At 63.8% G+C, this 115,343-nt stretch carries 100 protein-coding genes and 1 tRNA gene (1 of these 101 running past the window's edge); 32 read left to right on the top strand and 69 right to left on the bottom strand.

Annotation, left to right across the window (positions count from 1 at the left end):
* From GDH07_RS22435 to GDH07_RS22415, 5 genes are all read right to left on the bottom strand, one after another.
* Positions 1–346 carry the 5' portion of an ExbD/TolR family protein gene (locus GDH07_RS22435; RefSeq protein WP_053132759.1) on the bottom strand. It extends 56 nt beyond the left edge of the window, so only the first 346 of its 402 coding nucleotides appear in the window; it begins with the start codon at positions 344–346; the stop codon falls past the left edge of the window.
* Between the two features lies 1 nt (position 347).
* Entirely contained in the window at positions 348–1,073 is a 726-nt protein-coding gene (locus GDH07_RS22430; protein WP_053132762.1) for a MotA/TolQ/ExbB proton channel family protein, read from the bottom strand.
* Between the two features lie 41 nt (positions 1,074–1,114).
* Positions 1,115–1,930 (bottom strand): energy transducer TonB, encoded by an 816-nt coding sequence (locus tag GDH07_RS22425; RefSeq protein ID WP_053132766.1) that lies wholly within the window; start codon positions 1,928–1,930, stop codon positions 1,115–1,117.
* Between the two features lie 398 nt (positions 1,931–2,328).
* Positions 2,329–2,652, bottom strand: coding sequence for a hypothetical protein (locus GDH07_RS22420; RefSeq protein ID WP_053132768.1), 324 nt, complete (start codon positions 2,650–2,652; stop codon positions 2,329–2,331).
* Between the two features lie 178 nt (positions 2,653–2,830).
* Complete coding sequence (locus GDH07_RS22415; protein ID WP_053132962.1) at positions 2,831–3,679, bottom strand: LysR substrate-binding domain-containing protein; 849 nt, start codon at positions 3,677–3,679, stop codon at positions 2,831–2,833.
* A gap of 106 nt (positions 3,680–3,785) precedes the next feature.
* On the opposite strand from GDH07_RS22415, the gene GDH07_RS22410 reads away from it, so the two are divergent.
* The 8 genes from GDH07_RS22410 to GDH07_RS22375 all read left to right on the top strand — a co-directional run bounded on the left by GDH07_RS22410 (position 3,786) and on the right by GDH07_RS22375 (position 8,837).
* Positions 3,786–4,448, top strand: coding sequence for an ankyrin repeat domain-containing protein (locus GDH07_RS22410; protein WP_152898973.1), 663 nt, complete (start codon positions 3,786–3,788; stop codon positions 4,446–4,448).
* A gap of 28 nt (positions 4,449–4,476) precedes the next feature.
* A complete protein-coding gene (locus tag GDH07_RS22405) occupies positions 4,477–4,938 on the top strand; it encodes a nucleoside deaminase (protein WP_022643918.1) in 462 nt (153 codons plus the stop codon).
* Positions 4,925–6,130, top strand: coding sequence for a CynX/NimT family MFS transporter (locus tag GDH07_RS22400; protein ID WP_152898972.1), 1,206 nt, complete (start codon positions 4,925–4,927; stop codon positions 6,128–6,130). The genes GDH07_RS22405 and GDH07_RS22400 overlap by 14 nt, the downstream gene beginning before the upstream one ends.
* Positions 6,131–6,425: 295 nt before the next feature.
* Complete coding sequence (locus GDH07_RS22395; protein WP_022643916.1) at positions 6,426–7,004, top strand: hypothetical protein; 579 nt, start codon at positions 6,426–6,428, stop codon at positions 7,002–7,004.
* A 9-nt stretch (positions 7,005–7,013) separates the two neighbouring features.
* Positions 7,014–7,220, top strand: coding sequence for a helix-turn-helix domain-containing protein (locus tag GDH07_RS22390; protein ID WP_022643915.1), 207 nt, complete (start codon positions 7,014–7,016; stop codon positions 7,218–7,220).
* An 87-nt stretch (positions 7,221–7,307) separates the two neighbouring features.
* Positions 7,308–7,973, top strand: a complete 666-nt coding sequence (locus tag GDH07_RS22385; protein ID WP_022643914.1) for a hypothetical protein — start codon at positions 7,308–7,310, stop codon at positions 7,971–7,973.
* A gap of 97 nt (positions 7,974–8,070) precedes the next feature.
* Positions 8,071–8,499 (top strand): SMI1/KNR4 family protein, encoded by a 429-nt coding sequence (locus GDH07_RS22380; protein ID WP_246196016.1) that lies wholly within the window; start codon positions 8,071–8,073, stop codon positions 8,497–8,499.
* Positions 8,496–8,837, top strand: coding sequence for a hypothetical protein (locus GDH07_RS22375; RefSeq protein ID WP_152898971.1), 342 nt, complete (start codon positions 8,496–8,498; stop codon positions 8,835–8,837). Before GDH07_RS22380 ends, GDH07_RS22375 begins: the two co-directional genes overlap by 4 nt.
* 37 nt (positions 8,838–8,874) lie before the next feature.
* Here the strand turns inward: GDH07_RS22375 and GDH07_RS22370 are convergent, their stop codons facing one another.
* A complete protein-coding gene (locus tag GDH07_RS22370; protein WP_152898970.1) occupies positions 8,875–10,215 on the bottom strand; it encodes an aryl-sulfate sulfotransferase in 1,341 nt (446 codons plus the stop codon).
* Between the two features lie 64 nt (positions 10,216–10,279).
* Complete coding sequence (locus GDH07_RS22365) at positions 10,280–12,646, bottom strand: TonB-dependent receptor (protein WP_152898969.1); 2,367 nt, start codon at positions 12,644–12,646, stop codon at positions 10,280–10,282.
* Positions 12,647–12,799: 153 nt separating this feature from the next.
* Here GDH07_RS22365 and GDH07_RS22360 point away from each other — a divergent pair, with 153 nt between their 5' ends.
* Positions 12,800–13,744, top strand: coding sequence for a LysR family transcriptional regulator (locus GDH07_RS22360; RefSeq protein WP_085598095.1), 945 nt, complete (start codon positions 12,800–12,802; stop codon positions 13,742–13,744).
* A gap of 129 nt (positions 13,745–13,873) precedes the next feature.
* Positions 13,874–15,490 (top strand): alkaline phosphatase family protein, encoded by a 1,617-nt coding sequence (locus GDH07_RS22355; protein WP_152898968.1) that lies wholly within the window; start codon positions 13,874–13,876, stop codon positions 15,488–15,490.
* A 235-nt stretch (positions 15,491–15,725) separates the two neighbouring features.
* Here the strand turns inward: GDH07_RS22355 and GDH07_RS22350 are convergent, their stop codons facing one another.
* Positions 15,726–16,631, bottom strand: coding sequence for a TauD/TfdA dioxygenase family protein (locus GDH07_RS22350; protein WP_152898967.1), 906 nt, complete (start codon positions 16,629–16,631; stop codon positions 15,726–15,728).
* A 184-nt stretch (positions 16,632–16,815) separates the two neighbouring features.
* Between GDH07_RS22350 and GDH07_RS22345 the strand changes: the two genes are divergently transcribed.
* Positions 16,816–17,736 (top strand): LysR family transcriptional regulator, encoded by a 921-nt coding sequence (locus tag GDH07_RS22345; protein ID WP_022643516.1) that lies wholly within the window; start codon positions 16,816–16,818, stop codon positions 17,734–17,736.
* A gap of 169 nt (positions 17,737–17,905) precedes the next feature.
* Here GDH07_RS22345 and GDH07_RS22340 read toward each other — a convergent pair whose 3' ends face one another.
* Positions 17,906–18,928 (bottom strand): ABC transporter substrate-binding protein, encoded by a 1,023-nt coding sequence (locus GDH07_RS22340; protein WP_152898966.1) that lies wholly within the window; start codon positions 18,926–18,928, stop codon positions 17,906–17,908.
* Positions 18,929–19,264: 336 nt separating this feature from the next.
* Between GDH07_RS22340 and GDH07_RS22335 the strand changes: the two genes are divergently transcribed.
* Genes GDH07_RS22335 through GDH07_RS22325 form a run of 3 tightly spaced genes read left to right on the top strand, consistent with a single transcriptional unit; the run spans position 19,265 to position 23,294 of the window.
* Positions 19,265–20,857: an ABC transporter permease gene (locus GDH07_RS22335; RefSeq protein WP_152898965.1), complete on the top strand. Its 1,593-nt coding sequence runs from the start codon at positions 19,265–19,267 to the stop codon at positions 20,855–20,857.
* Complete coding sequence (locus GDH07_RS22330) at positions 20,854–21,669, top strand: ABC transporter ATP-binding protein (protein WP_152898964.1); 816 nt, start codon at positions 20,854–20,856, stop codon at positions 21,667–21,669. The genes GDH07_RS22335 and GDH07_RS22330 overlap by 4 nt, the downstream gene beginning before the upstream one ends.
* A 14-nt stretch (positions 21,670–21,683) precedes the next feature.
* Entirely contained in the window at positions 21,684–23,294 is a 1,611-nt protein-coding gene (locus GDH07_RS22325; protein ID WP_053132796.1) for an arylsulfatase, read from the top strand.
* Positions 23,295–23,375: 81 nt separating this feature from the next.
* Here the strand turns inward: GDH07_RS22325 and GDH07_RS22320 are convergent, their stop codons facing one another.
* Positions 23,376–24,449: a fatty acid desaturase gene (locus tag GDH07_RS22320; RefSeq protein WP_152898963.1), complete on the bottom strand. Its 1,074-nt coding sequence runs from the start codon at positions 24,447–24,449 to the stop codon at positions 23,376–23,378.
* A 100-nt stretch (positions 24,450–24,549) separates the two neighbouring features.
* Here GDH07_RS22320 and GDH07_RS22315 point away from each other — a divergent pair, with 100 nt between their 5' ends.
* Positions 24,550–25,554: an AraC family transcriptional regulator gene (locus tag GDH07_RS22315; protein ID WP_152899186.1), complete on the top strand. Its 1,005-nt coding sequence runs from the start codon at positions 24,550–24,552 to the stop codon at positions 25,552–25,554.
* 74 nt (positions 25,555–25,628) lie between these two features.
* On the opposite strand, the gene GDH07_RS22310 is transcribed toward GDH07_RS22315, so the two are convergent.
* Complete coding sequence (locus GDH07_RS22310; RefSeq protein WP_152898962.1) at positions 25,629–26,318, bottom strand: Crp/Fnr family transcriptional regulator; 690 nt, start codon at positions 26,316–26,318, stop codon at positions 25,629–25,631.
* Between the two features lie 100 nt (positions 26,319–26,418).
* Between GDH07_RS22310 and GDH07_RS22305 the strand changes: the two genes are divergently transcribed.
* Positions 26,419–26,943, top strand: coding sequence for an Mpo1 family 2-hydroxy fatty acid dioxygenase (locus GDH07_RS22305; RefSeq protein WP_152898961.1), 525 nt, complete (start codon positions 26,419–26,421; stop codon positions 26,941–26,943).
* 207 nt (positions 26,944–27,150) lie between these two features.
* On the opposite strand, the gene GDH07_RS22300 is transcribed toward GDH07_RS22305, so the two are convergent.
* The 6 genes from GDH07_RS22300 to dibA all read right to left on the bottom strand — a co-directional run bounded on the left by GDH07_RS22300 (position 27,151) and on the right by dibA (position 33,470).
* Positions 27,151–28,140, bottom strand: coding sequence for a sulfate/molybdate ABC transporter ATP-binding protein (locus GDH07_RS22300; protein ID WP_022643507.1), 990 nt, complete (start codon positions 28,138–28,140; stop codon positions 27,151–27,153).
* 3 nt (positions 28,141–28,143) lie between these two features.
* Positions 28,144–29,013, bottom strand: a complete 870-nt coding sequence (gene cysW, locus GDH07_RS22295; protein WP_022643506.1) for a sulfate ABC transporter permease subunit CysW — start codon at positions 29,011–29,013, stop codon at positions 28,144–28,146.
* A gap of 13 nt (positions 29,014–29,026) precedes the next feature.
* Positions 29,027–29,845: a sulfate ABC transporter permease subunit CysT gene (gene cysT / locus GDH07_RS22290; protein WP_022643505.1), complete on the bottom strand. Its 819-nt coding sequence runs from the start codon at positions 29,843–29,845 to the stop codon at positions 29,027–29,029.
* A gap of 90 nt (positions 29,846–29,935) precedes the next feature.
* The gene (locus GDH07_RS22285) at positions 29,936–30,946 is read right to left on the bottom strand and encodes a sulfate ABC transporter substrate-binding protein (protein ID WP_053132808.1); all 1,011 of its coding nucleotides are present in this window, start codon (positions 30,944–30,946) and stop codon (positions 29,936–29,938) included.
* A 157-nt stretch (positions 30,947–31,103) separates the two neighbouring features.
* On the bottom strand, positions 31,104–31,286 hold the full coding sequence (gene oscA / locus GDH07_RS22280; protein ID WP_022643503.1) for a sulfur starvation response protein OscA: 183 nt from the start codon (positions 31,284–31,286) through the stop codon (positions 31,104–31,106).
* Between the two features lie 264 nt (positions 31,287–31,550).
* On the bottom strand, positions 31,551–33,470 hold the full coding sequence (gene dibA, locus GDH07_RS22275) for a phosphodiesterase DibA (RefSeq protein ID WP_022643502.1): 1,920 nt from the start codon (positions 33,468–33,470) through the stop codon (positions 31,551–31,553).
* Between the two features lie 145 nt (positions 33,471–33,615).
* Here dibA and desA point away from each other — a divergent pair, with 145 nt between their 5' ends.
* Positions 33,616–34,800, top strand: a complete 1,185-nt coding sequence (desA, locus tag GDH07_RS22270) for a delta-9 fatty acid desaturase DesA (protein WP_152898960.1) — start codon at positions 33,616–33,618, stop codon at positions 34,798–34,800.
* Positions 34,801–35,008: 208 nt separating this feature from the next.
* Positions 35,009–36,001 (top strand): GGDEF domain-containing protein, encoded by a 993-nt coding sequence (locus GDH07_RS22265; RefSeq protein ID WP_053132811.1) that lies wholly within the window; start codon positions 35,009–35,011, stop codon positions 35,999–36,001.
* A gap of 20 nt (positions 36,002–36,021) precedes the next feature.
* Here the strand turns inward: GDH07_RS22265 and GDH07_RS22260 are convergent, their stop codons facing one another.
* Genes GDH07_RS22260 through GDH07_RS32370 form a run of 3 tightly spaced genes read right to left on the bottom strand, consistent with a single transcriptional unit; the run spans position 36,022 to position 37,732 of the window.
* Positions 36,022–37,236 (bottom strand): response regulator, encoded by a 1,215-nt coding sequence (locus GDH07_RS22260; RefSeq protein ID WP_152898959.1) that lies wholly within the window; start codon positions 37,234–37,236, stop codon positions 36,022–36,024.
* Between the two features lie 17 nt (positions 37,237–37,253).
* Entirely contained in the window at positions 37,254–37,451 is a 198-nt protein-coding gene (locus GDH07_RS32375) for a hypothetical protein (protein WP_178124107.1), read from the bottom strand.
* Positions 37,448–37,732: a hypothetical protein gene (locus GDH07_RS32370; RefSeq protein WP_178124106.1), complete on the bottom strand. Its 285-nt coding sequence runs from the start codon at positions 37,730–37,732 to the stop codon at positions 37,448–37,450. The genes GDH07_RS32375 and GDH07_RS32370 overlap by 4 nt, the downstream gene beginning before the upstream one ends.
* On the opposite strand from GDH07_RS32370, the gene GDH07_RS22255 reads away from it, so the two are divergent.
* The 6 genes from GDH07_RS22255 (at position 37,719) to GDH07_RS22230 (ending at position 45,860) form a co-directional block, all read left to right on the top strand.
* A complete protein-coding gene (locus GDH07_RS22255; protein WP_178124105.1) occupies positions 37,719–39,770 on the top strand; it encodes a TonB-dependent receptor in 2,052 nt (683 codons plus the stop codon). The genes GDH07_RS32370 and GDH07_RS22255 overlap by 14 nt on opposite strands.
* Before the next feature lie 64 nt (positions 39,771–39,834).
* A complete protein-coding gene (locus tag GDH07_RS22250; protein WP_152898957.1) occupies positions 39,835–41,211 on the top strand; it encodes an alanine racemase in 1,377 nt (458 codons plus the stop codon).
* Between the two features lie 27 nt (positions 41,212–41,238).
* Entirely contained in the window at positions 41,239–42,237 is a 999-nt protein-coding gene (locus GDH07_RS22245) for an ornithine cyclodeaminase (RefSeq protein WP_152898956.1), read from the top strand.
* Entirely contained in the window at positions 42,234–43,658 is a 1,425-nt protein-coding gene (locus GDH07_RS22240; protein ID WP_218584747.1) for an MATE family efflux transporter, read from the top strand. Before GDH07_RS22245 ends, GDH07_RS22240 begins: the two co-directional genes overlap by 4 nt.
* Positions 43,655–44,791, top strand: coding sequence for an aminotransferase class I/II-fold pyridoxal phosphate-dependent enzyme (locus tag GDH07_RS22235; RefSeq protein ID WP_152898954.1), 1,137 nt, complete (start codon positions 43,655–43,657; stop codon positions 44,789–44,791). The genes GDH07_RS22240 and GDH07_RS22235 overlap by 4 nt, the downstream gene beginning before the upstream one ends.
* Before the next feature lie 55 nt (positions 44,792–44,846).
* On the top strand, positions 44,847–45,860 hold the full coding sequence (locus tag GDH07_RS22230; RefSeq protein WP_152898953.1) for a PLP-dependent cysteine synthase family protein: 1,014 nt from the start codon (positions 44,847–44,849) through the stop codon (positions 45,858–45,860).
* 75 nt (positions 45,861–45,935) lie between these two features.
* On the opposite strand, the gene gabT is transcribed toward GDH07_RS22230, so the two are convergent.
* From gabT to GDH07_RS22190, 8 genes are all read right to left on the bottom strand, one after another.
* Positions 45,936–47,219: a 4-aminobutyrate--2-oxoglutarate transaminase gene (gene gabT / locus GDH07_RS22225; protein WP_022643488.1), complete on the bottom strand. Its 1,284-nt coding sequence runs from the start codon at positions 47,217–47,219 to the stop codon at positions 45,936–45,938.
* Between the two features lie 176 nt (positions 47,220–47,395).
* Positions 47,396–48,838, bottom strand: coding sequence for an NADP-dependent succinate-semialdehyde dehydrogenase (gene gabD, locus GDH07_RS22220; RefSeq protein ID WP_152898952.1), 1,443 nt, complete (start codon positions 48,836–48,838; stop codon positions 47,396–47,398).
* Between the two features lie 372 nt (positions 48,839–49,210).
* Positions 49,211–49,525: a RebB family R body protein gene (locus GDH07_RS22215; protein WP_022643486.1), complete on the bottom strand. Its 315-nt coding sequence runs from the start codon at positions 49,523–49,525 to the stop codon at positions 49,211–49,213.
* Positions 49,526–49,580: 55 nt separating this feature from the next.
* Positions 49,581–49,895 carry a RebB family R body protein gene (locus GDH07_RS22210; protein WP_022643485.1) on the bottom strand — a complete coding sequence of 105 codons (315 nt, stop codon included), beginning with the start codon at positions 49,893–49,895 and terminating at the stop codon, positions 49,581–49,583.
* A 100-nt stretch (positions 49,896–49,995) separates the two neighbouring features.
* Positions 49,996–50,502, bottom strand: a complete 507-nt coding sequence (locus tag GDH07_RS22205) for a hypothetical protein (RefSeq protein WP_152898951.1) — start codon at positions 50,500–50,502, stop codon at positions 49,996–49,998.
* A gap of 138 nt (positions 50,503–50,640) precedes the next feature.
* Complete coding sequence (locus tag GDH07_RS22200; protein WP_053132840.1) at positions 50,641–51,273, bottom strand: hypothetical protein; 633 nt, start codon at positions 51,271–51,273, stop codon at positions 50,641–50,643.
* A 24-nt stretch (positions 51,274–51,297) separates the two neighbouring features.
* Positions 51,298–51,525, bottom strand: coding sequence for a RebB family R body protein (locus tag GDH07_RS22195; protein WP_031321382.1), 228 nt, complete (start codon positions 51,523–51,525; stop codon positions 51,298–51,300).
* 118 nt (positions 51,526–51,643) lie between these two features.
* Complete coding sequence (locus GDH07_RS22190) at positions 51,644–52,186, bottom strand: RNA polymerase sigma factor (protein WP_022643481.1); 543 nt, start codon at positions 52,184–52,186, stop codon at positions 51,644–51,646.
* A 187-nt stretch (positions 52,187–52,373) separates the two neighbouring features.
* On the opposite strand from GDH07_RS22190, the gene GDH07_RS22185 reads away from it, so the two are divergent.
* The 3 genes from GDH07_RS22185 to GDH07_RS22175 all read left to right on the top strand — a co-directional run bounded on the left by GDH07_RS22185 (position 52,374) and on the right by GDH07_RS22175 (position 53,891).
* Positions 52,374–52,450 (top strand) — tRNA-Arg (locus tag GDH07_RS22185).
* A 144-nt stretch (positions 52,451–52,594) separates the two neighbouring features.
* The gene (locus GDH07_RS22180) at positions 52,595–53,446 is read left to right on the top strand and encodes a hypothetical protein (protein WP_152898950.1); all 852 of its coding nucleotides are present in this window, start codon (positions 52,595–52,597) and stop codon (positions 53,444–53,446) included.
* A complete protein-coding gene (locus GDH07_RS22175) occupies positions 53,430–53,891 on the top strand; it encodes a hypothetical protein (protein ID WP_022643479.1) in 462 nt (153 codons plus the stop codon). The genes GDH07_RS22180 and GDH07_RS22175 overlap by 17 nt, the downstream gene beginning before the upstream one ends.
* A gap of 18 nt (positions 53,892–53,909) precedes the next feature.
* Here GDH07_RS22175 and GDH07_RS22170 read toward each other — a convergent pair whose 3' ends face one another.
* The 6 genes from GDH07_RS22170 to GDH07_RS32775 all read right to left on the bottom strand — a co-directional run bounded on the left by GDH07_RS22170 (position 53,910) and on the right by GDH07_RS32775 (position 58,311).
* Positions 53,910–54,095 (bottom strand): hypothetical protein, encoded by a 186-nt coding sequence (locus GDH07_RS22170; RefSeq protein ID WP_152898949.1) that lies wholly within the window; start codon positions 54,093–54,095, stop codon positions 53,910–53,912.
* Between the two features lie 72 nt (positions 54,096–54,167).
* Positions 54,168–54,869 carry a hypothetical protein gene (locus GDH07_RS22165; RefSeq protein ID WP_152898948.1) on the bottom strand — a complete coding sequence of 234 codons (702 nt, stop codon included), beginning with the start codon at positions 54,867–54,869 and terminating at the stop codon, positions 54,168–54,170.
* Positions 54,866–55,447 carry an RNA polymerase sigma factor gene (locus tag GDH07_RS22160; protein ID WP_152898947.1) on the bottom strand — a complete coding sequence of 194 codons (582 nt, stop codon included), beginning with the start codon at positions 55,445–55,447 and terminating at the stop codon, positions 54,866–54,868. Before GDH07_RS22160 ends, GDH07_RS22165 begins: the two co-directional genes overlap by 4 nt.
* A 37-nt stretch (positions 55,448–55,484) precedes the next feature.
* On the bottom strand, positions 55,485–57,233 hold the full coding sequence (locus GDH07_RS22155; protein WP_053132882.1) for a vWA domain-containing protein: 1,749 nt from the start codon (positions 57,231–57,233) through the stop codon (positions 55,485–55,487).
* 89 nt (positions 57,234–57,322) lie between these two features.
* Positions 57,323–57,883 (bottom strand): YbhB/YbcL family Raf kinase inhibitor-like protein, encoded by a 561-nt coding sequence (locus GDH07_RS22150; protein WP_152898946.1) that lies wholly within the window; start codon positions 57,881–57,883, stop codon positions 57,323–57,325.
* A 233-nt stretch (positions 57,884–58,116) separates the two neighbouring features.
* Positions 58,117–58,311, bottom strand: a complete 195-nt coding sequence (locus tag GDH07_RS32775) for a hypothetical protein (protein WP_343038332.1) — start codon at positions 58,309–58,311, stop codon at positions 58,117–58,119.
* A gap of 112 nt (positions 58,312–58,423) precedes the next feature.
* Here GDH07_RS32775 and GDH07_RS22140 point away from each other — a divergent pair, with 112 nt between their 5' ends.
* The gene (locus tag GDH07_RS22140) at positions 58,424–58,990 is read left to right on the top strand and encodes a DUF4291 domain-containing protein (protein ID WP_152898944.1); all 567 of its coding nucleotides are present in this window, start codon (positions 58,424–58,426) and stop codon (positions 58,988–58,990) included.
* A gap of 127 nt (positions 58,991–59,117) precedes the next feature.
* Here GDH07_RS22140 and GDH07_RS22135 read toward each other — a convergent pair whose 3' ends face one another.
* The 3 genes from GDH07_RS22135 to GDH07_RS32575 all read right to left on the bottom strand — a co-directional run bounded on the left by GDH07_RS22135 (position 59,118) and on the right by GDH07_RS32575 (position 60,296).
* Positions 59,118–59,462, bottom strand: a complete 345-nt coding sequence (locus tag GDH07_RS22135; protein WP_152898943.1) for a hypothetical protein — start codon at positions 59,460–59,462, stop codon at positions 59,118–59,120.
* Between the two features lie 578 nt (positions 59,463–60,040).
* The gene (gene cdiI / locus GDH07_RS32930; RefSeq protein ID WP_152899185.1) at positions 60,041–60,220 is read right to left on the bottom strand and encodes a ribonuclease toxin immunity protein CdiI; all 180 of its coding nucleotides are present in this window, start codon (positions 60,218–60,220) and stop codon (positions 60,041–60,043) included.
* Complete coding sequence (locus tag GDH07_RS32575) at positions 60,207–60,296, bottom strand: VENN motif pre-toxin domain-containing protein (protein WP_246196022.1); 90 nt, start codon at positions 60,294–60,296, stop codon at positions 60,207–60,209. The genes cdiI and GDH07_RS32575 overlap by 14 nt, the downstream gene beginning before the upstream one ends.
* A gap of 98 nt (positions 60,297–60,394) precedes the next feature.
* Between GDH07_RS32575 and GDH07_RS32925 the strand changes: the two genes are divergently transcribed.
* Entirely contained in the window at positions 60,395–60,505 is a 111-nt protein-coding gene (locus GDH07_RS32925) for a SymE family type I addiction module toxin (protein ID WP_164487260.1), read from the top strand.
* A 65-nt stretch (positions 60,506–60,570) separates the two neighbouring features.
* Here the strand turns inward: GDH07_RS32925 and GDH07_RS22115 are convergent, their stop codons facing one another.
* The 22 genes from GDH07_RS22115 to GDH07_RS22010 form a co-directional block, all read right to left on the bottom strand.
* The gene (locus GDH07_RS22115; protein ID WP_152898942.1) at positions 60,571–60,936 is read right to left on the bottom strand and encodes a hypothetical protein; all 366 of its coding nucleotides are present in this window, start codon (positions 60,934–60,936) and stop codon (positions 60,571–60,573) included.
* Between the two features lie 4 nt (positions 60,937–60,940).
* Positions 60,941–61,225, bottom strand: coding sequence for a hypothetical protein (locus GDH07_RS22110; protein ID WP_152898941.1), 285 nt, complete (start codon positions 61,223–61,225; stop codon positions 60,941–60,943).
* Between the two features lie 235 nt (positions 61,226–61,460).
* The gene (locus tag GDH07_RS22105; RefSeq protein WP_152898940.1) at positions 61,461–61,823 is read right to left on the bottom strand and encodes a hypothetical protein; all 363 of its coding nucleotides are present in this window, start codon (positions 61,821–61,823) and stop codon (positions 61,461–61,463) included.
* Between the two features lie 4 nt (positions 61,824–61,827).
* Positions 61,828–62,244, bottom strand: coding sequence for a hypothetical protein (locus tag GDH07_RS22100; protein ID WP_152898939.1), 417 nt, complete (start codon positions 62,242–62,244; stop codon positions 61,828–61,830).
* A gap of 131 nt (positions 62,245–62,375) precedes the next feature.
* Complete coding sequence (locus GDH07_RS22095; RefSeq protein ID WP_152898938.1) at positions 62,376–70,865, bottom strand: hemagglutinin repeat-containing protein; 8,490 nt, start codon at positions 70,863–70,865, stop codon at positions 62,376–62,378.
* Between the two features lie 27 nt (positions 70,866–70,892).
* On the bottom strand, positions 70,893–72,626 hold the full coding sequence (locus GDH07_RS22090; protein WP_152898937.1) for a ShlB/FhaC/HecB family hemolysin secretion/activation protein: 1,734 nt from the start codon (positions 72,624–72,626) through the stop codon (positions 70,893–70,895).
* A 576-nt stretch (positions 72,627–73,202) separates the two neighbouring features.
* Positions 73,203–73,715 (bottom strand): poly-beta-1,6-N-acetyl-D-glucosamine biosynthesis protein PgaD, encoded by a 513-nt coding sequence (gene pgaD / locus GDH07_RS22085; RefSeq protein WP_152898936.1) that lies wholly within the window; start codon positions 73,713–73,715, stop codon positions 73,203–73,205.
* Positions 73,715–75,064, bottom strand: coding sequence for a poly-beta-1,6-N-acetyl-D-glucosamine synthase (pgaC, locus tag GDH07_RS22080; RefSeq protein WP_152898935.1), 1,350 nt, complete (start codon positions 75,062–75,064; stop codon positions 73,715–73,717). The genes pgaD and pgaC overlap by 1 nt, the downstream gene beginning before the upstream one ends.
* Before the next feature lie 3 nt (positions 75,065–75,067).
* Positions 75,068–77,065, bottom strand: a complete 1,998-nt coding sequence (gene pgaB / locus GDH07_RS22075) for a poly-beta-1,6-N-acetyl-D-glucosamine N-deacetylase PgaB (protein ID WP_152898934.1) — start codon at positions 77,063–77,065, stop codon at positions 75,068–75,070.
* Between the two features lie 12 nt (positions 77,066–77,077).
* Positions 77,078–79,555 carry a poly-beta-1,6 N-acetyl-D-glucosamine export porin PgaA gene (pgaA, locus tag GDH07_RS22070; RefSeq protein ID WP_152898933.1) on the bottom strand — a complete coding sequence of 826 codons (2,478 nt, stop codon included), beginning with the start codon at positions 79,553–79,555 and terminating at the stop codon, positions 77,078–77,080.
* Positions 79,556–79,837: 282 nt separating this feature from the next.
* Entirely contained in the window at positions 79,838–81,340 is a 1,503-nt protein-coding gene (locus GDH07_RS22065) for a YdgA family protein (RefSeq protein WP_152898932.1), read from the bottom strand.
* 242 nt (positions 81,341–81,582) lie between these two features.
* Positions 81,583–82,218 (bottom strand): NADH:ubiquinone oxidoreductase subunit N, encoded by a 636-nt coding sequence (locus GDH07_RS22060; protein ID WP_152898931.1) that lies wholly within the window; start codon positions 82,216–82,218, stop codon positions 81,583–81,585.
* Between the two features lie 90 nt (positions 82,219–82,308).
* Positions 82,309–83,754 (bottom strand): efflux transporter outer membrane subunit, encoded by a 1,446-nt coding sequence (locus GDH07_RS22055; RefSeq protein WP_152898930.1) that lies wholly within the window; start codon positions 83,752–83,754, stop codon positions 82,309–82,311.
* Positions 83,751–84,641, bottom strand: a complete 891-nt coding sequence (locus GDH07_RS22050; protein ID WP_068576241.1) for an efflux RND transporter periplasmic adaptor subunit — start codon at positions 84,639–84,641, stop codon at positions 83,751–83,753. The genes GDH07_RS22055 and GDH07_RS22050 overlap by 4 nt, the downstream gene beginning before the upstream one ends.
* Positions 84,638–84,847, bottom strand: a complete 210-nt coding sequence (locus GDH07_RS22045) for a DUF1656 domain-containing protein (RefSeq protein WP_022643266.1) — start codon at positions 84,845–84,847, stop codon at positions 84,638–84,640. The genes GDH07_RS22050 and GDH07_RS22045 overlap by 4 nt, the downstream gene beginning before the upstream one ends.
* Positions 84,844–86,931 carry an FUSC family protein gene (locus GDH07_RS22040; protein WP_152898929.1) on the bottom strand — a complete coding sequence of 696 codons (2,088 nt, stop codon included), beginning with the start codon at positions 86,929–86,931 and terminating at the stop codon, positions 84,844–84,846. Before GDH07_RS22040 ends, GDH07_RS22045 begins: the two co-directional genes overlap by 4 nt.
* Positions 86,928–87,356 carry a MarR family winged helix-turn-helix transcriptional regulator gene (locus tag GDH07_RS22035; RefSeq protein WP_022643265.1) on the bottom strand — a complete coding sequence of 143 codons (429 nt, stop codon included), beginning with the start codon at positions 87,354–87,356 and terminating at the stop codon, positions 86,928–86,930. The genes GDH07_RS22040 and GDH07_RS22035 overlap by 4 nt, the downstream gene beginning before the upstream one ends.
* A 131-nt stretch (positions 87,357–87,487) precedes the next feature.
* Positions 87,488–87,769: a type II toxin-antitoxin system RelE family toxin gene (locus GDH07_RS22030; protein ID WP_124345436.1), complete on the bottom strand. Its 282-nt coding sequence runs from the start codon at positions 87,767–87,769 to the stop codon at positions 87,488–87,490.
* Entirely contained in the window at positions 87,759–88,004 is a 246-nt protein-coding gene (locus GDH07_RS22025; RefSeq protein ID WP_085598199.1) for a type II toxin-antitoxin system prevent-host-death family antitoxin, read from the bottom strand. The genes GDH07_RS22030 and GDH07_RS22025 overlap by 11 nt, the downstream gene beginning before the upstream one ends.
* A gap of 61 nt (positions 88,005–88,065) precedes the next feature.
* Positions 88,066–88,314: a DUF2789 domain-containing protein gene (locus GDH07_RS22020; protein WP_152898928.1), complete on the bottom strand. Its 249-nt coding sequence runs from the start codon at positions 88,312–88,314 to the stop codon at positions 88,066–88,068.
* A gap of 14 nt (positions 88,315–88,328) precedes the next feature.
* Positions 88,329–88,790, bottom strand: coding sequence for an aminoacyl-tRNA deacylase (locus tag GDH07_RS22015; RefSeq protein ID WP_031321297.1), 462 nt, complete (start codon positions 88,788–88,790; stop codon positions 88,329–88,331).
* 153 nt (positions 88,791–88,943) lie between these two features.
* Positions 88,944–90,530: a glycosyltransferase family 39 protein gene (locus GDH07_RS22010; RefSeq protein ID WP_152898927.1), complete on the bottom strand. Its 1,587-nt coding sequence runs from the start codon at positions 90,528–90,530 to the stop codon at positions 88,944–88,946.
* Positions 90,531–90,939: 409 nt separating this feature from the next.
* Here GDH07_RS22010 and GDH07_RS22005 point away from each other — a divergent pair, with 409 nt between their 5' ends.
* Together GDH07_RS22005 and GDH07_RS22000 are read left to right on the top strand one after the other, a co-directional pair.
* Positions 90,940–93,156, top strand: a complete 2,217-nt coding sequence (locus GDH07_RS22005; protein WP_152898926.1) for a PA5441 family protein — start codon at positions 90,940–90,942, stop codon at positions 93,154–93,156.
* Positions 93,126–93,872, top strand: coding sequence for a DUF3142 domain-containing protein (locus GDH07_RS22000; RefSeq protein WP_343038312.1), 747 nt, complete (start codon positions 93,126–93,128; stop codon positions 93,870–93,872). The genes GDH07_RS22005 and GDH07_RS22000 overlap by 31 nt, the downstream gene beginning before the upstream one ends.
* A 51-nt stretch (positions 93,873–93,923) precedes the next feature.
* Here GDH07_RS22000 and GDH07_RS21995 read toward each other — a convergent pair whose 3' ends face one another.
* The 10 genes from GDH07_RS21995 to GDH07_RS21950 form a co-directional block, all read right to left on the bottom strand.
* Positions 93,924–96,389 (bottom strand): TonB-dependent siderophore receptor, encoded by a 2,466-nt coding sequence (locus tag GDH07_RS21995; protein WP_152898925.1) that lies wholly within the window; start codon positions 96,387–96,389, stop codon positions 93,924–93,926.
* Positions 96,390–96,483: 94 nt separating this feature from the next.
* On the bottom strand, positions 96,484–97,431 hold the full coding sequence (locus tag GDH07_RS21990) for a FecR domain-containing protein (protein ID WP_152898924.1): 948 nt from the start codon (positions 97,429–97,431) through the stop codon (positions 96,484–96,486).
* On the bottom strand, positions 97,428–97,937 hold the full coding sequence (locus tag GDH07_RS21985; RefSeq protein WP_152898923.1) for a sigma-70 family RNA polymerase sigma factor: 510 nt from the start codon (positions 97,935–97,937) through the stop codon (positions 97,428–97,430). The genes GDH07_RS21990 and GDH07_RS21985 overlap by 4 nt, the downstream gene beginning before the upstream one ends.
* Positions 97,938–98,008: 71 nt before the next feature.
* A complete protein-coding gene (locus tag GDH07_RS21980; protein ID WP_152898922.1) occupies positions 98,009–99,478 on the bottom strand; it encodes an efflux transporter outer membrane subunit in 1,470 nt (489 codons plus the stop codon).
* Positions 99,475–100,545, bottom strand: a complete 1,071-nt coding sequence (locus GDH07_RS21975; RefSeq protein ID WP_152898921.1) for an HlyD family secretion protein — start codon at positions 100,543–100,545, stop codon at positions 99,475–99,477. The genes GDH07_RS21980 and GDH07_RS21975 overlap by 4 nt, the downstream gene beginning before the upstream one ends.
* A 26-nt stretch (positions 100,546–100,571) precedes the next feature.
* Positions 100,572–102,116 (bottom strand): MFS transporter, encoded by a 1,545-nt coding sequence (locus GDH07_RS21970; protein ID WP_152898920.1) that lies wholly within the window; start codon positions 102,114–102,116, stop codon positions 100,572–100,574.
* 117 nt (positions 102,117–102,233) lie between these two features.
* Complete coding sequence (locus GDH07_RS21965; RefSeq protein WP_031321296.1) at positions 102,234–103,157, bottom strand: LysR family transcriptional regulator; 924 nt, start codon at positions 103,155–103,157, stop codon at positions 102,234–102,236.
* Positions 103,158–103,310: 153 nt separating this feature from the next.
* Entirely contained in the window at positions 103,311–104,678 is a 1,368-nt protein-coding gene (locus GDH07_RS21960) for an HlyD family type I secretion periplasmic adaptor subunit (protein WP_022643252.1), read from the bottom strand.
* Entirely contained in the window at positions 104,668–106,824 is a 2,157-nt protein-coding gene (locus GDH07_RS21955) for a type I secretion system permease/ATPase (RefSeq protein ID WP_053132927.1), read from the bottom strand. The genes GDH07_RS21960 and GDH07_RS21955 overlap by 11 nt, the downstream gene beginning before the upstream one ends.
* A gap of 38 nt (positions 106,825–106,862) precedes the next feature.
* Positions 106,863–108,215: a TolC family outer membrane protein gene (locus tag GDH07_RS21950; RefSeq protein WP_152898918.1), complete on the bottom strand. Its 1,353-nt coding sequence runs from the start codon at positions 108,213–108,215 to the stop codon at positions 106,863–106,865.
* A 361-nt stretch (positions 108,216–108,576) separates the two neighbouring features.
* Between GDH07_RS21950 and GDH07_RS21945 the strand changes: the two genes are divergently transcribed.
* The coding region (locus GDH07_RS21945) for a retention module-containing protein (protein ID WP_152898917.1) at positions 108,577–115,343 on the top strand (6,767 nt) is incomplete at its 3' end.

Genomic DNA, 115,343 nt, shown 5'->3' with positions numbered 1-115,343 from the left:
TGGCCCGGGCCACCTCGCCGTAGTTGACGCCATCGTCGGCCTGCAGCTGGACGCGGACTTCCGGGTCCTTCTGCTTGGCCGCTTGCAGGTTGGTTTCCAGGAGATCCGGCTGGATCTCGTCCTTGTTGATAAACAGCTTGCCGGTGCCATCGATGCTCACCACCAGCGGGTCCTTCTGCTCCACCGGGGCCACGGCCTCGGTCTTGGGCAGGTTGATGGGAATGGCGTTGGTCAGCAGCGGCGCCGTGACGATGAACACCACCAGCAGCACCAGCATCACGTCCACCAGCGGGGTGACGTTGATCTCGCTCAGCACTTCATCGCTGTCTTGGGTGGAGAAGGCCATGTCAGGAGGCCTCCTTCACTTTGTGGCCGGAGCCCTGGGCCGCGACCTTGTGCGCGGCCGGGTGGATCAGCACACGGAACGAACTCTTCTGCGCCAGGCTGTAGAAGTCATGGGCGAAGTCATCGAGATCGGCGGCGGTCAGCTTCAGGCGCCGCAGGAAGTAGTTGTAGACCAGCACCGCCGGCACGGCGACGGCGATCCCCACGCCAGTGGCCACCAGCGCCGCGCCAATAGGCCCAGCCACGGTTTCCAGGCTGGCCGAACCAGCGGCGCTGATGCCCTTGAGCGCTTCCATGATCCCCCACACGGTGCCGAATAGACCGATGAAGGGCGAGGTGCTACCGATACTCGCCACCACCGCCAGGCCCGTCTCAAGGGAGCGGCGCTCACGCACGATTTGCTGGCGCAGGGCGCGCTCGAGCCGGTCCTGGTGGTTGATCGCCTGGCTCAGGTCGGCGGCGTGGGAGGCATCGCCCACCTGGATCGCCGCGTAGCCGGCCTGGGCCACTCGCGCCGCCGCACCTGGCTGGGTTTCGCTCAGGGGCGCGGCGGAGTCCAGGCTCGATGCCGCCCAGAACTGATTGTGGAACTTGCGATCCTGGGCCTTGAGGCGGGCGAACTGCACGCCCTTGACCAGGGCCAGGCCCCAGGTAGCGACGGAGAAGACCACCAGCAGCCAGATCACCGCGCTTTCGATGGATTCCAGTGGAGATGCCAGTAACGTCATGATGTGTTCCCTCTATAAGCGTGTGGATCGGGCCTTGCGGCTCAATGGATCTTGAAATCGATAGGTACGCTGACCCAGCCGTCCTGGGCCACGTCGCCCTGCTTGGCCGGGACGAAGCTCCAGCGCTTGACCGCGGCCAGGGCCGCATCGTCGAGTTGCTGGCGCCCACTGCTCTTCTGGACCTGGATCTCTCCCGGCTTGCCGCTGGCCAGCACGTGCACCCGAAGCAGCACCGTGCCTTCCCAACCCCGGCGCTGGGCCAGGGACGGATACTCCGGCGCCGGGTTCTTCAGGTACGCGGCGCTGGCCGAAGCCGGCGTCACCGGAGCGGGAGCCGGTGGCGCGGGTGGGGCCGGGGCGGCCACCGGCGCAACCGGTTGCGGCGCTGCCGGAGCCTGCTGCACTGGTTTGGGCGCGGGCTTGGGTTCGGGCTTGGGCACCGGTTTTGGCTTGGGTTTGGGCACCGGCTTGGGTGGTGGCGGCTTCACCGCCAGTTCGTCCTCCACCGGCGGCGGTGGCTCCACTACCGGCTGGACCGGCTGCGGAGGCGGTGGCTCGACCACCGGTGGCGCCGGATGCGAGAACTCGATGGTCATGGGCGGGATCTCCGGCGGCACGATGGGCAGCACCGGAGTGGGCTTCTGGCTCAGCCAGTAGATCACCGCGCCGTGCAACACCAGGGCCGCCACTCCCAAGAGAATCGCCTCGCGCCGGCGCAGCACCCGCTTGGGTGTGCGTTGCAGCCGAGCCTGGCCCAGCGGCAAGCGATGCGGCCGGCCAAGATCGACCAACTCGCCGCTCGGTGCCTGGCGCCACGGCACCTCCTGCGCGCTGGCGACGGTCTGGACATTGCCCATTGATTCACTCCCTACGATCTTCTGCGGATAACCGGCACCAGCGCTCTGACTCCCCCACGCAACGGTGCCGTGGGGTCCATGATCCGCGCCCCTCGCTTATCTCTTAAAGTAATCTTTCAAGTTATATATAGACCTACATGGAATATACAAAACCCGTGAAACCCTGCAGGCCGCGTGAATCAAGGGCTGCAGCCACAACAGCGAAAGCCCATGCCTTGCCGGCATTAAAAATATTCCCGCAAGGCATCGAAAACACCTGGATACCCGCCTCGATACAACTAATCAGAAACACCGATCCACAACTAAACTCAAACTACAGGCACGACAAAGCCGCTGGAAAATCACGCAAGTTTCATATCAACTAACGGATATCCAGCGGCTGTCAGCTATCGAACTCGTTACTGCTTGAGGAATTCACCACTCAAGCCGACCACATCACCGCTGAAGTTGCTGCGGGCTCCGGAAGCGCGCAACCGAGCGTAGTTGTGATCGGCGGAAAACAGCGCCCAGGCCTGGTAGCCATAGCCATCGTTGTAGCCGGAAACGTTGATGATGGTGGGCTGGCCGGTGCTGTTCTGGAAGTGGTAATGCCCGGCGACGCTGTACTTGACCCCGGCCTGGGTCAACTCTCCGCTGAACGAACCGTTGGAATCGTTGCCGTCGGTCACGACCAGGCGGGCGTCGGCGTTGGAGTTTACATAGGTGCCATTGATGCTCGACATGATGCGGGTTTCCTTATGCAGTTAAAGGTTTCTTCCAATGAGGCAAGTTCAAAAAGAACTCACGAAACCAGCATGGCCGGCACCCGGAAAGTTGTCCAAGACAAACTTGATTTACAACTAATCAAATAGCTATAGAGTCCAGCACGGTCCATATAAGCTATATCCACGCCAAGGCAACTTATAACTTTCCGGCCGCCAGCACTCGCAACTGCTCCTGCAATGCCTTGCCTGCCCGACTCAAGCCGCTGCCGGCATACAGGGCCAGGCGCACCCCCTGGATATCCGGCAGGCCGCTGTCGGCATCGAGGATGCGGTGCTGCTTGCCCAGCACCCGCACCGGCAACAGGCTGATCCCCAGGCCCGCGCCCACCGCCGAACAGACACTGGCCAGGCTGGCGCTGGAATAGGCAATGCGCCAGGGCCAACCGCCCACTTCCAGGTGATGGAGCATTTCCTGGCGGTACAAGCCCCCCACCGCAAAGGCCACCAAGGGCAGCGGTTCGCGACCGAAGGCCGGTTGCCGGAGGCTGTCGGCCCAACACAGCGGCTCGGGCCAGGAGCCCAGGCAGTCGTCGCCATGGCCCATCTGCTTGACCAGCAACAGGTCGAACTCGCCACGCCGGTATTGGCGCAGCAACTCCGGCCCCAGGCCGCAAGTGACCTCCAGGCGCACCGCCGGGTAGTCGCGGCCAAACCGTGACAACAACGGCATCAGGCGCTCGGCGGCATAGTCCTCCGGCACCCCCAGGCGCAGCACCTCTTCGCTGCGCTGGTTGATCAGCACGTCGCTGGCCTCTTCGTGCAGCGCCAGGATGCGCCGGGCATAGGCCAAAAGCCGCTCGCCCTCGACCGTGGCCACCACCCGGCGCTGGTCGCGGTCCAGCAACTGGCAGCCCAGGCTCTCCTCCAGGCGCCGCACCTGCTGGCTCACGGTGGACTGGGTCAGGTGCAGGCGCTCGGCGGCGCGGGTGAAGTTCTGGCAGTCGGCGACCGCCACGAAACTGCGCAACAACACGGGATCGAACATCGCCAAACCATTCTGATAGCCACTGATTAGCATGATTATATTTAATTTCAGAATACCCAGGAGCTTGCCCATACTCGGCGCTCATCAGTCGGAACGGGAGGTTTGCATGGGGTTCAACCGGTCCTTCAAACGCGGCCTGTTGGCCGCCGGTCTGCTCACGGCGGGAGTGGTAATGGCCAGCGACAATGCATTGCTCGAAGCGGTACGCAACGGACAGTTGCAGCAAGTACGCGAGCTCATCGCCCAGGGCGCGCCGCTCGACGACCGGGGCCTGGATGGCAGCAGCCCGCTGCTGCTGGCCACTCGCGGCAACCAGGTGGAGATCGCCCGGGTGCTGATCGAGGCCGGCGCCGACGTCAACCGCAAGAACCTGATGCAAGACAGCCCCTACCTGCTGGCCGGTGCCAGCGGCCACGACGAGATCCTCAAGCTGACCCTGGCCCATGGCGCCGATCTCAAGAGCACCAATCGCTACGGCGGCACGGCGCTGATCCCGGCCTGCGAGCGCGGCCACGAGACCACCGTGGAGTTGCTGATCGCCGCCGGGGTCGACCTGGACCACGTCAACCGCCTGGGCTGGACCTGCCTGCTGGAGGCGATCCTGCTCTCCGATGGCGGCCCGGCGCACCAGCGCATCGTCAGCCGGCTGATCGCCGCCGGTGCCGACCTGAACCTGCCGGACCGCGCCGGGATCAGCCCCCTGCGCCATGCCGAACAACGCGGCCAGGAGGCCACTGCCCAACTGCTGCGCGAGGCCGGGGCCTCCTGAACTCGCGCGGCGCACGCCGGAGATTTGCATGCATAACGATCAACACTTCCTCGAACGAGCCGTGGCCCTGGCCCGGCGTAACGTCGAGCAGGGCGGCCGGCCCTTCGGCGCCTTGCTGGTACGCGACGGCCAGGTACTGGCCGAGGCGGTCAACGAAATCCACCTCAGCCAGGACCCCACCGCCCACGCCGAACTGCTGGCGATCCGCAGCGCCAGCCAGCAACTGGGCCCGCGCCTGGACGGCTGCGTGATCTACGCCAGCGGCCAGCCCTGCCCGATGTGCCTGGCCGCCATGTACTTGTGCGGCGTATCCCGGGCAGTGTTCGCCGCCAGCAACCAGCAGGCGGCGCCGTTCGGGCTGTCCACCGCGGCCATCTACGAACAACTGGGCCAGCCCCTGGCGACCCAAAAGCTGCCTGTGCAGCACCTGCCGCAGGCGGCGATGAACGCTATCTACCAGGATTGGCAGGACCGTCATGCCGCGCACTGAATCAGCGTTCAAGACCTTCGCCGGCTGGGCCTTGCTGGTGTGCCTGGGGCTCAACCTGCGGCCGATCCTCAGCTCGGTCAGCCCGCTGCTGGGGCAGATCCGCGAAGCCACCGGCATGAGTTTCCAGAGCAGCGCCTGGCTCACCAGCCTGCCGGTGATCTGCATGGGCCTGGTGGCACTGCTGGGCGTACGCATCGAAGCGCGCCTGGGAGAGCGCCACGGGGTTTCCCTGGGCCTGCTGCTGGTGCTTTTGGCCTGCCTGGCGCGCCTGTACTTCGGCCAGGCGCCAGCCCTGCTGGCTTCCGCCCTGCTAGGCGGTGCCGGCGTCGCGCTGATCCAGGCCCTGGTGCCGGCGCTGATCAAGCGCCAGTTCCAGCATCGAGTGGCCCTGGCGATGGGGGTGTATTCGGCCTCGCTGATGGGTGGCGGCGGGCTCGCCGCGCTGCTCAGCCCACAGGTGGCGCTGCACTTCGCCAACTGGCAGGTGGGCCTGGGGGGCTGGCTGCTGCCGGCCATGGCGGCCCTGATGCTGTGGACCTGCCTGCCCCTGGGCGCCGCCCGCCGCCAAGGCTCCCGAAGCGAGAGCGACAGCCTGTGGAACAACCGCCGGGCCTGGCTGCTGGCGTTGTACTTCGGCCTGGTGAACTGCGGCTACATGAGCATGGTGGCCTGGCTGCCGGCCTACTACCTGCAGATGGGCTGGAGCGCCACGCTGAGCGGTTCGCTGCTGGCGTTCATGACCGTGTTCCAGGTCATCGCCGCGCTGTTGATGCCGGCCCTGGCCCAACGCAGCGTCGACCGCCGGCCCCTGCTGGGCATCAGCCTCGCCGCCCAGGCCCTGGGCTTTCTCGGCCTGGTGCTGTGGCCACTGCAAGCACCGCACCTGTGGGTGGCGCTGATCGGCTTCGGCCTGGGCGCCTGCTTCGGCCTGAGCCTGATCCTCACCCTCGACCACCGCCGCGACCCCCGGGAAGCCGGGCAACTGGCGGCCTTCGTCCAGGGCGTGGGGTTCTTGCTCAACGCTGTCTCGCCCTGGCTCACCGGCTGGCTGCGCCAGGTCACCGGCGAGTTCACCAGCGCCTGGTGGGTGCTGGTCGCCGGTGCCGTGGCGATGCTGCTCCTGACCCGCATCTTCAGCCCGTCCAGCTACCAGCCCAGGGCCAGTTTCGACACCGCCGCACAAGCAGCATGAGCCTGGGGCCGGGTCCAGCAGGCGACTCGTGCCGAGCCGGGCGCCAGCGGTTACACAGAACCCTGTAGCCGCTGTCGAGCGGCGCGAGGCTGCGACCGAGCCCACAGCGCCCGCAACACCCAGCGCCGCGGTACGACAGGTAACCCCTGGATAGCGGCCACAAGCCGGGACTCGATGGAGGGGACCAAAGCAATAGACGTTGGGGGTCGGGGAATTATTAGTGAAATAAATTATTGTAATTCGATAATTATTTATAAATAATCCGCCACCCCCACAGCTTTGCAAGGAATACCCGATGCCCCTCCAAAACAATGGTTCTGCCCAATACCGGTTACGCCGGGTCGGCATGCTGGCCGCGATCCTGGCCTGGGTCATGGGCATCGTGGAAATCGGCGGCAACGCCGGGCTCTGGATCTACAGCAAGGACCAGGTCCTGGGCGCCCTGCTCGGGGTCTTCGCCGAACACTGGCCACGCCTGCTGGAAGCCGACTTCAAGCCCTCCACCCTGAGCTTCACCCTGCTGGTGATCCTGGACTTCCTGCCACTGCTGCTGTCGAGCTTCGCCCTGTGGCTGACCGGGGTGTTCTTCATGCGCCTGTCCCGGGGGGAAACCTGGAGCGATCGCAACATCCGCATCCTCTGGCGCGTAGGCATGCTGTGGATCATCGCCCCGGCCACTTTCCCGATGATGGAGACCCTGCAAGGCCTGGCCCTGTCCATCGACCTGCCGCCCGGCGAACGCATCCTGCAGATCTCCGCTGGCTTCTCGTCCTACGCCGCTTACGAGGTGGTCAAAGGAATCTTGCTGTGCTCGTTTTCCATTATCATGCGCGACGCGAAAATCCTCAGTGATGAGCACAGTCACTACATATAGAACAATGAGATGACCATTATCGTTCGGCTTGACGTTGTCATGGCTAAAAACAAGATTCGCTCGAAAGAGCTGGCCGCCATCCTGGGCATTACCGAGGCCAATCTGTCGTTGCTGAAAAATGGCAAGGTCAAGGGGATGAAAATCGAGACCCTCGACAAACTCTGCGCCGCACTCGACTGCCAACCCGGCGACTTGCTGGAGTACCAGGCAGACTGAGACTGCGTCTCCCCCTTCGCGTGTGTTTGATCGAGTCCAGACCGTTAAAGCCTGTTCCAAGCCCTCCTGTTATCCAATGGCTGACTCATGACTCGTACTCTGCTCTACCCGCTGTTGCTGCTCGTCTCCCTGTTGACCGGCTGCGCCAACAAACTCGACGTGGCGATCGACGCCACCCCCGCCCAAGACTACTACTTCGATCGCCAGGCTCCGGTACTGGTGACCGTCAACGGCGCCAAGGATGCCCAGGCCCTCAAGGCCAGCTACTACCTGCGCGACATGGTCGCCGCCCTGCATGGCATGGGTTTCACCAAGGTGTATACCGAGTCGGCATTGCCGAAGGATCATCCACCGTTTCGCATGAACATCGCCCTGGATGTGGGCAGCAAAAGGACCAGCTACCGCTACACCGCCACCGACTACGCCTCGGTGCCCAGCAGTACCAAGACCACGTGCATGCCCGGCAAGCACCAGCAGACCGTGTGCACCAGCACGCCGACCATGTCCTACCGCGCCGTCGGCTCCTCGGAGCGCACCGCCTACACCACCCTCTCGACCTTCAACATCAAGGCCAAGGACGAGCAGAGCCGGCGCACGGTGTTCGTACTGCGGGCCTCGTCCTATAACGAGGATTGCCAGGACGCCAAGATCGAGGATTTCCTGGTGCAGGAAAGCCTGGACAACCTGGACTTCCGCAACCGGGTCCAGCGCAACTACAGCGTGACCCTGCCCGAAGGCCAGAGCTGCAAATAAGCGCCTACCGCGCACCAGTCGACGCGCCTACAATCGCCCCTCGATGCCGTCCCCCATCGGGCGGGCACGGCCCTTGAGCACAAGGTGCATGTCGAGCATGACCCTGGATTGGAACGCCTGGGAAATAGAACCCGGATCGACGGTGGACGAACAACTGATCGCCCAGGTGCAGCAGCGCCTGGGCCTGGAGTTGCCGCCGCTGTACCTGGAGCTGGTGCGCTACGCCGAGGCCGCCACGCCAGGGATCGGCACCTTCGCCTATGGCAACGGCTACGCCTGCATCAGCGAGTTCTTCGCTTTCAGCATGAACGACGAACCCTGGACCCTGCCCTGGTACGCCACCCCTGGCCGCGTGCCGGGGCTCGCCGCCGGCTGCCTGGCGATTGCCCGGGATGCCGGCGGCTTGCTGGTCTGCCTGGACTTCAACAGTCCGCGCGTGGCGGTGGAAATCTTCGACCCCGACAGCGCCAATCGCTACCCGGTGGCCGCCGACTTCCGGGCCTTCGTCGAGCTGTGGCAGCCATGAACACACCGCGCAGATGGATAGTCGTGCCCACCAGCCAGGGCGCCATGCAACGCCTGGACCTGGACCAGTGCCTGCCGGGCGACCTGGAAGAACTGGCCCTGTCCGCAGAACAGTGGACGAGCCTGTGGCGCAGCGACCTGCTGCCGAGCTTGAACCGCGCCCTGGGCACGCTGATCGACGACTACGAAGACGCCTCGATCCAGGGCCAGGCCGACCTCGCCACGGCACTGGCGATCTTCACCCAGGCCGCGACCGCCGGGGATGAACTTATCCACAGGCTGATCGCCCTGAATCGGCTGGCCCTGGAGCGGGACACCGGCCTGTACTTCTACTTCTGAGCGGGCAGGCGCCTTCGCCAGGGGCGAGCTTGCGGGGTCAGATCCCGGCGCTGGCCTGTTTCAACTGCGGCTCTGGCGCCTGCACGGCGGTTTGCGAACGCGGCGTACCCTCCGGCACCCAGTCGTAGTTCACCGGCAGCGCGCGATACACCCAGTTGCTCACCGCCTCGCTGCCCGGGGCCTTGCCCAGGTAGGGGCTGACGTATTCCCAGACGATCTCGCCAGCGCCGGTGACCTGGAAGAAACGCCCGTTCATGCCCTCGTCGATCAGGGTGTTGCCGTTGGGCAGGCGCCGCGCGCTGCTGATGAACGAGCTGTAGAAGGCCCAGCCCGGTTGCCTGGAACTGGCGGCGCTGTATTGCCAGACGATTTCACGCTTGATCGGATCGATCTCCAGCACCCGGGAGCCGGCGATCAGCCCCAGGGGTACCGAGGGGTAGCCGGCCGTGCCCTGGTTGTCGAACACCAGCAGGTTGCCGGCCCCCGGCAGGCCGGCAGGAATGATATGGGCATCGTGCTGGCCGACGAACTGGTCCACCGGGCGCGGCAGTTTGCCGGCGCTTTTGGGTTCGATCGGCGCCAGGTTCGGCCCCAGGCGCCAGACCACCTTGGCGCTGTGCTTGTCGATGATGGCGATGAAGTTGGCGTTGCGTGAGTCGATCAGCAGGTTGTCCGGGGCGAAGCGTTTGTCACCGGCGTCGAACCAGCGGTTGGGGCCTACCACGCTGAGGTTGTTGATGTGCAGGTAGTCCGGGTTGCTGGTGCCGCGCACCAATTGCAACTGGGCGGGGGTGAGGCCGAACTCCTTGAGGTGCTCGGAGGCCAGCCACTGCCATTTGACCTGGCCGTCGGGGCTGACTTCGTAGATCACGTCGTCGATCACCTGGGGCACCTTGAAACCCGCCACCTTGTGCACCTTGTTGGCCAGCACCAGGGTGTTGCCATTGCTCAACCGGCGCTGGTCATGGTGCTGCTGGGCCGCGCCACCGGGGGCCTGTTCGCCCCATTGCCAGACCAGCTTGCCGTTCCAGTCCAGCTCGCCGACGCTCTGGTTGCCCAGGCCGTTGCCCGCCGAACCGAGCGGGCCGGGGTCCTTGTCCTTGAGCTGCAACAGCACCCGGCCACGCTCGCCGCCCACCAGTTGCGGGTCGATGATGGCCGAGGGAAAACCGGCCTGGGGCCAGTTCCTGACCTCGTTGCCGTTCATGTCGATCAAATGGGTCTGCTTGTCGGCACCGCTGAAGATCACGTACTGGTTATAGGCCTTGGCCGGGTCGTAGCGGGTCACGCCGGTGGGGTAGACGCTGGGCGCCGCGTGCAGCGCTCCGGCCAGCAAGGTGCTGGTCAACAAGACCAAGGGGATTGTGGCGCGTGGCATGGCAGGCACTCCTGTTCGGATTGAAAGGCGCCGACAGTCCCGGCGCCAGGTGCGAAAGCGGACTTCAGAAGTCGTAGCGACCGGTCACGCCCAGGGTTCGCGGCGTGCCCAAAAGACCCTCGTAACCACCGTTGCCGCCGGTCCAGAGGGTGGTGTAGTAGGTCTTGTCGAAAGCGTTCTTCAGCCACAGCGAGACATCCCACTGGCCCTGCTCGTAGTTGCCCCGCAGGCCGGTGGACAGGTTGACCACGGCGTAGCTGGGGATCTGCCCGTACTGGGAATCCTCCACCGTGCCCACGGCCTTGGAACGGAAGGCATAGCTGGCGGTGACGTACTCCTCCAGGCCGTTGTCCAGGTTCCACTTGTATTCGCCGTTGGCGTTGGCGATCCATTTCGAAGCACCCACCACCTGGTGCCCGGTGAGATCGCAGGACGCCGGCGCCCCGGGACGCAAGCTGACCTCCGGCGGGCATGGGGCATCCTTGTAGGACTGGTAGCGCACGTCGTTGTAGGAACCGTTTAGGTTCAGGGTCAGGCCGCGCAGCGGCACCAGGGTGCTTTCCACCTCGACCCCGCGCGAGCGCACCGAACCGGCGTTGGTCAGGTACTGCACGCGGTTGCCATAGTCGTAGGCGTTGGTCTGATAGCCGTTGACCTGGGTCCAGAACAGGTTGGCGTTGAGTTGCAGGCGCCGGTCCCACAGGGTGCTCTTGAAGCCCAGCTCGGCGTTGTTGGCGCGCTCGGTGCCGATCAGCAAGGAGTCGGCACCGGCTGTGGGCGCCGAACCTACCGCCAGGTTGACCCCGCCGGATTTCTCGCCGTGGGACAAGGTGGCATAGCCCAGCAGGTCATCGCTGAAGCGGTAGCTCAGGTTGAGCAACCCCGAGGGGCTGGTGCTGTACTGGTTCAGGTCGCCGGAATCGTAGGCCCCGGCCCGGCCACGCCGGGCATTGGCCGCAGCCCCGGTGACCGCTACACCGCCCAGGGGTGCGTCGCGGCCGACCGAGGCGGTTTTTTCCTCGTAGGAGCCCCGCAGGCCAGCGGTGAAATCCAGGCGCTCGGTGAGGTGCCAGGTGCCCTGGGCGAACAGGGCGAAACTGTCGGTGCGGATCTTGCCCTTGCCGATGCTGGTGACGTCGTTCAGCGCACCGGTGGGCGTACCGTTCCAGATATCGGCCTTGGGCCCGTAGTAGGCGAAGGACTTGTTATCCAGGTCCGAACCGAAGTAGTAGGCCCCCAGCACGTAGTCGAAGAACCCGCCGCTGGGCGAGGCCAGGCGAAACTCCTGGGACCACTGTTTATCTTCCACCGAGACCCCGGCGTTGTAGGTGGCCGGCACATTGAGGCCATCGTCGTTACGCGGAGTGAAGTTCCACCAGCGGTAGGAACTGACCGAGGTCAGGGTGAAGTCGCTGGGCAGGATCCAGTTGGCCTCCAGCGAAGTACCGCCCTGGAACACCGTGACGTGCTGGTCGTTGTCCAGGTTGACCTTGCGATGGCTGCCGTTGACCAGGGTCGCCCCGGCGGCCGCCGCGCGCGACTCATAGACATTGCTGCCGTTGATGGTCGGCCCGGTGCTGTACAGCACCCGGGTGCCAGCGCTGGAATCCTCTTCGTTGTAGTCGCCGATCCAGCGCAGGTTGAAGCGGTCGCTGGGCTTGTACAGCAACTGGCCGCGAAAGCCCTGGCGCGAACCGCCGTTGAGGTCGTGGCCGTCGTGCTCGTTCTTGATATCGCCGTCGCTGCGGGTGCGATAGGCCGAGAAACGCCCCGCCAGCTCATCGGTCAGCGGCCCGGAAATGGTGCCTTTGGTCTGGAAGTAGCCATCCTCGCCCAGGGAGGTCTCGATGCTGCGCTCGGGGGTGAAGCTCGGCGCGCGGGTGCTGATGTTGATCACCCCGGCGGTGGTGTTCTTGCCGAACAGGGTGCCCTGGGGACCACGCAGCACTTCCAGCTGCTCGATGTCCATCAGGTCGAACACCGCCATTCCCGGCCGCCCCAGGTAGACGTTGTCGATGTACAGCCCGACGCTGCCTTCCAGGCCGTCGCTGGCCGGGTTGTTGCCCAGGCCGCGGATCGACACGCTGGACTGGCGCGCATGCATGTAGGCGACGTTGACGCTGGGCACCAGTTGTTGCAGGTCCTGGATGCGATAGACCCGCTGGCTCTCCAGGGCCTGGCCGCCGATCACGCTCATGGGCGTGGGCACGTTCTGCGAGCTTTCCTCGCGGCGCCGGGCGGTCACGGTCACGGTCTGCAACTGGCCGTCGTCGACCTTGTTGGCGCTGCTCTTGGCCGGGCTCGCCTGGGGCACCGGCGCCTCCTCGGCCCAGCTCGCGCTCCAGCCGGCACTGCCGGCCAACAGCAGGGCCAGGGGCAGGCGCTTGAGCCGCCGAGGCGTGAGGGGTGAAGCGATGGACAACGGGCTCATGGGCGGCTCCTGGTCAGAAAACATACAGCTCGTATATTCCCTAAAGTTATTTATTTATGTTTTTACAAAGATTTACTGCATAAGAGATTGCCTTTATAAGGAGTCGACCTAATGCATAGCCAATGCATTTCCCCGATATTTTTTATGTGAAAAATGCATATCGACCTGCGCCAGCTCCGCCACTTCATCGCCCTCGCCGAGCAGCGCAGCTTCGTCGCGGCCGCGGCCACGGTGAACCTCTCGCAATCGGCCTTCAGCCGCAGCATCCAGGCGCTGGAGCACAGCGTCGGCTGCCAGCTGGTGGACCGTGGGCGCAAGGACCTGGCGCCGACCAAGCAGGGCCAGCTGCTGCTGGAGCACGCGCGGCGGCTGGTCAGCGGCGCCCAGCAGATGGCCAACGAAATCAGCCAGTTCAATGGCCTGGAAGCCGGGGAGTTGCGCTTCGGCTGCGGCCCGGCACCGGCGGCCGGGCTGATCCCCCGGGCCATCGGCAGCTTCATCGGGCGCTATCCCAAGGCCCGGGTGCAGTTCCAGGTGGAGGATTGGCAGAGCCTGGGCAAGCGCCTGCTGTGCGAGGAGTTCGAGTTTTTCGTCGCCGATACCCGGCACTTCGAGGCCGACCCGGACTACCTGACCCAGCGCCTGCGCCCGCGCAAATGGCACTTCTGCTGCCGCGCCGGCCACCCCCTGGCCGGGCGCGACAGCGTCAGCGCCAGCGAGCTGATGAGCTACCCGCTGGCGGTGACCATCCGCCCGCCGAACCTGCGCAAGGTCATTGTCGATCTCAGCGGCAAGCCGGACTTCACGCCCAATGTGGAATGCGAGAACAGCTACAGCCTGCTGGGGGTGGTGCTGCGCTCGGACGCCATCGGCATCGTCGGCTCCTACAGCGATGCCCTGCACCAGGCCAAGGGCGAGCTGGTGTGCCTGAAAATCGAGGGGCTGGCCGACGACCTGGAGGAGCTCTACACCCGCTACGGCATCGTCAGCCGCGCCGGGTATCGGCTGTCGCCGCTGGCCCAGGCGATGATCGAGGAGATCAAGCACCTCGACGCACAGGATGAGGAGCTGTGCTCGCTGCACAAGCTCGCCATCTGATCCGACTTGCCGGCGATGGCGTCCTCAAGAGCGATGCACATCACGCATGAAAAGCATGCGGCAAATGCGCTTGCCGGCATCCCCTGGCGAAGGCGAAAACCCTCACCTGTCTTTCGATCGGTGAAGCCCATGTCCCCTACCCCCCAACCCGTGCGCAACGTGCTCTACATCATGTGCGACCAACTGCGCCGGGATTACCTGTCGTGCTACGGCCACCCGCACCTGCATACCCCAAACATCGACCGCCTGGCCGCCGCCGGAGTGCGCTTCAGCCGCGCCTACACCCAAGGCACCATCTGCGGCCCGTCGCGGATGTCGGCCTACACCGGGCGCTACGTCAGCAGCCACCAGGTGGCGTGGAACGCCGTGCCCCTGCCGCTTGAGGAACTGACCCTGGGCGACTACCTGCGGCCCCACGGCATCCGCACCGCGCTGGTGGGCAAGACCCACGCCACGCCCAACCTGGATGCCCAGCAGCGGCTGGATATCGCCGCCGACAGCCCCCAGGCCGAACAGTTGAACGAAGTAGGCTTCGAGCCCTGGTTCCGCCACGACGGCATCTACCCCGACGACCCGCTGTTCGACGACAAGCGCGAGTCCGCGCCCTACACCCACTACCTGCGTGAGCGCGGCTACGCCGGGCGCAACCCCTGGCATGACTGGGCCAACGCCGCGGCCGGCGAGCAGGGGCAGATCCTCAGCGGCTGGAAGATGCGCCACGCGCACCTGCCGGCGCGGGTCGCCGCAGAGCATTCGGAAACCGTCTACACCACTGACCGCGCCATCGATTTCATCCACGAACAAGGCGAGCGCCCCTGGTGCCTGCACCTGTCCTACATCAAGCCGCACTGGCCCTATATCGCCCCGGCGCCCTACCACGCGCTCTACGGTGCAGAGCAGGTACTGGCGCCGGTGCGGGCCACGCCGCAGGAAGCCAGCGACCACCCGGTGTACCAGGCCTTCCGCCAGCACGAAGAAAGCCTGAACTTCTCCCGCGATGAGGTGCGCGCCAACGTGGTGCCCACCTACATGGGCCTGATCAAGCAGGTGGACGACCAGCTAGGCCGGCTGTTCGATGTGCTGCACAGCAGCGGACGCTGGGACGACACCCTGATCGTCTTCACCAGCGACCATGGCGACTTCCTCGGCGATCACTACCTGGGGGAAAAGGAATTCCTGCTGGAGCCGGCGGTAGGCGTGCCGCTGATCGTCCGCGATCCACGGCCAGCGGCGCACGGCACCCGGGGCACGGTGGATGCCCGCCTGGTGGAAACCATCGATGCCCTGCCGACCTTCCTCGAGGCCCTGGGCTTGCCGGGTGCCGAGCACCGCCTGGAAGGCCGCTCGCTGATCCCGCTGCTGCATGGCGCCACGCCACCCTGGCGCCGCTACGCCATCAGCGAATACGACTACGCCTTCCAGGCCCCGGCCCGGGAGCGCCTGGACCAGCCCATCGACCGTTGCCGCATGACCATGGTGCGCAGCGAGCGCTGGAAGTACCTGGCCTACGACGGCTTTCGCCCGCAGCTGTTCGACCTGCAAAACGACCCGCAGGAGCTGCACGACCTGGGGGCCGATCCGGCCTATGCGTCGGTACGCGAAGAACACCTGGGCTACCTGCTGGAATGGCTGCGCGGCCTCAAGCGCCGGACCACCATCAGCCATGGGGAGATCGACCTGCGGGGCCAGCGTTTCCGCTACGGCGAACCGGAGGCGGAGAAGCTGGTGCAGATCGGTGTGTGGTGAGGCGCTGACCTCAAGGACCTCATCGCGGGCAAGCCTCGCTCCTACAAAGGCATATGCCTTCTTGCGTAGGAGCGAGCGGGCGGCGATCCGACTTGCCCGCGAAAAAACGCCAATCCGCCACCGTCCCGAAGCCGCTGCGGCGATTGTGTGGCCTTCAGGACCCTTCGGGCCCTGCGCAGCCTCGCAAGCTCGGCAGCGGCAGGGTTGGTGGTGACCTGCAACCGTCGGGGGGCGTTCAAGCCCCCTTGGTGGTCTGGCTGCGCAGGCCCTGGACACCCACCGGGACGTCGCCCTTGAGGGTCACCCGACGCACGACGCGGTCCTGGCTGCCGTAGTCGTCGACGGCATAGTGCTGGGTCGAGCGGTTGTCCCAGATCGCCACGTCACCGGCGCTCCAGCGCCAGCGCACGGTGTTTTCAAGGCGCGTGACATGGCTTTGCAGCAGGTTGAACAGGTGCGCCGAATCGGCCTGGGAATAGCCCTTGATGCGCTTGACGAAATGCCCCAGTACCAGGCTCTTCTCGCCGCTCTGGGGATGCACGCGGACCACCGGGTGCTCGGTCTCGAACACCGTGGAGGTGAAGATCTTGCGGTAGCGCTCCAGCCGTTCCGCCGAAACGTCGGGCTTGACCGAGGCATAGTCGTACTCGTTGCTGTGCACCGCCCACAGCCGGTCCGCCAAGGCTCGCAGCTCCTCCGGCAGCTCGTTATAAGCGGTGGCGGTGTTGGCCCACACGGTGTCGCCGCCGAAGGCCGGGGCTACCACCGAGCGCAGGATCGAGGCCTTGGGATAGGCGTCGACGAAGGTCACGTCGGTGTGCCAGGAGTTGGCTCGCTGGCCCTGGGCGCCATCGAGCTCCATCAGATAGCGGGTACCGTCACGCACCGGCACGGTGGGGTGGGCCACCGGCTCGCCCAGCAGGTGGGAGAAGGCTTCCTGGCTCTGGTCGTCGAGGTGGGCCTGGCCACGGAAGAAGATCACCTTGTACTGCACCAGCGCCTGCTCGATAGCCTGCACGGTAGCGGCATCGAGCTCGCCGGAAAGTTGCACGCCACGGATCTCGGCGCCGATACGGCCGGCCACCGGGTGGATTTCAAGGGCCTGGACAACGGGTTTGACAGCTAATGCGGCATTACTCATCGAAGACACCCTCAGCGGACTGATCACGGTAGGCACCGCCGCGAAACAACGCTCTATCTATATTCACTTTAGATCTAATAGATAAATACATGCTTCGTTGACGGAATAAGAGCTTGCATTTAAAACCTCATTCCTCACTCGTCGCAAATGCCTTCGAGCTATTTTTCGGATGCCGGGAAAGCATATGGATCTTCGCCAATTGCGTTACTTCATCGCCCTCAACGAGCACCGCAGTTTTGTCCGCGCCGCCGATGCCATGGGCATCACCCAGCCGGCCTTCAGCCGCAGTATCCAGGGCCTGGAGCAGGAGTTCGGTTGCGTGCTGGTGGACCGGGGCAACAAGGACCTGCGCCCCACGCCCGAGGGCCAGGTGGTGCTGCAGCATGCCTTGAGCCTGGTGCAGGGTGCGGCCCTGCTCAGCAGTGAAGTGACCCAGATGACCAAGCTCGATGCTGGCGAGGTACGCTTCGGCTGCGGCCCGGCGCCCGCGGTGAAGCTGGTGCCCGACGCCGTGGCGCAGTTCACCAGCGCCCACCCGCGGGTGCGTACCTGCTTTGCCGTGGATAACTGGGAAAAACTCAGCCGCAGCCTCAACCGCGAGGAGATCGAGTTCTTCATCGCCGACATCCGCCACTTCGAGGCCGACCCCAACTACCAGACCCAGGCCCTGACGCCCAAGCGCGGGGTGTTCTTCTGCCGTCCCGGGCATCCGTTGCTGGCCAAGGAAAGCCTGTCCACCAACGATATGTTCGACTACCCCCTGGCCACCACCCTGATCCCGCCGGGCATTCGCAAGCTGCTGGCCAACCTGAGCGGGCGCATCGATTTTTCGCCGACCATCGAGACCGAGCATTTCCCGGCGCTGGTGAAGATCGTCCGCCAGTCCAATGCCATCGGCGTGGGCACCGCCGAGGCGTTCGCCGAGGATATCGCCCAGGGTTCGCTGGCCCTGCTGCACTGGCGCAACCTGCCGCAGAACATCGACAGCCTGAACGCCCGCTGCGGCATCGTCAGCCGCAGTGGGTTTCGCCTGTCGCCGGCGGCCCGCAAGATGATCGAAGTGCTGGTGAGCGTGGACCAGCAGCAAGTGGCCATGGCCCTGTAGCCGCTGACGAGCAGCGCAAGGCTGCGACCGGGTGCGCAGCGCCCGCAAACCAGGCGACACCGTGCATCAGGCAAACCGCGCAACGGCCCAGGTATCAAGGATCGCTGAAGGTCCTGCGGACCTTGTCGCAGCCTCGCAAGCTCGGCAGCGGCTACATTTCGACCGGGTGCTACAGGCCGGCGGCGGCCAGTTGCGGGGCGACCCATTCGCTGACCTTGAACGGCTTGCGGATCAGCCGCTCCTTGGCCGCCAGGTCCACGGCGTCCTGCAACCGGCCGAGGAACACCGGGTCCAGTGTCGAGGGGAAGATCTCGCTCAGGCGCTGGTCCTTGAGGTCATCCTGGAGAATCACCGGTGGATAACTGGCCAGCCCCGACACCAGTTGGATATAGGCCTCCTTGTTGCTGTCCTGGGTCAGCCATTGCACCGCCTGCTGCTGGGCCTTGAGCAGTTTTTCCACAGCCTCGGGATGCTCGTCGACGAACTTGCCCGCCCCTACCAGCACCGCCTGCACGCTGCCGGCATCGCCCAGGTCCTTGGTACTCAGGGGCAGTTCGGCCAGGCCCTTGCTGCGCAGGGCGGACAGCCCGGTGCTGCCCCAGGAGGCGTCGATTTGCCTGGCCGCCAGGGCCGCCACGGCGGCATTGAAGTCGAGGTTGACCACCTTCAGGTCCTTTTCGCTCAGGCCCCGGCTGGCCAGGGCCGCATCGAACGACAACTGGGTGGCGGTGCCACGGAACACCGCCACGCGCTTGCCCTTGAGGTCTTCCAGGGTCTTGATCCCCGACCCCGGCGCAACCCCCAGGTAATGCTTGACCCCACGGGCCGTGGCACTGAGCAGGCGGGTATCCAGGCCATTGGACTTGCCGATGATGGCCGCCAGGTCGCCGAGGTAGGCCAGGTCCACCTGGCCATTGGCGAAGGCTTCGTTGATCACCGGCCCCGCGCCCTTGAAGAAATTCCACTGGATCTTGATGCCCTGGTCGGCGAAGGCCTTCTCCAGGATCTGCTGGTGGCGCAGCACATCCACCACCCCGCCCGAACTGTGCTGGGTACCGGCGCTGAGGTCGGGCACGGCGATGCGGATTTCCTTGAGTTCGCCAGCCTGGGCCAGCAGCGGCAGGTAGCCCAGCAGCCCGGCCAGGGCCGGCGCGGCCAACAGGCTGATCACACGTTTGAAGGGAAGGTTCATGGGGACGGCTCCTGGAGGGCAAAGGCGTTGAGGAGCCCAAGGTAGGCCCAGCAGGGCAAGGCATTTAAATACTAAAAATTCACATTTTAATAACCGAAAGAAATAAATCAGTCAGTACGGGGCTCCCCCGGGAACATGCGGAAAATGCATGGAAAATATTCTCCAAATGCATTGGATGCGTGGCGAAGGGAAGCCTTAAATGGCTTCTCTTATCGCTCAATAGCATTGATGTGATTTTTAATAGAACACAAATGCATATTGTAGGAGCGATCGGTTCCGCCACGCCTGGACGTGGCCCGCCCCATGCCATGCCGCACCCGACGACGGAGGTCCTCCATGGCCCGTGTTTCCCTGCTCAGCCTGCCCCTGTGGGCACCCTCCGGCCCGCGCCAACACTGGCCGGCGGCCAAGCACCTGCTGCCCTGGTTGCTGCCACTGGGGTTGTTCGGCCTGTGGTGGCTGGCCAGCCGCAACCAATGGATGAGCGAGCAGATCCTGCCGGCCCCGGAACTGGTCTGGAACAGTGCCCGGGAGCTGGCCGCCGGCGAGCTCTGGAGCCACCTGGCGATCAGCCTGCAGCGACTGGGCTGGGGCCTGCTGGTCGGGATCGGCGCCGGCGCCCTGCTGGGTGGCGCCATGGGCTTCAGCCGCCGCCTGGAGCGCCTGGTGTTTCCCACCTTCGGCGCCCTGGCACAGATCCCGACCCTGGCCTGGGTACCGCTGTTCATGGTGTTTTTCGGTATCGGCGAACTGCTCAAGCTGGTGGTACTGCTCAAGGCGGTGGTGGTCCCGGTGACCCTACATACCCTGGTGGGCGTGCGCGACGCGCAACCGCGGCTGCGCGAAGCCGCCGCGGTGCTGCGCCTGCCACCGATCCTGCTGCTGCGGCGCCTGGTGCTGCCCGCCGCGCTGCCAGCCTTCATGGCGGGCGTGCGCCTGGCCCTGGCCACCGGCTGGACCTCGTTGCTGGCGGTGGAACTGCTGGCCTCCAGCGAAGGCATCGGCTACCTGATGGTCTGGGCCAGGCAGCTGTTCATGCTGGATATCGTCTTCGTCTGCATCCTGGTGATCGGCGTGCTGGGCATGGCCATGGATCGCGGCATCGGCTGGCTGGACCGCAAGCTGGTGTACTGGCCGCACCCGGCCACCGCCGAGTTTCGCCGTGGCCCGCGCTACCAGGGCTGGCAGCGCCTGCAACCCTGGCTGCTGCCCCTGGCGCTGCTGGCCCTGTGGCAACTGGCGAGCGAACGCCAGTGGCTGGACGCCAACATCCTGCCCAGCCCCCTGGTGGTGCTGGCCACCACCTTCGACGGCCTGGTCGATGGCAGCCTGCTGGGCGGCCTGGGCCTGAGCCTGGGACGTACCCTCACCGGCCTGTTGCTGGGCGGCAGCCTGGGCCTGGGACTGGGACTGCTGCTGGGCCTGTCGCGCCTGAGCGAGCGCCTGCTGGGGCCGACCCTGGCCGCCCTGCGCCAGATCGCCATCTTCGCCTGGGTGCCGCTGCTTACCGCCTGGTTCGGCCTGGGCGAGCTGGCCAAGTGGGTCTTCGTCGCCCTGGCCGCCTTCTTCCCGCTGTTCATCGCCACCCAGCGCAGCGTCGCCCAGCTCTCGCCACAACTGGCGGAGGCTGCCCAGGTGTTGCGCCTGGGCCTCTGGCAGCGCCTGCGGCGCCTGGTGTTGCCCGGGGCGGCGCCGGGGATCTTCGCCGGCCTGCGGGTGAGCCTGATCTACGCCTGGCTGGGCACCATCGGCGCCGAGTACTTCATGCCGTCCGACGGTGGGATCGGCAGCCAGATGATCAGCGCCCAGCAGCTGCTGCGCATGGACCTGATCATGGCCGGGATGCTGCTGGTGGGCCTGACCGGCGCCCTTATCAACTTCCTTGGGCAATGGCTGGAACGCCACGCCACCCGTTGGAGACACGCATGAATGCACCTCTGGTCAGCTTCAATCACGTGGGCAAGAGCTTTCCCGTCGCCGGTGGCGAACTGGAGGCGATCCGCGAATTCAACCTGGACATCGCCGAAGGCGAATTCGTCGCCATCGTCGGCTCCAGCGGCTGTGGCAAGTCCACCCTGTTACGCCTGCTGATCGGCCTGGACACCGAGTTCCGTGGCCAGATACGCGTCGACGGCAAGGCCGTCGAGGGCATCGGCAGCGAACGCGGCATCGTGTTCCAGGAGCACCGGTTGTTCCCCTGGCTGAGCGTGGCCGAGAACATCGGCCTGGGCCTGGTCAACGAACCCCTGGGCGCCGCCGAACGCCAACAGCGCATCGCCGAGTTCATCGAGCTGGTGGGCCTCAAGGATTTCGCCAAGGCCTACCCGCACCAGCTGTCCGGCGGCATGGCGCAGCGGGTGGCCATCGCCCGGGGGCTGGTGGCCAGCCCGCGCATCCTGCTGCTGGACGAACCCTTCGGCGCCCTCGATGCGCTGACCCGCCAGCAGATGCAGGACGAGCTGCTGGCGATCCGCGAGCGGGCACGGATCACCACGATACTGGTGACCCACGATGTCGAGGAAGCGATCTTCCTCGCCGACCGGGTGGTGGTGATGGAGCCACGCCCGGGGCGGATCAAGCGCGTGGTCGAGGTGGCCCTGCCCCATCCGCGCCAGCGCAGCAGCTTCGACTTCCACCAGTTGCGCGAGGAACTGCTGCACGAACTGACCAGCGACGACCACTACCAGGCCCCGCCACCGGTACGGATCAGCGACCTGCCCTTGACCTTCATTGCTTGCTGAACAGGAGTGACTCGATGCCGCAACGTCCCAACTTCCTGGTGATCCTGGCCGACGACCTGGGCTTTTCCGACCTCGGCGCCTTCGGGGGCGAGATCGCCACGCCGAACCTCGATGCCCTGGCCTTCAACGGCCTGCGCCTGACCGACTTCCATACCGCCCCGACCTGCTCGCCGACCCGTTCCATGCTGCTCACCGGCACCGACCACCATATCGCCGGGATCGGCACCATGGCCGAGGCCCTGACCCCGGAGCTGATCGGCAAGCCAGGGTACGAGGGCCACCTCAACGACCGGGTAGCGGCCCTGCCCGAACTGCTGCGCGAAGCCGGCTACCAGACCCTGATGAGCGGCAAGTGGCACCTGGGGCTGACCGTGGACCGCGCCCCCCACGCCCGGGGCTTCGAGCGCTCTTTCGCGTTGTTGCCCGGGGCGGCCAACCACTATGGTTTCGAACCCACCTACGACGAGCACACCCCGGGCCTGCTCAAGTCCACCCCGGCGCTGTATATCGAGGACGATCGCTTCCTCGACGGGCTGCCGCAGGGGTTCTATTCCTCCGATGCCTTCGGCGACAAGCTTTTGCAGTACCTCAAGGAGCGCGACCAGAGCCGGCCGTTCTTCGCCTACCTGCCGTTCTCGGCGCCCCATTGGCCGTTGCAGGCCCCTGAAGAGATCGTCGCCAAGTACCGCGGGCGCTACGACGCCGGCCCCGAGGCCCTGCGCCTGGAACGGCTGGAGAAGCTCAAGGCCCTGGGGCTGGTGGACGCCCAGGTCGAGCCGCACCCGCTGATCGGCCTGGACGCCGAGTGGGCCGCCCTCAGCGACGATCAGCGCCAGCGCTCGGCCCGGGCCATGGAGGTGTATGCGGCGATGGTGGAGCGCATGGACTGGAACATCGGCCGGGTGGTGGATTACCTGCGCCAGCAGGGCCAGCTGGACAACACGCTGATCCTGTTCATGTCCGACAACGGAGCCGAAGGGGCGCTGCTGGAAGCCTTCCCCAAGTTCGGCCCGCAGCTGTTGAGCTACCTGGACCAGCATTACGACAACCGCCTTCAGAATATCGGCCGGGCCAATTCCTATGTCTGGTACGGACCGGCCTGGGCCCAGGCCGCCACCGCGCCGTCGCGGCTGTTCAAGGCCTTCACCACGCAGGGCGGGATTCGCGTGCCGGCGTTGCTGCATTACCCGCAGTTGCCGCTCAAGGGGCAGGTCAGCCATGGCTTCGGCACGGTGATGGACATCACCCCGACCCTGCTGGACCTGGCCGGCGTGCGCCATCCGGGCAAGCGCTGGCGCGGGCGCGATATCGCACCGCTACGGGGCAAGTCGTGGCTGGGGTTCCTGTCCGGCGAGACCGCGCAGGTACATGACGAGCACACGGTCACCGGCTGGGAGCTGTTCGGCCGCCGGGCGATCCGCCAGGGGCAATGGAAGGCGGTGTACATTCCAGGCCCCGTGGGCCCGGCCACCTGGCAGTTGTACGACCTGGGGCGCGATCCCGGGGAGATCCACGACCTGGCCGGCAGCCACCCGCAAAAGCTGCAAATCCTGTTGCAGGAGTGGCAGCGCTACGTGGACGAAACCGGGGTGATCCTCAGCGAGTCGCCGTTCCAGCCGGACTGATAGCGACCGGGCAATCACCATCGCGGGCAAGCCTCGCTCCTACCGGCCTGGCTTGCCCGCGATTGGCTCAACCATCACACCTCAAGCCTTCACCCCCTGTACCGCCTCCATCGCCGCCTGCTCCTTGGCGGCGAAGCGATTGGCCCGGGTGAAGGTGCCCATGTCGTTGAAACGCACGCCCATCTGCGCCATCACCCGGTGGGCCACCGGCGCGGTCATCTGGCGGATGTAGAAGGGCTCCTTGACCACGAAGTGATGGATGCCGTGGGTGCTGCCGAAGTTGAAGCAGAATGCTTGCAGCGGCCACATCCACCAGGGGTTGAGCACCTGGGTCTGCTGGAGCACGTTGCCCGGCTCGACATCACCGTAGTAGTGCATGTTGGAGCTGACGAAGTGCAGGCAGAAGGTACGCAGCACGTTCGGGCCGACGATCACCACCACGGCGATGTCGATCACCTGCATCAGCGCCAGGGTGCTGGCCGACCACTCGATGGAAGTGCCCAGCAACGCGGCGACGCCATTGGCTCCATGGAAGCCGAGAAACACGTACCAGGCCCCCCAGTGCAACTGCGCCAGGGGAGCATAGGCTGCCATCAGCCGGGCGAAACGCTTGAGCTTGGCCTTCCAGCCCGGCACATGGAGCGTATGGACGAAGGCCGAGATCATGTTGTCGCCCACCATCAGCAGTCGCGCGATGCCCCACGACTCGCCGTTGGTGATGCCACGTTCTTCGACGTCGCCCGCAGTACCCGAGACCTTGTGGTGGTTCAAATGCAATTGGCGGCGTATCCAGGGGTTGATGGTGCTGGGGCGAGCCAGCCAGACCAAACCCATCATCAGGTTATGGGGCACCCGCCGCTTGCGGAAATACATGCTGTGGATCAGGTCGTGCTCCAGTTCGTGGGTCAGCGAAGCGAAGAACGCATTGAGCAGCAGGCAGGCCCACCAGGCCAGGTGACCATTGAGATAGAGCGCCGCGGAACCGACCATGCCGGCCAGGGCGAAGGCCAGGATCGCCGCGCCCAGGGCGTCCTGGTGGCGCAGGAGCGGATAGCGCCGGCGCAGTTCGTCGCCCCGGGCCACGACCACTTCGCGAATATGCGCCGCGCGTTGTTGCGCGTCCATCCGTTCGGGGCTTGCGCAAGTACCGTGCATGATTCCATCCTCTGGGTCAGTGATGTGTGCATCCTGCCCCGAGCCCCGGCCCGGGGCGCTAGCTGTGAACGCCAACCTGTTGACCGGACGCGCCAATCGCATGACCGAAGCCACCTCTCTCGCCAGCTGGACCCGCGCCCTGCGCAAGCAGCTGGATGCCCTGGACCTGGATAGCGCGGCCCTGTGCCGCGAGGCCGGACTTGACCCCCAATTGATGGACAATCCCAACGCCCGCTATCCGCTGTCGGCCACCACTCGTCTGTGGCAACTGGCGGTACAGGCCAGCGGTGATCCGGCCATCGGCCTGCGGGTGTCGCGCTTCGTCAGCCCCACCACTTTCCATGCCCTGGGGTATGCGCTGGTGGCCAGCGGCAGCTTGCGCGAGGTGTTCGAGCGCATCCTGCGCTATCACCAGGTGGTCAGCGATGCCCTGGTTCCGCAGTTGATCCGCGACTCGGACCGCTACCGCTTCGTCCTGAAGATGCCCGAAGGCGCCCAGCAGCCGGCGTTCGAGGCCATCGACGCGTTCGCCGCGATCCACGTGCGCACCTGTCGCAGCCGCCTGGGCCGTGAGTACGCGCCGCTGGCCGTACACCTGCGGCGGCCGCAGCCAGAGGACCCCAGCCAATGGCACCGGGTGTTCCGCTGCCCGGTGCACTTCGCGGCCAGCGAGGATTGCCTGGAGTTTCGCGTGCAGGATTTCGAAAGCCACCTGGACGACGCCAACCCGGAGCTGGCCGAACATAACGAGCAAGTGCTCAAGCGCGCCCTTGCGCAACTGCGGCCGCTGACCTGGGAGCGCAAGGTGCGCGAGGTGATCGAGGCCCAGTTGCCCGACGGCGAGCCGGCCGCCGAGCGGGTGGCCCAGGCCCTGCACCTGAGCCTACGCAGCCTGCAACGGCACCTGGCGGACGAAGGCACGCGCTTCGACACGCTGCTCAACGAATGCCGGGAAAACCTCGCCCTGCTGCACCTGCGCGACCCGGCCTGCTCCCTGAGCGAGATCAGCTACCTGCTGGGGTTCGCCGACGCCAGCAGCTTCAGCCGGGCCTTCAAGCGCTGGACCGGCATGACCCCCGGGCAATTTCGCGACGGCCTGCGCTGATCCCCGAACCGTCCCTGACCTGCATAGAACCAGGCACCGCCAGATGGCGGCGCGTGCCGAGCCTGCGGCAGCGGCTACACGGAACTGGCGAGGGCACGCAGGCGTTCGGCATCGAGGATCTCGATCTCGCCGTAGCTCAGGCGCAGGATGCCCTGGTGCTGCAGGTCCTTGAGGATCTGGTTGGTGGTCTGGCGCGACAGCGAGAGCATCAGCGCCAGCTGTTCCTGGGGCAGTTGCAGCAGGCGCCGGCTCTGGGCCACCTCGCCATAACCGGCGGCCATCGCCAGCAGGCGGTTGGCCACCCGCGCCGGAGCCGGCATCAGGCTCAGTTGCTCCAGGTTGATGAAGGCCAGGCGCAGCTTGTGGCTCATCAACAGGGCGAACTGGCGCCAGTAGACGGGTTGCTCGTCCAATAGCCGCACAAGGCTTGCCTGGGGTACCTGGAGCAAGGTGCAGGCGCCCTCGGCGCAGGCATCGTGGGTGCGCGGCTGGCCATCGAACAGGCAGATCTCGCCGAACCAGTGAGGCGCCTCCACCAGGCTGAGCAAGGCCTCCTTGCCCTGTTCGCTGACCGCGCCGACCCGCACCATGCCTTCGACCACTGCATACAGGCCGCAGGGTGGATCGCCACGGCGAAACAGGTACTGCCCCGGCGCCAGCCGCCGCAGGCGGGCATTGTCGAGCAGACTATCCTGTAGAGAGGCCGGCAAGTGGCTGAACCACTGGCCGGCCATCAGGCATTCGCGCCATTGCTGCATATTCATGGACCGTGTTTTCCCAGGGCATCGCCTTGATTGTCGCCTAGCCGACAGAGCCGTGATCGGGCGTCCGGCATGATCCCGTTACCCCAACGGAGGAACAACAATGAAAAGCCTCGTCGATCACCTCAGTCAATACGCGGCCTATCACCGCGACCCACGCAATATCGCCAGCCACTTCATCGGCATCCCGATGATCGTGGTCGCCGTGGCCGTACTGCTGTCCCGTCCGGCCTGGCCGGTGGCCGGGTTGATGCTCTCGCCGGCGCTGCTGCTGGCCCTGTTCGCAGCGTTGTACTACCTGCGCCTGGAACTGCGCCTGGGGTTATTGATGAGCGTACTGATGGGCTTGTCGGTGTGGGCTGGCCAGGCACTGGCGCAACAGAGCACCCTGGTCTGGCTGGCCAGTGGCGTGGGCATGTTCGTTGTGGGCTGGGTGATCCAGTTCGTCGGCCATTACTACGAAGGGCGCAAGCCGGCCTTCGTCGATGACATCTCCGGGCTGATCATCGGCCCACTGTTCGTGGTGGCCGAGCTGGCCTTCCTGCTGGGCCTGCGCCATGACCTCAAGCAGCAGATCGAAGCACGGGCGGGGGGTGTGCGGGCCAATCCGAAGCGTGCCGCGATCTAGATCGATATCGCAGGCAAAACCGGATCGCGGGCAAGCCTCGCCCCTACAGGTTCGTGTCGTTCGCGGTATTGGCGAACCACTTCGATCCGTAGGAGCGAGCGGGCGGCGATCCGGCTTGCCCGCGATGCTTTAGCAGGCCGTTGAAAAATGTAGGCGAGCCTGTTTTCAACGCAGCGATGGCAACGCAGGTAGTTTTTAAACGGCCTGTTAGAGGTTGGCGACCTTCTGCCAGACCTTGGGCTTGAAGAACAGCGTCTCGCCCTTGGCCAGGCCCACCAGGCTGTCATGGTCCTTCACCACTTCGGCCTCGATCAGTTCATCCTGGCCCTCGACCTTGAGGGTCACCCGGGTGGTGGCGCCCAGCGGGCGGATATCGCGGACCTGGGCGGCGTGGTGGTCCTCCAGCTCCGAACGCGACAGCGACACTTCATGGGGCCGGAACAGCACATGGTTGTCCTCCCCCAGGCGCAGGCGGTTGGAGTCGCCGAGGAAGTGATAGACGAAATCGCTGGCCGGATACTCGTAGACCTCGCCAGGTGAGCCGATCTGCTCGATCACGCCCTTGTTCATCACCACGATGCGGTCGGCCACTTCCATGGCCTCTTCCTGGTCGTGGGTGACGAATACCGAGGTCAGGTTGATGTCTTCGTGCAGCCGCGCCAGCCAGCGGCGCAGCTCCTTGCGCACCTTGGCATCCAGCGCCCCGAAGGGCTCGTCCAGCAGCAGCACCTTGGGCTCCACCGCCAGGGCCCGGGCCAGGGCGATACGCTGGCGCTGGCCGCCGGAGAGCTGCTCCGGATAGCGATCGGAGAGCCAATCCAGCTGCACCATGTTCAGCAGTTCGTGGACCTTCTCGGCGATCCGGCTTTCGCTGGGGCGCTGGTTCTTGGGCTTCATGCGCAGGCCGAAGGCGACGTTGTCGAACACGCTCATGTGGCGGAACAGCGCGTAGTGCTGGAACACGAACCCGACGTTGCGATCGCGCACATCGTGGCCGGAGACGTCCTCGCCGTGGAACACGATGTTGCCGGCATCGGGAGTCTCCAGGCCGGCGATGATCCGCAGCAGGGTGGTCTTGCCGCAGCCCGAGGGGCCGAGCAGCGCCACCAGCTCACCGCTGTGGATATCCAGGTTGATGCTGTCCAGGGCCTTGAAGGCGTTGAAATTCTTGCTGACGTTACGGACTTCGATCGACATGTCTTATTCCTCCGCGGCGCTGGCGCGCAGGCGGTTGATTCGGGATTCGCTCCACTGCTTGAGCAGCAGGATGAACAACGCAAGGATCAGCAACAGGCTGGCCACGGCAAAGGCGGCGACGTGGTTGTACTCGTTGTAGAGGATCTCCACGTGCAGCGGCAGGGTGTTGGTGACCCCGCGGATGTGCCCGGAGACCACCGACACCGCGCCGAACTCGCCCATGGCCCGGGCGGTGCAGAGCACCACGCCGTAGATCAGGCCCCATTTGATGTTGGGTACGGTGACGTGCCAGAACATCTGCCAGCCGTTGGCCCCCAGCAGGCGCGCGGCCTCTTCTTCCTGGGTGCCCTGCTCCTGCATCAACGGGATCAGCTCGCGAGCGACGAAGGGCACGGTGACGAAGATGGTGGCCAGGACGATGCCCGGCAGGGCGAACACGATCTGGATGTCGTGATCCGACAACCACGGGCCGAACAGCCCCTGGGCGCCGAACATCAGCACGTAGACCAGGCCGGCGATCACCGGCGACACCGAGAACGGCAGGTCGATCAAGGTCACCAGGATGCTCTTGCCACGGAACGAGTACTTGCTCACGCACCAGGCGGCGCAGACGCCGAACACCAGGTTCAGCGGCACCGAGATCAGCACCGCGATCACCGTGAGCTTGAGCGCCGACAGCGCGTCGGGCTCGAAGATCGCCTCGAAGAATGCGCCCAGGCCAAGCTTGAGCCCCTGGGACACGACGATGAACAGTGGCAACAGCAGGAACAGGGCAAAGATCAGCCAGCCCAGGCCAATCAATACCCGCCGCGAAGTGGCGTTGCCACGGCGGGCAGCGTTGGCCGACGAGGCGGCGATGGACGATTGGGACATGGTTCGCGCCTCCTTATGGGGTTTCGATACGCCGCTGCAGCAGGTTGATCAGCAGCAGCAGGATGAAGGACACCACCAGCATCAGCACGCCGATGGCCGTGGCGCCGGTGTAGTCGTACTGGTCGAGCTTGACCATGATCAGCAACGGCAGGATCTCGGTCTTCATCGGCATGTTGCCGGCGATGAAGATCACCGAACCGTACTCGCCCACGCCCCGGGCGAAGGCCAGGGCGAAACCGGTGAGCCAGGCTGGCAGCAGCGCCGGCACCAGGATATGGCGGAACACCTGCCAGGGCTTGGCGCCGAGGCAGGCGGCGGCCTCTTCCACTTCACGGGGGATGTCCGCCAGCACCGGCTGCACCGTGCGCACCACGAACGGCAGGGTGACGAAGGTCAGCGCCAGGGTGATGCCCAAGGGCGTGTAGGCGATCTTGAAGCCCAGGTCGGTGGCGAACTGGCCCACCAGCCCGGTAGGCGCGTACAGCGCGGTCAGGGCGATGCCCGCCACCGCGGTGGGCAAGGCGAAGGGCAGGTCGATCATCGCATCGATGATCCGCCGCCCGGGGAAGCTGTAGCGCACCAGGACCCAGGCCAGCAGCGTGCCGATCAGGCCGTTGATGATCGCCGCGCACAAGGCGGTGCCGAAGCTGAGCTTGAGGGCCGCGAGCACCCGGGGTGCCGAGACGATGGCCCAGAACTGGTCCCAGGTGAGTTGTGCGGCATGGACGAACATCGCCGCCAGGGGGATGAGCACAATCAGGCTGAGGTACACCAAGGTGTAGCCCAGCGTCAGCCCGAAGCCGGGTATGACGGGGGAGATACGACGCGACATAAGAGTCCTTGGTTGAACGCAGGTGAAACGCACGAAGCCCCGAAGTGATTCCGGGGCTCCAAGCGATGGCGGTTAGAGTGGCTCCTCCTGTTACTGGGCCTGGTAGATCTGGTCGAACACGCCACCGTCATTGAAGAATTTCGGTTGGGCAGTTTTCCAGCCGCCGAAGTCCTTGTCGATAGTCACCAGCTCCAGTTTCGGGAACTGCTGGGCGTATTTGGCCGCCACGTCCTTGTCCCGTGGACGATAGAAGTTCTTCGCCGCGATCTCCTGGCCGGCCGGGCTGTACAGGTGCTTGAGGTAGGCTTCGGCGATCGCCGTGTTGCCCTTCTTCTCGGCGTTCTTGTCCACCACCGCCACCGGCGGTTCGGCGAGGATCGACAGCGACGGCACGACGATGTCGAACTTGTCGGCGCCACCGTCTTCCTTGAGCGCCAGGAAAGCTTCGTTTTCCCAGGCCAGCAGGACATCGCCCTGGCCGTTGTTGACGAAGGTGATGGTCGAGCCTCGGGCTCCGGTATCCAGCACCGGTACGTGCTTGAACAACTCTTGCACGTACTCCTTGGCCTTGGCTTCGCTACCACCGGCCTTCAGGCCGTAGGCCCAGGCAGCCAGGAAGTTCCAGCGGGCGCCGCCGGAGGTCTTCGGGTTGGGGGTGATCACCGAGACGTCCTTCTTGATCAGGTCGCCCCAGTCCTTGATGCCCTTGGGATTGCCCTTGCGCACCAGGAACACGATGGTCGAGGTGTAGGGCGTGCTGGCGTCGGGCAGGCGCTGCTGCCAGTCCGCCGGCAGGGTCTTGCCGAGCTTGGCGATTTCGTCGATGTCGCCGGCCAGGGCCAGGGTCACCACGTCGGCGCGCAGGCCATCGATCACCGCCCGGCCCTGCTTGCCCGAACCACCGTGGGATTGCTGGATCTTCACGTTGTCGCCGGGGTGCTCCTTCTTCCAGAAGCTTACGAACTCGGCGTTGTAGTCCTGGTACAGCTCGCGGGTCGGGTCGTAGGACACGTTGAGCAGCTCATAGTCCTTGGCTACGGCGGAACCGGCAAAAACGGCGCTGGCGAGGGCAGCCAGGGCATAACGGCGAATCGACGACATGGTAGAGCTCCCGAAATTTTCTAATGTGCTGGCATTTTTCTTATGGCGAATCAGGCTCGCATTCGCGGGCGAACGCTGGGGGACGAACTGGGGGTCATGGGTGACGCCCTCCGGTTGACCAGTCGGGCCTCTCGCTCGCGAGAGGGGGACGCGCGATTCAGCTGGGCTTGTTGCCGGGTTGCTGCAGGCGGAATTTTTCCTTGCGCTCGATCTGCACGACCTGGGCGTTGTGCACGGTGATTTCCACTGCCCCGAAGCGCAGGTCCCGCAGTGCACTTTGAATTTCACGCAAGATGGTTGCTTCGTCCTGTCCGTCGACGCTACGTAGAGATGCGCTCATGGTGTTGCTCCTGAGTGGGATGTGCCGTGCAGTGGCGGCACTGCGGGTGGCGTGGAGCAATAGTAGATAGGCAGGGATATTCTTAAAAATACTATTTAAGAATGTTTATATAACCAGCGGAAATTATTCGGCAGGGCGCGCAGTTACGGGCCCCTGAGTCCGCGCCCACCCTCTTGCGGCCGCTACGCGAAGCACCTGTAGCCGCCGTCGAGCGTAGCGAGGCTGCGACCGGGTGCGCAGCGCCCGCCAGCTGCATCAGGCGCGTCAAAGGATCTGCGGGGCGTTGTCCCAGTCCAGCAGCGATGCCGGCATCGGCCGGCCGAACCAGTAGCCCTGGCCCAGATCGCAGCCCTGGTCGAGGAGGAACCGCGCCTGCTCCATCTGCTCGATACCTTCGGCATGGACCTGCATGCCCATGCTCTGGGCCAGGGCCACGATGACCCGGGAAATCGCCGCATCGTCCTCGTCCCAGGGCAAACCGGCGACGAAGCCCTGGTCGATCTTGAGCTTCTGCACCGGCAGGCGCTTGAGCCGCAGCAACGACGAATAGCCGGTGCCGAAGTCGTCGATGGCCAGGCGGATGCCCAGCTCGCGCAGGCGATGCATCTGTTCCAGGGCCACTTCCGGGTCATCCATCAGCGCGCTTTCGGTGACCTCCAGCTCCAGGTAGGCCGGGTCCAGCCCGGTGTCGTGCAGTACCTGGGCCACCTGCTGGTACAGCTCGCTACGGGCGAACAGGCGGGTCGAGACGTTCACCGCGATGAACGACAGCACCACGCCCTCGGCCTGCCACTGGCACATCTGCCGGCATGCCTCGCCCATGACCCAGGCATCGATCTCGGCAATCATCCCGGTGCGCTCGGCGATAGGGATGAACTCCGCCGGCGGCACCAGGCCCCGGTGCGGGTGCTGCCAGCGCACCAGGGCCTCGACGCCCACCAGGCGACTGCTGGCCAGATCATGCACGGGTTGGTAGTAGACCCGCAGCTCCTGGCGGTCCAGGGCGCGGCGCAACTCGAAGGCGGTCTCCACCCGCTGCTGGGCATGGGCGGTGAGCTCCTCGGTGTACAACGCATAACCATTGCGCCCGGCGCTCTTGGCCTTGAACAGCGCGGCATCGGCGTTGCGCAGCAACTGGCTGGCGCTGCGGGCATCGCTGGGAAACAGGCTGATGCCGATGCTGGCGTTGATCAGCACCTGGTGGCCGTCCAGCTGGAACGGCTCCTTGAGACCATCGAGGATGCGCTGGGCCAGGGCGGCCGCCTGTACCAGCTGCGGGCAACTTTCGGCCAGCACGGCGAACTCGTCGCCGCCCAGGCGCGCCAGGGTCACGCCCGGGCCGAACATCTCCCGCAGGCGTTGGGCAAAAGCCTTGAGCAACTGGTCGCCGACGTTATGCCCGAGGCTGTCGTTGACCATCTTGAAGTGGTCCAGGTCGATCATCAGCATGGCGCAGCCGCGCTTGTGGATCTGCGCCGAAGCCAGGGCCTGCTCGGCGCGGTCGGTGAGCAGCAGGCGGTTGGGCAGGTCAGTCAGCGGATCGTGGTGGGCCAGGTGCGCCAGCTCATGCTCGGAATCCTTGATCGCGCTGATGTCGGAGAATACCGCCACATAGTGGGTGAGCTCGCCCTGCTCGTCGCGGATCGCACGGATGGTCTGCCACTGCGGATAGATTTCACCGCTCTTGCGCCGGTTCCAGATTTCGCCGCTCCACTCGCCGGTCTGGCGCAACGCGCCGAACATCGCCTTGTAGAAATCCACCGAATGATGGCCGGACTTGAACATGCTCGGCTGGCGCCCCAGCACCTCCTCGCGCTGGTAGCCGGTGATCTCCATGAAGGCGCGGTTGACGTGGACGATCTGCCCCTGGGTGTCGCTCACCAGTACCCCCTCGCGGGTACAGTCGAACACCGCCGCGGCCTGGCGCAGGCGCTCGCGGTCCTTCTGCTGGTGGCGCAACCAGCGATCGGCGCCCAGCACCCGCAGCAAGCGGGCACGGGCAAAGAAGATCAGCACCGCGCTGACCAGGGCCCAGGCATAGCAGCTGGCTTGCTGCCACAGGACCTGGTCGATCGATCCATCGAAGAAACTGCTCAATAAATAGCCACTGAGCTGCAGCCAGGCCATGGACAGCAGCAGGTAGAGCAGCGCAGCACGCAAGCCATTGCGATAAGAAACCGACATAAGCCCGTCTATTTCCACACGAAAAGTTTGGGATTATAGAGGAAGAAACATCCCGCCACTCTTATCTGAAAGGGCGACTGGTTTTCTCACCGGGCTTAGTGATAATGCCTGGGCTGTTTTTTCTCTATCGAGGGCCTTATCGCCTATGTGGTATGAAGGTTTACTTGGCTTGTCCGCCTGGCAACTGGTGGCAGTCACCCTGTTGATGACCCACGTGACCATCGTTGCGGTCACGGTCTATCTGCACCGTTACTCCGCGCATCGCTCCCTGGAGCTCAATGCCGGGCTCAAGCATTTCTTCCGCTTCTGGCTGTGGCTGACCACGGCGCAGAACACCCGCGAGTGGACCGCGATCCATCGCAAGCACCACGCCAAGTGCGAGACCGCCGACGACCCGCACAGCCCGGTGATCAAGGGCTTGTCCACGGTCATGCGCAAGGGCGCCGAGCTGTATCGCGAGGAAGCGCGCAACCCCGAGACCCTGCGCATCTACGGCAAGAACTGCCCGGAAGACTGGATCGAGCGCAACCTCTACAGCCGCTACAAGCTCGGTGGCGTGGCGCTGATGGCGGTGATCGACCTGCTGTTGTTCGGCACCATCGGCATCACCATCTGGGCGGTGCAGATGATGTGGATCCCGTTCTGGGCCGCCGGCGTGATCAACGGCCTGGGCCATGCCGTGGGCTACCGCAACTTCGAATGCCGCGACGCGGCCACCAACCTGGTGCCCTGGGGCATCATCGTCGGCGGCGAAGAGCTGCATAACAACCACCACACCTACCCCAACTCGGCCAAGCTGTCGGTGAAGAAGTGGGAATTCGACATGGGCTGGGGCTGGATCAAGCTGTTCAGCCTGCTGGGCCTGGCCAGGGTCCAGCGAGTGGCGCCCATCGCCCATCGGGTCGAAGGCAAGGGCCACCTGGACATGGACACCGCCATGGCGATCCTCAACAACCGCTTCCAGATCATGGCCCAGTACCGCAAGCTGGTGATCGGCCCGCTGGTCAAGCAGGAACTGGCCAAGGTCGATCACTCGGTGCGCCACCAGTTCCACCGCGCCAAGCGCTTGCTGTCCCGGGAAACCAGCCTGCTGGAAGACCGCCACCACCTGCGTATCCAGAACATGCTGGAACACAGCCAGGCGTTGAAGGTGATCTACGAGAAGCGCCTGGCGCTGCAGCAGATCTGGGTCAAGACCAGCTCCAACGGCCACGACATGCTGGCCGCCATCAAGGACTGGGTCCACGAGGCCGAGGCCAGCGGCATCCAGTCCCTGCGAGACTTCGCCAACCAGCTCAAGACCTACTCCCTGCGCCCCAACGCCGCCTGACCCGCATCCCTCGCCACGCCCGTGGCGAGGGAGCCCACTCCCTCCGGCCTCACCCGCAACCCGCGCCTGCCGACCGTCCGGCGCGTCGCCGGAGCACACGGGAACTTAGCGTTCCATCCTCTATCTCAAGCAACACTTCGCCATCCAGGCGGGCTTGGTTGTAGCCGCTGTCGAACACCACGCGGCACGCCCTTCGAGAATTGTGCCGATGGTCAACAAGAATCCAGATATTCCATCTTCGCTTCCCCTGTGGCCCGAGGCCGCGCAAACCCTTATGGCCCTGATGCATGCCCAGGGCGAAGTCGCCCGCCTGACCGAACGCGAGCAGTTGTTCAACTCGCTGCTGGTCAGCGTCAACGCCGTGCTATGGGCCTTCGACTGGGAAAGCCGCCAGGTGCTGTACGTCAGCCCGGCCTATGAACGCATTTTCGGCCGCCCCGCCGGCCTGCTGCTGGCGGACTACAACCAGTGGCGCGACAGCATCTACCCCGACGACCTGGAATACGCCGAGCGCAGCCTGGCCCAGGTCCTGGAAAAAGGTGCGGTGGAAGACCGCGAGTACCGCATCATCGACGCCACGGGCCAGGTGCGCTGGCTCAGCGACAAATGCTTCATCAACCGCAATGCCGAACCCGGGCAGCGCCTGATCGTGGTGGGGATCGCCGAGGACATCAGCGAAAAGAAGCAATTGGAGAACGAGTTGCAGCGCCTGGCCACCACCGACGCGCTGACCCAGAGCAGCAACCGCCGGCACTTCTTCGAGTGTGCCAATCGCGAGTTCGAACAGGCCCGCCTGCAAGGCTCGCCCCTGTCCTTCCTGTTGCTGGACATCGATGATTTCAAGGTGATCAACGACACCTACGGCCACCCCGAGGGCGACATCGTCCTGCAACGCATCGCCGAGAGCGGACGCGCCGCCCTGCGCCGGGGCGACCTGTTCGGGCGTATCGGCGGCGAGGAGTTCGCCGCGCTGTTCCCCGGCTGCGCCGCCGACATGGCGCGCCAGGTGGCCGAACGCCTGCAACGAGAAATCCAGCGCCAGCACTTCAGCCACCAGGGCCAGGTCTTCAGCATCACGGTCAGCCAGGGCCTGACCAGCCTGCTGGCAGAAGACGAGAGCCTGGATAGCCTGTTCGCCCGGGCCGACGCAGCGATGTACGAAGCCAAGCGCCAGGGCAAGAACCGCATCGTCACCGGGTGATATGCGAACGCAGCGGTCGCTCAACCCTTGCGCAGGCGACTCAGCTCCGGCAGGCCGATCTTCAGCAACCGCGCGGTCTTGCCCTGGGCCACTTCCTCGACGCCCTCGGTGGGCGTCAGGTGCGCCAGTTGGCCCGCCAGGTTCATCGCCAGGGCTTCGCGGGAGTAGACCCCGCCACCGAGCTGGTAGACCGCGGCGATCAGCTCGCGCAGCTCCAGGGGCATGCGCCAGCGGGTACGCAAGGCCGAGCCGTAGGCCGCGCCATAGCGCTCCAGGGCATCGCCGATCTCTTCCTGGTCGTCCAGCTCGCCGCCGGCCTGCTTCCACTCCTGCAGGCAACGCAGCAGCGCCAGGTCGCCCAGGCGGTGCAGCAAGCCGGCGCAGTAGCAACGCTCCTGGTCCAGGTCCAGCAGGCGGGCCAGGGTCCGGCCGTACTCGGCGGCGTGCAGCGATAGCCCCCAATAGCGCTCGGCATAGTCGGCCAGGACCGGGTCGCTGAGGCGGGCGCTGCGCTTGAGGGTCAGGCCGAGGATCAGGTTCATGCTCTGCCCGGTACCGAGCCGTTGCAGGGCCTGGGACAAGGTCTGCACACCGTCGCCATGGTGCTGGGCGGCGCTATTGGCGGCGGCGATCAGCACGGCGGTGACTTGCGGGTCGGTGCGGATTTCGTCCTCCAGCAGCCGCAGGTCCAGCCCCTCGGGATGCAGGCTGCGCTTGACCGCCAGTTGCACGTCGGTCAGCAGGGGCGCACCGTCGGCCAGTTCGCGGCGGTGTTCGAGAAAGCTGTACAAGGTCGTGCCGGGCGTCAGGCTCGGGATCTCGCAGGAGACCTCCTGGCCAGCGTCCAGCAGCAAGCCTTGCAGGCGCTGGGTCAGGCCTTCCATGTTCAGGGGCTTGGTCAGGTACGCGGTAGGGGCCAGGGGCAGGGCCTCGCGCACGCTGGCGCTGTCGCTGCGCACGCTGAGCAGGATGAACGGCTGCGGCGGGTTGCGCTTGCGCAGGCGCATCGCACGCAGCAGCGAGAGGCCGTCGATGCCTGGCAGCTCCCAGTCGGCGATGACCAGGTCGTAGGGCTTGGCGTTGAGCAGGTCCATGGCTTCCTGGCCGTCGGCGCACAGATCCAGGCGAGCATCGCAACGCACGTTAAGCAGCACTTGCTCGAGCAGGTCGCGGGACCAGGGATCGGCCTCGGCAATCAACACGCGGGGAACAGCAGGTAGATCAACAGCGGTCATGCGGCACGCTCCGGTAACTATGGGTGCACCTTAGTCAAAGCAGCCGGATTCATACAGCCGAAAACACCAATCGCCCCGCAAAAACCAGGAAAAGTGTTAGCCAAACGGCTCTTCAGCACTTCAACCACCATCACCGAACCTGCGTACCAAAGCCCTGGAATAGCCTGCCGGGGGGTGGGCGTTGCATGAAAAATAAAAACGTTATAATGTTTCATTCGAGAACAGTTCTCACAATTGGGATTGCCGCCAGCGCGGTTTTGGCCTCGGCAACAATGCAAGGCTCATCGGCGAGCCAGGGCAAGGCAGCGGGCTGGATAGCGGCGAACTTCATGCTCCGTCGAGTTAAGGGATTACAGATGAACCAGTTGTACGGATCAGCTCCACGGTGTGCATGCACGGTCTTGGCCGGCGTCTTTTCTGCCTGTTGCAGCCTGTCCACCGTCGAAGCGCAGGAGGTATCCGAGGAACGCAAGGCCGCATCCTTGAGCCTGGACACCAGCCATATCCTCGCCCCACCCCTCAACGAGGCCTACGAGGTGAATGCCGGGGCCTTCGGTGCCAAGACGGCCATGGAAATACCCCTGGTCATTCAAAGCTACGACGCCAAGACCATCGCCGATTCGTCGGCGCGTACCGCCGTCGATGTGCTGAGCCTGGATCCCTCCATCCTCAGCGCCTCGGCCGGCAGCGGCTTCGACAACTTCCGCCTGCGCGGCTTTGCGATGGACAACTTCAATACCATCCGCCGCGATGGCCTGGCATTGGCCCCGCACCATGACTTCCCCCTTGAGTACGTCGAGCGCATCGACGTACTCAAGGGCCCGTCGGGATTCCTATATGGGATCAACTCCCCTGGCGGCACGATCAACTACATCCCCAAGCGCCCGACCCTCGATCCCTTGCTCAACCTCACGGTCCAGGGCTCGTCCCTGGCCGGACGCTACATCGCCATCGACAACAGCAACTCCACCGTCGACGGCGCGTTCGGCTACCGCCTGAATGCCGGCTACGAAAAGAACGGCGACTACGATCACGCCCGGGACATGGAGCGCAAGTTCATCGGCCTGGCCACCGACTGGCGCTTGAGCGAACGTGCGCTGCTACAGCTCAACGGCGACTGGTCGTGGAAGTCCACGGTGGCCGACCCCCTGTTGCGGGCCGACCAGAGCCACCGCGCCAATCCACTGGATGCTTCCAGCTACGTCAGGCCACCGAAGATCAACCGTCGCGACCTACTTACCGGCTCCTGGTTTCGCCACCAGACCGAGGGCAAGAACCTGGACGCCAAGTTCGAATACACCCTCAGCGACAACTGGACCTCCATCACCCAGGCCAACTACTCGCGAGTCGAGCGCCACGGCGGCTACAACGACCTGTTCAACATCCAGCCCAATGGCGACATCGGCACCGCCGACCTCTACGTTTCCCGTGGCGAGGTGTTCAGCACCTGGTCGCTGCAGTCCTACCTGGCCGGCAAGTTCAACACCGGCAGCCTCTACCACGATGTGTTCCTGGGCACCGGCTACAAGCAGTTCAAGGACCGCAGCCCGGCCTGGGACGATATCAACAGCGCCAATCCCGGCGTTCGCGTCAGCGACGTTTCGGTGGGCAACATCCGCCACCCGGTGCAGCCGCCCAAGCATCACTTCGGCCCGGAGAACGACATCGAATTCGTCTCGCGGATCAAGGAAAGCTCGGTCTTCGCCAGCGACCTGGTGTCCCTCAACGAACAATTCCAGGTACTGCTCGGCGGGCGCTACATCTGGTACCGCGCCGATCATCTGTCGGCCACCGCCCTGCCCCAGCGCCATGACGTGTTCGTTCCCAGCGGTGCGCTGATCTACCGTCCGCTGGACAACCTGATGACCTACGTCAGCTATTCACGCGGCCTGGAAAAAGGCGACTACGCGCCCTGGAATGCCACCAACAAGAACCAGCCCACCGATGCCATCGAGTCCGAGCAATACGAAGTCGGGCTCAAGGCCGAGCTCGACTCGCGTTCCAACCTGGGTCTTGCGCTCTTCGAGATCCGCCGCAATGCCAGTTACCTGGACACCAGCAATACCTTCGTCAGCAAAGGCCAGTATCGCCATCGCGGCATCGAGCTGAACCTCAGCCATCGGCCCACCGACTCGCTGACCCTGGACGCCAACCTGGCCTACCTGGCAACCCGCCTGGAGAACGTGGACGACCTCAGCGTCGCCGGCAAGCGCACCGAAGGCGTGCCGAAATGGAAGGGGACCTTCGGTGCCCAATACCAGTTGCAAAGCGTTCCCGGGCTGTCCCTGGACAGCACCCTGAGCCTGGTCGGCAGCCGTCCGGTGGACGCCCAGAACAGCGGCTACATCCCCGGCTACGCCCTGCTCGACGCAGGTGCCAGCTACCGCACCCGACTAGGCGAAACGCCAGTGACCTATCGGCTCCACGGCAAGAACCTGACCAACACCTACTACTACGCCAGTACTTATTACCAGGGTGGCCTGGAAGTGGGTCGCGAACGCGAGATATTCCTCTCGGCGCGCTTCGAATTCTGACCTGACACGGCGTCGGCACCCGGTTGCCGACGCCCGCGTCCCTGCCAAGGATGAAACGCCTGTCATGCACCTGCCGTCCCGCGCCAACGCTCCCCAACCCTCCGCCCCGCTGACCAGCCTGCGACACACCCACGTCGACGACTTGCTGCGCCAGCACCCGGCAACCCTGCGCGAGCTGGTGCAGGGCCTGGGTTCGCCCCTGCACCTGATGCTGCCGCAGGTGTTCGTGGAGAACATCCGCCGGTTCCGGCGCGCTTTCGAGCAGGCACCGGCCCGGGGCTCGCTGCTATTCGCGAAAAAGGCCAACAAGGCCGACTGCCTGATCCAGGCCTGCTCCCAGGAGGGCATCGGCGTCGATGTGGCCAGCGTCGGCGAGCTGGAAAAAGCCCTGGGCGGCGGCGTACCGGGCCACGCCATCGGTGTCTCCGGCCCGGAGAAAAGTGATCGCCTGCTGCAACTGTGCCTGAGCCACCAGTGCCTGCTGGCGGTCGATTCGCCCAACGAGCTACAGCGCCTGCTGCACCTGGCGCGCAGCCGTGAACAACAAGCCCGGGTACTGCTGCGCTATCGCCCCGAGAGCCAGCCCGAGAGCCGCTTTGGCCTCGATCCTGGGCAGTGCGCAGAGGCCATCGCACTGTGCCGGGAGCATCCCCGTTGGTTATGCCTGACGGGGTTTTGTTTCCACCTCGGCGGTTACTCCAGCGAGCAGCGCGCCCAGGCCGCCAATCGCTTGCTCGACCTCTGCGCGAGCACCCGCGCGGCGGGCCTGGAACATTGCCGGCGCGTGAACCTGGGGGGCGGCTTTGCCGTGCGGTACGTCAATCCCGAGGCCTGGGCTCGCTTTCGCCAGCAGGATCGACCGAGCCACTACCACGGTGCCCGCACCTTCAGCGGCTTCTACCCCTACGGCGCGCCACGTGCCGCCAGCGACGCCCTGGCAGACATTCTCGCAACCCCGGTGGAGGCAGCCATGACCCTGGCGCAGAAGGCCGAGCGAGACGCCATCGAACTGCTGATCGAGCCCGGCCGGGCCCTGCTCGACCAGGCCGGCATCAGCGTCTTTCGCGTCCAGGGGGTCAAGGAGCGCGATGACGGTTATGCCGTGGTCACCGTGCAGGGCAGCAGCTTCAGCCTCTCCGAGCAGTGGTTCAACAGCGAGTTCCTGCCCGAACCCTTGCTGCTCCCGACCGAGCCGCGCCCGGCCGCCCCCTTCTTCGCCTGCGTGGGCGGCTCGACCTGCCTGGAGTCCGACATGCTGACCTGGCGCAAGATCCGTTTCGACCACCCGGTGCGCCCCGGCGACCTGCTGATCTACCTCAACACCGCCGGCTACCAGATGGACTCCAACGAGTCGCCGTTCCACGAGGCCCGGTTGCCCCACAAGGTCGTCATCGAACTCGACGGCCCCACCCTGCGCTGGAAGCTCGATGGGCTGGCGTGAGGTTTTGCTTGTCAACAAGGAGTCAGGATGAACAGCTCAACGCAATACGCCGCGCCCGGCGAACTGTGGGTGCTTGCACAGGCCGACCTGGAAGACCTCGGGGTGCGCCACGAGGATGTGCTCAGGGTGGTGGAACAGGCCTATGTCGCCCTGCGCAATGGCGACTCGCAGAACCCGCTGAAGACCATCGTCGAGCCGGCGGACCAGCGCTCCATCAGCTACTCGATGGTGGGACGCGACGGCGCCAGCCAGACCCTGGGCTTCAAGGTGGTGTACGAGCATGACCCGCAGCGCCAGCGCGAGGCCTACCGCTTCCACTCCTTCATCTTTCTCTGCGACGACCGCAGCGGCCAGCCCATCGCCTTGATGGACGTGGCCCAGTTGGGGCCGATGCGCACCAGCGCGACCTCGGCGCTGATGGCCCGGGCCGCCTGCCCCGACGCCCGCACCGCACTGGTGGTCGGCAGCGGCGTGCAGGGGCAGATCGCCTTGCCGATGCTCCTGGCCGCCCTGCCCGGGCTGCAACGCCTGCAGGTCTACGGCCACTACGCCGACGGCCTCAAGGCGGTGCGCGAGAACCTCCGGCGCCACTGCCCGGGGCGCGAGGTCGAGGTGGTCGAAGACTTGCCACAGGCTGCTGCGCAGGCCGACATCATCCTCGGCGTGGCCGGCCTGACCGCCCGCCAGCAGGTCAGGCGGGCCTGGCTCAAGCCCGGGGCCGTGGCGGTGCTGGTGGGCTATGGCATCGATGCCGATGTACTGCACGGCGCCGACTACCGCATCGCCACCGACAGCGCGCAGATGCGTGTCACCAGCGCCGACCTGGCCGCCGCCGACGGCAGCCTGCCGGACATGGACGCACAGCTGCCGGACATCCTCCTCGGCCACGCCCCAGCACGCCGCCATGAGCGGGATATCGTGTTCGCCTACAACAGCGGCATGGTAGTCACCGACGTGGCCCTGGGGCGCTACCTGGCGGACCTGGCCCTGGCCAGCCGGCGCGGGCAGAGGGTCAAGCTATGGTGAGCCCGACTTCCCGCAGCCCATCGCCGTGGCGCCAGGAATTCCTGCCGCTGCTGTTGCTGGCCGGCCCACTGATCCTCACCAACCTGGCCCACGTCGCCCTGACCACCATCGACATCGTGGTGCTGGGCGCCCTGGGTGCGCGGGAGATCGCCGCCGGTGGCCTGGCCCTGGCCCTGTTCAACCAGTTGCGCACCACCGGCACCGGCCTGGTGACCGGCGTCAGCAACCTGGTGGCCCAGGCCAACGCACGCCAGGACCACGGACAGATCCGCCAGCTGCTGGTGGCCGGGCTGTTCTGGGCGACCCTCAGTGGAGTGCTGTTCATCGCCGTGCTGCTGCTCCTGGAGCGGCCCCTGGTCTGGCTCGGGCAAGACCCGCAGGTGGCCAGGGACACGGTGCAGTTCCTCGCCGTCATCGCCCCGGGCCTGTTGCCCTGCCTGTGGTTCCAGGCCCTGCGGCATTTCACCGTCGGCCTCAAGCGCCCGGGGCCGCTGCTGGCCATTACCCTGGTATCGATCGTGCTCAGCGCCGGGCTGAACTACGGGCTGGTGTTCGGCAAGCTCGGCCTGCCGGCCCTTGGCTTCAAGGGCGTGGCGTTGACCAGCAGCCTGGTGTTCCTGCTGTCGCTGCTGATGTTCCTCACGGTGGTGCTCAAGGACCGCCAGCTCGCGCAGTACCTGGACCTCAAGCAGCTGCGCTGCTCCTGGGCAACCCTGGGCGCGGTGTGGAAGCTCGGCCTGCCGATTGCCGGCACCTATGCGTCGGAAGCCGGTTTCTTCAGCGTGCTGACCCTGCTGATCGGCACCCTGGGCATGGAGGCGCTGGCGGCACAAACAGTGCTCAACCAGATCATCTACATCGTCTTCATGTTTTCGGCCGGGGTCTCCCACGCCGCCTCGATCCACATCAGCGAAGCCCATGGCGCCGGCCAGTACCACCGCGCCCGCCAGCTGGGGCACATGGGTCTGGTGGTCGGTGCCGCATTGATGCTGCTGTTCGCGCTGCTCTACCTGCTGTTCGCGCAGCAGATCGTGGCGCTGTTCATTTCCGCCGAACAGGCCACCAACCAGCAGGTGCTGAGCCTGACCGCCAGTGGCCTGCTGATTGCCGCGCTGCTGCAGTTCTTCGATGCTGCGCAGAACATCGGCAACGGCATCCTGCGGGGCCTGGGCGACACGGCCGGGCCCTTTCGCCTGTCCCTGTACGGCTACTGGCTGGTGGGCCTGCCGGCCGCCTACGGGCTGGGCGTGCTCGGCGCCCACGGCATCTTCGGCATCTGGATCGGCCTGGCCATCGGCCTCGCTGCTACCGCAGTGCTGCTGGTGCTGTCGTTCGAGCGCCAGATCAAGGCCCTGCTGGCCCAACGTCATCCCAGCCAAACCCAAGCAGGCGGCATCCATGCTGCCAAGGAACCGACATGACCCGCGATCGATCCGCCGCTGTCCTCAAGCTGCTGCGACCCAGCGTCCAGGCGTTGCCCCTGTACGACCCCGGAGCGGACCCGGAGCAGGTGGCGCAGCACTGCGCCGGGCAGCCACTGCTCAAGCTCAGCAACAATGAGAACCCGTTGGGCGTGGCGCCGGCAGCCCTCGCGGTGCTGCGCGACTATCGCCCGGAGCTCCTCGGCCTGTACCCCGACCCTGCCTGCCTGGCGTTGCGCCGGGCCTTGGGCGAGCGGCTGGATACCGACCCTGCCCAGCTGATCATCGGCAACGGTTCGGAGAATCTGCTGGAGCTGCTGTGCCTGGCCTTTCTCGACCCTGGCGACCGGGTCGTGACCCAGTCACCGTGCTTCGGCCTGCACGAGATCTTTCCCCTGATGATGGCGGCGCAGGTAACCAAGGTCGCGCCGCATGCGGACTTTTCCTGCAACCTCGGCGCCTGGCGCAGTGCCCTGGCCGGGCCAAGCAAGATGCTGCTGATCAGCAACCCGTCCAACCCCCTGGGCACCATCTTCGACCAGCAGACCCTGGTCCAACTGATCGATGCGAGCGCCAGCGACACCCTGCTGGTGATCGACGAGGCCTACTACGAGTACGCCTGCGCCGACCCGGACTTTCCGGAGGTGCTGGGCCTGCTGCGCGCCCAGCATCGGCCCTGGATCGTCCTGCGTACCTTCTCCAAGGCCTATGGCCTGGCCGGACTGCGGGTGGGCTACGGGATTGCCAGCGATGCCAGCCTGGTAGCCGCCCTGGATCGGGTGCGCACGCCCTACAACATCAACCAACTGGCGCAGCAGGCGGCGCTGGCAGCCCTCGGCGACCAGCAGCATGTGGCCCGCAGCCGGGCCTTCGCCGCCCAGGTGCGGGCACCGATGATCGAGGCACTGGGCGCGGCCGGTTTCCAGGTCGCGCCCTCGCGCACCCACTTCCTGTTCATCGACACCGGGGTCGATGCCCTGGAGGTCAATCGGCGCCTGCTGGAGCAAGCCATGATCATCAAGGCCTGGCGCGAGCCAGGCTATGAAACCTGCATCCGCATGACCCTGGGCCGGCCCGACGACAACGCACGCTTGCTCGCCGGCCTGCAACGGGCCGTACAAACCCTGCGCTGAATCCACCTGCGCGGTCCGGCAGCACTGCCTGGCCGCTCACTCCCTGGAGATCCCCATGCATTCGCGACAATCCGCTTGCGTCATCAAGCACCAGGTTTCCGAGCTGATCGGCGCTTCTCCCTTGCTCCAGCTCCATGAAACCGCCAACGGCAGCCGCGTGCTGCTCAAGCTCGAACAGTTCAACCCCACCGGCACCGCGAAAATCCGCATGGCCCGGCAGATGATCGACGAAGCCGAAGCCCAGGGCCTGTTGCTGCCCGGCGGGCAGATCGTCGAGTCCACCTCCGGCAACACCGGCCTGGGCCTGGCGCTGATCGCCGCCGAGCGCGGCTACCGCTTTACCGCAGTGGTCGATCATCACTCCAGCGTCGACAAGCTGCGCGGCATGCAGGCCTTCGGCGCCCAGCTGGTGCGGGTCGGCAGCGCGGAGGGCGGGCTGGCCACCGCCGACCGTGACGCCACCGCCGAGCGCATCGCCCGGGAACAGGGCGCCTACTGGACCCAGCAGCACCACAATCCGGCCAATGCCAACGGCTACCGGGCCCTGGCGCAGGAGCTGCAGGAGGCCCTCGACGGGCGCCTGGATTACCTGTTCGGCGCGGTCGGCACCGGCGGCTCTTTGTGTGGCACCGCCCGCGCGCTCAAGGCGTATCACCAGCAGGTGCAGGTGGTGGGCGTGGAGCCGGTAGGCTCGGTGATTTTCGGCGGCCCCGGCGGACCCTACCTGCAGTCCGGCACCGGTACGCCGGAAGGCGCCGAGATCGGTGCACTGATCGATTACCCGCTGATCGATCGCGGCCTGAAAGCCAGCGATGCCGAAGCCTTCGAAACCGCCCGCTACCTGGCGCGCCATCACGGCCTGCTGGTGGGCGGCTCCGCCGGCGGGGTGATCTACCACGCGCTGCGCCAAGCCCAGGATTGCCCGGCACACAGCGTGATCGTCGCCCTGGTTTGCGATGGCGGGGAAAAGTACCTGGACACGGTATTCAACGATGAGTGGATGGATCGCCACCAACTGTTCGACCCCGAGGTCCAGCGACGCTTGGCCGGTTGGCTGGCCGGCGACTGAATCGCCGGCAAGAAAAAGCCGCTGGGCCCGGGAGGCGCCAGCGGCTTTTGCACAGCGGGCCTTCAGGCCCGAGGGTCACGCCAGCTCAGCGAAGCACTCTTCGATGATGGCCAGGCCCTTGTCCAGTTGCGCGTCCGGCGCGGTCAGCGGCACCAGCACCCGCAGGACGTTGCCGTAGGTGCCGCAGGACAGCAGGATCAGGCCCTTGTCACGGGCCTTGGCCACAACCTGGGCCACGGCGGCGGCGTTCGGCTTGTGGCTGTCGCCGTTCTCGAACAGCTCGACCGCGATCATCGCGCCCAGGGCACGAACTTCACCGATCACTGCCGGATGCTTGGCCTGGATGGCCTTGAGGCCGGTCACCAGGCGCTCGCCCACGGCTTTGCAGCGGTCCAGCAGGTGCTCTTCCTCGAACACTTCCATCACGGCCAGGGCCGCGGCGCAGGCGATCGGGCTACCGGCGTAGGTGCCGCCCAGGCCACCTGGGGCGATGGCGTCCATGTACTCGGCCTTGCCGCATACGCCAGCCAGCGGGAAACCACCGGCGATGGACTTGGCGAAGGTGGTCAGGTCGGCGGCGACGCCCATCTGCTCCATGGCGAAGAAGGTGCCGGTACGGCCAGCGCCGGTCTGCACTTCGTCGGCGATCAACAGGATGCCGTGCTGGTCGCACAGGGCGCGCAGGCGCTTCATGAATTCCTTCGGCGCGACGTAGAAGCCACCTTCGCCCTGCACTGGCTCGATGATGATCGCGGCGATGTCACGAGGCTCGGCGTCGTTCTTGAAGATGCGCTCGATGCTGGCGATGGAATCGTCGATGCTCACGCCGTGCAGTTCGTTGGGGTACAGCGCACGGAAGATGCCGCCTGGCATCAGGCCCATGCCGGCCGAGTACGGCACGACCTTGCCGGTCAGGCCCAGGGTCATCATGGTGCGGCCGTGGTAGGCGCCGGTGAAGGCAATCACGCCGGCGCGGCCAGTGCTGGCGCGGGCGATCTTCACGGCGTTCTCGACGGCTTCGGAGCCGGTGGTCACCAGCAGGGTTTTCTTGGCGAAATCGCCTGGCACCTTGGCGTTGATTTTCTCGCACAGCTCAACGTAGGGCTCGTAGGCCAGGACCTGGAAGCAGGTGTGGGTCAGCTTGTTCAGTTGCTCGGTCACCGCGGCGATGACTTTCGGGTGTACGTGACCGGTGTTGAGCACGGCGATACCGCCGGCGAAATCGATGAACTCGCGGCCTTCGACGTCAGTGACGCTGGCGTTCTTCGCGCTGTCGGCGAAGATCGGGTGGATCTGGCCCACGCCACGCGGTACGGCGGCTTCACGGCGTTTCATCAGGGATGCGTTGGTCTTGCTCATAGTGTCCTCATTCACCGCGGCGGCCGCGGTGCGGTTCAAGGGTTGCGGGGCGGGGAGGCGACGGCGGCAGCATGCGATGATCGACTGCCGCCGTGGTCCCGGGCCACCTTGAATAGTGCGGTTTTAAAGCTGCGCGCGGGGACAGCGCTCTCGTGCCCTGCGCGCTTGAAACCGGATCAGATACCCAGGCAGAGGTATTTGATTTCCAGGTAATCCTCGATCCCGTACTTGGAACCTTCGCGACCCAGGCCCGAAGCCTTGATGCCGCCGAACGGCGCCACTTCGTTGGAGATCAGGCCGGTGTTGACCCCGACCATGCCGTATTCCAGGGCCTCGGCCACACGGAATACGCGACCCAGGTCGCGGGCATAGAAGTAGGAGGCCAGGCCGAATTCGGTGTCGTTGGACATGGCGATGACTTCGGCCTCGTCCTTGAAGCGGAACAGCGGCGCCAGCGGGCCGAAGGTTTCTTCCTTGGCCACGGCCGCGCCCTTGGGCACGTTGACCAGGATGGTCGGCTCGAAGAAGTTGCCGTCCATGGGCTTGCCACCGGCCAGCAGGGTGGCGCCCTTGTCCAGGGCATCCTTGATGTGTTCCTGGACCTTGGCCACGGCTTTTTCGTCGATCAGCGGGCCGGTGGTGGTGCCCTCTTCCAGGCCGTTGCCGATCTTCAGCTTGGCCACGGCGGCCTTGAGCTTCTCGGCGAAGGCGTCGTAGACCGAATCCTGGATGTACAGGCGGTTGGCGCAGACGCAGGTCTGGCCGTTGTTGCGGTACTTGGAAATGATCGCGCCCTCGACCGCCTTATCCAGGTCGGCGTCGTCGAACACGATGAACGGCGCGTTGCCGCCCAGTTCCAGGGACACCTTCTTGATGTCGTTGGCGCATTCGGCCATCAGTTGACGACCGATCTCGGTGGAGCCGGTGAACGACAGCTTGCGCACGATCGGGTTGCTGGTCAGCTCGCCGCCGATGTCGCCGGCGCTGCCGGTGACCACGCTCAGCACGCCTTTCGGGATGCCGGCACGGTGGGCCAGCTCGACCAGGGCCAGGGCCGAGAACGGAGTTTGCGAAGCAGGCTTGATCACCATGGTGCAACCGGCGGCCAGGGCCGGGCCGGCTTTGCGGGTGATCATCGCCGCCGGGAAGTTCCACGGGGTGATGGCCGCGGTCACGCCGATCGGCTGCTTGATCACGATCAGGCGCTTGTCGGGCTGGTGGCCGGGGATCACATCGCCGTAGATGCGCTTGGCTTCTTCGGCGAACCACTCGATGAAGGACGCCGCGTAGACGATCTCGCCCTTGGCCTCGGCCAGTGGCTTGCCTTGTTCCAGGGTCATCAGGCGACCGAGGTCGTCCTGGTTCTCGATCAGCAGCTCATACCAGCGGCGCAGCTTGGTGGCGCGCTCCTTGGCGGTCAGGGCACGCCAGGCCGGCAGGGCCTTGTCGGCCGCCTCGATGGCGCGGCGGGTTTCGGCGGCGCCCATCTTCGGCACGGTGCCGAGGATTTCGCCGGTGGCAGGGTTGTTGACCTTGATCGTCTGGCCGCTGTCCGCATCCACCCAAGCACCATCGATATAGGCTTGTTGGCGGAACAACTGGGCGTCTTTGAGCTGCATGTCGGCTTCCTTAACAGCACCGCGCATACGCGGGGCAAATTGTGATTGTAAAAAAGGCGCCTTGTCGGCCATTGAGCGCGGCAGCGCATTCAACGATCCGAGGCAAAGCTGCCGTCAGGAAAATCGTTCACTGGGTCGAAGCATGAAAAATGTCGCACACAAGGATAGACGTGCGCTTGGACACCCAGGCAAGAGCGTTTGAAATCTCAAACGAATCCTAGGAGCAAAGGGGGTAAAAGGACAATAGGCCGTTCGAAAAAAAGAACGTAAACGTCCCCAAGGCGAAAACTTTCGGATCAACGTCACGCCCTAAAGACAACGCCCCCGCTGCCGGAAGACAGCGGGGGCGCTGGCATGTTGCCAGGGGGACGATCAGCTGTTGAGCGACTTGAGCACGGTCAACAGGCTGGTCAGGTTGTCGACCACACCGCCCTGGGCGACTTTCTCGGCGGTTGCTGCACCGGCGGTGGTATCGACGGTGTAGATCTGCATCACGCCCTGGTTGGTCGCGGCTTGCGCCAGGGTGTTTTGCTGCTGCTGTGCCGAGACCGAGTTCTGGAACAGGATGGCCACGGACTGGCCCATGGACTGGTAGACAGTACCCATGGAAACAGCCGGGGCCTCGGCGACGACCTTGACGTTGCTCTGGGTCACGGCGTCGGTGATTTGCGGACTAACTGTGCTCATAAAAACTCCATTTTTTCAGCAAGAAGAATCAACTCGGGGCTAAGCCGTCAGGCCCTCAAGACTGGAAGGACTTGAGCACCGTCAGCAGGCTGGTGAGGTTGTCGGCAACCCCGCCCTGGGCGACCTTCTCGGTAGCCGCGGCACCGGCGGTGGTGTCGACGCTGTAGATCTGCATCACGCCCTGGTTGGTCGCGGCCTGCGCCAGGGTGTTTTGCTGCTGCTGCGCCGAGACCGAGTTCTGGAACAGGATCGCGGTGGCCTGGGCCATGGATTGGTAGATGGTGCCCATCGCCATGGCCGGCGCTTCGGCGACGACTTTGACGTTGGTCTGGGTGACGGCATCGGTGATTTGTTCATTTACGAGTGGCATGGCTCAACTTCCTTTGTTTGGCACACGGAGCATTCCGTGTCATTGAGTGAACGTGGCAGCCAGGGGACTGTGAACGGGGCCGGGTACCGGTGATCCGCCGTCAACGCCCCCCTGGCTTGCCGCCGGAGGCATTGAGCTGCTTGAGCGCTTGCTCGACCTGCCGCGAGAGTTCGGCCATCTGTTTCTCGATCACACTCTTGACCTCGGCCTGCACCATGGTGCTGAGCATCGCCTTGAGCGCCGGATCGTCCGCTGGGCCTGCAGGCGCAGGTGGCGCAGGTGGCACCGCCTGGCCCTGGGCCGCGATGGCCGCGAGCAACTGCGAGAGCACCAACTCCCGGGCCTGGGGGTCGGCCCTGTCGTTGGCCCTGGGGCTGGTCACCTGCTCGAGAATGCTGCGGGTGCGCTGGCTGTCGGAGCGGATCAGTTCCATGGCCTGCTTGCGGGCCTGCTCGATGCTCTGCTGGGCGTTCTGGGAAAAGTCCAGGGGCTTGTCGCGGATGAACGCATCGAGCACCTGGCTTTCGACCTGGGTCAGCGGGCGATTCAGGTAGGCTTCGGCAAAACGCTGGATCATTTCCAACGCATTTAGGTCTTCATTCGCCATCTCATGCTCCTTGTCGATGAATGGCGCTGAAGCCTTGGTAGTCGGCTTGATCGGGCTTCAGCGCCCGGGATGAAAAAAGAGCCCACGCGGGCCCAAGTACAACCTCCCCGGACGTCTTGCACGCCCGGGGAGCGGTGTTCAGGATGCCGAACGGTTGGCCAGGGTGTCGGCGTACTTGGCGATGCTGGCGTCGATCTTGTCGATGGCCCCGGCCGCGGCATCGGCTTCCATCGCCCCGGCCGCCGCAGCCACTGCCGCCGCAGCCCCCACCATCAAGTCGGTGGCCAGCACGCCCAATGCATCCTCGGCGGCCCCCGTGACGTTTTCCTTGACGATGTTTTCGGTCATCTGCTTGATCAGCACCGCCTGGGCCGCCAGGGCCAGCTTGCTGACCCCATCGAAATAACCGGCGGCCGACTGCGCCACCAGGCCGGCCGCCTGGCTGATCATCATGTCCGGAGGCACGGCGATCTGCGCCGGGGCATAGCTGAAGGCCTCGGCATTGGTGAACTGCACCGCCTGCACGATCTGGCTGTTCAAGGCAGAGGTGTTGCCGGTGTCCGGGTTGTTGGCCTTCTTGAGCAACTGATCGTTCAACATCCCCATGATCGAGACTTTGTCGCCGCCCGTGGACGGCGGCACTTGCGGGGCCGGCTCAGGCTGTGGCGCCGGGTCCGGCGCCTTTTGCGGGGCCGGCTCTAGCGTTATCACGGGGTCGGGGTTTGCACCGACTTCAGCCGCACGCGGGGTTTTCTTCTTGAACCAAGCCATGACGCTTCTCCCGGGCCATCAGCCCTACTCGCCGATCGCCATGATCAGGGCCACGGCCTTGGACACCACCGCGTTGGAGATCTGGTTCAGCGCCTGCTGGCTGTTGACCGCGTTCTGCAACGACAAGCCCGCGGAATGGCTGGCCACCTGGTACAGCGAGGCAATGGACTGGGCGGGCGCCTCGGCCACCACCTTGACGTTGGTCTGGGTGACGGCATCGGTGATCTGCGAGTTGACCATTGGATCTGGCATACATCTCTCCTTAGATGGAATGGCCCACCGCAGGGGCGGCGGCGCCGGCTACAGCGTCGAAAACAGGCTCACTGAAAGAAAACGCTCCGGCGCGCCAGTTGTGAATCCTCGTCGAACTTCAGCGCAGCTGCTCGCGCAGCAATTGCACATGCTTGCGGACCAGGGGCTGGTTGATACCCAGCTCGGCGGCGATGTGCGGGTAGGGCAGATCCTCGATGAACTTTAGTTCAAACAGCCTGCGCTTCTTGAGGGGCAACTGCGCCACCCGTCGGCTGAGCTGGGCCAGGGTTTCTTGCAGTTCCACATGCTCGAGCACCGAGATCTGCGGGGCTTCCAGTTGCTGCAAGGGGTCTTGCTCGACATCGCTCAGGTCGACGAACAACCGCTGCTCCCGGGTCCGCCGCCGGCAGCTGTCGAGAAACACATGCTCCAGGACCAGGAACAGGAAACCCTGGGGGTCGCGGATCCGCTCCGGCGACCGGCGAAAGAACAGCAGGGCCTTGATCGCCGTGGCTGCCAGCCACTCCTGGGCACCATCGGCATTGCCTCGTGCCAACTGCCGGGCACGGCGCTGCAAACCGGGCAGCACCGCCCGCCAACTGGACTCGAACAGATGGTCCGCCAACGCCGCCGACAGCTCCCCTTGCATGGAACAGTTCATCCCCGCACCTCCCTGTGCCCCGTGATCGCACGGACATGGCTGCAGGGTGCGCGGAGGCGCGAGGACGATTCAGCGGGAAAAACTACCGCCGGCCCCGGGGTTTCCGGGGATCGCGACCGGCAACCACACGCGCATGAAAACCAGCGTGGACGCCTTGGATCGACATAGGTATGATGTCGCCCGCACTGCACTCGTAGCTCAGCTGGATAGAGTACTGCCCTCCGAAGGCAGGGGTCGTGGGTTCGAATCCCGCCGAGTGCGCCAGCTTCAACGAGAAAGCCCCAGGCCCATGGCCCGGGGCTTTTTTGTTGGCCCGGCCAAGATCGGACGACAAGGGCATGGCCACCCGGGCCTGCCCAGGCGGTGGGCAACTTGCTACATTCCTCGCCCCCAGGACAGGAGGTCCCGATGCTGCGCCACCCCTTGCTCGACCAACCGTACCAGCCAACCTTGCAGAGCTGGATCGCCTGTTTCACCGGCTACCGCATGCCCGAGGCGCTGGATGCCGAGTTGAGCCGCTATGACCCCAATGATCCCGACGACCGTGAGCAGTTGATCCGCCGCTATTGCCTGGCGCGGGACGATGTGCGCGAGAACTTCCGGCATCGACAGCAGCGGGTCCTGGCGCTGCAAGCGGCCGTGGCCGATGCGCACTACGACTTCGGGCAGGTCTGGGAACCGCCCGAGGACGACTACGAAGACCCGCAGTGGCCCAGTGGTTGGCCGGAGCGAGTGATCGATAGCCGCGAGTTTTTCCAGCGCCTGCTGCGTGCTGCCCGCGAGCTGTGGCACGACGACCTGGCCCGTGCGCAGCTGCCCTCGCTCAAGCAATGCCAGGAAATTGCCGAACGGGATCGCGGCAGCCGCGACTGGCTGTTCAGCGTCGATAACCCCGAGGCCTGGAAAGCGCAATTCGGCCTCGCCGCCACGCCCTACGAACTGGAGACGCCCGGCCCACAGTTCCACGGCGAGCGACTGCACCTGGCCCTGTCCGGGGAGCTGCCCCGCCAACTGCTGCCCGCCAGCTGGAACAGCTCGCCAGGGCCAAGCCATTGCCGCTTGGTGCTGGAAATCCAGGGCATCAGCGAGCTGGCCATGAGCGGCACACGCTTCGATGGGCCCATGCGCACCCAGCTCACGCGCTTGAACCCCGGTTACTACGTGCGCCTGGAGATCGGCTTCGACAGCGTGATCGAATGCGTGGCGCTATCTGTGAGCATTGCCCAGGTCAAGGGAACACAAGATGAAAAGCAACTTTGAAGAGGCGCTGGAGCGCCAGGAAGTGCTGCAGTTCTTTCGTGGCCAGGGCCAGTACCTGACCCGGGACGGCGATTGGGATGAGCACCTGTACTGCATCAACTGGCCGGGAATCTTCAGCTACCTGCGCGACAACGCCGACGGCGCGCAGCAGCTCAGTGCCAGCTTCGAGCTGTACGCCTACAGCATCGAGCAAACCCTGGAAGACTGCTTCGGCCTGCGGGAAAACCTGTTCAACTACTACTCGACCCGAGCCCACCTGGCGCCTGGCAGCGCCGACCTGCTGGGGCAACTGCCGCCGGCCTGCAAGCGGCGGATCGTCCAACGCCTGAGCTGGTATCGCTGGCAAGTGGAAAACCACCATCGGCTGCTGCCGGAGCGGGCCCGGCGCATGAGTGCGGATGGCGCCTGCGCCGAGTTCCTTGACCTGCCTGCCATGCCTTCCTGAAGGTTCAGGCTGCCGGGCTCATTGAGCCTCGTCGGCCTTGGCCGGCGGGTTCGCCTGGGCCTGCGGCGCCAGCGCTTCGGCATCGTCCTCTTCGGCCTGTTCAAGGTCGAAGTCCTTGCGACTCTCCTTGATGGCCTGACGGATCTGTGCGCCCTTGATCGGGCAGTTCAACATTGCCGCAATGCGGTCGATGCGAGGTGCCATGGACGGCCTCTCAAGTTCTGGAAACGGCCACGATAGTGCGCGTTTTCCGCCTTGAGGGCCAATCCTTGTGCCTCACCGCCGACGCAAGGCGTGCAAGCGGCTGTCCAGGTCCTCGTCCGGGTAGGCGGCATAGAGCTTGAGCAACAGCTCGGCCGCCTCTCGGTTATGGCCGCCGTCCCACAGGCGCAACACCTCCTTCAGGACCGGGTCCAGTCGCTCGATGGGGCTCGGACCGAGCGTCGCGGCCATGCGCTTGGCCAGGTGCGATGCATGGGCCTCGGTGGGGACGTCCGATTGCGCGAGCCGTTCCTCGAGCCGGTCCATGTGCGGTGCCATGGCGAAGCTGCTGGTGGGCGCCGCCGGGGCGGGAGCGCTCAGGGCATCGGATGTCTCGGCCGGTGCCGGTTCCGGGGTTGGTGCCGGGGCCATCTCGGCCTGTTCCATGGTCCGGGGCCTGGCCTTGGCTGGCGCAGGCACCGGGGCCGGGGCTCGCACCGGGGCGAAGACCTGGGTCGGGTACTGCTCCGGAGTGCGCTGCACCATACCAATGATCAAGGCCACGCCGAACAGGCTGGCAAAGGCCACCTGGTAACGCGGGCGCTGGCAGGCCTGCAGCCAGCGCTGCCACCACCCGGGACGGGGGGCGGGAGCCTCGCGGCGGGCAGCAGCCAGGATCAGGGCGTCGAGATGGGCGGGCGGTTCCATGGCGCTGTGCTCGCGCACATGGGCCAGCATCTGCTCCTCGGCGGATGGGGTCTGTCGGGCGTCAGTCATGTGAGTACCTCCTCGGCCAGGAGCCGACGCAGTTTTTTCAGTGCATAACGAAAACGGCTCTTCACCGTCTCCAACGGTGCCTGGGTCAGGCTGGCGATCTGCGGCAATTCCAGCTCGCCGTGGGCCCGCAGCAGGAACACTTCACGCTGGTCTTCGGGCAGGTCTTGCAGGGCCGCCTCGATGCGCTGCCGGTCGCGGCACAGGCTCAATTGCTGCTCGGGCCCTGGGGTTTCGTCAGCCTCGGCATGCAGTTGTTCGTCATAGCTGTCGTGCAGTGGGTTGCGCACACCGTGCTTGCGCCAGTGGTCGATCAACCGATTGCGGGCAATCTGGTACAGCCAGGTGCGGAAGCTGGCCCGGCCCGATGGCCCGCTGGTGCTGCGGATCAGGCTGAGCCAGGTTTCCTGGTAGACCTCTTCGGCCAGCTCCGCCTTGCCGGACAAACCGAGCAGGAAGCGGTACAGGCCCTGGCGATGGCGCTGGTACAGCAGTTCGAAGGCCGCACCTTCGCCAGCACGATAACGCGCCAGCAGCGCTTCGTCGCTGCTGGCGTCGGGGGACGGATGGGGAGCAGACATAGGGCGCTGGAACTCCTGTTCACTGCTCGTCATGGCTCTACTCAAGGCGGCTTTGCACGGCATGCTGGCCCAGCGCATCGGCCGCCCGATCTTTGGGGGCTTGAGTTTGCAGGCTTTGCGCCAGCTCCACCAGCTGTACGAACTCACCACGCAATCCGTAGGGGTCATCGCCCTTGGCGCCCCGCGCCAACTTGGCGGTGTCGGCCAGGCTGAAATCCGCGGTGTAGCGACCGTCCTTGAGCTGCTGGGAGAACGCCGCCACGGCAGCGGCAAACCGCAGGTCGGGGCTGGCCTTGGCCAGCTCCGTCGGCTGCTGGGTGCTGATCGGCCGCTCGATCAACCGGCTGCTGCCCCCTTCCGGCGCCTTGTAGCGCACCCGCAGCATGGCCAGCTCATCGGCCTTGCCACTGGTGGCAGAAGTCTTGGCCTGGCCGTAGCGCAGCGGCTCCAGCCAGCCCTTCTCGCCCACCGGGACAACTTCATACAGCGCCGTGACGGTATGCCCCGAGCCGATTTCCCCGGCATCGACCTTGTCGTTGCTGAAGTCTTCGCGCTTGAGCGCCCGGTTCTCATAGCCCAGCAGGCGATATTCGCTGACCTGGGCCGGGTTGAATTCCACTTGCAGCTTCACGTCCTTGGCCACCACCGCCAGGGTCGAGCTGAGCTGGTCCACCAGCACCTTGCGCGCCTCGCGCAGGTTGTCGATATAGGCGTAGTTGCCATCGCCGGCATCGGCCAGCTGCTCCATCAGGTGCTCGTTGTAGTTATCCACGCCAAAACCCAGGGTGGTGAGGGACACACCGCTCTTGCGCTTCTGCGCCGCCATGGCCTTGAGGCTGTCGAAGTCGCTGACCCCGACGTTGAAGTCGCCGTCGGTGGCCAGCAGGATGCGGTTGATGCCCTTGTCGATGAAGCCCTGCTGGGCCATCTGGTAGGCCATCTCGATACCCGAGGCACCAGCGGTGGAACCTCCGGCGGTGAGTTGGTCGATGGCGTTGCGGATCTTGGCCTTGTCGCGACCTGAGGTGGGCTCGAGCACCACCCGCGATTCACCGGCATAGACCACCAGCGATACCCGATCCTGGTCGCGCAGTTGGTCCACCAGCAGCTTGAGGGTGCTCTTGACCAGGGGCAGGCCTTCGCGACGGTCCATGGAGCCGGAGACATCCACCAGGAACACCAGGTTGGCCGGGGCCAACTGGGCCACTGCGCGATCCGAAGCCTTGATGCCGATGCGCAGCAAGCGGGTATGGGGGTTCCACGGCGTGGGCGCCAGCTCGGTGGTCACGCCGAAGGGCGAGCCATCGCTGGGCAAGGCGTAGTCGTAGGGGAAGTAGTTGACCAGTTCTTCCAGGCGCACCGCGCCTTCGGGCGGCAGGCTGCCCTGGTTGAGCAGGCGGCGGACGTTGGCGTAGGCGCCGGTGTCCACGTCGACGCTGAAGGTCGATACCGGGGCCTCGGCCACGCTGTGGATCGGGTTGTCCGGCAGGGCCTGGTACTGCTCGCGCGGCTCGTCCCGGTAGACCTGGAATGACTCGCGGTACACCGCCGGCGCCGGCATGGGCGCGATCATCGATACCGGGCGCAGGCCACGCTTGGCCAGGGACGTATCGGCACGCGGCATATCGTACTGGGCCTCAGGCGCCGCCTGCAGGGTGCCCTGGGCCGCAGCCTCCGCAGTGGCCTCAGGCTTGGACGACACGCCGCAACCGGCAATCGCCAGCAGCAGGCCAGCGATGGCGAAACCCTGGGTGGCCGGGCGAAGGAAATGCAGAGGAAGGAACATGGGGGCTGACCTCGGGGAAGAAATGATCCATTCCCCCCTTCAGACGAAGCGCCTTGGCGATTCGGGTTAAGCCCCCGGAAAAAAATTCGTCAGCGCGAGTAGCGGCGCACCACGCTGCTATTGCGCAGTACATGGCCGTTGATCTTCTCCAGCAGCTGGGCGCGGGTCAGCCCGGCAGGCAAGGCCTCGGGGGGCAGGTCCAGGGCGAAGATCTGGATGATGTAGTGATGGGCGCTGTCGCCCACCGGCGGGCACGGCCCCATGTAGGTGGTGCTGTTGCGGCTGTTGATACCGGCCAGGCCTTCCAGGTTCGGCTTGGTGCCGGCGCCGGCCGGGAGCTGCCGGGTACTGGCCTTGAGGCCGTAGTGCACCCAGTGATCGACACCCTGGCCCTTGGCGCCATCCGGATCGTGCATGACGATGGCGTAGCTCAAGGTCCCGGCAGGGCCTGCGGTCCAGCTCAGCGCCGGGGAGTTGTTATGCCCGCCACAGCCCTTGGCATCACTGGCATTGCCGGTGGTGAACAGCCGGTCATCCGACACCCCGGGCACATTCAGGGTGAAACGCTCCTGGGCCTGCACGGGAAGTTGCAGGCACAACAGCACGGCACCAGCGGCCAGCCAAGTATTGCGGGAGGCAAAGCGAGACATACGAAAGCACCTTTTTGCGGATGGAAACGGGGTAAGCACCAGACTATAGCCGGCTTGAATGAATGCGCCCCTTCACGCAAGGCGCGGTGGGAGATTGAGCTTGAGCGCAGGGGTGGTTGTAAATTAAAAAAAGTGGAATTTTCCAGCCACGACCACCGTGCCGCCGTCCGCCTTCGCCGAAATCAGCCCCGGTGGGCCTGCATGTACCGGCACAGCAACTGGTTGATCCGCGTCTAGTAACCTGCGCCCTGGCTCTTGAGCCACCCCAGCACAGGAGCATCCGGGAGGAGGGGCACGGCCTTCTTGCCCGGCAGATACAGCTCGGCCTGACGAAAGAACGCCTCGTCCAACTCGGGAATATCCGAGGTGTCGATGGACCGTCCCTGCCATGCAGCATACTGCTGCGCGATAGTGGCGACCTGCTGGATGTGAGCGCCCGGGGCCTGCAACAGCAGGCCGTCTTCTGAACGACCCTGGGCGGCAGCCGCGCCGCCCGTTTTCACAAGGAAACACCATGCCTGCAACAGCCGACACCCCCCCCTGCGCCAGATCCGGGCGGTCTACGACGCCAGCACCCTGCGCGTCTACCAGGCCTACTCGGCAAGCATTGCCGATGCGGCGCTGGCCCATGGCACCTTCGTCTCGCCACCGTTCAAGATGGAGCGCATGACCTGGATAAAGCCCTCCTTCCTCTGGATGATGTATCGCGCCGGCTGGGGCTTCAAAGACGCTGGGCAGAGCCGCATCCTGGCCATCGACATCAGCCGCGAAGGCTTCGAATGGGCCCTGGCCCACAGCTGCCCGAGCCACGCCGAGGAGGGGATGAGCAAGGAGCAATGGTTGCAGTTGAAAGACCAGTCGCCGGTGCGCATCCAGTGGGACCCGGAACGCGACCTGCACCTACGGCCTCAGGAACACCGGGCCATCCAGATCGGCCTTGGCCAGGAAGCGGTGGGCTTGTACGTGAACCAGTGGATCCAGCGCATCAGCGACGTCACGCCGCTGGCGCATCGCATCCATGAGCGGGTGCTGGCTGGCGACCTGGAAGAGGCGCGGCGCCTGCTACCCCAGGAGCGCGAATACCCCATGGCGGGCCCTGCTGCGTAAACCGCCTGGCGCGCCAGGCCAGCGATCGGCACGGGACGTTTGCCGCTCGTCGAGCATTGTCGTCAGCGCCACCTCGGGCGGCATTGTAGTGATAACCGATAGTTGCTTCTGAACCTGCCGTGTATTGTCACGCAAAAAACCTAGGATCCTCACTCATAAGCCTTAATATTTCTGACCAGTTCCAAAGTATCCCAGGAAGATGGCCACTGGGGACAAACTTCCCATGCTCAGAGTTCGGAAACTCATCCATAGCCCGCTTGCAATTTTTATAAAATAATTTGAAGCAATGTGCATCCACTTCATCTAAGGCGATAAAACTCTGCCCCTGTTCTTCTAGCGGCCTATAAATCTCACTCATGCAAGCCGTATGACTACTACCAAACTGCTTTCTAGTTGCCTCGACTATGCAATCAAAAACGCCACCGGAGGTTCCCCAACCTATATTTTTGCTAATAGCAATATACATACCCATAACGACTCACCTAAGTATTAAAATCTTATTTTTCTGACCTTAAGGAAGAGATTTTATCCAGCCGTTAACCACATTTTGATTTGTCTGCGTGAGATTTCTATAGCCCAACAGAACTATATCAGCCTTATTAATATGCTCTATTAGATGAGCTTGATTTCAATCAGCATTGTTTGGGAAAAATCTATTCATCTATTCTGCCCTAGTAGAGGCAGCCCACATGAAATTGATCATTTTCCCAGGATATGGGCCGTCGGTGAAAATAAAGTCAGGATTCTTCTGCCCAGGAATAGGCTCTACACCTTTCAAGGTACTGCCAAAGATACTCTCCAATTAAACTTCCGCCTGACCTTCGTGCAACGCAAGCTTTCCTTTGTCTGGATCAAAACCCAGCTCCTGAATCCTGCCTCTACTGTTGGCGACGACGGGATTAATTGAATTTAAGCCTGTATCAGCGTCCTTAAATACAGAAGTCAGTTCACGTTCAGCCGTTGGAGTTCCTTTTGCATCTTTATATTTTATGACCTCGGAAGAAAAACCATATTTAAGCCAAAACGTAGCCGCAAAAAATCTGATTAGCGTTATGCAGGCAACCCCAATAATAATTCATTAACCTTATCAGTATCCTCAGGATGAAATTTTAGATAACGTTCACAGGCAAGCCTTACATAGCGATAACAAATTCCCTCGCTAACAATAACAACATCACCCTCCGCTGGAGGGTAGCCAATAACAAATTGAACTCCATCAAACGAGCCCAGCGGCTAACGTCGATAGCGCGGCCACTGTCTGCTTTTGTTCTTCGCTGAGGGAGCTGGTATCGCTGGTGCCGTACAACTGCTGGGTGATCAATCGAGCTGCCAGCTCTCCACCTGCCGCTCCTGCGGCGCCCGCTATTGCCGAGTTACCTTGGGCCTGGGCTTACCGCCTGCCCCGTGCCCTGGATCAGGTTACGCGGGCTGTGGTTACGCCAGGCGGGGTTTGAAGTGAACGAGCGCGTGAAAGTGCGGGTGATGAAGGGCTGTTTGGTGATTACGGCGGAGTGAAGCGAGCGCGGCAGCGGTAAATCGCAGACAAGAAAAAGCCCCAGCTCATTGCTGGGGTTTCTTATTTACAGCGACTCTCTATATCTAGGGTCTTCCCTCATGATCCTTAGAACCTCTGACCAGTTCCATAGAATTCCAGGAATGTGGCTTTCAGGAACAATCTTTGCCCTTTCTGAAAGAGGGAACTCTTCCATCGCCCTATTGCAATAAGAATAAAACAGGTTAAAGCAACTCACATCCACATAATCCAAAACAATAAAGTTCTGCCCCTGCTCATCAAGAGGCGTATATATTGCTTTCAGGCAGCAATGTTCGTCATCTTTGAATAATTTTCTTGTGGCTTCAACAACACAGTCAAAAACCCCGCCAGAAGTGGACCACCCAGCACCTGGCGGCCCACCACCTTCCCCAATAGAAATAAACATCGCCATAAAATCACCTCAAAATAAGAATCTTGCTCTGTTGCTTAGGAGCGAGCCCCTTAATCCATGAATTAACCATATTTTGGTTGGCGGGGGTTAAATTTCTATAGTCCAGCGGAACAATATCAGCCTTTTCAACATGAAGAATTAGCTGCCGTTGGTTTTGCACAGCATTATTGGAGAAAAACTGGTTTATCTGCCCAGACTTGGCAGCATCAGTCCACATGAAGTCCACAGTTTTACCTGCATAAGGACCATCAACAAACACGAAATCGGGGTTCTTCTGTCCTGACACCATCAGTGGGTCAACCCTTTTCAGGGCCCACTCAAGGACTTCTCCAACTAAACTACCGCCTGACTTTCATGCAACACAAACTTTCCTTTGTCTGGATCAAGACCCTGCCCCTGAATCCTGCCTCTATTGTTGGAGACAACGGGATTAATTGAATTTAAGCCTGTATCAGCGTCCTTAAATACAGGAGTCAACTCACTTCTAACCGTTGCAGTTCCTTTTTCCGCACAGCAATTCCCCTTTATGGCCCGATATAGATACCTTCAGCGGCTCCAGGCGAATTAATAGGCCAGTTCATCTTTTCAGCCACCACTACAGCCAGCCCTCTTATTTCCTCCCAGTGGTTAGACTCATACAAAGCCTTCTCAGCCCAAACTTGCGAATTAGACTCGCCACTAATAGATAAAATTTTATCGTCTAGTTTTCGAACTGCTAAGACAATATCTGCAGACACCATAGACTCCCAAAGCTCACGACCATCTAGGACCTCTTCCCAAATCAATGCAAGCTCGTCTGCAACATTAACAAAGTCCGGAAATAGACGCACCTGCTCAGCTGCTGGAACAGCCAAAGCTTGAATTATCCACTTTAACTTAGACAACATAAAACTAACCTCCAGAAACAATCTTAGCCTTCTCTCCTGGAGTCGGCTTATAAGTAGAAGGATCAACTACCTTTATAGTCCCCTCTGTTGTCGTAGAGACTTTATAATAAGCTCCTTCATGCCGACCTCCACCAGGGTGAACCTGGATTTGCGAAATTTGGGGATGCCCTTTTACCTCCACAATTAGAGCCTGACCAGAACCACGAGTAGATTGACGCACATTTATCTCATAGCCGGCGGCTCTGAAGTCATTTGCTATTTCATCTGCCGAACGCCCCCAGATGGACTGAGGTTTACTAATAAAGTCCTTAGCAATATTTATGTTTGCTTTTGCCGCTTGCCCCCCAGATCCACTCGATCCGTCTGTAACCTTTGAAAGCTTACTGCTACCACTGGCCGCCCTGCCAAAAGCGGCAATCATGGCAAACCGGATGAGCTCCTCCTTTGAGGCGCCATTATTTAGTAGGTTCGTGACACCATTAACATCTACGGGAGCCAGGACCGAACTGATAACACCGTCCTTAAGAGATAGCTCACGAATTTTTTCGTCACTTAAACCCTGCTTTTTCCACTCGGCAATCTGCTCACTGCTTCTGACCAGAGCCAGATACGGGTTGCTGATGGTTCCAATGGGAGTCCAGTCATTTCCGTTGAGGGTATAGATATCTCCAGAATCCCGCCCCAACCCGAACTCAATTGCCCTTCTTTCGCACCCTCCATCATGATGCGTGCATATTTTCCAAAAAGAAGATTCAACTCCTCTTGGCTTAGTCCTCCTGCCTGATACAACGCAACCAGGTTTTCTCCAGACTCTTTTTCCCGCTGCCGGTACTCATTGCGTACCGCACGCTCACAACCTCCATCTCCAGCACAGGCAGAAAACTTGTCCTGCAAGTCGTTCATACCGCCGATTTTTGCGGCCACCAGTTTTTCATGAAGCGCTACCAAGCTGGCTTCATTCAACTTGTCGACGCCGTACTTATTCGCTAATAAGTTGTTCTCCACAGCATTCTTGCCAGCCCCAGCACCCGCAATAGCACCCGCGCTATCGCCCTTGGCAATTCCCCCCGCGAGCCCAGCGGCTAACGTCGATAGCGCGGCCACTGTCTGCTTTTGTTCTTCGCTGAGGGAGCTGGTATCGCTGGTGCCGTACAACTGCTGGGTGATCAATCGAGCTGCCAGCTCTCCACCTGCCGCTCCTGCGGCGCCCGCTATTGCCGAGTTACCTTGGGCCTGGGCTACCGCGGCTCCCAGCACTGCGTGAGCCATGGCGTTGAGGGCTGTATTGTCGCCCGTGGTTTTCTTGATGAGCTGTGCCAGATACGGTGCGGAGGCACCAGCAAGTGCCGAGCCAATGTCCCCGCCTGCCAGCCCTTGCAGGGCCGCCGTTACCGCTTGCGCGACGCGCTGGTAGTCACCACCGGTACCGTACTTGCCCATGATCCGTTGGTACGCATCAGTGGCAATCAACTTCTGCTGGTAGTTATCGACCTCCTCTTTGCTGGCATTTTTTCCAGGTCGATGGATGCCTAGTTTCTCCAGCTCATCGCTCGCATCTTTGTCGGCCTTAAGCTGACCTTCGGTACGAACGATGTCCGTCACCTGAGTGCCAATCTCGCCAATCAACTGCACCTGCCGCAGGCGCTTCTGCTCCTTCTCCTTATCGAAGATCGGACTGATGCTGCCGTTGGCATGTTCGACGTCATGGCTGAGGGTGGTTACGTCTTGCTTCTGCAGGCTGGGGTCACGGATTTCCAGAGTGCCGTTGGAGATCGCCGATGAAGTAGTGCCGCTGGCACTGCCACTGTGGTTGTAGGCGATCAACGTGCCACTGGGCATATTGCTGATAAAACCGTCCGTACCGCCGTTGCCGCTGCTGACGCTGGCGCTCTGGATCTGGCTTGTGTAATCGGCCTTGTTCTTGAGGTCACTCCAACCCAAGGTGCCAGTACTCAGCCGGTTCTTGTCGGCTTCTGCTGTACTGGCAATAACACTGCCATCAAGTTGAGTGTGCTTGCCTACCTCAACCTGATAGCCGCCCTTACCGGCAAACAGCCCGGTTTGCTCCTGCACGCTCTGGTATTTGGAGTCGATCTTGCTCTGGCTGACACTGAGGGACCCGCTGCCCGTCATCGTGCCAATCGTAAAGCTCGCCCCTGCGCTGACATTGCTCTGTTTGGACTTGTAGTTGTCTGTGTCCTGCAAGCTTTGCAGTGTGAGGTCACGTCCTACATTGGCGGTGATCTTGTCGGCGTTGACCTGCGCGCCCTTGAGCGTGGCATCCCGGCCACTGACCAGGCTGGCGTGGTTACCGGCGTCTAGGGTGGTTTCGGTCCAGGTAGTACCGTTGCCTTTCTCATTACCCGCTCCCTTGTTGCCGTTGGCGAAGATGCTCAGCCCGGCACCACTGGAGCCAAATCCGATGCTCGCCCCAACGGCGCCACCGCTGCTGCTGTTCTTGCCATCCAGCCTTTGGGTATTTGCCGCGGCATCCAGATTGATATCGCGATTGGCTACGAGTTTGAGGTCCTTGGCAGCCTGCAACTTGCTGCCATGAACATTGATGTCGCCATCGCTTCCAAGACTCTCCTTGCCGGTAGCCAGAATGCTGAGACTTCCTCCCGCATTCAGGCTGCTCCCCTGGCTCACTGTCTGTTCCTGGGTTTGCTTGGAACTGGACTTCTGCGACCCAAGGGACAGGCTGATGCCAACGAACTGCCCCACATTGTCAGCGTTCATCCCGCCATTTTGCTGCGCTGCCTGCCAGGCCTGGATACCTGTAAGGCCGGCCTTTATGCCTTGCAGGGCAGAGAGCCGACTGTCGTCTTCTTCCTTGGCTTGCTTGGTTGTCTGGTACGCCGTATCGATAGCGCTGCCAACGGTGCCGGAAAGAGCCAGGGTCAGGCCGCTGGTCTTGCTCTTGGAGGTCTGCTCGCTGCGGTTGTGATTCTCCGCCGCAAGGATGCTGACATTCTGCCCAACGAGGTTGATGTCCTTGCCGGCGACGACGTCAGATCCTTTTATGCCCAGGTCCTTGCCGGCCTGGATATCGACGTTGCCCAGCACACTGCCGATGGTACTGACCTTGGCATTCTCGCTGGAGCTGGTCGAGGTGTTCTGAAGCGAAGACGATCCCAAGGTGAAGCCGATACCGCCACTGCTCAACAGGCCGGATTTCTTCTTCGACGTCGAATGACTTTCTTCACTGGTTTGCGTAGCACTGTCGATGGCGACATTGCGCCCAGCGACCAGGCTGGTGGATTGGGTGGATACGACATTGCTGGCAGTAACGCCGATATCCTGCCCAGCGCGCACAACCACTTTATCGCCACTGACGGAGGATCCCTCCTGCGTGGTTGAACTGCTGCTGTCGATACGTGTTTTCTGAGTGCTGGAAAGCCCTGAGCTACTGGTCTTGGTCTTGCGGTAGTAGCTGTAGTCACTGTTCTGGGCCGCATCCAGGTTCACATCACCCACGGCATACAAATAAGCTTCATTCCCCGCCGTCACCCGGCTGGCAATCAATTGCAGATCTTCACCGGCCTTGAGCGTGACATTGCCGCCAGCGGCCAGGGTGGTCGACACCTGCTGAACATGATCCTCCTGGCTCATCACCTTCTTGGTCTTGCTCGCCGAGTGCTGCTCATTGGCGGCTGAAAGCAGGTTCAGGTTTTCCGTGGCCGACATTGTCACATCGCGCTTGGCCTCGATCTGGCTGGCGATGGCGGTGATGTCGCGCCCTGCGCTGATCGCAAGATCACGCCCGGACTGCAAGCTGGAGCCGTTCTGGGTCACGCTCAGGTCGTTGTAGCGTGTGCCCCGGTCGTTGCCGACCACCTGCTCCACCGCGCTGAGGTTGACGTCACGCCCCGCCTTGAGGCTGGTATCCGCACCGCTCTTGAGCACACCGCCGTTGTTGTTCAGGTCGCGTCCGGCGTTGATGACCAGGTTGTTCGCAGCCTCCACCCTGGCCGCGTTGTCGACGAAATCCCGTTGCTGGGCGTAGCTGCCGTTGCTGCTCTGGTGGCTGGTCAAGGTGCGCTCGTTGAGCACGTCGCCCCGGGTCGCGGTGAGGTTCACATCACGGCCAGCGATGATGCCTCCAGCCTGGTTCACCAGGTTGTTGCCCGCCAGCAGATCGAGGCGGTTGCCAGCCTCCACCAGGCCGCTGTTGACCAGGTTCTGTCCCGCCACCGCCGACAGATCATTGGCCGCGCGTAAGGTGCCGGCATTGTCCAGGTTCTTCCCGGCGATCAGGTTCAGGTCGCTGCCGGCGATCAGCGCGCCATTGGGCGCCAGGCGGTTGTTGGAGTGGGCCAGGTAGAGCACCGGCACCAGCACCTGCTCGCCGTTCACTTCGGCATTTTCCAACCAGACGATGTCGTGGGTCAGGGCCGCCACCTGCTCGGAGGTCAGGCTCACCCCAACTGCCAGGTTGAGCTGCTGCTTGCTCTGGATGGCGTTGTCCATCAGGTACTTGAACAGCTTCTCGTCGGTGTCCTGGCCATTGATGAAGCGCTGGCCGGTGCGGGCGGTTACCGCTTGCTGGATCAGCTTCTGTTCGTAGAAACCGTCGCCCAGGCGCTTGGCGCTTTCATCAGGGTTGTAGCCCAGGTTGGACAACAGGTAGTCCGAGCTCATGAACTGCTTGAGATCGGTCAGCACCGGATTGGTTTCGATCAGGTACTTGTGCGGCCGGGACAGGCTCGCGGCGTCCGGCAGGCCGGCGATTTGCGCAGGCGCCGGGGCCTGGACCAAGGTGCTGCCCTGGCCACTGAGGCGGAACAGGCCGTTGCCGCCGGTGGGCAGGGTGAAACCCGGCAGCTCCAGGGGGTTGACCTGTTGCAGGGCCAGTTCCGGGGGCAGTTGCGGGTTGATCCGGATTGCCGTCGAGTAGCCGTTGCCAACGCCTGTGTCGGTCAGGGGCTTGCCGGCGCCGACGTACTCGTAGAAGGAGCGGATCACACTGTTGTCAAGGGTCTGGTCAGCCTTGAGGTTGACCTTGCCACCGGCCTGGATGGTGGCGGCGAAGGATTGGTCGCCGTCCACCACCTTGCTGCTGGAGGACAGCATCACCCCGGTCCAGGCAATGAAGGCGCTGAGGTCGGAAGCGAAGCTGCTCGAAGGCGTCGGGTTGTTGCGGGCGTTGAACGCGGCGGCTAGGGCTGCGGCGGTGCCGGTTTCGTTGACGAAGCTCCAGTAGCGCCGCAGGTTGGTGATTTCCTGGGGTTGCAGGCCCTGGTTGTGAACGGTCTGGGCCGTGATGTCGATATCACCGGCCGCAGTGATCAGGCTGCTGGTGTTGGTCAGTACCTGGGTATCGATCTGCAAGTCGGCGCCGCTGTTGAGGCTGGCGGCGGCACTGCTGTCGGTCACACGCAGGCGATCGGTCTCGGCCACTTCCCACAGGCCGTTGATGCGGCCACCGCCGCGATCGTCGCAGCCGGCGCCGGGGATCATGGCGCAAGACAAACGAGTGATGCTGGCTGCGCTCTTCTCGTGCTCGATGTACTGCAGCACGTCCCTGACGTTGTTGAGGGTGCTGGCGGCGATGGTCAATTTGCCCAGGCTTTCGATATCCCCGGAGCGGTTGTCCAGCAGGTCGGCCCTGGCTTGCCGGTCGTCCTTGGCAATCAGCATGTTGCCCAGGCTGTACGCCTGGGCATAGCGGTTGGTGAAGCTCGTGGTCAGCAGCTGCATATTGCCGCCGCTGGAGATCAGGCCATGGTCGTTGACCAGGGCGACGGCGTTGAGGCTCAGGTCTTCACCACTGCCCAGGGTGCCGAGGTTGTTGATGCTGGCGGCGTTGAGCAGCAACTTCTGGCTGGCGGTGATGCGCCCGGCGCTATTCAGCGCGCCGTCGATCTTCAGAGTGCCGTTGGCGCCGCCAGCGATGCTGGCGCTAGCTGCCAGGTCCAGTTGGGCTGCGTGCAGATCCAGTTGCCCAAGGCTGCTCAGGCGACCCTTGCCGCTGTAATCGCCACTGAGTTGGACATTGAGCGCCGCGTCACTGCCAATCAGGCCATCGTTGCTCCAGTGGATACCGCTGCCGGTCAGACCGTTGCCTGCCAGGAGCTGGCCGTCGGCGGTCTGGGTCAGGTGATCGACCCTGACCTGCAACCTGTCGGCCTGGATCGAGCTGCTGTTGGTCCAGCGCTCGGCCTCCAGGCTCAGGTGGCCGGCGGTCTTCAGGCGGCCGCCGACGTCCTCGAGGTTAGCCATGGAGATGCCGAACACTCCACGGCCACTGTGCAGCAGGCTGCCGCCGCGATTGTTGAAGCCCCCGGCAGAGAAGGCCAGGTCGTTGTTGGCGGTCTCAAGGGAACCGTCACGGTTGTCGAAGGTGCCACCGATGCTGAAACGGGTCGTGCTGGCCAGGCCCAGGGCCCGCAGTTGCCCGCGCTGGTTGTCCAGGCTGGCGGCAGCGGTCGCCAAGGTGCTGCGGCTTTCGATCAGGCCCTGACGGTTGTCCAGGGCGCCAGCCAGCTCCAGCTCGATCTGCCGGGCGCTGATCTGGCCGGCGTTGTTGTCCAGGTCCTTGGCGCTGATATGCAGCGCCTGCTGGGCGAAGAGCGCGCCGTCGTGGTTGTCGAGGCGGCCATCGGCAGCGGTTTCAAAGGTGGCGCCGCCGTTGAGGGCCGAAACCTTGCCCGCGTTGTTGTCGAAACTCGCCGCCTTGAGCGTCAGGTCGCCTTGCTGGGCAATGACCTGCCCGCCCCGGTTGCCGGCATCGGTCGTCACCTCCAGGCCCAGGGTGCTCTTGGCCTGCAGCAGGCCCTTGGTGTTGTCCAGGCGTCCGGCATTGATCTGCAGGCCGGCCTGGCGACTGAGAATTTCCCCGCCGTCGCCGTTCTGCACTTGGCCTGTGATGCTGACCAGCACCGAGTCATTGGCCGCTACCCGACCTTTCTGGCGGTTGTCCAGTCGTCCGGTGAACAGCCGCAACCACTGTTGACTGGAAAGCTCACCGCCCTGGTTTTCAACCGCAGCGCTGCGCTTGAGCAGCAAAGAGCCTGCGGCCGACAGAGTGCCCTGGTTGTTGATCAAGCGTCCCAGCAGATCAAGCGTGACGGCACCCTTGCCGGAGAAGGAGCCGTGGCTGTTGTCCAGGTCGCTGCCGATGAACACCAGGTCGCCGGCAGCTTTGAGCGTGCCGCCCTGGTTGCCCAGGGCCGTGGCATGCAGGGTCAGGGCCGTGGCGCTGTCGATGGAACCGCCCTGGCTGTTATCCAGCAAGTCGCGGAGCTCGAGGCTTTGTTCGCCAGCGCTGGAGATCACGCCCTGCTGACTGTTGTCGAGACTGGCGGCCTTGATGTCCAGGGTTTGATGGCTGACCAGGGCACCGCCCTGGCTGTTGTTCAAGGCGTCGCGGAGGGTGACGTCGACGCTGCCCTTGAGGCTGGAGACGGTGCCCTTGTTGCTGTTGTTCAAACCCGTGCCCTTGAGGCTCAGGCCCTGCCAGCCCGAGAGCAGGCCACCCTGGTTGTCCAGCTCGGCGCTGCCGGTAATGGCCAGGGTCTGTTGCGCCAGCACCACGCCGGTGAGGTTGTCCATACCAGCCAGCACCAGGGTGCCGTCGCCCTGGCTGGACAACTCACCGCCACTGTTGCCCAAGTGACCAAGGTTGGCCTTGAGCAAACGCTGGCTCTTGATCAAGCCGCCCTGGCCGTTGTGCACCTGGTCGGAATCGAGTTGCAGGCCATCGCCGCTGAGCACTCGGCCCTGCTTCTGGTTATCCAGGACACCGGCACTGACCCTCACCTGGCGCTGACCGCTCAGAGTGCCGCCCTGGTTGTTCAAGGTCTGGGATGCAGTGACCGTCAGATCGCGGCTGGCCACTACGCTCTTGCCAGTGTTGTTCAGGGTCTGCGCAGTCAGCGTGACATCGCCGCCTGGATTGCGGCTGTTGTCGAGGTTGACCCCGGCCTCGATGATCCCCTGGTTGTTCAACTGTCCGGCACTGCCGAGGTCGACGCGGTTGGCCGCCACCAGGGTGCTGTGGTTGTTCAGATCGCCCTGGGTCTGCACCTTGAGATCTCTGCCGGCGTACACCGCACCCCGGGCCTCCAGGCTGCCGGCCTTGATCGCCACCGCGCCTTTCTCGGCAGTGACCTCCACCATGCGCAACTGGCCGTTGGCGTCGAGCTGGATATCGCCACCGCTGGCGATCAGCTTGCCGTCGAGCTTCACCCCCACGCCGGCTTCGGTGCCCACCAGCTTGATCGCCCCGGCGTACATGCCGCCCAGGGCCGAGGAGTCGATGGCCAGTTGCGGTGCATCCGCCGGGTTGGCGGCCCGGGCGGTGACCTTGAGGGTCTGGGCGTCGACGTCGTTGGCGCCCGTGACCAGCGCCAGGTGCCGGGCCTGGATCTGGGCGTTGACCTTGGCGCTGCGGGTGATTATCTCGAACTGGTCGATATTGCTCGCGTTGAGCCCTGCACCTTCGATGGCCACGCTGCCCTGGTCCACCTGGTAGCGCTGCAGCTGACCATTCTCGATCACCGGCTTGCCGGTGGTCAGGGTGGTTTTCGGGGTGTTGATGAAGCCGCAGCCATTGCAGGTGACGCCGTAGGGGTTGGCGACGATCACATGGGCCGATTGCCCCGCCACTTCGGTGTAGCCCTTGAGCTGGCTGGGGCTGCCGCCGTTGACCTCGTTGAGGATCACATTGGCCGCACGGCCCCCCAGGTTGGGGTTGCCGAGGATGATCCCGCCCAGTTGCGTGGACTGGGTACGGTCGGTGGCGTTGTTGAGGATCACGCCCTGCTGGCCGACGTTGTAGTCGCTGAACTTGTTGTGGGACAACCCGCCGCCATTGGGCGCGGCGATGTTGACGACAAGCACGCCATTGCCCGCCTGGCCGAGCGTGGTGCCGCTGCCGTTGACCACGATGCCGTCGGCCATCACCACCAGCGGCTGCCAGAACATCACGTTGGCCAGGATGAACGCCAAGCCACGCTTGGACAGGCCCCAGAACGAATCACGCGATTGCAGGGCGGCGGAGGGCTGGCGGGCCAGGAAGGCAAACTGACGAACGTCCATGTCGGGTATCTCGGGTAAAGAGCGAAATTAGAGAAAAAGATCCAGGCGGAAATAGATCGGGGCTTCGCGGTCACTCAGGGCATCTGGCCGCTCGAGGGAATGGGCGAAGGTCACGCTGGCGGCGAGGTGCTGGCCACGGGCGAACAACTCGATGGAGTCGCTGGACACCCGCCCGTGCTGCCCGGCGTTGTAGCGGTCGTGGCGAATGGCACCCACGTCATACCCCAGCCCCGTGCCGTACTCGGCGAACACCGGGCGCAGCCAGTCCCAGGTCACCGGGCGGCTCCAGCGCAGGTCGTTGCGCCAGTAGTAGCCGCTGTCGCCGTTGAGGCTCTGGTCCTTGTAGCCGCGGATCGAGGACTGGCTGCCCAGGCTCATGCGCTGGGAGCTGAACAGGATGTCTTCGCTGCGCTGGCTAGTGACCAGGCTGCTGAACACCAGGGACTCGTCCCACAGCTTGAACGGCTGCAGATAGCTGGCGGTGGCGGTGTACTTGCGGTAGCGGGCGTTGGCCTGGCGGTTGCCGTACTGGCCGCGCTCGGACTGGCGCTGGGCATCGAACAGGCCGACCCCCTCTTGCAGGCCCAGGTCGAGGTTGACGAAGGCCCCGCCAATGCGCCGGCCATGGTTGATGCCCCACTGCACTTCGCTCAAGCGGTTGCTACTGGTGCTCAGCTTGCTGTCTTCGATGTAGTTGTTGGTGCGCAGGTGGGTCAGGCCGGCGTTGAGCGAAGTCTTGCTCACCGAGTCGCGATGGATCACCCGCTCCACGCGCAACTGGTGGTTCTGGCTGTCGCCGGTCTGCTTGAAGTTGAAGCCCTGGCCCTGGGCCTGGGAACGGTACTCGCTCTGGCTGTAGCTGTAGTTCAGGTTCCACCAGCCCAGCGGCAGGTTGTAGTAGAGCATCGCATTGCGCGAGGTCTTCTGGTGGTCGCTGATGGCGTCATGGCCGCCGCGCAGCACCAGTTGGTCGGCCAGGCCCAGGGGACTGTCCCATTCCAAGGAGCTGCCCCATTGCTGCTCGCCGGTGCTCTTCTGCCCGTCGTTGCTGCGAGACAGACCGACCCGCCAGGGCTTTTGCGGGGTGTTCTTGACCAGCACCTCGCTGCCGCCCACCGCCTGGCCGGGGGCCAGTTCCATCTGTGCCTGGTTCGACGGCAGGCGGTTGAGCTGGTCGACCATCTGCTCGATCTGCCGCAGGTCGAGCAGTTGCCCGACACTCCCGGGAAACGCCATGTCCAGCTCGCGCGCCGTGAGCTTGCTGCCTTCGGCCGCCTTCAGGCCTTCAAGGCGGCCCTCCACCACCAGCACCTGCAGGTGCCCGCGGGACAGGTCCTGCTGCGGCAGGTAGGCACGACTGGTGACCAGGCCTTTGGCGATGTAGTGGTCGGTAATGACCTTGAGCAACTCGTTGAGCTGGGCCACGCCCAGGCACTGGCCGATGTAGGGCTTGAGCAGGCGCTCGCGCTCGGCGGCGGACAGGGCGTCGGCGCCCTTGAGCTCGATGTGTTCGATGGGGAAGCAGCGGCTGTCGGTCGGGGCCGTCGGCGCCACCGGCAACGAGCTCTTGCCAGGCAGGTCCTTGAGGTCTTCGAGGCGCCGTTGCTGCTCTTCCAGCAGGCGGTTCTGGCGCTCGCGAATCAGGTCCTGGTCACCAGGATTGTTCAGCGGGGCAGCAGAAACACTGTTCAGTGAGCCGGCCAAAAACACCAGGCAGGACAGCACACAACACAACCTCATCCCGAGGGTAGGAAAATACATGTTCGATCCTTCGAAACAGCAGCAAGAGTCAACAAAGCGGGAGATGCTAATTTGCCACTATCCAGGCGCCAACTAACTATCGACAACTTAGACTGAACACTTGCCTGCCTATAAGAATGATCCATGGCGAACGAGAGATTGCTCTAAATAGTCACCATGAACATGAAAAAACATATATATCTAAGTGTTATCCGCTATTCGCGCCAGCCCTGCAAAACACCGGCAACCCCTTTGATCCAGGGGGTTTGCCCGCAAAAAATGCGCTGCATCAACAACGGCATTTCGGTTTCAGGCACAGGTACTGCCAGGTTGCTTGAAACGCTGGCGTACAAGTTGCCGAACGGCGCTGCAGAGCATATCCAGGCAAATAGTCAGCAGTCACCCATGGCGTCAATAATTTACGGAATTTCGGAAATTTCCTATAAATCAAACCAACTAGTTTATATAAAAAGAAATTATAAATTTCTCACTGCACACTTCATATTGCCGACGAACGGTAATAAAAAACCCGGGCCTCAAAGCCCGGGTTACTCATTTCAAACCAGCCATGCTGGTGCTTCGGTCATGGTCATCACGCTAGGTCTTACCCTCATCCCCCTCCGAGCGCAGGTGGATCACCCGGGGTGGCGGTTCGGCCACAAGCGGCGGATGGGGCTGGTCCTCGGGCTGGATGCGGTAGAACTGGGTGGTGACATGGCTGATGCCACCCTCCGCATCGTTGTGCACGATCAGGCTGCCGGGCTGGCGCATCTGGGCGAAGGTCTCGTCGCTGAGCTTGAAGGTCTCGCTCAGGCGCTTGTCGTCCACCGCCGGCGCCGGCAGGCGTGGCGGGTACTTGCGACTGCGCCGCTGGCGATAGCGGGCCCAGGAGATCAGCAGCACCGCGTTGACTACCGCCACCAGCCCATAGAACTGCAAGGTGGTCAGGGCATCGAGCACACCAGCCTCAAACCTGGGTCCTTCGTGGGTATAGAGCAGCGGCCAGAGCCCACGGACCAGCAAATAGAGGAGCGCGGCCCAGGCCAACAGGGTGAAGAAGACATCGACTATCACCAGGAAGGGGCGCTGGCGGGTGCGGATGATTTTCATCAGCGCGCCTCCTCTTTGTCATCGATGGGCTTGATCCCACGGTCCGGGCTGACCCAGCGAGCACGCTTCTGGTGCTCGCTGAACAACACCTTGGGAAAGCTCACCAGGGTGGTGAACAGGCTGATGAACCAGAACGCCAGGGGATACCAGACCACCCAGAACATGGTTTTCCAGAGGTCCTTCTCGTAGCGCCGGTCGATCAGGATGCTCACCGCGAACTGGGCCAGGCAGACCATCGCCAGCACCAGGCCGGTGAAGGCCGGCGGCACGATGCTGTGCACCGCGATGGCCTCGGGCATGACGATGAACTTGCCCAGGGCCCAGAAGATCACCGACAGCAGGAAGGTGAAGGCCCAGCCGGTGGACAGGCAATAGTCGAACAACAGGGTCCACAGATAGCGATGCCGCCATTCCCAGATGCCACGGATGTTCTTGAACAGCACCTCGGCGCCACCCTGGGCCCAGCGCAGCCGCTGTCTCCACAAGCCGCGCAGGGTTTCGGGCATCAGGATCCAGCACAGCGCCCGGGGCTCGAAGAACACATACCAATGGTCCAGCTGCAGCTTCCAGCTGACGTCGATGTCCTCGGTGATCATGTCCGGGCTCCAGTAGCCCACCCGATGCAGCGCCGTGCGGCGGAAGGCGACGATCACCCCGGAGACGGTGAAGACCTTGCCGAACACCCGCTGGGTACGCTTGATCAGGCCGATGATCGAGGAGAACTCGCCCACCTGCACCCGGCCCACCAGGGTCGAGCGGGTGCGAATGCGCGGGTTGCCGGTCACCGCGCCCAGGCGTGGGTTATCCAGCATCGGCGCCACCAGGTAGGCCGCCGTGTTGGGCGCCAGCAACGCATCGCCGTCGATGCACACCAGGTATTCGCTATGGGCCGCCACCGCGCCCATGCGCAGGGCCACCGCCTTGCCCTGGTTCTGCGCCAGGTGCAGCACCCGCAGGCGAGGGTCGAGGGCGGCCAATTGGTCGAGGATCTGCCCGGTGTTGTCCTTGGAGCCATCGTTGATGGCGATCACTTCGATGTTCGGATAGTGCTGGGCCAGGGCCGCCTGGATGGTATCGGCGACGTTATCCCCCTCGTTGTAGCAAGGGATGAGGATGCTGATCAGCGGCTCGCCGGCCAGCGGTGGCGGCAAGGTGTCGTCGTCCCAAGGCCAGTGCCGCTCCCAGTGCAGCCAGAAATACAGGCCCCCGGCGATCCACAGGGCCGACATGAACAATGGGTAGTAGAAGACGAAATCCATGAGGAATTCGCCAGTCACCACGAAGATCAGGCCCAGGGGCACGCCCATGACCAGCGCCAGGACCACCACAGCGAAGATACGATCCATCATGATTCATGGACTCCATTTGTTGGAGAGCGCGGGCCGCAAGGTCTTCAGGTCCGGTGAGTTCTCGAGGAAGTTGTCCGGGTAGTAACCGAAGTTGATGGCACCCTGGCGCTTGAGCCGGCCCATCCAGTCAGCCATCTGCCCGGCCGGTAAATCGCTGGCGGGCTTCTGGGTCCAGTCCCGGGCCTGGAGTTCGAATACCGTGCGCTGCAAGGCACCGGGGCGTGTGCGCACCTGATCCACCAGGGCTTCCAGCCAGGGCCCGGAGTACCGTGCGCTTTGCCCTTCCATCAGCGGCATGGCCATGGGCGCAGTCCAGTCATAGCTGGCGAGGAAATCGTCGAGGTTCTGGGCGAACCAGGTTTCGCTCTGGGGATTGATGATCGGCTCGGCGAACAGGTTGCGCGCGGTCTGCACCTGGGGCCCACGGATCGCCCGGACCTTGGCTGCCAGTTCATGGGTGAAGTCGATCAGGTAACGGCTCTTGAAGCGGGTCCAGCGTTGCAGGGCCGCGGGGTCATCGCGCAGCCCGGCGATGGAGCCTGGCAAGCCCTGGGCGGCATAGGCACGCAAGGCTTCGGGGCTGGCGTCCTCGAAGTCCGAGAGCACAGCGTCGTCATGGAACAGGATGCCGTCCACCGAGGTCATGCGCGCCACATCCTCGTACAGGTCGCCGATCAATCGGCGGACCTGCGGATCGAAAGGCGACAGGCGCCGGTATTGCTTCGGATCGACCGCCACCTGGCCGGTTTGCGGATCCCAGCGCGTGACCCGGGGCAGCCTGGCATCCAGGTCGAAACTGAGCACCGGCATCCAGGCATAGACCTTGACGTGGGAGCGGGTGCGCAGTTGCCAGGCGACCCGGTCGAACAGGTCGGCACGCATCGGCAGGTGGCGATTGGGGAAGTACAGCGACTGCACCAGCCCGTCGCCCTTGGGATCGGCGAACGCCTGGAGAAACACGGTATTGGCCCCCAGGTCGGCCATGCGCTGCACCAGCTTGCCGAGGTTGATCTCCTGCTGCTTGGGGTCCGGGTCGTAGACGTTGTCCAGGTCCACGTGCACCACGCGCATGGGCGCCATGGTCTCGGTGCCGACGATGCTGTTGGAGAAGTGCATGCCGTCAGGGTCCGAGACCACCAGGAAACGCGGGCTGCTCATCAGGTTGTCGAGGCTGTCCAGGCCATCGTCCAGGGTCAGGGCCAGCTTGAAACCCTGGCCATCGACCACCTGCAGCGTCGAGCCATCGGCCGTGCCATAGGGCCAGACCCAGACCCGCGGACGATAGCCGGTGGCCGCCTGGATCTTGTCCGAGATGGTGCTCACATCCTTGCGCATGCGCGCCTGGAACTCCGCCTCGCTTTCATAGCGCCCGGTGCGCGGGTCGTAGCGTCGGGTCGCGGCAGCAGGCTGCATGTTGCCCTGGGGGTTACCGAGGATGCCCAGGTGACTGCTGTCGGTGTGGGCGGCGATCTCCACCAGGCCGGAACGGGAGATCTCGCGGATCTGTGCCCAGGTCAAGAATTGCGAGCGCGGCCGCAGGTCGCCGGCGAAGTTCACCGGCTGGTCGGCCGGGGTGTCGATCCAGGTGCCCACCGGGGCCAGGAGGGCCGGCCAGCGATAACTGCGCAGCACCGGCATGACCCGGGTATAGAAGCTCGAATAGCCGTCGTCGAAACTCAGCAGGATGGCCTTGGCCGGCAAGTCCGGACCGCCTCGCCGGGCCGCCAGGATCTGGTCCACGGTGACCGGCTTGTAGCCGTTCTCGCGCAGCCAGGCCAGTTGCTGGAGCATGCGATCGGTGCGCACCGCCACCACGCGCTGGTCCGGGTTGCGATCCTCGATATCGTGGTAGGCGATGCCCAGCACGTGGTTCTTCGGCCAGGGCGCTTCGTTGTTCGGCAGCGGCCGTTGCGCCGGGGCGACGAAGTCCGCGGCAGGCTGGGAACAAGCACTGAGCAGCAGCGCGCCCAGCAAGAGGATGCAACGCTCGATCAGGCTCATCGTCACCGTCCTCTAGAAGCGATAGGTAAGGTCCACGGCCAGGCGCAAGTCGGTTTCCCGCTCGCCGTCGTAGGGTCGGTTGATCACGCTCAGCACCGCGCCGATATCGAACACGTCGTTCCAGCTATAGCGCTGGCCGTAGCTGACCAGGCCGACACCGCCGGTGGAATAGTCGCGCTGGCTGTAGGTGCCGACGCCGAACTGGAACTGCTGGCTCCAGGAGGTTTCGTAGCGGTGGTAGAGCACATGGTTGACGTTCACCGTCGGCAAGACGCTGAAGTCGGACTTGGGATTGAAGTACGGCGCGTCGTCCCGGGTGTTGTGGCTGGTACCGACCTCCAGGCCCAGGTCGACCTGGACTTCGGGAGAGCGGTACACCCCTTCGCGGCCGGTGAGCAGGGCTTCGAAACGGTTGTTGCCATCACTGAAGTGCGAGGGGCTCAGGGACAGTTTCCACTCCCGGCTTTCATTGGCGCGCCAGCGCAGGAAAGCGCTGCCGCCATTGGCGCTGATGTCGTTCTTGAGGGCCCGCAGCGGCGTCGCGGCGGTGAGATAGTCGAGGCTACCGCCGTACTGCCAATGGTCGTCGATGTCCCGGGCCAGGGCTATGCGGGCGCCGGTCTTGTTGCCGTAGCCGTAGGAGTGGTTGGAGACCTCGGCCTCCAGGGTCATGTCGCGGGTGCGCCGTTCCACGCCCAGCAGTTGCCAGCGGTGGTTGCCCTTGCCCTCCTGGAAGTCGCCCATGGCGTAGCCGACGCCAGCGAACACGCGCCAGTCTTCATCGATGGGCGGGCTGTAGAGCCGGCTCTCGATGCCGAAATCGCGGCTCCCGGAGACCGCCCCGGCGCCGTTGTTGCCACCGCCATTGCTCTTGCCGCCATAGGTCGAGACCCGCAGCTCGGCCATGTCGTGGACCTCACGCTCCCGGGCCAGGCGCTGCACCGCGCGGTTCTCCGGATAGCGCGCGACCACATCGTCGGTCAGGGCATCCAGCTGCCGCCATTCCTGCAGGTCCTGGGCGGTGTGCCCCTGGGCAACCTCCAGGGCGACGTCGCGCGGCGCCACGCTTTCGACCTCCTTGAGCAGGTATTCGGAGCGGCGCGGCCACTCCCGGGCCAGGTACAGGTTGGCCTGGGCCAGGCGCACATTGACGTCGCCCGGGGCCTTGGTGGCCAGGTCGTCCAGACGCTGTTCGCTGTCAGGCAGGTTATTGCCGTAGGTGCCGGCCTGGGCCGCCAGCAATTGCGCGTCCAGCCAATCGTCGTTGGGATCGCCCACCGTCTGCCCCACCAGCTGGATGCGCTGGGGTTCGTTGTTGGCCAGGTCGGTGGCCACTTTCAGCGCCGCCTCGGGTTGCTCGCTTTCCAGCAGCGAGTAGTACAGGCCGGTGGTGTCTTCGACGCGGTTGCCCCGGTCGGCATCCGGCGCGCTCAGCACCTTGCGGTACAGGTCGGCGGAAACCTCCGGCTGGCGCTGGTCGAGGTAGGCCGAGGCGACCCAGCGCAGGGCGTAGGTAGGGATGGCCACGCCGGCGGCGGTCAGTTGCTCGTACTCGCTGATCACCTCGGCGGTCCGCGCCCGGGACTTGAGCGCCCCCAGGCGGTCGATGCGCCAGCGGGTCACGTCGTCCTGGGCCTTGGGATCGTTGCCCCAGGCGGCGAACAGCGTGTCGTAGTCGGCCAGGGCGCGATCAGCCACCACGAAGCGTTCTTTCTCGCTGCGGCTGGCCAGCTCAGACAGGCGCACCCGCTCGGCAGCCAGGTCGGCTTCCATGCGTCGCTGGATGACCGGGTCGATCAACCCCGGATGCTGGTGCGCCAGGCGCACGGCCGGCTCCGGCAGGCGGGCGCGTTGCAGGGCGTAGATGTACTCGCGCAGTACGTCGGGCCGCTCGCCGGCACGCACGAAGGCCTGGTCGTATTCCACCAGGGCATCCTGGGGCTGGTTGGCCCGGGTCAGGGCGTAGCCCAGGGCCAGGCGCCGATTCGGATCCTCCGGCTTGGCGGCGACCAGCGCCCGGGCTCGGACCACGGCTTCAGCGGGCTGGCCAGCGTCGGCCTGGGTCAGCGCCAGGCCCAGTTGCAGGTCGGCGTTCTTGGGGTCGCGCTCCAGCGCCTGGCGATAGAGCCGGGTGGCGTTGTCCCATTGCTTGAGGTTGCGATAGGCCCGGGCGGTGGCGGTCAGGGCCTGCACCGGCAGCACGCGATTGCGCCCCTGGGTCTCGTAGACATTCACCACTTCACTATCCAGTCCGGCCCAGCTGGCGATCTGCAAATGGTCGCTGACCAGCCCGTTGGTCAACTGGTTGGCCGGTACCTGGCGCAAGTGGCTCAGGGCCGGGGCATAACTGCCCGCCCGGGCCTGGATGATCAGTTGGTCATAGGCGGCGTCGGCGAACGCCAGCCCGGGCAACAGCAGCTGGCTGCACAGTGCCAGACGAAACAACGGGCGCAGGCCAAAGCGGCGAGCAGGATGAACAGTGCATTGCATTTCGTCAGCACCTTTACATGGCTGGCCGGAGTGCCGCGTCCACGCCTGTACGCCCCGGCGACCGGGACCAAGCGACCCGGCGAAGCTTTCCGGGAGAAGTCTTCCACGTAGGTTAGTTCAGAAATTGCAACGCAATAATTATTCAGAATCAGATTGGCAAAACGTCCCCAAAGCCCCGTGCACCGGGGCCTTGGACAGCACGACGCCCGGGCTGTGGCATCCACGGCACCGGGCGTCGAGGGTGATGCAACCGATCACCAATGGCGATCGAGCGGCGGTCGCTTACTGCTGCGCGCCGGCGCCAGCTACCTTGCTCATGACGAAGCCGATGAACTGCTCGACCGTCATCTTCTGGCCATTGAAGTTCACTTCGTTGTTGGCGTAGTGCAGCGCCGAGACCACGTTGTTGCCGTCCAGCTTCGCCAGCTGGGTGGCAACGGCCATGGCGCTGAGCATTTCGGCGGTGGCCGCGCCCTGTTCGGCGATCTGCTTGGCGTCGGTCATGCCTTCGGCCTGGGCCTGCAATGCGGCCAGGTCCGCCACCATCGGCTTGGACAGCGACAGCTTGGCGTCGAGCTGGCTGATCAGTTGCTTGCCCAATTCTGCGGTGGGCAGCTCCAGGCTCTGCGGCTTGGCCAGGTCCAGGCTCAGGCTGAAGCGGCTTTCGCCATTGCCGGTCTTGAGCGCCAGGCTTTCCAGGGCGATCTGTGGCTTGGCGGCCAGGACCTTGTTCACCGCCGCACGGACCTTGGTCTCCTCGGCTTCGCTCATTTGCAGCTCAGGCGCCTCTTCGCCCTTGGCCGAGGCCTCGGCGGCAGTTTTTTGGTACGGCTGCAAGACGTTCTGATAGACCTGGACCAGCTCCAGCATGCCCTGGCTGTCCAGGTCCTTCATGCTCCAGAGCATCTCGGCGGAACCCACGGCCTTGCCATCGAAGGCGATCTCGCCCACACGGTAATCCGCGCGACCGGCCACGTTGCTGCCGGTTTCTTCAGTGGATGTCTTCTGTTCGAAGTTCTTCAGGGCCAGTACCGACTGCTTGTCGCCGAAAGTAGCCTTCAGGCCGCTGAGCTCCAGGGTGTTCTGGCCCAGGTAGTAGTCGAAGCTGCTCTTGTGCAGGTTGCTGGCCAGGGTCAAGCCTTTGATTTCCATCTTGAGCGGGGCTTTGTCCGGCGAGCTGAGGAACAGGTCCAGGCTGTCCATATAGCCGTCGACCTTGGCCTTGCGGCGATTTTCGCTGACGCTGAAGGTGGCGTTCAGGCCAGAGAACTTGAGGTTGTTCAGCTCATCCAGGGCCAGTTCCATCGGAGCGAAATCCAGGGTGCCCTCGGCGGACAAGTCATAACCGACATTGACCACGCCGCTGAACGGTGCAGCGCCCTTGGTGGCCGCAAACCATTTGTCGGTCTGGGAATTGTTCACCAGCTCGTAATGACTGGAAGCCATGACGGGTAGCCACTTGAAGCGAACCAGGCGCGAGAACGGCAGCGGGCCGTGCTCGATGTGGTCGGCGATCAGCAGTTCCAGGTCACCGTGAAACACCTCGCCCTGGCCCTTCAAGCGATAGCGGGCGTTGCTGCTGAACACACCGCGCTCCAGGGACACCAGTTCCAGGGTCGCCGTGGCGTCGTAGCCGATCAGCGCTGCCTGCAGCTCCTTGTTGCTCTCCACGATCTGCTGCTGCAGAACCCCTTCCAGCTTGGTGCCGGTGTACCAGGCGCCGCCGGCACTGATTGCACCCACTGCGACGACGATTCCTAACAGTACGCCTGCTGACTTATTCATGTTTGACCCGATCGATATCCATAGTTTGAAAGTGTGCTGGTCTTCCCTGAACCCATGATGGGTCGCGGCTCGACTCCGCGTGAAACCGGCGCAGATTAGCATTGGCGGTGGGGCGGAGTGCAACAGTGGCGCAGCTGCAAGCCGCAAGCCGCAAGCTCCAAGCAAAAGCAAAAGCAAAAGCAAAAGACAGGGGCCGCTGGCTCCAGGCTTGTGGCTTGTGGCTTGTGGCTTGGAGTTTGCCGTTAGGAAAATTCGAGCTCGAGGGCATCGAGCTGATGGTCGAAGCTCTTGAGCCGGGCGCTCCAGGTGTAGACCAGCACTTCGAAGTCGCGATCGATCACCGCGCTGTTGCCTCGGGACTCGCCACGGGGGTCGCAGAAATCCAGTTGGTAGCGCTCGCGGGCCATGGCCGTGGCGACATCCGACAGCTCCCGGGCATTGCTCAGCCAGTGGTGGCCGTCGTCGGCTTGCTTGTCGAGCCGCATGCACTGCGCCTTCAGCGCCTCCAGGCTTTTTTCCAGCGGGGTGCCGGTGAGTTCGCCCATGACCTCGGCGAAGGTCCGCCCGGGCTGCCAGTAGCTACCCCAGAAGTATCGGTCGAAAACGGTTTCGACCCGGCGCAGGGCCACCTTGGTGTCCCAGATGACCACCAGGGTCTTGCTCTGCTCGAGCTGCCTCTTCTTGATTTTCTGGCCCTGGAACGAGGACCACGCCACCACGCCAATGGCCATCACCGCGATCAACGCACTGGCGCTGTCGAGAAACACCATGGCCTTGTCGATCTGGTGGGCCAGCATGACCCCGTAGAAGTAGGTGGCAGACAGCAGTATCAGGGCGCAGAGCGCGCACCAGAAGCCCGGAGCATAAGGGTTTTTCATTATTGGAATCCCCATGGCCATCACGCTTTGATCATGGCAAGGCGCCCGGCACTCGGCGTCTTGCCAACTGATCAAAGCATAGCAACGGCCTCAGGGTTTCGTGGCTGACGGAGCTTGCGTTCGTCCGCTTTCCCAACCGCCGCCCAGGGCCAGGAACAAGTCGATCTGGCTCATCGCTACCTGGGTGTTGGCCGCCGCCAGCTGGGCGCGCATGTCGGTGTAGGTACGAGTGGCCTGCAAGTCGGCGAGGAACGACGCCCGTCCGGCCTGGAAGAAGCGGTGGGTCTGGTCCGCCGCCACCTGTGCCGACTGCTCGGCGTCGGCCAGGGCATCGCGCCGTTGCAGCTGGGCACTGTACTGGGCCAGGCCGGTCTGGGTTTCGCGAATGGCGTTGAGCACCACCCCGTCAAAATGCGCCAGGGCCGCCTGGCTCGTCGCCTCGGCTTCGCGGATGCGCTCACGGGCACCGTTGGCCGGCACCGTCCAGCTGATCACCGGGCCGAAACCCCAGCGATTGGTGGAAGCCTTGCCCAGGTTATCGAGGATACCCACGGTGCCCACGGTGGCACCGATGCTGATGTCCGGGTACAGGGCCCCGGTGGCGACGCCGATCTGCGCGGTGGCCGCCGCCAGGTGACGTTCGGCCTGGCGTACATCGGGACGGCGCTTGAGCAGCGCAGCGCCATCGCCCACCGGCAACAGCTGAGCGATATGCGGCAGCTCGGCGCAGCTGGCGGTGCCGGCCGGTAACTGGTCCACCGGCCTGGCCAGCAGCATCGACAGGCGGAACAGCCCCGACTGGCGCGCCGCTTCGTAGCGCGGCAACTCGGCCCGCAAGGACTTGAACTGGGTCTGGGAGCGGGTGACCTGGGTTTCGTCGCCGCGCCCGGCATCGCGCAGGCGCTGGGTCAACTCGGTGCTCTGGGCTTGCAGGCCCAGGGAGTGCTCGGCGATTTCCCGTTCTTCGTTGGCCGCGCAGACCTGGGTGTAGGCCCGCACCACATCCGCCACCAGGGTGATGCGGGCGATGTCCGCTGCGGCCTGGGTCGCATCGGCATTGGCCTTGGCCGCCTCGATGCCGCGCTGCAGGGTGCCGAACAGGTCGAACTGGTAGGAGGTGCTGATGGACAGGTTGCCGACGTTGGCCACCGGCACTTTCTCCGGCAGCAGGAAGGCCTCGCCAGACTCCTGCAAGCGCTCGACCCCGGCCTTGACCCCACCGCTCCAGCCACCGGCGGCCTGGGCTTCGTCCACCTGGGCCCGGGCACGGGCCAGGTTGGCCGCCGCTACGCGCAAATCGGTGCTGGAAGCCAGGGCCTGCTGCACCAGCTGATCCAGGCGCGGGTCGCGGTACAGGCGCCACCAATCGCCGGGCACCGGGGCCGAGACCACATTGGCGCCCTTGCCCGCCAACTCGCCTTGCAGGTCCGGGCGTTGCAGCGCCGCATCCTTGGGCAACTGGTAATCCGGCCCGACCTGGCAGGCCGAGAGCAGCAAGCCGAACCCGAGCAGGGCCAAACGCGCGCCGTGGTTCATTGCCCGGGCTCCTGCTTGGCCTGGTCATCGATGATCGACACCGTGGCAGTGCGCCCGGCGATCATGCGAAAGTCCGCCGGCACATCGTCGAAGGCGATACGCACCGGGATCCGCTGGGCCAGGCGCACCCAGCTGAAAGCCGGGTTGACGTTGGGCAGCAGGTTGCTGCCGCTGCTGCGGTCACGGTCCTCGATCCCGGCGACGATGCTCTCCACATGCCCGCGCAGGCGCGCACGGTCGCCCACCACGCGGATATCCACGGCCTGGCCGATATGGATGCCGTCGAGCTTGGTTTCCTCGAAGTAGCCGTCGATATGGAAGGAATTGCTGTCCACCACCGACAGCACCGGGCGCCCGGCAGTGACGAATTCCTGGGGCCGTGGCGCGCGGTCGTTGACGTAGCCATCCACCGGGCTGCGCACCACCGAGCGGTCGAGGTTGAGCTGGGCGCTGTCCACCGCCACCTGGGCCTCGGCCAGGGCCGATTGGGCCCGGGCCTCGCGGGATTGGCTCTCTTCCAGTTGCTCGCGCGGCACCAGGTTGCCCAGGCCGCGGTTGCGCTTGGCCTCGCGCTGGGCCTGGGCCAGGGTTTCCTGGCGGTCGGCCAGGTTCGCCCGGGCCTGGCGCAGGGCCAGGTGGAAGCGGTCCTGGTCGATGCTGAACAGCACCTGGCCACGCTTGACCAACTGGTTGTCCTTGACCTCTACCTGCTGGATCAGCCCGGAGACATCCGGAGCGATCTGCACGATATCGGCACGGATATGCCCGTCCCGGGTCCAGGGCGCGAACATGTAGTACATCACCATGCGCCAGACCACCACGACCGCGAAGGTCACCACCAATAACGTCAGGACCACACGACCGATGGTCAATAAAGGTTTTTTCATGTCATCAGGTATCGGCTGAGAGAGTCGACGACGCCTAGCAACAAGGCGTAGAGACCCACGTTGAACAGTGCCCGGTGCCAGACCAGGCGATAGAAATGCAGGCGTGTCAGCAAGCCATGCACCAGCAGGTACACACCATAGGTGATGCCCATCAGCACCAGCAGCGTGGGCAGGAACACCCCGCTGATATCCAGATCACCGATCATAGGGGCGCTCCATCGATGCCAGGGGGAAGGGGTGCTTCATGTTCGCCCGAGGCCACGAACTCGACGCCCGGCAACAGCGCCAGGCGCAGGCCGCTGAGGGCGTGCAGCAGGTGCCGGCGGGTTTCGTCGTCGCCTTGCAGGCGTTGGCTGTCCAGGGCCCGGCGGGTGCGATCCAGGGTCATCAGCAATGGGCTCGGCGCCTCGAGGCGCTCACCGGCCTTGAGACAGGCCTTGAAGTACTCGCCCACCTCGGCCACCACCTGGCGCAACAGGCCCTGGGCCACGCCCTGGACCCGGGGCGCATAGGCCAGCAGATCCAGCACGTTGAGCGCCACCCGCAGCTCGCGCAGGGCGACGCCGGTGTCCTGGCCAGTCATGGCCAGGCGCGGCAGGTGCTGCATCAGCCGGTCGAGCATTTGCGCGCCCATGTGCCGGTGCTCGGCAAGGGTCGCAGGCTCCGAGAGGCTGACGATGTCGCGCCAGCTGAAGCGGGTCAGGCGCTTGGCCGCCAGTTCCGAACCGAACGGCCGGGCGACCAGGGTCCAGATGAAGGCGAACAGCAAGCCGATGGGGCCTGCCAGGTTGGAGTTGGAAAAGTTCAGGAAATCGGCGTCGTAGGCGCCCTGGATACTGATGAAGGACGCAGTGTTGACGATGGTCAGGAGCATGCCCAGGTAGAACCTGGGCTGCACGGTCAGGGTGCCGACGCAGATGAAGGGCACGGCGAACACCAGCACCAGCATGGCGAAATCGTGCAGGTTGGGCAGGATCAGGAACAGGTAGAGGCTGGCGAACAGCACCGACAGCGCGGTCCAGAAGAAGAACCGGTAGATCTGCGGCGCCGGGTCATCCATGGCGGCGAAGAAACTGCAAGCCACCGCCGCCAGGATCACCGCGCTGCCGCCGTCGGTCCAGCCCAGGAGGATCCACAGCACCGAGGCGACAATGATCGCCAGCACCGTGGAGCCCGCCGAATAGAGCATCAGTCCACGATCGAGGAAGGGCGTCAGCCGGCCCAGGCGCCAATGGCGGTAGACCGCGCGCCAGGTGTCCTGGCTTTCGCACTGGATGGCGTGCTGCAGGCTACGGCAGTCCTGCCACAGGTCGATCCACTCGCCCAGGCGGTACAGGGTATTGGAGAACAGCAACTGGCTCCGGTCGTCCAGAGCCCGGGCATCGGGCTGCAGGGCTTCGAGCTCGCCGCGCAGGGCTTGCCAGCGCTGCGTCGAGGCATCCTGGGCGGTACTTTCCAGCCACTCGTCGGCCTTGGCCAGCAAGGGCGCGAAGCGTTCGGCCAGCTCCGGCGCCCGGCGCTCCAGGGCAGACAAGGCGTCGTCCAGGGCGTCCACCACCGGCAGCAGGTGGATCATCCGCCCACGCAGTTCCTTGGTGTTGCGCACCGTCTGCGGCCGCGCGCCTTCATGGGGCAACTGGCCGATCATCATTTCCAGGGTGTTGAAGGTCGCCACCATCGAGGCGCGCAGGGCACTGACCTCCTCAGGCTGCACATTGCGGGTGAGAAAGCGCCGGCTGTAGGTCGCGGCATCGGCGAACCACTTGCCCGCCGACCCGACGAACACCGGGGCCAGGCGCCGGGGCCAGAACATGCTGCCGACCACCGCCGCGCAGATGATGCCGAGGAAGATTTCCTCGGTTCGCGCTTCCGCCACGTCCCACACGGCCAGGGGGTTGTCCACCACCGGCAGGGCGATCATCGGCAAGGTGTAGCCGGCCAGCATCAGCGCGTAGTTGTTGGCCGTGCGCAGGTGCATGGACAGGAACAGCAGGATGCCGGTCCACAAGGCGATGATCACCACCAGCAGGTAGGGGCTCTGCACGAACATCGGCACCAGCAGCACCGCGGCCGAGGCCCCGAGGAAGGTGCCGATAGCGCGGTACAGCGCCTTGGAACTGGTAGGGCCGACGAACGGGCTGGAGACGATGTACACCGTGGCCATGGCCCAATACGGACGGGGCATCTGCATCAGCATGGCGATGTACAGGGCGATCATCGATGCGGCGAAGGTGCGCACGCCGTAGAACCAGTCCCGCGCGGGAGGCACACCGGTAAAAAATCCTTTCAAGATGGCTGCACCGGCGAGTGGTTGGCGGACTCGAAGGCCTGGATCACCCGCAAGGCCGCTTCCAGGTCCTGGGCACTGATGCCCGCCAGGACTTCGTGACGCAGGCGCACCAGTTCGCCCTCCACCGCCTGCACCAACTCGCGACCGCTGTCGGTCAGGCTCAGGCACTTGGCCCGGCGGTCATGGGGGTCTTCGCTGCGGCAGACATAACCGGCGGTGCATAGCTGGTCCAGCAGGCGCACCAGGGACGGGCTTTCCATGCCTGCAGCCTGGGCCACGGCGACCTGGCGCACGCCCTCGCCCAGCCGCCCGATCATCAACAGGGGCACTGCGCAGGCTTCGGAGACCCCGAAGTTGATCAGGGTGTTCTGGCAGATCCGACGCCAATGCCGCGCCGCGACCACCATGCCACTGCTGATGTTCATGTGAAGAGATTCAAGGGAATTGGGCACAAGACTGTTCGCATACTGATAGTTTGCTAACTATCAATATGACATCAACGAATATTTTCAGTCAAGTTTTGTAACAAATATCCGGGTCACGTTCCGAATGTGCGTCAACGCTTCCTGGCTTGTTCGTAAACAGCCCCGCGCTCGCGCTTACCAACTGCGACAACAGCCACCACAACGCGCTGCTCGATAACCTTATAGACCAGCCGATAACCCGAGGCCTTGAGCTTGATCTTGTAGCAGTCGGGTAAACCGTACAGGGCATCTGCTGGGACTTGGGGCATTTGCAGCCGTTGCGCAAGCTTCTTCTTGAATTGCTCGCGAAGCGTATGGCCCAGCTTGTTCCACTCCTTGAGCGCCGAAGGCAGGAACTCGAGTTTATAAGTCATCCAGACTGACCGGGACGGGAGTCTCCTGACTGCGCGCCCGAACGATCTCGGCCAGTTCCAGATCGTCCAAACGCTCCATCAACGCTTCGAAAACTTCGGCAGGAATCATGTAGCCCATGACCCGGTTGTGGTTCAACACAGCCACCGGGCCACCTTGAGCGCCGTTCAATACCGCTGAAGGATTCTTCTTCAACTCAGATACGCTGACGGCTTTGTCAGCCAGGATACTTTGCATTTTCATGACCTCAATTCAGGTCATGATTCTGGTCTAAATTATCGCTCCCAACAACCACAGCTCATCCTCCTCCCCGCCCCTTCCTCAACAACACATCCAGTTGGTCCACCACCTCGGCCCAGTCGGCATCGTCGAGGATTTCATCGCGTAAAAAATCCGCCTGGCTCTTGCTCCAGAAAAACGCATCCGCCAGGTGCAGTTCCGGTTTCAGCGGGGAATGGGTGGTGATGAAGCGGTCGATGCTCACCGGGTCATCGGCCAGCCCCAGTTGCTTGAACAGCGCTGGCAGGTTGTGGGTCGGTGATTCCATGGTAGGGCTCCTGATCAGTGACAGACTTCGCAGACCTCGGCATTGGGCACCATCCGCAGGTATTCGGCCATGCTCATGTGCACCAGGCTGTGGTGGTTTCCGGCCTCCAGGTAGATGTCTTTCTGGCGGGTCAGCAATGGGTCGATGACCACGTCCAGCCCGTAGGACTCGCCCAGGGCCGGCACCGCGCCACGCTCGCAGTCGTTGAACAGGTACGCCAGGGTGCTTTCCCGGGTGACTCGCCACTGGTCGCTGCCGCGTACCTTGTCCAGGTCCAGGTGGCGGCTGGCCGGCAGCACCGCCATCAGGTAGCGCCCGTGCTGGTCGTCGAGGATCACCGACTTGGCCAGGCGCTCCGCCGGCACTCCCGCCACCCGAGCCGTTTCCAGGCTGCTGGCCGAATGGGGATGGGTTACCAGGTCGAACTGGCAGTGGGCTTGCTCCAGACTGTGTTGCACGGTTCTTGCCATACGCATGATGCACCTCGGTGCCCCGGCCACGGGGACAGGACTGTGACTCCCTGATGCAAGTCTAGGCCGGGTGCGGCCAGGTGCCGGAACAACTTCCCAACGGTGATCCCGGACACTCGCGGCGAGCCGGCGTTATCCACAGGCCGGGAGAGCGCCTGCTCAGCGCCCCGGACAAGCCCAGTCGCAGGTTTCATAGAGCACGGCCTGGGTGTCGCCGCCGGCATGTTGGTCGAGCTTGCGCCAATGAGCTGGAATCACTGGGAATTCGTCCGGATCGACCCGGCTCATCACCAGCCAGACCCGTCCATTGCCCGGCGGCAGGTCGTCCAGGCGATCGAGGCTGACCTCGGCGTTTTCATCGATCAGGGTGCCGAAGCCATAGCGGTTGGGCCGGGTCGACACGCCTGCCGCGCCAGGCGGCGTGAACAGCCGCGGAGCGATATGGCTGCGGTCGTAGTAACCCCAGGTCAGGTACCAGAACATATCGCCTAGCACCACCTGGTCGCCAGGCAGGGTATGGCGATTCATGTACTCGACCATGTTGTTGAACTGGTCGTCGGCATCCACGGTGTAGTTGTTCTTCAGGCCCACTCCGAACACCGCCAGCACCACTAGCAGCAGCGCCACGGCCAGGATCTTGAAGCGTTGCGCCAGCCGGTCGATGGCCAGGGCCAGGCACAACGGTAGCCCGAGGGCTGGCACCGTCAGGTAGCGCTCGATGAATACCGGGGAGATGAACGACACCGCGAACACCAGCAAAAGAGGCAAGACGCTGTAGATCACCAGCAAGGTAGCCAGGCGGGATCGGCTGCGATCGCTGCAAAGCAGGTAGGCCAGCACCGCCGCCAGCAATGCTGGCAGGCTGACGAACAACCACCAGGGCATGCTTTCGCCATCGTCCTGGGCCAGCAGTTGCCAGATCATCGAAGGCAATGAACGCAGGGTGACCGGTGGCTCCCAGCCGACATCGCCGCCGGCCTTCAATTCATCCATGTGCAGCAGCAGGTCCACCAGCCCCGGCAGCCAGGGCAGGAACAGCAGCACGATGACGACGTTGGCCCACCACCAGCTCCGGCGCCGCAGGAAGTGCCGGGCCGTTTCTTCCTGGGGCCGGGCCAGGGCCAGGTAGAGCCAGTGCGAGACCACGCAGAACGCCGTGAAGTAGTGGGTATAGAAACCGGCCGCCATCAGCAACGCGTAGATCACCAGGTAGCGGCGGCGATGTGGCGCCCGCACCCAGTAGACCAGGGCCAGGGTCGCTCCCAGCAGCCACACCCCCAGCAGCGAATACATGCGCACTTCCTGGCTGTAGCGCACGGCGGTAGGCAGCAGCGCCAGCAGCAGGCAGGCCAGCAGCGTGGCCCGCCGGCCGGCCACCAGGCGCATCAACCAGGTCCCGAGGAATACCGCGAGCGCCCCAGGCAACGCACTCATCAGGCGGATCGACAGGATCGAATCGCCGAACAGGCCGATCCAGCCATGCAGCAGGAGGAAATACAGCGGCGGATGGACATCGTAGGCGGCGTGGCTCCAGATGCCCGCCAGCGGGAACTGGGCCAACAAAACACTGGATCCCTCGTCGCCCCAGATCGCCGCCGCCGTCAGCTCGTAGAAACGCAAGGCCAGGGCCAGCAACAGCAGCGGCACCAGCCAGGGTTCACGAAGCAATTGCGCCAGGGGCTGCGAATGCGTGACAGCCTGGCGATACAGCTGCTTGGCCGTTTGCTCGGTACTCGGTACGCCCATCACCACCCTCTGCCGATAGATCTGCGCTCCCACCCGGAGCCATGACGCGCTGATTGTAGGCCAGAACCCCCGGGGCTTGTGCGTAATGCCGATCAGTCAAGGAGCTTGTAGGAGCGAGGCTTGCCGGCGATGGACTTCAGGGCCTTGCGCCTATCCAGTAGACACGCGCTACCGGCTGCTCCTACAGGGGATCACCTTGCTTAAGTGAACAGCGTGACCTGGCTTGTCCGGGACCTACAGTTGCGCGCGCTTCGATAAATCACCCGCCTTCGCTACGCGCGCAGCCGCGCTGTCGATCGGCGCACAGCAGAACCGGGCGGATGGCCATATAATCCGCGCATCGGCCGTCCACCTCACTCATCAACAGCTGAAGGCTTGTCCTGATGGCCTCCTGAATTAGGGACAATTCATGCGCATCGCTCTCCTCTCGTCATTGCTCCTGGCCACTCTCTGTGCCGGCCAGGCCCAGGCCAGCTCCGACGACTTCTGTGCACCGACCTGGAAGCTCTACTCCCACCGACTGGACGGCTGCAGCAACCTGCCCTTCCTCAGCCCAGGCAACGACAGCCGGGTCAACCTGCGCCTGTTGATGGCCGACCAGGGCAGCCTGGCGCTGGTGCCCCGCGCGCTGACCAAAGATGACCTGAGCCTGGGTTTCGGCCCCGTGCCCTTCCCGACATACCGCTTGCGGCCACTGGACCCGGCGGACGAGCACGACGGCGACAGCGCCAAGGCAAGCCAGTCTCCCGCTGCCACCGAGCTCAACAGCCGGCTGCAGGCCCTGGGCATCTCCCGCGACAACCAGAAGGCCGCCGGGGACAACTTCATCGAGGGCGAAGGCAGCCGCTGCCGCAGCAACTCGGACGCCAGCGCCCTGGCCTTCGTCGCTCAACTGGACAACCCGCAACTGAGTCCCGCTGACCGCCAGGCCCTGGCCCAGGCCCGGATCAAACTGCTGGGAGCCTGTTCCTGGGAAGCCAACCCGCTGGACGACCTTCTGCCGGCAAACCTGGCTTCTGCCCCGGCTCGCGACCTGGCCAGCTATCTGCAGGCCAGCGTCCAGTTCTATGACGGTCACTTCGATGACGCGACCAGGGGCTTCACCAGCCTCAAGGACAACGCCCTGCCCTGGCTGGCCGAGACGGCCACCTACATGCTGGCGCGCACCGCTCTCAACCAGGCCCAGCAGAACGCCCTGGACGAATGGGGCACGGTCAACCTCAAGCTTGTGGATAAGTCGGCGCTGCAACAGGCCGGGGCAGGCTTCGATGCCTACCTGAAAACTTATCCACAGGGGCTCTATGCCGTGTCCGCCCAGGGGCTGATCCGCCGTGTGCACTGGCTGCAAGGCGATACCCGGGCCCTGGCCGATGACTACGGCCAGCAACTGACCCGGAGATCGGACAACTCCGACGACAAGCGCCAGGACGACCTGGTGGCGGAGATCGACTACAAGCTGCTGGACAATCCCGACGCCGATATCCGGGTCCCACTGCTGCTGGCGGTCCGGGACCTGATGGACATGCGCAAAGATCCATCGTCCAGGCTGACCCGCGAAGCCTTAACGCAACACAAGGCCCTGTTCAGCGAGCAACCGGCCTTGTACGACTATCTGCAAGCGGCCTTCACCCTGTTTGTCGAGCAGCAGCCAGCAACAGCGCTCAAGCAATTGCCGACGCAGATTCCAGCCCAACTGGACTACCTGGCCTTCAGCCAGCAGACCCTGCGCGGCCTGGCCATGCAGGCCCAGCAAGACTGGAAGGGCGCAACGCAGCTGTGGCTGCAACTGCTGCCCCTGGCCAAGCAACCGTTGCAACGCGAACAACTGGAACTGGCCCTGGCCTACACCTACGAACGCAGCGGCGAACTGGCCAAGGTGTTCGCCGCCGACTCGCCGATCGAGTCCGCCCAGGTGCGCGCCATCCTCCTGCGCCATGTGGCCTCGCCCGAGCTACTGCGCCAGCAAGCTCGCCAGGCCGATTCGCTCGAGGAACGCAACACCGCGTACTTCGTCCTGCTGTACAAGAACCTGACCCGTGGCCGGTACGCCGCCTTCACCGAAGACTTGCACAGCGTCAACCAGGGCCTGGATACGAGCCAGGGCAAGGGCGTCCTATCCAACGACAACATCGGCAACTACCTGGGCTACATCTACGCCGACGGCCCTTCGCTGCAGGTGTTCGACTGGAATGGCCAGGGTGAGGCGGGCGAGAGCGCCAACTACACATGCCCGGGCATTGCCGAGACTGCGGCGAGCTTGCAGAAAGACCCCAAGTCCCCCGCTAGCCTGTTGTGCCTGGCGGAGTTCATACGGCTGAACAACTTCGACCAGATGCCCCTGGATACCAAGCCCGAGGCCGAGCGCCTGGGCGGCACCCCGGACCAGTTCCCGGGCAGCACCTACTCGCGGCTCGACAGCTACCGCAAGGTGATCGACAACCCCAAGGCCAGCCGCGATGAGCGGGCCTTCGCCCTGTACCGGGGGATCTACTGCTACGCCTCCTCGGGCAACAACCGCTGTGGCGGCAAGGGTGTCGAGCCAGAGGTACGCAAGGCCTGGTTCCGCCAGTTGAAGACCAAGCTGGGGGACACCCAGTGGGCCCAGTCGCTGCGTTACTACTGGTGAGAAAATACCTGGGCTGCTGCCTGTTGCTGCTGTGGCTGTGCTGGACGAATCCGGCGGCCGCAGCGGTGGACGCCGCCGACCACGATGCCTTCTGGCTGTGGAGCGGCGTCAAGACCCAACCGGTGCTGGCCCAGGCCAGGACCCTGTACATCCTCCAGGGCCAGGTCAGCCGTTCACGGCGCCAGCCGGCACGGGGTGTCGAGCTCATCGCCCAGGGCCTGCCGGTGTCGCAACTGCGCCAGGAACAGGTGTGGGTGGTGTATCGCGCCCACACCCTGGCCTGGCCAGAGAAGGTCTACCAGCAGTTGCTGGGCCAGGTGCAGCGCTGGCAGAACAGCGGCACCCGGGTGGTGGGTATCCAGATCGACTTCGACAGCGGCACCCGTGACCTGGAGCGCTACGGCCAGTTCCTGCGGGACCTGCGCCAGCGCCTGCCGGCGCAGTACCGCCTGAGCATCACCGGCCTGATGGACTGGGGCAGCAACGCCGACCCGCAAGCCATCGGCCAGCTCAAGGGCGTGGTGGACGAAGTGGTGGTGCAGACCTACCAGGGCCGCCACAGCATCGCCAACTATGGCGCCTACCTGCCGCGCCTGGACCGCATGGGCCTGCCCTACAAGGTCGGGCTGATCCAGGGTGGCGCCTGGGAGGAACCGCAGGCGCTGCGCGACAGCCCCTGGTTCAAAGGCTACGTGGTGTTCCTGCAGAACCCCTGAAGGCATGGCGCGGCTGGCCCGCCAGTGAACCGCTGCGTTCGACTCGCCCCCTTACCAGTCGTAGGTCAGGCTCGAGACCATGGTGCGCCCCTCGCCGTAGTAGCAGTCCCAGTCACTGGTGCAATTGGCCACATAGGTCTTGTCGGTGACGTTCTTCACGTTCAGCGCCAGCTTCACGCCCTTCCATTGCAGGGGTGATTTTTCCAGGTCATAGGACAGGCTGGCATCGAACACGGTGTAGGAAGGAATCTGGAACGCCCCCTCGTAATCGGTGCCATAGCTGCTTTTGACGTAGCGCGTCCCCACGCCCGCCCCGAGGCCCGCCAGGGGTGTGTCACCGAGGAGGGTGTAGTTGAGCCACAACGAGGCGGTCAAAGGAGGCATGCCCGCCGGGTGCCGCCCTTCGCGCCCATCATTGTCCTTGGTGTACTTGATGTCGTTGCGTGACGCCGAGGCGGTGATATCCAGGGATTCGCTGAGGCTGGCCTTGGCTTCGAACTCGATGCCCCGGGAGCGAATCGAGCCGGTCTGGACATTGAACCCGGGGTTGGCCAAGTCGACGCTGAGCATGTTCTCCTGGTCCAGCTGATAGACCGACACTTGCACGAAGCTGTCCTGGCCCGGCGGCTGGTACTTGATGCCCACCTCGTACTGCTTGCCGGTGGACGGTTCGAACACGCTGTTATGCACATCGGTGCCGCTCAACGGCAGGAAGGATTCCGAATAGCTGGCAAAGGGCGCCAGGCCATTGTCGAACAGGTACACCAACCCGGCACGGCCAGTGAAGGCCTGGTCCCTGGCATTGGTATGGCTACCACCGAGCGGCGCCTTGTTGTCGGTCTCTGCCCAATCCTTGCGACCGCCCAGCACCAGCACCCATTTCTCGTACTTGATCTGGTCCTGCAGGTACAGGCCGGTCTGGATGATGGTGTTGTCCCACTGGTAAGGACGCGCGAAATTCAGCGACTGCCCATAGGTGGGCGTGAAGAGGTCGATGATCGGCGGGTTGAAGTCGTACTTGCCATCGAACTTCGAGTTGGAATGGTAGTAGTCCAGGCCCATCACCAGGGTATGGCGCAAAGGCCCGGTATCGAATTCCGCCTGGGCGATGCTGTCCACGCCGTAGACCTTGTTGTGCTGCTTCCAGTCCACTCCGTAGCGGGTGCTGTAGCGCTGGTCGTCGAGCCCGGTCCTGGGGTTGCTGACGAACCTGTAGCCATGCAGCGGGGCACGATAATGGTCATCCACATCGGCATAGCGAGCGTTCTGCTTGAGGGTCCAGACGTCGTTCAAGCGATGGGAAAACTCATAGCCCAATACATACTGCTGGCGGTCATAGGCGTTGACCCCAGGCTCGCCAAGGAACAGGTCGCGATCGATCTTGCCATTGGGGTTGCGAAACACCGTGCCCACGCTCGGCAGACCCTGGGCCTCGGGTACGTCGTTGTCCTTCTGGAACTGGGCGAACAGCGTCAACTGGGTATCGTCGTCAGGCCGCCAGGTCAGGCTGGGAGCGATGAACTGGCGCTGCTGCTGGACGTAGTCGATTTCCGCCTGGCTGTCGTTGGCCAGACCGGTCAGGCGATAGAGGAACTGCCCCTGCTCATCCAGCGGGCCGCCCAGGTCCAAGGCGATGCTCTTGTGGTCGTAGCTGCCGGCCTCCAGGACCAACTGGTGCAAAGGCGTGGCAGTGGGTCGCTTGCTGACCATGTTGACGATACCGCCCGGCTGGTTCTGCCCGTACAGCACCGAAGCCGGCCCCTTGAGCACCTCGATGCGCTCCAGGGAATACGGCTCGATCTGCAGGGCACCACCGGTGCTGCCGCCGCCATAGGGCAGGTGCAGGCCGTCCAGGTACATGGGGATCGGGGCGAAGCCACGGGAGGTGGGTTCGTCGAAGATCTTCACCCGATCGGCGAAACCGCCACCGGTCATGCCAGGCGTGTACAGCAGAGCCTCGGTCACGCTGTGGGCGCCGCGGGCCTTGATTTCCTTGGCGCCGACCACGTTGATGGTCTGCGGGATCTCCACCAGTGCCGAATCGGTCTTGCTGCCCGTGGCGCTGCGCTTGGCCACCAGCCCCGGCACCGCGCCCCAGGCATCCTCGTCGAATTGGGTAGCGCCTACCCGCGTGGGAGACAGTTGCAGCCCCCCATCCTGGGGCAAAGGTTGCAGGCTCCAGCTGGAACCGCTCTGCACCGCCTGCAAGCCACTCCCGGCCAGCAGCGCTTGCAAGCCCTGGGCGACCTCGTAGCGGCCCTGCAGGCCAGCGCTGTGCTTGCCGGCGGTCAGGCTCGCATCCACCGACAGGAGGATTCCCGAGGCGCTGGCAAAACTGTTCAGTACCTGGTCGAGACTGCCTGCAGCGATCTGATAATCACGCGCCTGGCTGTGGCTGGCGCTATCGGCCAGGGCCAGGCCTGGCATCACCGGAGCGATAGCCAGCAGGGCGATGAGGGCTCGGCGTCGGGCAGCAGGGCCCGGGGTCAAGATGGATGCGACGGTCTGGTAAGGCATTCCTGAACTCCCCATGAGAATGCGTCTTGATCGGTTTCATGAGGTATCCCGGACAGCTCGAGAATATCGACAACCACCAGCACAACTTTTTTCTTCAGGCGCGCGGCTTGAGGGTCACCCAGTAGCGGGTCACCCTGTGCACCTGCACTGGCAACGATCGCTCCAGGGCCGCGAGCACTGCGTCGCTGTCCGCCAGGGGAAAGACACCTGTGAGCAGCAAGCCGGCCACTTGTTCGTCGCAGCGCAGTATCCCCGGGCGATACCGCGCCAGCTCGGCCACGAACTGCCCCAGCGGTTGGCGCTCGGCCACCAGGCGGCCCTGGCTCCAGCTGCTGGCATTGAGTTGCGCCGCCTGCCTGGCCGAGACCTGGTCGGCGCGGAACCACAGGCGTTCACCGGCATTGAGTTGCAACGCCGGGGCGTGCCTGGGGCTGACACGCAACGCCCCCTCGTACAGGTCGATGCGGGTGCCACCGTCCAGCTCGCGGACGGCAAAGCGCGTGCCCAGGGCCTGAATATCGCCAGCGGGGGTTTCGACGATCAGCGGCCTCGGGTCGTGGCCGCTGGTCAACAGGATTTCTCCCTGGACCAGGCGGATACGTCTTTCGCTGGCACTGAACAGGACATCGACGGCACTGGCGCTGTTGAGCTCCAGGAGACTGCCATCGTCCAGGGTCAGGTGGCGGATCTCGCCAGTGGCGGTATGTTGCCCGGCGAAGGCCGCGCGCCAGGGCTGGCTGCCTTGCACCAGGTAACCGCTGCCACCGGCCATCAGTAGCAGGCCAAGCACCTTGAGCGCCGCGCGGCGCTGATGGTCCACAGGCTGGGCCAGCAGCACATGGGAACTATGCTCCGGCACGCTGCCCAGGGTCCGTTGCAATTGCTGCAGGCGCTGCCAGGCCCGGCGATGCTCAGAATCGGCTCGCTGCCAGGCGGCAAAGGCCTCGCGCTGCGCTGCATCGAGCTCGCCGTTCCAATGCAGCATCAGCCACTCACTGGCCTGCTCGACCACCGCGGGATCGATCGGTGCCTGGTCCTTCATTCTTCGTAGAGCACCTGATAACAGGCCTGGATCGCCCGGATCATGTACTTCTGCACCGAGCTGACGGACACCTCCAGGCGCTCGGCGATCTGGGCGTAGCCCAGCCCTTCGAACTGCGACATGACAAAGGCCTGGCGGACCTTGTCGGGCATCCGATCGAGCATGGCGTCGATCTGCATCAGGGTTTCAAGAATCAGCGCGCGGCTTTCCAGCGAAGGCGTCTGCGGTTCCGGCAGATGGGCGATGCTTTCCAGGTAGGCACGCTCGATGCGCATGCGGCGCCATTGGTCGATCACCAGGTTGCGCGCGATCTGCGCCAGGTAGCTGCGACCTTCCTGGTGACCGGGAAGACGCCCGGAAAGCAAAAGGCGCAGGAAAGTATCCTGCGCCACGTCGGCTGCATGCTCGCGATCGCCCAGGCGCTTGCGCAACCAACCCTGCAACCAGCCATGATGATCCTGATACAGGCGATGGACCTGCGCTTTGCCGTCAGTCGTTGCTTCCATGAATGGAACCGCGCACATGATTGAGAGCAATTATCATTACACTTTTTGCAACAACCAGGCAAAGCGCGTTTTCACCGGGCCGGGGCAGACGCCTGGAGCGGGTATACCGACTCCCAGCCACCGCCCAGGGCCTTGTACAAACCGACCATGGCCAGGGATACCCCGGCGGAGCTTTCCACCAGCTGTTCCTGGGTGGCCAGCAAGGCGCCCTGCACGGTCAGGACGTTGACGAAGTCCACCACCCCCTCGATGTACTGCTGCTGCGCGGTACGCAGGGCGATCTGGTTCTGCCGCACCGCCTCGGCGAGGCTGTCGCGCCGCAGTTGGCTGGCGTTGTAGCGAGTCAGCTGGTCGTCGATTTCATGCCAGGCCCGCAGCACGGTCTGCTGGTAGGCCACCGCCGCTTCCTGCTGCTGGGCTTCACGCAGCTTGAGCACGCCGCGCAGGCGACCGCCGTCGAACAGCGGCAGGCTGAACTGCGGGCCGAAGCTGTACTGCCGGGAGTTCCAGGAGCCGAAGTCCGCCAACTGCATGGCCTGGGAGCCGAAGTTGCCGGACAGGGTGATGCGCGGATAGAAATCCCCCTTGGCCACGCCGATGCTGGCCGTGGCCGCATGCAACCGCGCCTCGGCCTGGCGGATGTCTGGACGGCGCTCGGCCAGTTGCGAAGGCAGGCCGATCGCCAACCGCACCGGCGGCTGCGGCACTGGCGCATCGCCGGCCAACTCCTTCTGCAAGGCCTGGGGCGGCTCGCCCAACAGCAGGCTCAGGGCATTGATCAACTGCGCCTGGCGCTGCTGCAACTCCGGCAGGCGCGCCTCGATGGTGGCGACCTGGGCCGCGGCCTCGGCCACGTCCAGGTCGGTGGCCACCCCGTCGGCCAGGCGCAATTGCGAAAGCTTCAGGCTGTGGCGCGCGACCTCCAGGTTCTGCTCGGTGACGGCCCGGGTGCTTTGCACGCTGCGCAATTGGATGTAGTCCTGGGCGGTTTCCGCCAGCACCGACAGCAACACTACGCGCCGGTCATTTTCCGCCACCTCCAGGCTGGCATCGGCGGCCTCGGTCTCGCGCCGCACGCGGCCCCAGAAATCCAGCTCCCAGGAGGCCGAGAAACCGCTTTCCCAGAGGTTGAAGTCGGACTTGCCCTGGTGCCCGGAAGGGTCGTTCAGGCCTTCGCTGCTGTTGCGCTTGCGTCCATAGCCGCCATTGGCGGCAGTGCCGGGATAGCGCTGGGCGGTGATCACCTGGCGCGCTGCCCGGCTCTGCTGCAAGCGACTGGTGGCCAGTTGCAAGTCGAGGTTGTCGGTCAGGGCCCGACGGCTCAGGGCCGACAGTTGCGCGTCGGCGAACACTTCCCACCAGCGCTCTTGCAGGGTGCTGTCCACCGCCTGGCTGTCGGCGGCCTGTGCCGGCGTCGGCCAGGCCTGGAGCTGGGTGGCTTGGGGCCGCTGGAAATCCGGGCCGACAGTGCACGCCGCCAGCGCCAACAAGCTCACCGCCAGCAGAGTACGGGCTCCGTGGCTGCTGTATTCGCGGCTCATCGCTGGGTCACCTCACGGGCGCTGGTGGCGGAGCTGCGGGTATCGACGCTGGCTTCCACCGACATGCCCACGCGCAGGCGCTCGGCCATGGGCTGGTCGGGGTCCAGGAGGATCTTCACCGGGATGCGCTGCACCACCTTGGTGAAGTTGCCCGTGGCGTTGTCCGGCTTCACCGCGGCGAAGGTCACGCCAGTGGCCGGGGCCAGGCTTTCGACACGGCCATGCAGGGTCTCGCCGCCGAGGCTGTCGACACGCACCTCGACCACTTGCCCGGCGTGCATGGCAGTGAGCTGGGTTTCCTGGAAGTTGGCCACGACATAGGCCTGCTGCAATGGCACCACGGCAAGGATCTTGCTGCCGGGGGTGACGTAGGCGCCGACCCGCACCGCGCGCTCGCCGACCATGCCGTCGACCGGGGCGACGATGCGGGTGTAGGACAGCTCGTAGCTGGCCATTTCCAGGGCCGCCTGTGCCCGTTTCAGGCCACCTTCGGCGGCATCGCGCTGGGCGGTGAGGATTTCCACCTGCTTGCGTTCCGCCGCCAGGGCCGCCGTGGTCGTCGCCAACCGGGCGCTGGCCTGGTCGATGCGGGTACGTGCTTGCTGGGCGTTCTGCACGGTGCCGGCGCCGACCCCGGCCAGGTGGTTGTAGCGATTGAGTTCATGCTGGGCGAAATCCAACTCGGCCCGGGCAGCCACCACCGCGGCCTGGGCCTGGGCGATCACCGAGCTCTGGCGGTCCAGGGTCGCCCGGGCGTTCTGCAATTGCGCCTTGGCCACCAGGGTCTCGGCGTCCGCCGCCTGGGCCGCGGCCCGCAGGTCGCGATCATCGATCAGCGCCAGCAGTTGCCCGGCCTTGACCTGCTGGTTGTCTTCCACCAGCACCTCCTTGATGAACCCCGCCACACGGGGCGCCACCAGGGTGTAGTCGGCGGCGATGAAGGCATCGTTGGTGCTCTGTTCGCTGGAGCGGCCGAACAGCCCCGGCGCCACCAGGTAGGCGAGCACGCCGAGGGCCGCTACCGCCGCCACCGCGACGGCGATCTTGTCTTTGCTTGCAATAGTCATGGGAATTCTTCCGTATCAATCAGCGTTCAAACAGGCGCCCGCGGTGGATAGATCCGCGTCGGCAGCCAGAAAATCAGCAGGATCAGCGCAGCGGCCACCCCTGCCATGCAGAAATAGAGGTCGGCGGAGGTCAGGACCAGCGCCTGCTGGTGCAGGCGCGCGGCCAGGCCGGGCACCCGGTCGTCCACCAGGGGCGAGTTGCCCAGGCTGTCCACCAGCATGGTGGAGTGCAGGTGCAGGCGGTGGGTGGTCAGCACGTCCAGGACCCCGGTGGCGATCACCGCCGCCAGGCCCTTGACCGTGTTGAACCAGGACGAGGCGAAAGGCCCCTCCACCGGCGCGATGCTGCCGGTGGCGAGCATCAGCAAGGGCAGCACCGCCATCGGCTGGCCGAAGATCTGCAGCAGTTGCAGCACATAGAAATCGTCGCGGATCCATACCGAAGTCAGGTGCGTACCGCCCAGGCACGACAGGGTCAGCATGCCCAGGCCGATCCCCAGCACCCAGCGGCAGTCGACCCAGCGCAGGTTGCACAGGGCCGCCACCAGCGGCAGGGCGATCAGTTGCGGCAAGGCCATCACCAGCATCACCGGCGCCGTCTGCAACGGCCGGTAGCCCTGGACCTGGGCCAGGTAGGCAGACGGAATGATGATCACCGCGGTGAGCACCACCAGCACCCCGGCCAGGGTCAGCAGGGAAAACGACAGGTTGCGGATGCCCAGCATCTGCAGCTTGAAGAAGGGAATCGGCTGCGACCATTCATTGATCATGAACAGCACCAGCAGGATCAGGCCGCCTCCGAGCAACAGGGTGATCAATGGCGACTCGAACCAGTCCAGGCGATTGCCCTGCAGGATGCCGATCACCAGCATGCAGATCGCCGGGAAGCCCAGCAGCAGGCCTCGCCAGTTGAACTGCTTGAAACGCTCGAGGCGCAGCGGGTCCTGGGGCAGGCCGTAGGCGACCGCCGCCATGGCCAGCAGGCACGGCACCACCACTTGCCAGAAGGCCCAGCGCCAGCCCACGTATTCGGTCCACAGCGCCGCCAGCGGCGTGCCCAGGCTCGGGCCGAAGGTGGCGGTCAGGGCATAGCCGGCCAGGCCATAGAGCTTGATGTTGGCCGGCAGGAAACGCAGGGCCACGGTCATCAGCATCGGCGGCAAGGCGCCGCCGGCCAGGCCTTGCAGGGTCCGCAGGAGCAACAGGCTCTCGTAGTTGGGGGCGAAGGGACACAAGATCCCCAGCAGGGTGAACAGCGCGATGGCACAGAGGGTGAAGCGCCGCAGGGAAAAGGTCACCGAACACCAGGGCGCGAACGCCATGGCAGCCACCGAGGTGGCGGTGTAGCAGGCCACCAGCCAGGTGCCTTCGTCATAGCCGATGAACAGCGCGCCGCGGATATCCGCCAGGGCGATCTTGGTCACCATCTCGTTGAGGCCGGAGACCAGCACCGCCAGCAGGACACCCACCAGGCCGATGACGATCCGCAGCCCGAAGGTTTGCGCAGGAGGGGCTGCCGGCTTGCTGGCGGCTTCGACCGAAGCAGGCGCAGCGACAGCGAGGGAACTCATGGACGTACTGCTCCAGGTAAGGAAATACCAGAGCAGTTTATGAACAGCCAGTGCTGACGAAAACTGACTTATCGGAACTTAATAAATGCACCAAACGCAATGATCGGCGCCCCTGCTTCAGCCACCCTGCTGGGCTTGCTTCCAGGTCTCGTGGCAGCAGGTGCGGACCACTTCGCGAAACCACTTGTGGGCCTGGTCCTTGTCGTAGCGCGGGTGCCAGGACTGGGTGAGGATCAGGGTCGGCAGGGAGATCGGCAAAACGAAGGAGCGCAGCCGTAGCCCCAGGCGCCGAACGCTGAACTGGGTCTCCTTGGGCACCGGCAGGATCAGGTCCGAGTCCGGCAGCATGAACATTGCGGCGTGGAAGCCCGGAGCGATCATCGGCACCCGACGCTTGAGCCCCTGTTCGGCCAGCGCCACGTCGATCGGCCCACGGGCGATGCCGCGGCGGGACATGCTGATGTGGGGATAGGCGGCAAACCGCTCGGCGGTGATCTCTTCGGCCAGCACCGGGTGGTCTTCGCGCACCAGTCCGACGAAATTGGTGGTGAACAGGTTCTGCACCTTCACTTCCGGGCTCAGGGGCCGGGTATTGCTGATGCGCAGGTCGATCCGTCCTTCGCGCAGGGCCTCGTCATCGCCATCGCCTTCGGGGACGAAGCGCAGCTCGCACAGCGGCGCGTGGCGCTCCAGGATATCGATCAGGCGGCCACCGTACACACCGACGAAGAAGTCGTTGGCACGCACGCTGAAGCGTCGCTGCAGCGAGGCGAGATCGATGGTGTCCGCCGAACGGAACACCAGTGCTGCCTGCTCCACCAGATCATGCACCTGGGCCCGCAGTTCCAAGGCCTTGGGCGTCGGCACCAAGCCGCGCCCGGCGCGCACCAGCACCGGATCGCCCAGGGCTTCGCGGATTCGCGTCAGGGTCCGGCTCATGGCCGCCGGGCTGAGGTTCATGCGGCGCGCGGCGCCCACCACGCTGCCCTCGTCCAGCAGGATGTCGAGGGCCACGAGGAGATTCATGTCCGGAAGTTGCATGTTGAGCACTCATGACTGATCGATGATGACTGGAACGCAATCCTAGCAGGCTTGCGGGTCGCGATCCTGAGCGGGATCAACCCACGCCACGGCTTGCCGGGACAGGCGGCCCCGAAGGGCCGTCCGGCGAACAAGCATGGTGCAGGGAAGGGATCAGCGTTCGTGCAGGGCTTCGGCGCGGGCGCGGATGATCGGCTTGAGCAGGTAGCTGAGGATGCTCTTCTTGCCGGTGATGATGTCCACCGAGGCCACCATCCCGGGGATGATCAGCAGCGGCTTGTCGTCACTGCCCAGGTGGCTGCGCTCGGTACGCAGCTTGATCATGTAGTAGGTGGTCTTCTTGTCTTCGTCGGTGATGGTGTCGGCGCCGATCTGCTCCAGGCGGGCCTTGAGGCCGCCGTAGATGGTGTAGTCATAGGCGCTGAACTTGACGATCGCCTCTTGCCCCGGGTGCAGGAAGGCGATGTCCTGGGGACGGATCTTGGCTTCCACCAGCAAGGTGTCGTCCAGCGGCACGATTTCCACCATGTCGCTGCCCGGCTGGATCACCCCGCCGATGGTGTTGACCATCAACTGCTTGACGATGCCGCGCACCGGCGTTGTGACCATGGTCCGGCTGACCCGGTCCTCCAGGGCCTTGCCGGTGGCGCTGGCCTTGTTCAGTTCGGTGCGGGCCTCGTTGAGCTGGGTCAGGGCCTCGCTGCGGAACTTGCCGCGGGTTTCGTCGATCTTGCGCTGCACTTCCTTGATCGCCGACTCGGCGCGGGGAATCGCCAGGGTAGTGGCGTCCAACTGGCCACGGGTCTCGACCTCGGCCCGCTTGAGCCGCAGCACTTCCACCGGCGACACCGCGCCCTGGGCCACCAGCGGCTCGGACATGTTGATTTCCTGGCGTTGCAGGCCCAGTTGCTGGCGGTATTGCGCCTGCTTGGAGTTGAACTCGCGCAGCTCCTGCTGCTTCTGGATCAGTTGCTCCTGCATGCCGCCAATCTCGTCATGCAGCTGCTGGCGCCGGCTTTCGTACAGGGACTTCTCGCTGGCCGCCTGGCCCGGGGCATCCCGCAGCGCTTCCTCGGGGAAATTCAGCGGACGCTCCTCCACCTCGGCGCTCAGGCGCTCGACCCGCAGCAGCATGGACAGGCGCACGGTCTCAGTCTCGCCGACGTTGGACTGGAAGCGCGTGTCGTCCAGCCGGATCAGCGGCGCACCGGCCTCCACCACCTGGCCTTCCTTGACGTACAGCTCGGCAACGATCCCGCCTTCAAGGTTCTGGATCTTCTGCACCTTGGAGGAAGGAATCGCCTTGCCCTCGCCCTTGGTCACTTCGTCGATCACCGCGAAGTTGGCCCACAGCAGCATGAACAGGAAGAAGGCGATGATGCCCCAGATGGTCAGGCGGATGACCCGTGGCGTATCTTCGATCAGGGCCTTGTTGACCTCGGGCAGCGGCTGCCCCTGGAGGGAATCGCTGCCCTTGAAATAACGGCGGATCGAGTCCCTGATTTCCGGCTTAAGCAACACTGATCTGCCCCTTCTTCAACGCTTCCATGACCACTGCTTTCGGACCATCGGCCAGGATCTGCCCACGGTCGACCACCAGCAGCCGGTCGACCAACGACAACAGCGAGGCCCGATGGGTCACCAGGACCACGGTCTTGGTCTGCACCACCGCTTCCAGGCGCTGTTTCAAGCGCTCCTCACCGGTGTTGTCCATGGCGCTGGTGGGCTCGTCGAGCAGCAGGATCTGCGGGTTGAGCAACAGGGCGCGGGCTAGGGCGACGTTCTGCCGCTGGCCGCCGGACAGGTTCTGCCCGCGCTCGCCAACTTGCAGCTCGTACCCCTGGGGATGCAGGCGGGCGAATTCGTGGACCCCAGCCAGCTCGGCGGCCTGCAGCACCAGCTCGTCCTCGACGTAGCGGGCGCCGGAAGTCAGGTTGTCGCGCAGGCTGCCGGCCAGCAGCTGGATGTCCTGGGGCACGTAGCCGATGTTGTGGCGCAACTCGCTGACGTCGATCTGGCGGATGTCCACGCCGTCCACCAGCAAGGCTCCGGAGTCGGCCTGGTAGAGGCCCACCAGCAACTTGGCCAGGGAGCTCTTGCCCGAGCCGCTGCGGCCGATGATGCCGACCTTCTCGCCCGGCTTGATCACCAGGTTGATGTTCTTCAGCGCCGGATTCTGCTGGCCCGGGTAGGTGAAGTTCAGCTGCCGGCATTCGATGGCGCCCTGCAGCACGCTACGGCTCAGCGGACGCTCGCCGAAGTTGCGCTCCTGGGGCAGCTCCATCATCTGGTCCACCGAGGTCATGGTGACGCGGGCCTGCTGGTAGCGGGTCAGCAGGCCGGACAGCGAAGCCAGCGGGCTCAGGGCCCGGCCGCTGAGCATGTAGCAGGCGATCAGGCCGCCCATGCTGAGGTTGCCGTCGATGATCTGGTACACGCCGAAGATGATCATCACCACCCCGGCCAGTTGCTGGATCAGCAGGGTGATGTTCATCGCCAGGCTGGAGAGCATCTTGACCCGCAGCTCGAGGCGGCTGAGGGTGCCGATGGTCTGCTCCCACTGGTACTGGCGCTCGCTCTCGGCGTTGTTGACCTTGACCGCATCCAGCCCGGCCAGGGTCTCGATCAGGCTCGACTGGCGCTCGGCGCCCAGGGCCATGGTCTTCTCCATGGTCGCCACCAGGGGCTTCTGCAACGCATAGCCGATACCCAGGGCGATGGGGAAGGCCAGCACCGGGATCCACACCAGGTGCCCGCCGAGGATGGCGATCACCAGGAAGATCAGCAGGGTGAAGGGCAGGTCGATGAGACTGGTAAGGGTCAGCGAGGCAAGGAAGTCCCGCAGGCTCTGGAACTCGTGGATGTTCTGGGCGAAGCTGCCGACCCGCGGGGGCCGGTACTTCATGGCCATGCCGACGATGCGCTCGAACAGCGTGGCGGAGATGATCAGGTCGGTCTTCTTCCCGGCAAGGTCCAGGCACAGGCTGCGCAAGCCCTTGAGGATCAGGTCGAAGACATAGGCGCCGATGATGCCGATGGACAACATCCACAGGGTCGCGGTCGCCTGGTTGGGCACCACCCGGTCGTAGACGTTCATCACGAACAGCGGCGCGGCCATGGCGATGATGTTGATCAGCAGGCTGGCGGCGACGGCATCGATGTACAGCCAGCGCGAGCGCTTGAGGGTATCGCGGAACCAGGAGCGGGCCCGAGGGATCAGCGAACCGTGGTTGACGTCGAACTTGTGCTGGGGCTGGGCGAAGAACACCTGCCCGATATAGTCGTCGGCCAGCAGCTCGCGGTTGACGCAGACCTCGCCGCCATCGCTCTCGCTGAGCAACAGCCGTGCCTGGTCATCGCCCTGCCAGCCCAGCAGCACGGCGCTGCGGCCGTCCTTGAGCAACAGCAGGGCGGGCATGGCGATGCTCGGGATCTGTTCCAGCTTGCGCCGCAGGACGCGGCCCTGGAGCCCGGCCCGGGCCGCTGCGCGAGGCAGCAGCGCGGCGCTCAGGCGCTGGGACGGCAATGGCAGGCCGGTGGTCAGCATTGCCGCGCTGGCGGGCTTCTGGTGCAAGAAGCAGAGGGTCAGCAAACCGTCCAGCAAAGGGTCGTCATGCATACCGCGTGGATCATGATGGAGCTGCACTCGACGGACTTCTGATTCCACTCTCGACACTCTTGGCTGGCTATAAGGATGAAATTAGCTCAATTCATCCCAGGCAGCTGGACCTTGGGCTTCACGTCGTTCTGCACGACGGAAGCCATGGGTGCGACCACTCCCTGGCTCTTGAGCAACTCGCCAATGGTCGCCTTGATTCGATACTGAGTAAATAACTGAATGTTCTTGATCTCGGCCAGGCGACGGGAAGCGGTGAACAGTTCGTTTTCACTGTCGAGCAAGTCCAGCAAGGTACGCTCGCCCAGGCTGAACTGCTTCTGGTAGGCGGTACGCACCGCGGTACTGCGATCGACGTATTCCTGGGCGATCGGCACCTGGGAGTTGGCGTTGTTCATGGCGTTCCAGGCCAGGCCCAGCTCTTCGTTCAGCACCCGCAGGGCATTGTTGCGGATATCCAGGGCCTGGTTCGACTGGTAGGCCTTGGATTCCAGGTCAGCCTTGTTGCTGCCGCCGGCGAACAGGTTGAAGCGCATGCGCAGCATGGCCTGCCATTCGTTGTTGTGGCCGTTCTGGCCGTCCAGGTCGTTGTCCGCGGTGCGTCCCAGTTCCGCATCGAAACGTGGGTAGAACGCCGACTTGGCCGCTTCGTACTGCTTCTCGGCCGCCACGATATCGGACTCGGCCGAACGCAGGATCGGGCTGTTCTCCAGCATCTGGCGGCGAGCCTCGTCGAGGTTGGCCGGCATCATCGCCATGAAGCTGGCAGGACGCTCCAGCTGGTCGGGCAGCTCCCCTACCGCACTCAGGTAGTTGGTCTGGGCGTCGGCCAGGTTGGTCTGCTCGGTGATCAGGTTGTTGCGGGCCTGGGCCAGGCGCGCTTCAGCCTGGTCGAGGTCGGCGCCGCTGCCTACGCCACGCTGGGTGCGCAGCTTGATCTGGTCGTAGATACGTTCGTGGTTGCGCAGGTTGTCTTCGGCCAACTGGACGAACTGGCGACGGGTCAGCACGTCCAGGTACACCTGGGCCACGGTCAGGCCGGTGCGCTCGGAAGTGCCCAGCAGAGAATAGGCCCGGGAGTTGACGGTGGCTTGTTGACGCCCCACCTCGCTGGAAGTGGCAAAACCGTCAAAAACCATCTGCTGAAGACGTAAACTTGACTCACCACGGGTCATGCTCTCCCAGTGATTGCTGCCAGTACCCGCACGCGTAGAAGGGTTATCGGTGCCTTCACGGCCATAGCCGGCGAGCATGTCGACACGGGGCAGGTAGCCACCCTTGGCAGCTTTCAATTGGTAATCGGCAGCCAGGCGGCTGTTCACGCCGGCCTGGATTTCCGGGTGCACATCCAGTGCTTTCTGCATGGCTTCAGGGAGTGTCTGCGCCTGTACGAAACTGGCGGCAAGAGCGAAGGGCAGGGCCTTGAACAGGTGAAAACGCATGGTAAGAAATTTCCTCGGACGGCATGTCCAGATTCACGTCAGAACGTGGAACCACATCGAATGACTACAACCACAACGACCGTCTGTCGGAAAGTTCAAACTAAGAACTGGTTCACATACTTCAAGTCAGGTTACCGCGTGAATATCAATGTGACATTAATAGAGCGATTGTTTAGGATGGCACCCATAAGGTCAATAGTTTGGCATAAACTTAATTTCGAAAGAATATAGCCAAAATATTGACGCCACCCTGTCAATTACCCGTTCCCAAATACACAGCAATGTACCCCCAGACTGAGCTGCGGCCAGCGCCCGAGCCGGTACATGGAAGTCGAATGAGCGGTACACCGGAGAGTCCTTAATGAGCAGTGTTGTTGCCATCGTCAAAAGCATTGTCGGTCAAGTTTTCGTGGTATCCCCGGAAGGGATCCGGCGTGTACTCATCGAGGGCGACCGCTTGTTCGTGGGCGACCAGGTGGATACCGGTCCCGCGGGCGCCGTCAGCCTGGAGCTGACCGATGGCCGTACGCTCGACCTGGGGCGCGACACTCAATGGAGCGGTGCCGCTCCGGACTCCGGCGCCGACCTGGCCCAGGCCGCCGCGCAAGCCGCGCCTTCGGTCGAAGAACTGCAGCAGGCCATCGCCGCTGGCGTCGACCCGACCACCGACCTTGAAGCCACTGCCGCCGGCCCGACCGCTGCCGGTACCGGAGGCAATGCCGGAGGTGGCCACAGCTTCGTCCAATTGCAGGAAACCGCCGGCCGGGTAGATCCCACTATCGGCTTCCCGACTGCCGGCCTGGGCCGGGCCACTTCGGCCCTGGACAACAACTTCGGCGGCCTCGCCAACGGCAACGGCTTGGGTGCAGCCAATGGTGGCGGCAGCGGCAGCGATAGCCTGCGTCCGGCCACCCTGACCCTCAGCGCCACCCCGACCATTACCGAAGCCGGTGGCACCCTGGTCTATACCGCCACCGTGACCCAGGCTCCGCTCACGGACCTGAGCGTCACCCTGTCCAATGGCGCGGTCATCGTGATCAGCGCCGGCCAGCTGACCGGGACCGTACAGGTGCCCATGGCGCCCCAGGACAACGTCTATATCGACCCGGGCCAGATCAGCGTAAGCGTGACCGGCACCACCGGCGGCGGTGGCCTGCTGGTCACTGTCGATCCGAAGCCGGCGGTGACCCAGGTCACCGATACCATCGACACCACCACGGTAACCCTGACCGCCGATGCCAGCGTCACCGAAGGTGGGCAGATCACCTACACCGCAACCCTGACCAACCCGGCGCAGACCCCGGTGACCATCACCTTGTCCAACGGCTCGGTGATCACCATCGAGGCGGGCAAGTCCAGCGGTTCGATCAACGTCCCGGCACCAGCCGATGATGTCTACAAGAATGGCGACAAGGTTGAAGTCGGCATCACCAAGGCCGATGGCGGCAACTTCGAGAACCTGGTTCCCAGCCCCGATAAGGCGGTGACCACGGTTACCGACACCATCGACGACACTGGACTGAGCTTGAGTGCCACCGGCACCGTGGCTGAAGGTGGCTCGATCACCTATACCGCGACACTGACCAATCCTGCCGGTACTCCGGTGACCGTGACTTTGAGCAACGGCGCGGTGATCACCATTGAAGCGGGTAAAACCACCGGTACAGTCACTGTTCCGGCGCCTGCCGATGACGTCTACAAAGATGCCGGCAAAGTCGAAGCCACTATCACCAAGGCTGAAGGCGGCAACTTCGAGAACTTGGTGCCGAGTACAACTCCGGCTGTTACTGAAGTTACCGACACTACCGATGATTCGACCGTGTCGTTGAAAGCGACTCCGTCGGCGGCTGAGGGCGGTCAAATCACTTACACCGTCACCGTGACCGCGCCAGTCACCGGTTCGCCTGTGACTGTCACTTTGGCCAATGGTGAAAAGATCACCATCCCAGTCGGTGAAACCACCGCCTCGATCAACGTCACCGCTCCAAACGATGCGCTGGTTGGTCACTCCTCCGTCACCAACTCCATCACTGACGTGACTGGCGGTAACTACGAGAATCTGGTCGCCGATAAGACCCCGGTGAATACCAACGTCACTGACACCGTCGATGACACTGGCCTCAGCCTTTCGGCCACCGGAACCGTGGCCGAAGGTGGCCAAATCACCTACACAGCTACCTTGACCAATGCTGCTGGTACCCCTGTCACCGTGACTTTGAGCAACGGTGCGGTGATTACTATCGAAGCAGGCAAGACTACCGGTACCGTCACCGTTCCGGCTCCTGCCGATGACGTCTATAAAGACGCCGGCAAGGTTGAAGCCACCATCACCAAGGCTGAAGGCGGTAATTTCGAGAACTTGGTGCCGAGCACGACGCCAGCCGTCACCAACGTCACTGACACCATCGACGACTCCACCGTATCGCTGAAGGCGACCCCTTCGGCAGCCGAAGGTGGCCAGATCACCTATACCGTGACCGTCACTGCACCTGTGACTGGTTCGCCTGTGACTGTCACGTTGGCCAATGGCGAGAAGATCACCATTCCAGTGGGTGAAACCACTGCCTCGATCAACGTCACAGCCCCGAACGACGCCCTGGTTGGTCACTCTTCCGTCACTAACTCGATCACTGACGTAAGTGGCGGTAACTACGAGAACCTGGTCGCCGATAAGACTCCAGTTAATACCAACGTCACCGATACCGTCGACGACACTGGTTTGAGCTTGAGCGCTACTGGTACGGTCGCCGAAGGTGGCCAGATCACCTACACCGCTACCTTGACCAATGCTGCTGGTACTCCGGTCACCGTGACTTTGAGTAACGGTGCGGTGATTACTATCGAAGCAGGCAAGACCACCGGTACCGTCACTGTTCCGGCGCCGGCCGATGACGTCTATAAAGATGCCGGTAAAGTCGAAGCGACCATCACCAAGGCCGAAGGCGGCAACTTCGAGAACCTGGTTACCAACCCGGCGCCAGCGGTCACTAACGTGACCGACACCATCGACGACTCGACTGTATCGCTGAAGGCAACGCCTTCGGCAGCCGAAGGTGGACAGATCACCTATACCGTGACCGTCACTGCACCTGTGACTGGCTCGCCTGTGACTGTCACGTTGGCCAATGGTGAAAAAATCACCATTCCAGTGGGTGAAACCACTGCCTCGATCAACGTCACTGCTCCAAACGACGCGCTGGTTGGCCACACATCGGTGACCAACTCCATCACCGATGTGAGCGGTGGCAACTACGAGAACTTGGTCGCCGATAAGACTCCAGTTAATACCAACGTCACTGACACTGTTGATGACACCGGTCTGAGCTTGAGCGCTACCGGGACTGTCGCCGAAGGCGGTTCCATTATTTACACCGCTACCTTGACCAACGCTGCCGGTACTCCGGTCACCGTGACCCTGAGCAACGGCGCGGTCATCACCATTGAAGCGGGTAAAACCACCGGTACAGTCACTGTTCCGGCGCCTGCCGATGACGTCTACAAAGATGCCGGCAAAGTCGAAGCCACTATCACCAAGGCTGAAGGCGGCAACTTCGAGAACTTGGTGCCGAGTACAACTCCGGCTGTTACTGAAGTTACCGACACTATCGATGATTCGACCGTGTCGTTGAAGGCAACACCTTCGGCGGCTGAGGGCGGTCAAATCACTTACACCGTCACCGTGACCGCGCCAGTTACCGGCTCGCCTGTGACCGTAACCCTGGCCAATGGTGAAAAGATCACTATCCCAGTCGGTGAAACCACTGCTTCGATCAACGTCACCGCTCCAAACGACGCACTGATTGGTCACTCTTCCGTCACTAACTCCATCACTGATGTGAGTGGCGGTAACTACGAGAACTTGGTCGCCGATAAAACGCCGGTTAACACCAATGTCACCGACACTGTCGACGACACTGGGCTCAGCCTTTCGGCCACCGGAACTGTGGCAGAAGGCGGTTCCATTGTTTACACCGCTACCTTGACCAATGCTGCCAGTACTCCGGTCACCGTGACCTTGTCCAACGGCGCAGTGATCACCATTGAAGCTGGCAAGACCACCGGTACCGTCACCGTTCCAGCGCCGGCAGACGATGTCTACAAAGATGCCGGTAAGGTCGAAGCGACCATCACCAAAGCCGAAGGCGGTAACTTCGAAAATCTGGTGACCAATCCAGACCCAGCCGTCACCAACGTCACTGACACCATCGATGATTCGACGGTGTCGCTCAAGGCGACCCCATCGGCGGCTGAAGGTGGACAGATCACCTATACCGTTACCGTCACTGCACCTGTGACAGGTTCGCCTGTGACTGTCACTTTGGCCAATGGCGAAAAGATCACCATCCCAGTCGGTGAAACCACTGCTTCGATCAACGTCACAGCCCCGAACGACGCCCTGGTTGGTCACTCTTCCGTCACTAACTCGATCACTGACGTAAGTGGCGGTAACTACGAGAACCTGGTCGCCGATAAAACCCCGGTTAACACCAACGTTACCGACACCGTTGATGACACTGGTTTGACCCTGTCCGCTACCGGGACTGTGGCTGAAGGCGGTTCCATTATTTACACCGCCACCCTGACCAACACTGCCGGCACTCCGGTGACCGTGACCCTGAGCAACGGCGCCGTAATCACCATTGAAGCCGGTAAAACCACTGGTACCGTCACCGTCCCTGCCCCGGCAGATGACGTCTACAAAGACGCGGGCAAGGTTGAAACGACCATTACCAAGGCTGAAGGCGGCAACTTCGAGAACCTGGTTACCAATCCAGCCCCAGCCGTCACCAACGTCACTGACACCATCGACGACTCCACCGTATTGTTGAAGGCGACCCCATCGGCCGCTGAAGGTGGACAGATCACCTACACCGTAACCGTGACTGCCCCAGTCACCGGTTCTCCTGTGACCGTCACGTTGGCCAATGGTGAAAAAATCACCATTCCAGTGGGTGAAACCACCGCCTCGATCAACATCACAGCACCGAACGACGCACTGGTTGGCCATGGCTCCGTCACCAACTCGATCACCGATGTGAGTGGTGGTAACTACGAGAACCTGGTCGCCGATAAGACCCCGGTGAATACCAACGTCACTGACACCGTCGATGACACTGGCCTCAGCCTTTCGGCCACCGGAACCGTGGCCGAAGGTGGCCAGATCACCTACACCGCGACACTGACCAACGCTGCCGGTACTCCGGTTACCGTGACTCTGTCCAACGGCGCCGTAATCACTATCGAAGCAGGCAAGACCACCGGTACCGTCACTGTTCCGGCGCCGGCCGATGACGTCTATAAAGATGCCGGTAAAGTCGAAGCGACCATCACCAAGGCCGAAGGCGGCAACTTCGAGAACCTGGTTACCAACCCGGCGCCAGCGGTCACTAACGTGACCGACACCATCGACGACTCGACTGTATCGCTGAAGGCAACGCCTTCGGCAGCTGAAGGTGGACAGATCACCTACACCGTAACCGTGACTGCCCCAGTCACCGGTTCTCCTGTGACCGTCACGTTGGCCAACGGTGAAAAAATCACCATCCCAGTCGGTGAAACCACTGCTTCGATCAACGTTACTGCACCGAACGACGCGCTGGTTGGCCACACTTCGGTGACCAACTCCATCACCGATGTGACTGGCGGTAACTACGAGAACTTGGTCGCCGATAAGACTCCAGTTAATACCAACGTCACCGATACCGTTGATGACACTGGTTTGACGCTGTCCGCCACCGGAACCGTGGCCGAAGGTGGCCAGATCACCTACACCGCCACCTTGACCAACGCCGCCGGCACTCCGGTGACCGTGACCCTGAGCAACGGCGCCGTAATCACCATCGAGGCGGGTAAAACCACTGGTACCGTCACCGTCCCTGCCCCGGCAGATGATGTGTACAAGGATGCTGGCAAGGTTGAAGCCACCATTACCAAGGCTGAAGGCGGTAATTTCGAGAACCTGGTTACCAACCCAGCGCCGGCCGTCACCAACGTCACTGACACCATCGACGACTCGACTGTGTCGTTGAAAGCGACTCCGTCGGCAGCTGAAGGTGGACAGATCACCTACACAGTGACCGTCACTGCACCTGTGACTGGCTCGCCTGTGACCGTAACCCTGGCCAATGGTGAAAAAATCACCATCCCAGTCGGTGAAACCACCGCCTCGATCAACATCACTGCACCAAACGACGCGCTGGTTGGCCACACTTCGGTGACCAACTCCATCACCGATGTGAGCGGCGGCAACTACGAGAACTTGGTCGCCGATAAGACTCCAGTTAATACCAACGTCACCGATACCGTCGACGACACTGGTTTGAGCTTGAGCGCTACTGGTACGGTCGCCGAAGGTGGCCAAATCACCTACACCGCTACCTTGACCAACGCTGCCGGTACTCCGGTCACCGTGACCCTGAGCAACGGCGCGGTCATCACCATTGAAGCGGGTAAAACCACCGGTACCGTCACCGTTCCAGCACCGGCCGATGACGTCTACAAAGACGCGGGCAAGGTTGAAACGACCATTACCAAGGCTGAAGGCGGCAACTTCGAGAACCTGGTTACCAATCCAGCCCCAGCCGTCACCAACGTCACTGACACCATCGACGACTCCACCGTATCGTTGAAGGCGACTCCTTCGGCAGCTGAAGGTGGCCAGATCACCTACACCGTCACCGTGACCGCACCAGTCACCGGTTCGCCTGTGACCGTAACCCTGGCCAATGGTGAAAAGATCACTATCCCAGTCGGTGAAACCACTGCCTCGATCAACGTCACTGCACCAAACGATGCCCTGGTTGGTCACAGCTCTGTCACCAACGCCATCACCAATGTGAGCGGTGGCAACTACGAGAACCTGGTCGCCGATAAGACCCCGGTGAATACCAACGTCACTGACACTGTTGATGACACTGGTCTGAGCCTGAGTGCTACTGGTACGGTCGCCGAAGGTGGCCAGATCACCTACACCGCCACCTTGACCAACGCTGCCGGTACTCCGGTCACCGTGACCTTGTCCAACGGCGCAGTGATCACCATCGAAGCCGGTAAAACCACTGGCACCGTGACCGTCCCTGCCCCGGCAGATGATGTGTACAAAGACGCGGGCAAGGTTGAAGCCACCAT

Origin of the sequence: Pseudomonas piscis (genome assembly GCF_009380155.1) — a bacterium.
GTDB classification, from domain to species: Bacteria; Pseudomonadota; Gammaproteobacteria; order Pseudomonadales; family Pseudomonadaceae; genus Aquipseudomonas; species Aquipseudomonas piscis.
This window is presented reverse-complemented; position numbering and strand designations above follow the sequence as displayed.

Coding starts and splice junctions, on each gene's coding strand:
- GDH07_RS22430 (WP_053132762.1), bottom strand. CDS start 1,073: ATGACGTTACTGGCATCTCCACTGGAATCCATCGAAAGCGCGGTGATC.
- GDH07_RS22425 (WP_053132766.1), bottom strand. CDS start 1,930: ATGGGCAATGTCCAGACCGTCGCCAGCGCGCAGGAGGTGCCGTGGCGC.
- GDH07_RS22420 (WP_053132768.1), bottom strand. CDS start 2,652: ATGTCGAGCATCAATGGCACCTATGTAAACTCCAACGCCGACGCCCGC.
- GDH07_RS22415 (WP_053132962.1), bottom strand. CDS start 3,679: ATGTTCGATCCCGTGTTGTTGCGCAGTTTCGTGGCGGTCGCCGACTGC.
- GDH07_RS22410 (WP_152898973.1), top strand. CDS start 3,786: ATGGGGTTCAACCGGTCCTTCAAACGCGGCCTGTTGGCCGCCGGTCTG.
- GDH07_RS22405 (WP_022643918.1), top strand. CDS start 4,477: ATGCATAACGATCAACACTTCCTCGAACGAGCCGTGGCCCTGGCCCGG.
- GDH07_RS22400 (WP_152898972.1), top strand. CDS start 4,925: ATGCCGCGCACTGAATCAGCGTTCAAGACCTTCGCCGGCTGGGCCTTG.
- GDH07_RS22395 (WP_022643916.1), top strand. CDS start 6,426: ATGCCCCTCCAAAACAATGGTTCTGCCCAATACCGGTTACGCCGGGTC.
- GDH07_RS22390 (WP_022643915.1), top strand. CDS start 7,014: ATGACCATTATCGTTCGGCTTGACGTTGTCATGGCTAAAAACAAGATT.
- GDH07_RS22385 (WP_022643914.1), top strand. CDS start 7,308: ATGACTCGTACTCTGCTCTACCCGCTGTTGCTGCTCGTCTCCCTGTTG.
- GDH07_RS22380 (WP_246196016.1), top strand. CDS start 8,071: ATGACCCTGGATTGGAACGCCTGGGAAATAGAACCCGGATCGACGGTG.
- GDH07_RS22375 (WP_152898971.1), top strand. CDS start 8,496: ATGAACACACCGCGCAGATGGATAGTCGTGCCCACCAGCCAGGGCGCC.
- GDH07_RS22370 (WP_152898970.1), bottom strand. CDS start 10,215: ATGCCACGCGCCACAATCCCCTTGGTCTTGTTGACCAGCACCTTGCTG.
- GDH07_RS22365 (WP_152898969.1), bottom strand. CDS start 12,646: ATGAGCCCGTTGTCCATCGCTTCACCCCTCACGCCTCGGCGGCTCAAG.
- GDH07_RS22360 (WP_085598095.1), top strand. CDS start 12,800: ATGCATATCGACCTGCGCCAGCTCCGCCACTTCATCGCCCTCGCCGAG.
- GDH07_RS22355 (WP_152898968.1), top strand. CDS start 13,874: ATGTCCCCTACCCCCCAACCCGTGCGCAACGTGCTCTACATCATGTGC.
- GDH07_RS22350 (WP_152898967.1), bottom strand. CDS start 16,631: ATGAGTAATGCCGCATTAGCTGTCAAACCCGTTGTCCAGGCCCTTGAA.
- GDH07_RS22345 (WP_022643516.1), top strand. CDS start 16,816: ATGGATCTTCGCCAATTGCGTTACTTCATCGCCCTCAACGAGCACCGC.
- GDH07_RS22340 (WP_152898966.1), bottom strand. CDS start 18,928: ATGAACCTTCCCTTCAAACGTGTGATCAGCCTGTTGGCCGCGCCGGCC.
- GDH07_RS22335 (WP_152898965.1), top strand. CDS start 19,265: ATGGCCCGTGTTTCCCTGCTCAGCCTGCCCCTGTGGGCACCCTCCGGC.
- GDH07_RS22330 (WP_152898964.1), top strand. CDS start 20,854: ATGAATGCACCTCTGGTCAGCTTCAATCACGTGGGCAAGAGCTTTCCC.
- GDH07_RS22325 (WP_053132796.1), top strand. CDS start 21,684: ATGCCGCAACGTCCCAACTTCCTGGTGATCCTGGCCGACGACCTGGGC.
- GDH07_RS22320 (WP_152898963.1), bottom strand. CDS start 24,449: ATGCACGGTACTTGCGCAAGCCCCGAACGGATGGACGCGCAACAACGC.
- GDH07_RS22315 (WP_152899186.1), top strand. CDS start 24,550: ATGACCGAAGCCACCTCTCTCGCCAGCTGGACCCGCGCCCTGCGCAAG.
- GDH07_RS22310 (WP_152898962.1), bottom strand. CDS start 26,318: ATGAATATGCAGCAATGGCGCGAATGCCTGATGGCCGGCCAGTGGTTC.
- GDH07_RS22305 (WP_152898961.1), top strand. CDS start 26,419: ATGAAAAGCCTCGTCGATCACCTCAGTCAATACGCGGCCTATCACCGC.
- GDH07_RS22300 (WP_022643507.1), bottom strand. CDS start 28,140: ATGTCGATCGAAGTCCGTAACGTCAGCAAGAATTTCAACGCCTTCAAG.
- cysW (WP_022643506.1), bottom strand. CDS start 29,013: ATGTCCCAATCGTCCATCGCCGCCTCGTCGGCCAACGCTGCCCGCCGT.
- cysT (WP_022643505.1), bottom strand. CDS start 29,845: ATGTCGCGTCGTATCTCCCCCGTCATACCCGGCTTCGGGCTGACGCTG.
- GDH07_RS22285 (WP_053132808.1), bottom strand. CDS start 30,946: ATGTCGTCGATTCGCCGTTATGCCCTGGCTGCCCTCGCCAGCGCCGTT.
- oscA (WP_022643503.1), bottom strand. CDS start 31,286: ATGAGCGCATCTCTACGTAGCGTCGACGGACAGGACGAAGCAACCATC.
- dibA (WP_022643502.1), bottom strand. CDS start 33,470: ATGTCGGTTTCTTATCGCAATGGCTTGCGTGCTGCGCTGCTCTACCTG.
- desA (WP_152898960.1), top strand. CDS start 33,616: ATGTGGTATGAAGGTTTACTTGGCTTGTCCGCCTGGCAACTGGTGGCA.
- GDH07_RS22265 (WP_053132811.1), top strand. CDS start 35,009: ATGGTCAACAAGAATCCAGATATTCCATCTTCGCTTCCCCTGTGGCCC.
- GDH07_RS22260 (WP_152898959.1), bottom strand. CDS start 37,236: ATGACCGCTGTTGATCTACCTGCTGTTCCCCGCGTGTTGATTGCCGAG.
- GDH07_RS32375 (WP_178124107.1), bottom strand. CDS start 37,451: ATGAAACATTATAACGTTTTTATTTTTCATGCAACGCCCACCCCCCGG.
- GDH07_RS22250 (WP_152898957.1), top strand. CDS start 39,835: ATGCACCTGCCGTCCCGCGCCAACGCTCCCCAACCCTCCGCCCCGCTG.
- GDH07_RS22245 (WP_152898956.1), top strand. CDS start 41,239: ATGAACAGCTCAACGCAATACGCCGCGCCCGGCGAACTGTGGGTGCTT.
- GDH07_RS22235 (WP_152898954.1), top strand. CDS start 43,655: ATGACCCGCGATCGATCCGCCGCTGTCCTCAAGCTGCTGCGACCCAGC.
- GDH07_RS22230 (WP_152898953.1), top strand. CDS start 44,847: ATGCATTCGCGACAATCCGCTTGCGTCATCAAGCACCAGGTTTCCGAG.
- gabT (WP_022643488.1), bottom strand. CDS start 47,219: ATGAGCAAGACCAACGCATCCCTGATGAAACGCCGTGAAGCCGCCGTA.
- gabD (WP_152898952.1), bottom strand. CDS start 48,838: ATGCAGCTCAAAGACGCCCAGTTGTTCCGCCAACAAGCCTATATCGAT.
- GDH07_RS22215 (WP_022643486.1), bottom strand. CDS start 49,525: ATGAGCACAGTTAGTCCGCAAATCACCGACGCCGTGACCCAGAGCAAC.
- GDH07_RS22210 (WP_022643485.1), bottom strand. CDS start 49,895: ATGCCACTCGTAAATGAACAAATCACCGATGCCGTCACCCAGACCAAC.
- GDH07_RS22205 (WP_152898951.1), bottom strand. CDS start 50,502: ATGGCGAATGAAGACCTAAATGCGTTGGAAATGATCCAGCGTTTTGCC.
- GDH07_RS22200 (WP_053132840.1), bottom strand. CDS start 51,273: ATGGCTTGGTTCAAGAAGAAAACCCCGCGTGCGGCTGAAGTCGGTGCA.
- GDH07_RS22195 (WP_031321382.1), bottom strand. CDS start 51,525: ATGCCAGATCCAATGGTCAACTCGCAGATCACCGATGCCGTCACCCAG.
- GDH07_RS22190 (WP_022643481.1), bottom strand. CDS start 52,186: ATGAACTGTTCCATGCAAGGGGAGCTGTCGGCGGCGTTGGCGGACCAT.
- GDH07_RS22180 (WP_152898950.1), top strand. CDS start 52,595: ATGCTGCGCCACCCCTTGCTCGACCAACCGTACCAGCCAACCTTGCAG.
- GDH07_RS22175 (WP_022643479.1), top strand. CDS start 53,430: ATGAAAAGCAACTTTGAAGAGGCGCTGGAGCGCCAGGAAGTGCTGCAG.
- GDH07_RS22170 (WP_152898949.1), bottom strand. CDS start 54,095: ATGGCACCTCGCATCGACCGCATTGCGGCAATGTTGAACTGCCCGATC.
- GDH07_RS22165 (WP_152898948.1), bottom strand. CDS start 54,869: ATGACTGACGCCCGACAGACCCCATCCGCCGAGGAGCAGATGCTGGCC.
- GDH07_RS22160 (WP_152898947.1), bottom strand. CDS start 55,447: ATGTCTGCTCCCCATCCGTCCCCCGACGCCAGCAGCGACGAAGCGCTG.
- GDH07_RS22155 (WP_053132882.1), bottom strand. CDS start 57,233: ATGTTCCTTCCTCTGCATTTCCTTCGCCCGGCCACCCAGGGTTTCGCC.
- GDH07_RS22150 (WP_152898946.1), bottom strand. CDS start 57,883: ATGTCTCGCTTTGCCTCCCGCAATACTTGGCTGGCCGCTGGTGCCGTG.
- GDH07_RS22135 (WP_152898943.1), bottom strand. CDS start 59,462: ATGGGTATGTATATTGCTATTAGCAAAAATATAGGTTGGGGAACCTCC.
- GDH07_RS22115 (WP_152898942.1), bottom strand. CDS start 60,936: ATGGCGATGTTTATTTCTATTGGGGAAGGTGGTGGGCCGCCAGGTGCT.
- GDH07_RS22110 (WP_152898941.1), bottom strand. CDS start 61,225: ATGGTGTCAGGACAGAAGAACCCCGATTTCGTGTTTGTTGATGGTCCT.
- GDH07_RS22105 (WP_152898940.1), bottom strand. CDS start 61,823: ATGTTGTCTAAGTTAAAGTGGATAATTCAAGCTTTGGCTGTTCCAGCA.
- GDH07_RS22100 (WP_152898939.1), bottom strand. CDS start 62,244: ATGATTGCCGCTTTTGGCAGGGCGGCCAGTGGTAGCAGTAAGCTTTCA.
- GDH07_RS22095 (WP_152898938.1), bottom strand. CDS start 70,865: ATGGACGTTCGTCAGTTTGCCTTCCTGGCCCGCCAGCCCTCCGCCGCC.
- GDH07_RS22090 (WP_152898937.1), bottom strand. CDS start 72,626: ATGTATTTTCCTACCCTCGGGATGAGGTTGTGTTGTGTGCTGTCCTGC.
- pgaD (WP_152898936.1), bottom strand. CDS start 73,715: ATGAAAATCATCCGCACCCGCCAGCGCCCCTTCCTGGTGATAGTCGAT.
- pgaC (WP_152898935.1), bottom strand. CDS start 75,064: ATGATGGATCGTATCTTCGCTGTGGTGGTCCTGGCGCTGGTCATGGGC.
- pgaB (WP_152898934.1), bottom strand. CDS start 77,065: ATGAGCCTGATCGAGCGTTGCATCCTCTTGCTGGGCGCGCTGCTGCTC.
- pgaA (WP_152898933.1), bottom strand. CDS start 79,555: ATGCAATGCACTGTTCATCCTGCTCGCCGCTTTGGCCTGCGCCCGTTG.
- GDH07_RS22065 (WP_152898932.1), bottom strand. CDS start 81,340: ATGAATAAGTCAGCAGGCGTACTGTTAGGAATCGTCGTCGCAGTGGGT.
- GDH07_RS22060 (WP_152898931.1), bottom strand. CDS start 82,218: ATGAAAAACCCTTATGCTCCGGGCTTCTGGTGCGCGCTCTGCGCCCTG.
- GDH07_RS22055 (WP_152898930.1), bottom strand. CDS start 83,754: ATGAACCACGGCGCGCGTTTGGCCCTGCTCGGGTTCGGCTTGCTGCTC.
- GDH07_RS22050 (WP_068576241.1), bottom strand. CDS start 84,641: ATGAAAAAACCTTTATTGACCATCGGTCGTGTGGTCCTGACGTTATTG.
- GDH07_RS22045 (WP_022643266.1), bottom strand. CDS start 84,847: ATGATCGGTGATCTGGATATCAGCGGGGTGTTCCTGCCCACGCTGCTG.
- GDH07_RS22035 (WP_022643265.1), bottom strand. CDS start 87,356: ATGAACATCAGCAGTGGCATGGTGGTCGCGGCGCGGCATTGGCGTCGG.
- GDH07_RS22030 (WP_124345436.1), bottom strand. CDS start 87,769: ATGACTTATAAACTCGAGTTCCTGCCTTCGGCGCTCAAGGAGTGGAAC.
- GDH07_RS22025 (WP_085598199.1), bottom strand. CDS start 88,004: ATGCAAAGTATCCTGGCTGACAAAGCCGTCAGCGTATCTGAGTTGAAG.
- GDH07_RS22020 (WP_152898928.1), bottom strand. CDS start 88,314: ATGGAATCACCGACCCACAACCTGCCAGCGCTGTTCAAGCAACTGGGG.
- GDH07_RS22015 (WP_031321297.1), bottom strand. CDS start 88,790: ATGCGTATGGCAAGAACCGTGCAACACAGTCTGGAGCAAGCCCACTGC.
- GDH07_RS22010 (WP_152898927.1), bottom strand. CDS start 90,530: ATGGGCGTACCGAGTACCGAGCAAACGGCCAAGCAGCTGTATCGCCAG.
- GDH07_RS22005 (WP_152898926.1), top strand. CDS start 90,940: ATGCGCATCGCTCTCCTCTCGTCATTGCTCCTGGCCACTCTCTGTGCC.
- GDH07_RS21995 (WP_152898925.1), bottom strand. CDS start 96,389: ATGCCTTACCAGACCGTCGCATCCATCTTGACCCCGGGCCCTGCTGCC.
- GDH07_RS21990 (WP_152898924.1), bottom strand. CDS start 97,431: ATGAAGGACCAGGCACCGATCGATCCCGCGGTGGTCGAGCAGGCCAGT.
- GDH07_RS21985 (WP_152898923.1), bottom strand. CDS start 97,937: ATGGAAGCAACGACTGACGGCAAAGCGCAGGTCCATCGCCTGTATCAG.
- GDH07_RS21980 (WP_152898922.1), bottom strand. CDS start 99,478: ATGAGCCGCGAATACAGCAGCCACGGAGCCCGTACTCTGCTGGCGGTG.
- GDH07_RS21975 (WP_152898921.1), bottom strand. CDS start 100,545: ATGACTATTGCAAGCAAAGACAAGATCGCCGTCGCGGTGGCGGCGGTA.
- GDH07_RS21970 (WP_152898920.1), bottom strand. CDS start 102,116: ATGAGTTCCCTCGCTGTCGCTGCGCCTGCTTCGGTCGAAGCCGCCAGC.
- GDH07_RS21965 (WP_031321296.1), bottom strand. CDS start 103,157: ATGCAACTTCCGGACATGAATCTCCTCGTGGCCCTCGACATCCTGCTG.
- GDH07_RS21950 (WP_152898918.1), bottom strand. CDS start 108,215: ATGCGTTTTCACCTGTTCAAGGCCCTGCCCTTCGCTCTTGCCGCCAGT.